The sequence below is a fragment of the Gracilibacillus alcaliphilus genome, assembly GCF_016909015.1.
Classification (GTDB): Bacteria; Bacillota; Bacilli; order Bacillales; family Amphibacillaceae; genus Gracilibacillus; species Gracilibacillus alcaliphilus.
Map to the genome: position 1 here is coordinate 1 of NZ_JAFBFA010000012.1, position 115,343 is coordinate 115,343.

The 115,343-nt window shown below is 38.2% G+C and carries 94 protein-coding genes and 1 riboswitch (1 of these 95 running past the window's edge); of the genes, 27 read left to right on the forward strand and 67 right to left on the reverse strand.

Features of this window, described 5'->3' with window-relative positions:
• Positions 1 to 282 precede the first annotated feature (282 nt).
• The 3 genes from JOD18_RS10540 to JOD18_RS10550 all read left to right on the forward strand — a co-directional run bounded on the left by JOD18_RS10540 (position 283) and on the right by JOD18_RS10550 (position 3,148).
• Positions 283 to 885, forward strand: a complete 603-nt coding sequence (locus JOD18_RS10540; protein ID WP_338029528.1) for an RNA polymerase sigma factor — start codon at positions 283 to 285, stop codon at positions 883 to 885.
• Positions 875 to 1,657, forward strand: coding sequence for a hypothetical protein (locus JOD18_RS10545; RefSeq protein ID WP_204668995.1), 783 nt, complete (start codon positions 875 to 877; stop codon positions 1,655 to 1,657). Before JOD18_RS10540 ends, JOD18_RS10545 begins: the two co-directional genes overlap by 11 nt.
• A gap of 378 nt (positions 1,658 to 2,035) precedes the next feature.
• Complete coding sequence (locus tag JOD18_RS10550; RefSeq protein WP_204668996.1) at positions 2,036 to 3,148, forward strand: N-acetylmuramoyl-L-alanine amidase family protein; 1,113 nt, start codon at positions 2,036 to 2,038, stop codon at positions 3,146 to 3,148.
• A gap of 80 nt (positions 3,149 to 3,228) precedes the next feature.
• On the opposite strand, the gene JOD18_RS10555 is transcribed toward JOD18_RS10550, so the two are convergent.
• From JOD18_RS10555 to JOD18_RS10565, 3 genes are all read right to left on the reverse strand, one after another.
• The gene (locus JOD18_RS10555; protein ID WP_204668997.1) at positions 3,229 to 3,795 is read right to left on the reverse strand and encodes a YdcF family protein; all 567 of its coding nucleotides are present in this window, start codon (positions 3,793 to 3,795) and stop codon (positions 3,229 to 3,231) included.
• A gap of 490 nt (positions 3,796 to 4,285) precedes the next feature.
• Positions 4,286 to 4,699 carry a nucleoside 2-deoxyribosyltransferase gene (locus tag JOD18_RS10560; RefSeq protein ID WP_338029521.1) on the reverse strand — a complete coding sequence of 138 codons (414 nt, stop codon included), beginning with the start codon at positions 4,697 to 4,699 and terminating at the stop codon, positions 4,286 to 4,288.
• An 82-nt stretch (positions 4,700 to 4,781) separates the two neighbouring features.
• Positions 4,782 to 6,287 (reverse strand): MDR family MFS transporter, encoded by a 1,506-nt coding sequence (locus JOD18_RS10565; RefSeq protein ID WP_204668999.1) that lies wholly within the window; start codon positions 6,285 to 6,287, stop codon positions 4,782 to 4,784.
• Between the two features lie 155 nt (positions 6,288 to 6,442).
• On the opposite strand from JOD18_RS10565, the gene JOD18_RS10570 reads away from it, so the two are divergent.
• Positions 6,443 to 7,315: a TetR/AcrR family transcriptional regulator gene (locus JOD18_RS10570; protein ID WP_204669000.1), complete on the forward strand. Its 873-nt coding sequence runs from the start codon at positions 6,443 to 6,445 to the stop codon at positions 7,313 to 7,315.
• An 89-nt stretch (positions 7,316 to 7,404) separates the two neighbouring features.
• Here JOD18_RS10570 and JOD18_RS10575 read toward each other — a convergent pair whose 3' ends face one another.
• Entirely contained in the window at positions 7,405 to 7,830 is a 426-nt protein-coding gene (locus JOD18_RS10575) for an ATP-binding cassette domain-containing protein (RefSeq protein ID WP_204669001.1), read from the reverse strand.
• A 141-nt stretch (positions 7,831 to 7,971) separates the two neighbouring features.
• The gene (locus tag JOD18_RS10580; RefSeq protein ID WP_204669002.1) at positions 7,972 to 8,160 is read right to left on the reverse strand and encodes a hypothetical protein; all 189 of its coding nucleotides are present in this window, start codon (positions 8,158 to 8,160) and stop codon (positions 7,972 to 7,974) included.
• A gap of 329 nt (positions 8,161 to 8,489) precedes the next feature.
• Between JOD18_RS10580 and JOD18_RS10585 the strand changes: the two genes are divergently transcribed.
• On the forward strand, positions 8,490 to 9,296 hold the full coding sequence (locus JOD18_RS10585) for a MurR/RpiR family transcriptional regulator (protein WP_204669003.1): 807 nt from the start codon (positions 8,490 to 8,492) through the stop codon (positions 9,294 to 9,296).
• A gap of 33 nt (positions 9,297 to 9,329) precedes the next feature.
• Here the strand turns inward: JOD18_RS10585 and JOD18_RS10590 are convergent, their stop codons facing one another.
• The gene (locus JOD18_RS10590; RefSeq protein ID WP_204669004.1) at positions 9,330 to 10,016 is read right to left on the reverse strand and encodes an N-acetylmannosamine-6-phosphate 2-epimerase; all 687 of its coding nucleotides are present in this window, start codon (positions 10,014 to 10,016) and stop codon (positions 9,330 to 9,332) included.
• Positions 10,017 to 11,570 (reverse strand): PTS transporter subunit EIIC, encoded by a 1,554-nt coding sequence (locus JOD18_RS10595; protein ID WP_204669005.1) that lies wholly within the window; start codon positions 11,568 to 11,570, stop codon positions 10,017 to 10,019.
• Positions 11,571 to 11,905: 335 nt separating this feature from the next.
• Here JOD18_RS10595 and htpX point away from each other — a divergent pair, with 335 nt between their 5' ends.
• Both htpX and JOD18_RS10605 read left to right on the forward strand, forming a co-directional pair.
• Positions 11,906 to 12,808 (forward strand): protease HtpX, encoded by a 903-nt coding sequence (gene htpX, locus JOD18_RS10600; protein WP_204669006.1) that lies wholly within the window; start codon positions 11,906 to 11,908, stop codon positions 12,806 to 12,808.
• A gap of 93 nt (positions 12,809 to 12,901) precedes the next feature.
• On the forward strand, positions 12,902 to 13,342 hold the full coding sequence (locus tag JOD18_RS10605) for a YtoQ family protein (protein WP_204669007.1): 441 nt from the start codon (positions 12,902 to 12,904) through the stop codon (positions 13,340 to 13,342).
• Positions 13,343 to 13,489: 147 nt separating this feature from the next.
• On the opposite strand, the gene JOD18_RS10610 is transcribed toward JOD18_RS10605, so the two are convergent.
• The 8 genes from JOD18_RS10610 to JOD18_RS10645 all read right to left on the reverse strand — a co-directional run bounded on the left by JOD18_RS10610 (position 13,490) and on the right by JOD18_RS10645 (position 25,012).
• A complete protein-coding gene (locus JOD18_RS10610) occupies positions 13,490 to 14,134 on the reverse strand; it encodes a YesL family protein (RefSeq protein WP_204669008.1) in 645 nt (214 codons plus the stop codon).
• A 23-nt stretch (positions 14,135 to 14,157) separates the two neighbouring features.
• Positions 14,158 to 15,492, reverse strand: coding sequence for a sialidase family protein (locus JOD18_RS10615; protein WP_204669009.1), 1,335 nt, complete (start codon positions 15,490 to 15,492; stop codon positions 14,158 to 14,160).
• Between the two features lie 203 nt (positions 15,493 to 15,695).
• Positions 15,696 to 17,378: a type 2 periplasmic-binding domain-containing protein gene (locus tag JOD18_RS10620; protein WP_204669010.1), complete on the reverse strand. Its 1,683-nt coding sequence runs from the start codon at positions 17,376 to 17,378 to the stop codon at positions 15,696 to 15,698.
• An 18-nt stretch (positions 17,379 to 17,396) separates the two neighbouring features.
• On the reverse strand, positions 17,397 to 18,284 hold the full coding sequence (locus JOD18_RS10625; RefSeq protein ID WP_239588058.1) for a carbohydrate ABC transporter permease: 888 nt from the start codon (positions 18,282 to 18,284) through the stop codon (positions 17,397 to 17,399).
• A gap of 15 nt (positions 18,285 to 18,299) precedes the next feature.
• Positions 18,300 to 19,244, reverse strand: coding sequence for an ABC transporter permease (locus JOD18_RS24260; protein WP_338029522.1), 945 nt, complete (start codon positions 19,242 to 19,244; stop codon positions 18,300 to 18,302).
• A gap of 140 nt (positions 19,245 to 19,384) precedes the next feature.
• Positions 19,385 to 22,144: a sensor histidine kinase gene (locus JOD18_RS10635; protein WP_204669012.1), complete on the reverse strand. Its 2,760-nt coding sequence runs from the start codon at positions 22,142 to 22,144 to the stop codon at positions 19,385 to 19,387.
• Between the two features lie 5 nt (positions 22,145 to 22,149).
• Positions 22,150 to 23,706 (reverse strand): response regulator, encoded by a 1,557-nt coding sequence (locus JOD18_RS10640; RefSeq protein WP_204669013.1) that lies wholly within the window; start codon positions 23,704 to 23,706, stop codon positions 22,150 to 22,152.
• Positions 23,707 to 24,142: 436 nt separating this feature from the next.
• Positions 24,143 to 25,012 carry an N-acetylneuraminate lyase gene (locus JOD18_RS10645; protein ID WP_204669014.1) on the reverse strand — a complete coding sequence of 290 codons (870 nt, stop codon included), beginning with the start codon at positions 25,010 to 25,012 and terminating at the stop codon, positions 24,143 to 24,145.
• Positions 25,013 to 25,276: 264 nt separating this feature from the next.
• Between JOD18_RS10645 and JOD18_RS10650 the strand changes: the two genes are divergently transcribed.
• From JOD18_RS10650 to rarD, 4 genes are all read left to right on the forward strand, one after another.
• Entirely contained in the window at positions 25,277 to 25,972 is a 696-nt protein-coding gene (locus JOD18_RS10650) for a FadR/GntR family transcriptional regulator (RefSeq protein WP_204669015.1), read from the forward strand.
• Positions 25,969 to 26,646: a FadR/GntR family transcriptional regulator gene (locus JOD18_RS10655; RefSeq protein ID WP_204669016.1), complete on the forward strand. Its 678-nt coding sequence runs from the start codon at positions 25,969 to 25,971 to the stop codon at positions 26,644 to 26,646. The genes JOD18_RS10650 and JOD18_RS10655 overlap by 4 nt, the downstream gene beginning before the upstream one ends.
• 11 nt (positions 26,647 to 26,657) lie before the next feature.
• Positions 26,658 to 27,536 (forward strand): ROK family protein, encoded by an 879-nt coding sequence (locus tag JOD18_RS10660; protein WP_204669017.1) that lies wholly within the window; start codon positions 26,658 to 26,660, stop codon positions 27,534 to 27,536.
• 158 nt (positions 27,537 to 27,694) lie between these two features.
• Entirely contained in the window at positions 27,695 to 28,624 is a 930-nt protein-coding gene (gene rarD / locus JOD18_RS10665) for an EamA family transporter RarD (protein ID WP_204669018.1), read from the forward strand.
• A 421-nt stretch (positions 28,625 to 29,045) separates the two neighbouring features.
• Here the strand turns inward: rarD and JOD18_RS10670 are convergent, their stop codons facing one another.
• The 6 genes from JOD18_RS10670 to JOD18_RS10695 form a co-directional block, all read right to left on the reverse strand.
• Complete coding sequence (locus tag JOD18_RS10670; protein WP_204669077.1) at positions 29,046 to 30,077, reverse strand: SPFH domain-containing protein; 1,032 nt, start codon at positions 30,075 to 30,077, stop codon at positions 29,046 to 29,048.
• 253 nt (positions 30,078 to 30,330) lie between these two features.
• A complete protein-coding gene (locus JOD18_RS10675) occupies positions 30,331 to 31,104 on the reverse strand; it encodes a TPM domain-containing protein (RefSeq protein WP_338029523.1) in 774 nt (257 codons plus the stop codon).
• The gene (locus tag JOD18_RS10680) at positions 31,101 to 32,129 is read right to left on the reverse strand and encodes a TFIIB-type zinc ribbon-containing protein (protein WP_204669019.1); all 1,029 of its coding nucleotides are present in this window, start codon (positions 32,127 to 32,129) and stop codon (positions 31,101 to 31,103) included. Before JOD18_RS10680 ends, JOD18_RS10675 begins: the two co-directional genes overlap by 4 nt.
• Before the next feature lie 14 nt (positions 32,130 to 32,143).
• Complete coding sequence (locus tag JOD18_RS10685) at positions 32,144 to 32,650, reverse strand: hypothetical protein (RefSeq protein WP_204669020.1); 507 nt, start codon at positions 32,648 to 32,650, stop codon at positions 32,144 to 32,146.
• Between the two features lie 448 nt (positions 32,651 to 33,098).
• Positions 33,099 to 33,413: an L-rhamnose mutarotase gene (rhaM, locus tag JOD18_RS10690; protein ID WP_204669021.1), complete on the reverse strand. Its 315-nt coding sequence runs from the start codon at positions 33,411 to 33,413 to the stop codon at positions 33,099 to 33,101.
• 133 nt (positions 33,414 to 33,546) lie between these two features.
• A complete protein-coding gene (locus JOD18_RS10695; protein WP_204669022.1) occupies positions 33,547 to 35,424 on the reverse strand; it encodes a TcaA NTF2-like domain-containing protein in 1,878 nt (625 codons plus the stop codon).
• Positions 35,425 to 35,757: 333 nt separating this feature from the next.
• Between JOD18_RS10695 and JOD18_RS10700 the strand changes: the two genes are divergently transcribed.
• From JOD18_RS10700 to cydS, 4 genes are all read left to right on the forward strand, one after another.
• Positions 35,758 to 36,585, forward strand: a complete 828-nt coding sequence (locus JOD18_RS10700; protein WP_204669023.1) for a hypothetical protein — start codon at positions 35,758 to 35,760, stop codon at positions 36,583 to 36,585.
• 300 nt (positions 36,586 to 36,885) lie between these two features.
• Positions 36,886 to 38,226 carry a cytochrome ubiquinol oxidase subunit I gene (locus tag JOD18_RS10705; RefSeq protein ID WP_204669024.1) on the forward strand — a complete coding sequence of 447 codons (1,341 nt, stop codon included), beginning with the start codon at positions 36,886 to 36,888 and terminating at the stop codon, positions 38,224 to 38,226.
• On the forward strand, positions 38,223 to 39,236 hold the full coding sequence (locus tag JOD18_RS10710) for a cytochrome d ubiquinol oxidase subunit II (protein WP_204669025.1): 1,014 nt from the start codon (positions 38,223 to 38,225) through the stop codon (positions 39,234 to 39,236). Before JOD18_RS10705 ends, JOD18_RS10710 begins: the two co-directional genes overlap by 4 nt.
• Before the next feature lie 5 nt (positions 39,237 to 39,241).
• Entirely contained in the window at positions 39,242 to 39,331 is a 90-nt protein-coding gene (cydS, locus tag JOD18_RS25005) for a cytochrome bd oxidase small subunit CydS family protein (protein ID WP_420827798.1), read from the forward strand.
• 118 nt (positions 39,332 to 39,449) lie between these two features.
• On the opposite strand, the gene JOD18_RS10715 is transcribed toward cydS, so the two are convergent.
• The 3 genes from JOD18_RS10715 to cydD all read right to left on the reverse strand — a co-directional run bounded on the left by JOD18_RS10715 (position 39,450) and on the right by cydD (position 44,580).
• Complete coding sequence (locus tag JOD18_RS10715; RefSeq protein ID WP_338029529.1) at positions 39,450 to 40,454, reverse strand: YheC/YheD family protein; 1,005 nt, start codon at positions 40,452 to 40,454, stop codon at positions 39,450 to 39,452.
• 686 nt (positions 40,455 to 41,140) lie between these two features.
• Positions 41,141 to 42,859, reverse strand: coding sequence for a thiol reductant ABC exporter subunit CydC (gene cydC / locus JOD18_RS10720; RefSeq protein ID WP_204669027.1), 1,719 nt, complete (start codon positions 42,857 to 42,859; stop codon positions 41,141 to 41,143).
• Positions 42,856 to 44,580 carry a thiol reductant ABC exporter subunit CydD gene (cydD, locus tag JOD18_RS10725; RefSeq protein ID WP_204669028.1) on the reverse strand — a complete coding sequence of 575 codons (1,725 nt, stop codon included), beginning with the start codon at positions 44,578 to 44,580 and terminating at the stop codon, positions 42,856 to 42,858. The genes cydC and cydD overlap by 4 nt, the downstream gene beginning before the upstream one ends.
• A gap of 1,092 nt (positions 44,581 to 45,672) precedes the next feature.
• Here cydD and JOD18_RS24785 point away from each other — a divergent pair.
• The 3 genes from JOD18_RS24785 (at position 45,673) to asp1 (ending at position 51,959) form a co-directional block, all read left to right on the forward strand.
• Entirely contained in the window at positions 45,673 to 48,606 is a 2,934-nt protein-coding gene (locus tag JOD18_RS24785; RefSeq protein ID WP_420827799.1) for an adhesive domain-containing protein, read from the forward strand.
• A 90-nt stretch (positions 48,607 to 48,696) separates the two neighbouring features.
• Positions 48,697 to 50,355, forward strand: a complete 1,659-nt coding sequence (locus tag JOD18_RS10735) for a hypothetical protein (RefSeq protein ID WP_204669029.1) — start codon at positions 48,697 to 48,699, stop codon at positions 50,353 to 50,355.
• Positions 50,356 to 50,462: 107 nt separating this feature from the next.
• A complete protein-coding gene (gene asp1 / locus JOD18_RS10740; RefSeq protein ID WP_204669030.1) occupies positions 50,463 to 51,959 on the forward strand; it encodes an accessory Sec system glycosyltransferase Asp1 in 1,497 nt (498 codons plus the stop codon).
• Positions 51,960 to 52,011: 52 nt separating this feature from the next.
• On the opposite strand, the gene JOD18_RS10745 is transcribed toward asp1, so the two are convergent.
• Positions 52,012 to 52,710, reverse strand: coding sequence for a GntR family transcriptional regulator (locus JOD18_RS10745; protein ID WP_239588059.1), 699 nt, complete (start codon positions 52,708 to 52,710; stop codon positions 52,012 to 52,014).
• 81 nt (positions 52,711 to 52,791) lie between these two features.
• Here JOD18_RS10745 and JOD18_RS10750 point away from each other — a divergent pair, with 81 nt between their 5' ends.
• The 3 genes from JOD18_RS10750 to JOD18_RS10760 are packed head-to-tail and all read left to right on the forward strand — an operon-like array spanning position 52,792 to position 55,604.
• The gene (locus JOD18_RS10750) at positions 52,792 to 53,853 is read left to right on the forward strand and encodes a FecCD family ABC transporter permease (RefSeq protein WP_239588060.1); all 1,062 of its coding nucleotides are present in this window, start codon (positions 52,792 to 52,794) and stop codon (positions 53,851 to 53,853) included.
• 5 nt (positions 53,854 to 53,858) lie between these two features.
• Positions 53,859 to 54,647, forward strand: coding sequence for a heme ABC transporter ATP-binding protein (locus JOD18_RS10755; protein WP_204669032.1), 789 nt, complete (start codon positions 53,859 to 53,861; stop codon positions 54,645 to 54,647).
• Positions 54,648 to 55,604: an ABC transporter substrate-binding protein gene (locus JOD18_RS10760; protein ID WP_204669033.1), complete on the forward strand. Its 957-nt coding sequence runs from the start codon at positions 54,648 to 54,650 to the stop codon at positions 55,602 to 55,604.
• Between the two features lie 431 nt (positions 55,605 to 56,035).
• Here the strand turns inward: JOD18_RS10760 and JOD18_RS10765 are convergent, their stop codons facing one another.
• From JOD18_RS10765 to JOD18_RS10780, 4 genes are all read right to left on the reverse strand, one after another.
• Positions 56,036 to 56,881 (reverse strand): carbohydrate ABC transporter permease, encoded by an 846-nt coding sequence (locus JOD18_RS10765; RefSeq protein WP_204669034.1) that lies wholly within the window; start codon positions 56,879 to 56,881, stop codon positions 56,036 to 56,038.
• Between the two features lie 2 nt (positions 56,882 to 56,883).
• Positions 56,884 to 57,798 carry a carbohydrate ABC transporter permease gene (locus JOD18_RS10770; protein ID WP_420827800.1) on the reverse strand — a complete coding sequence of 305 codons (915 nt, stop codon included), beginning with the start codon at positions 57,796 to 57,798 and terminating at the stop codon, positions 56,884 to 56,886.
• 86 nt (positions 57,799 to 57,884) lie between these two features.
• Positions 57,885 to 59,204, reverse strand: coding sequence for an ABC transporter substrate-binding protein (locus JOD18_RS10775; protein ID WP_204669036.1), 1,320 nt, complete (start codon positions 59,202 to 59,204; stop codon positions 57,885 to 57,887).
• Between the two features lie 49 nt (positions 59,205 to 59,253).
• The gene (locus tag JOD18_RS10780; RefSeq protein WP_204669037.1) at positions 59,254 to 59,904 is read right to left on the reverse strand and encodes a YesL family protein; all 651 of its coding nucleotides are present in this window, start codon (positions 59,902 to 59,904) and stop codon (positions 59,254 to 59,256) included.
• Positions 59,905 to 60,228: 324 nt separating this feature from the next.
• Here JOD18_RS10780 and JOD18_RS10785 point away from each other — a divergent pair, with 324 nt between their 5' ends.
• A complete protein-coding gene (locus tag JOD18_RS10785) occupies positions 60,229 to 60,969 on the forward strand; it encodes a response regulator transcription factor (RefSeq protein WP_204669038.1) in 741 nt (246 codons plus the stop codon).
• Positions 60,969 to 62,723, forward strand: coding sequence for a sensor histidine kinase (locus tag JOD18_RS10790; protein ID WP_204669039.1), 1,755 nt, complete (start codon positions 60,969 to 60,971; stop codon positions 62,721 to 62,723). Before JOD18_RS10785 ends, JOD18_RS10790 begins: the two co-directional genes overlap by 1 nt.
• Before the next feature lie 184 nt (positions 62,724 to 62,907).
• Here JOD18_RS10790 and JOD18_RS10795 read toward each other — a convergent pair whose 3' ends face one another.
• The 5 genes from JOD18_RS10795 to JOD18_RS10815 form a co-directional block, all read right to left on the reverse strand.
• Positions 62,908 to 63,726, reverse strand: a complete 819-nt coding sequence (locus JOD18_RS10795; RefSeq protein ID WP_204669040.1) for a carbohydrate ABC transporter permease — start codon at positions 63,724 to 63,726, stop codon at positions 62,908 to 62,910.
• Position 63,727: 1 nt separating this feature from the next.
• The gene (locus JOD18_RS10800) at positions 63,728 to 64,609 is read right to left on the reverse strand and encodes a carbohydrate ABC transporter permease (protein WP_204669041.1); all 882 of its coding nucleotides are present in this window, start codon (positions 64,607 to 64,609) and stop codon (positions 63,728 to 63,730) included.
• A gap of 106 nt (positions 64,610 to 64,715) precedes the next feature.
• Entirely contained in the window at positions 64,716 to 66,053 is a 1,338-nt protein-coding gene (locus JOD18_RS10805; RefSeq protein ID WP_204669042.1) for an ABC transporter substrate-binding protein, read from the reverse strand.
• A gap of 70 nt (positions 66,054 to 66,123) precedes the next feature.
• Positions 66,124 to 67,302: a diphosphate--fructose-6-phosphate 1-phosphotransferase gene (locus JOD18_RS10810; RefSeq protein ID WP_204669043.1), complete on the reverse strand. Its 1,179-nt coding sequence runs from the start codon at positions 67,300 to 67,302 to the stop codon at positions 66,124 to 66,126.
• Between the two features lie 20 nt (positions 67,303 to 67,322).
• The gene (locus JOD18_RS10815) at positions 67,323 to 68,111 is read right to left on the reverse strand and encodes a DeoR/GlpR family DNA-binding transcription regulator (RefSeq protein WP_204669044.1); all 789 of its coding nucleotides are present in this window, start codon (positions 68,109 to 68,111) and stop codon (positions 67,323 to 67,325) included.
• Positions 68,112 to 68,325: 214 nt separating this feature from the next.
• On the opposite strand from JOD18_RS10815, the gene JOD18_RS10820 reads away from it, so the two are divergent.
• On the forward strand, positions 68,326 to 69,174 hold the full coding sequence (locus JOD18_RS10820; RefSeq protein ID WP_239588062.1) for a class II fructose-bisphosphate aldolase: 849 nt from the start codon (positions 68,326 to 68,328) through the stop codon (positions 69,172 to 69,174).
• Between the two features lie 55 nt (positions 69,175 to 69,229).
• On the opposite strand, the gene JOD18_RS10825 is transcribed toward JOD18_RS10820, so the two are convergent.
• The 27 genes from JOD18_RS10825 to JOD18_RS10950 all read right to left on the reverse strand — a co-directional run bounded on the left by JOD18_RS10825 (position 69,230) and on the right by JOD18_RS10950 (position 102,762).
• A complete protein-coding gene (locus JOD18_RS10825; RefSeq protein WP_204669045.1) occupies positions 69,230 to 70,726 on the reverse strand; it encodes a sodium:solute symporter family protein in 1,497 nt (498 codons plus the stop codon).
• Positions 70,727 to 70,821: 95 nt separating this feature from the next.
• Positions 70,822 to 71,232, reverse strand: coding sequence for a Zn-ribbon domain-containing OB-fold protein (locus tag JOD18_RS24790; RefSeq protein WP_338029525.1), 411 nt, complete (start codon positions 71,230 to 71,232; stop codon positions 70,822 to 70,824).
• Positions 71,229 to 72,392, reverse strand: coding sequence for a thiolase family protein (locus JOD18_RS10835; RefSeq protein ID WP_204669046.1), 1,164 nt, complete (start codon positions 72,390 to 72,392; stop codon positions 71,229 to 71,231). The genes JOD18_RS24790 and JOD18_RS10835 overlap by 4 nt, the downstream gene beginning before the upstream one ends.
• Complete coding sequence (locus JOD18_RS10840; protein WP_204669047.1) at positions 72,393 to 74,324, reverse strand: acetoacetate--CoA ligase; 1,932 nt, start codon at positions 74,322 to 74,324, stop codon at positions 72,393 to 72,395.
• Positions 74,321 to 75,487: an acetyl-CoA C-acyltransferase gene (locus JOD18_RS10845; RefSeq protein ID WP_204669048.1), complete on the reverse strand. Its 1,167-nt coding sequence runs from the start codon at positions 75,485 to 75,487 to the stop codon at positions 74,321 to 74,323. Before JOD18_RS10845 ends, JOD18_RS10840 begins: the two co-directional genes overlap by 4 nt.
• A 70-nt stretch (positions 75,488 to 75,557) precedes the next feature.
• Positions 75,558 to 75,666, reverse strand: a riboswitch (SAM riboswitch).
• Positions 75,667 to 75,930: 264 nt separating this feature from the next.
• A complete protein-coding gene (locus JOD18_RS24795) occupies positions 75,931 to 76,302 on the reverse strand; it encodes a YidC/Oxa1 family membrane protein insertase (RefSeq protein WP_338029526.1) in 372 nt (123 codons plus the stop codon).
• A gap of 28 nt (positions 76,303 to 76,330) precedes the next feature.
• Positions 76,331 to 76,720, reverse strand: a complete 390-nt coding sequence (locus JOD18_RS24800) for a YidC/Oxa1 family membrane protein insertase (protein ID WP_338029527.1) — start codon at positions 76,718 to 76,720, stop codon at positions 76,331 to 76,333.
• Positions 76,675 to 77,040, reverse strand: a complete 366-nt coding sequence (locus tag JOD18_RS10855; RefSeq protein ID WP_204669049.1) for a hypothetical protein — start codon at positions 77,038 to 77,040, stop codon at positions 76,675 to 76,677. Before JOD18_RS10855 ends, JOD18_RS24800 begins: the two co-directional genes overlap by 46 nt.
• A gap of 140 nt (positions 77,041 to 77,180) precedes the next feature.
• Positions 77,181 to 77,696, reverse strand: coding sequence for a GNAT family N-acetyltransferase (locus JOD18_RS10860; protein ID WP_204669050.1), 516 nt, complete (start codon positions 77,694 to 77,696; stop codon positions 77,181 to 77,183).
• Positions 77,674 to 77,823: a hypothetical protein gene (locus JOD18_RS10865; RefSeq protein WP_204669051.1), complete on the reverse strand. Its 150-nt coding sequence runs from the start codon at positions 77,821 to 77,823 to the stop codon at positions 77,674 to 77,676. Before JOD18_RS10865 ends, JOD18_RS10860 begins: the two co-directional genes overlap by 23 nt.
• 209 nt (positions 77,824 to 78,032) lie before the next feature.
• Positions 78,033 to 80,405, reverse strand: coding sequence for a glycoside hydrolase family 95 protein (locus JOD18_RS10870; RefSeq protein WP_204669052.1), 2,373 nt, complete (start codon positions 80,403 to 80,405; stop codon positions 78,033 to 78,035).
• Positions 80,406 to 80,533: 128 nt separating this feature from the next.
• Positions 80,534 to 82,018 carry an alpha-L-fucosidase gene (locus JOD18_RS10875; protein ID WP_239588063.1) on the reverse strand — a complete coding sequence of 495 codons (1,485 nt, stop codon included), beginning with the start codon at positions 82,016 to 82,018 and terminating at the stop codon, positions 80,534 to 80,536.
• Positions 82,019 to 82,201: 183 nt separating this feature from the next.
• On the reverse strand, positions 82,202 to 82,972 hold the full coding sequence (locus JOD18_RS10880) for a sugar phosphate isomerase/epimerase family protein (RefSeq protein ID WP_204669053.1): 771 nt from the start codon (positions 82,970 to 82,972) through the stop codon (positions 82,202 to 82,204).
• A gap of 15 nt (positions 82,973 to 82,987) precedes the next feature.
• Positions 82,988 to 83,983, reverse strand: coding sequence for a hydroxyacid dehydrogenase (locus tag JOD18_RS10885; RefSeq protein WP_204669054.1), 996 nt, complete (start codon positions 83,981 to 83,983; stop codon positions 82,988 to 82,990).
• Between the two features lie 38 nt (positions 83,984 to 84,021).
• Positions 84,022 to 85,050 (reverse strand): alpha/beta hydrolase family protein, encoded by a 1,029-nt coding sequence (locus JOD18_RS10890; protein ID WP_204669055.1) that lies wholly within the window; start codon positions 85,048 to 85,050, stop codon positions 84,022 to 84,024.
• A 435-nt stretch (positions 85,051 to 85,485) separates the two neighbouring features.
• A complete protein-coding gene (locus tag JOD18_RS10895) occupies positions 85,486 to 86,430 on the reverse strand; it encodes a bile acid:sodium symporter family protein (RefSeq protein WP_204669056.1) in 945 nt (314 codons plus the stop codon).
• Between the two features lie 269 nt (positions 86,431 to 86,699).
• Positions 86,700 to 87,296 carry a type 2 periplasmic-binding domain-containing protein gene (locus JOD18_RS10900; RefSeq protein ID WP_204669057.1) on the reverse strand — a complete coding sequence of 199 codons (597 nt, stop codon included), beginning with the start codon at positions 87,294 to 87,296 and terminating at the stop codon, positions 86,700 to 86,702.
• Between the two features lie 176 nt (positions 87,297 to 87,472).
• The gene (locus JOD18_RS10905) at positions 87,473 to 89,845 is read right to left on the reverse strand and encodes a glycoside hydrolase family 95 protein (protein WP_239588064.1); all 2,373 of its coding nucleotides are present in this window, start codon (positions 89,843 to 89,845) and stop codon (positions 87,473 to 87,475) included.
• 279 nt (positions 89,846 to 90,124) lie between these two features.
• Positions 90,125 to 90,559 (reverse strand): L-fucose mutarotase, encoded by a 435-nt coding sequence (gene fucU / locus JOD18_RS10910; RefSeq protein ID WP_204669059.1) that lies wholly within the window; start codon positions 90,557 to 90,559, stop codon positions 90,125 to 90,127.
• Between the two features lie 309 nt (positions 90,560 to 90,868).
• Positions 90,869 to 92,527 (reverse strand): glycoside hydrolase family 43 protein, encoded by a 1,659-nt coding sequence (locus tag JOD18_RS10915; protein WP_204669060.1) that lies wholly within the window; start codon positions 92,525 to 92,527, stop codon positions 90,869 to 90,871.
• 74 nt (positions 92,528 to 92,601) lie between these two features.
• Positions 92,602 to 93,426, reverse strand: a complete 825-nt coding sequence (locus JOD18_RS10920; RefSeq protein ID WP_204669061.1) for an amidohydrolase family protein — start codon at positions 93,424 to 93,426, stop codon at positions 92,602 to 92,604.
• Positions 93,427 to 93,600: 174 nt separating this feature from the next.
• Positions 93,601 to 95,208, reverse strand: a complete 1,608-nt coding sequence (locus JOD18_RS10925; RefSeq protein ID WP_239588065.1) for an extracellular solute-binding protein — start codon at positions 95,206 to 95,208, stop codon at positions 93,601 to 93,603.
• A gap of 86 nt (positions 95,209 to 95,294) precedes the next feature.
• The gene (locus JOD18_RS10930; protein ID WP_204669063.1) at positions 95,295 to 96,194 is read right to left on the reverse strand and encodes a carbohydrate ABC transporter permease; all 900 of its coding nucleotides are present in this window, start codon (positions 96,192 to 96,194) and stop codon (positions 95,295 to 95,297) included.
• Between the two features lie 15 nt (positions 96,195 to 96,209).
• Positions 96,210 to 97,163: an ABC transporter permease gene (locus tag JOD18_RS10935; protein ID WP_204669064.1), complete on the reverse strand. Its 954-nt coding sequence runs from the start codon at positions 97,161 to 97,163 to the stop codon at positions 96,210 to 96,212.
• Positions 97,164 to 97,664: 501 nt separating this feature from the next.
• Entirely contained in the window at positions 97,665 to 99,968 is a 2,304-nt protein-coding gene (locus JOD18_RS10940) for a helix-turn-helix domain-containing protein (RefSeq protein ID WP_204669065.1), read from the reverse strand.
• A gap of 300 nt (positions 99,969 to 100,268) precedes the next feature.
• A complete protein-coding gene (locus JOD18_RS10945) occupies positions 100,269 to 101,750 on the reverse strand; it encodes an alpha-L-fucosidase (protein ID WP_239588066.1) in 1,482 nt (493 codons plus the stop codon).
• A gap of 79 nt (positions 101,751 to 101,829) precedes the next feature.
• Positions 101,830 to 102,762 (reverse strand): aldo/keto reductase, encoded by a 933-nt coding sequence (locus JOD18_RS10950; RefSeq protein WP_204669066.1) that lies wholly within the window; start codon positions 102,760 to 102,762, stop codon positions 101,830 to 101,832.
• A gap of 360 nt (positions 102,763 to 103,122) precedes the next feature.
• On the opposite strand from JOD18_RS10950, the gene JOD18_RS10955 reads away from it, so the two are divergent.
• Entirely contained in the window at positions 103,123 to 103,983 is an 861-nt protein-coding gene (locus JOD18_RS10955; RefSeq protein ID WP_204669067.1) for a helix-turn-helix domain-containing protein, read from the forward strand.
• A 56-nt stretch (positions 103,984 to 104,039) separates the two neighbouring features.
• Here JOD18_RS10955 and JOD18_RS10960 read toward each other — a convergent pair whose 3' ends face one another.
• Complete coding sequence (locus tag JOD18_RS10960) at positions 104,040 to 104,813, reverse strand: helix-turn-helix transcriptional regulator (RefSeq protein ID WP_204669068.1); 774 nt, start codon at positions 104,811 to 104,813, stop codon at positions 104,040 to 104,042.
• A 260-nt stretch (positions 104,814 to 105,073) separates the two neighbouring features.
• On the opposite strand from JOD18_RS10960, the gene JOD18_RS10965 reads away from it, so the two are divergent.
• Together JOD18_RS10965 and arfA are read left to right on the forward strand one after the other, a co-directional pair.
• Positions 105,074 to 106,024, forward strand: a complete 951-nt coding sequence (locus JOD18_RS10965) for a glycoside hydrolase family 43 protein (RefSeq protein WP_204669069.1) — start codon at positions 105,074 to 105,076, stop codon at positions 106,022 to 106,024.
• A gap of 8 nt (positions 106,025 to 106,032) precedes the next feature.
• Complete coding sequence (gene arfA, locus JOD18_RS10970; RefSeq protein ID WP_338029530.1) at positions 106,033 to 107,535, forward strand: arabinosylfuranosidase ArfA; 1,503 nt, start codon at positions 106,033 to 106,035, stop codon at positions 107,533 to 107,535.
• A gap of 108 nt (positions 107,536 to 107,643) precedes the next feature.
• Here the strand turns inward: arfA and JOD18_RS10975 are convergent, their stop codons facing one another.
• From JOD18_RS10975 to JOD18_RS10995, 5 genes are all read right to left on the reverse strand, one after another.
• Complete coding sequence (locus JOD18_RS10975; RefSeq protein ID WP_239588067.1) at positions 107,644 to 110,724, reverse strand: beta-galactosidase; 3,081 nt, start codon at positions 110,722 to 110,724, stop codon at positions 107,644 to 107,646.
• Positions 110,725 to 110,751: 27 nt separating this feature from the next.
• The gene (locus tag JOD18_RS10980) at positions 110,752 to 111,618 is read right to left on the reverse strand and encodes a carbohydrate ABC transporter permease (RefSeq protein WP_239588068.1); all 867 of its coding nucleotides are present in this window, start codon (positions 111,616 to 111,618) and stop codon (positions 110,752 to 110,754) included.
• A 5-nt stretch (positions 111,619 to 111,623) separates the two neighbouring features.
• Entirely contained in the window at positions 111,624 to 112,496 is an 873-nt protein-coding gene (locus JOD18_RS10985) for a carbohydrate ABC transporter permease (protein ID WP_204669072.1), read from the reverse strand.
• A gap of 84 nt (positions 112,497 to 112,580) precedes the next feature.
• Positions 112,581 to 114,101, reverse strand: coding sequence for a response regulator transcription factor (locus JOD18_RS10990; RefSeq protein ID WP_204669073.1), 1,521 nt, complete (start codon positions 114,099 to 114,101; stop codon positions 112,581 to 112,583).
• Positions 114,073 to 115,343, reverse strand: partial view of a sensor histidine kinase gene (locus JOD18_RS10995; RefSeq protein WP_204669074.1) — the 3' portion only. The gene runs 541 nt beyond the window's last position; only the last 1,271 of its 1,812 coding nucleotides appear in the window; its start codon lies off the right edge, out of view; its stop codon occupies positions 114,073 to 114,075. The genes JOD18_RS10990 and JOD18_RS10995 overlap by 29 nt, the downstream gene beginning before the upstream one ends.

The following is a 115,343-nucleotide window of genomic DNA, read 5'->3' on the forward strand; positions in this document are numbered from 1 at the left end:
GTTAAATGCTACTTGTAAAAAAATTTATTTATGGTAGGTGTATTAGAGTTATCCAAAAACTTAAAAAAAGTATTTGACATTGTACGCTGATCTTATAAAAAAGAAAATCACTTTTCCGGTGTGCAAAATCATCTGCTAAAAGATGCGCCGCGTTGAATTCTTGCAGCAGATTTTTTTAACACGCACCTTAAGCGTACATTTTGTAACATCGCCTGTTGAAAAACGTCTAATCTTATAGTAGTCTTCCGTAATAGAGGTCTGCTTATAACAAAATTCAATCTCATCCGCCTTTCTACTTCTCACTATCTTCATTATCGCTTATACTTTTTATCAAAGTACGAATCAAAATTCCTAACAGACTCGCTTCAAGGAGGTCACGAGATGGATGAAGAATTAATTACGGATTGGTTTAACAGCTATGCTGACGATATCTATCGTTTTCTTATTTACTATACATCCAACACGGACGTCGAGGATCTTGTCCAAGAAGTCTTTATCAAGGCAATGGATCGTTATTCATCATTCAAAGGTGACTCAAGTCCTAAGACTTGGCTGATCACCATCGCCCGCCACCTTGCCATCGATGAAGCAAGAAAGCAAAAACGAAAAGATTGGCGCAAATTAATTAAAAGCTATGTGCATAAAACAGAGGAGTCTCCAGAAGACCAGCATCTGAAGCAAGAGCGCAAGTTGAACTTGCATCACTCCATTCATCTTTTAAAGCAAGATTATCGAGATGTGATTATCTTAAGAGGCATAGAAGACTTATCTATTCGTGAAACGGCGGCTATCTTAAACTGGTCCGAATCAAAAGTAAGGGTAACTTTTCATCGTGCTCTAAAGGCATTAAAGCAAGAAATGGAGGAGGATTTCCATGAGTCATGAGGAAGATAAGTGGAAGAAAGAATTACAATCATTAAAAATAGACAAGAAATTAGATTCTGCGACGAAAGACAACATTCGCTCATCTCTTCAAAAATATGCAAAAAACAAGAAAAAAATAAAAACGAAATCCTTTTATCTTTGGGCTTCTTCTGCAGCTGTTCTGTTAGTATGTGTAGTAACCTTTATATATTTTAACAATCAACAACAAACCTCGTGGCAGTATGAAGAAGATTCCGCTGCCATGGATCAAGCAATGGAGGGTACAGAAGAAATGGAAAGAACCGATCAAATCCCTGAAGCTGGTTCCTTGCCGCTTTCCATTGTAAAAGGAGAAACAGAGGAAACGAGCATTATAATAGAAGACACGGAACAAACAACAATGGTCACCCATTATTCAATCGAACCTTATCGTTTTTCTTACCAAATAGATACTTTATTTGGTACACCGGAAATAGACGGACAAACAGTGACTTATATTGCCGAAACAGGCGAGGCGTCTGTTTCCCTGCAAGTAGAGCCATACACAACTATTGAACAGGTGCAGTATGATTATGAACAACATACAGACCAAACAGATGCGATCGACATATTGACAGAGGATGATTACCCGTATGATGGCTTACATCAATATCAAAACCAGCCGCCGCAGGGAGACTATTTTCTGCAAGTTGATCAACATGTGTTAGTCATTCATTATCAATATGAAGAGAAAATAGGCGTGGAGGCTGCTGCTAAAATTCATGAATTGGTTCAATCGGTGCAGGCTTTTTAAGAAAGAGTATTCAAACAGCTTGCACCATCATTTGTCAACGTTTTTTCATGTTTTGATCAGTTTCGTTAAGCACAACAAAAATCTCTGTTTATATATACCTAATCTCTAGTGGAAAAACTAGTATTATCTGTTTGTGAGTTTTTTCCGCGAAATTTGTTACCATGATACCCGAAATTCTCTTTAATTTACAAAAAAATAAATAAATAATAGCAATTTTTTTAAAAGCTTCTATCCCTTATCCTGCCAATGTTTTTCCCTTTTTTGGTTATTTCATTCACTAAAAAATATAGATAATTTCCTAAATTTTCATGTTTAAATTTACCTTGCTAGGGTACAATTGTTTAAGAAATTATTAATAGATTGGGGATGGGAGATGAGATGAGAAAAGTAACAGGCTTAACTCTCTTATGTTTTTTCTTTATTTTACCTGCAGCAGTATTTGCACAGGAAAAAACATATGAGGTAAGTTCAACTGTGTCTGCACTTATGGTTCGAGAAGAACCTGCCAGTAATAGTGATGTTATTGGTAAGTTGAAAGCAGGCGACAAAGTGAAAGTATTCAAGGAGGAACACGGCTGGTTTCAAACATATTTCAATGGACAGCAAGGCTGGGTAGCTTCTCATTACTTATATGCTTCCAGTGAATCATCCTCTTCTGAATCATCTGCTTCAGAAGTGTCGAACGATCAGGAAGTTACAATTCAAGCAGATGGTACACGTATTCGTACCGGCCCTGAAACAAGTTATCGCATTCAAACGATGGCTAGCAATGGCGATACCTTCCCTATGGTAGATACACAAAATGACTGGGTGCAAATCAGCTTACCTGATGGATCAACTGGCTGGGTTGCAGGCTGGTTAACTAATGAAGGTGGACAAGCAGCACCTGCTTCTGATACATCCCTAGCCGAAACACCGCAAGTAAACAGCAGCAATACAGCTGCTAATGGTGATTTAAGCGGCTATAATATTGTGATTGATCCCGGACACGGAGGTCACGATCCAGGTGCCGTTGGTCTGCATGGAGTGCAGGAAAAGGATCTTATTATGAGAGCCATTAATCCGATTGTCAGTGAACTGGAAAAGGCAGGTGCCAATGTCATCTTGACTCGCTCAGATGATAGATTTGTTAGTTTAGAAGATCGTGTGAGAATTAGTCATAGTTATAATACCGATGCATTTATCAGTATCCATTTAAACACGAATCCACTGACTGTGATTAACGGTATCAGCACACATTATTATAACAATAATAGTAAATCATTGGCTTATACGATGCAGGAATCGCTAGGCAGCCAGCTGAATCTAGCAAACAGAGGTGTCATGTACGATGGTTTATACGTATTACGAAATAATAATCACCCTGCCTTATTACTAGAATTAGGATTTATTACAAATGCAAATGATCTTTCTGTTATCCAGTCTGAATCCTACCCTGCAGATGCAGCAAAAGGAATCACAAATGGATTAATTCGTTATTTTAATCAATAATCAAAAAACAAGAGCAGCTTCCATAATAATATGGGCAGGCCTGCTCTTGTTTTATTGTAGCTTTAACATACACAGAAAATTTAAAGTTTCATAATCTCCCAGAACGTTTTTAAGATTTCACTCGCGGCTTGTTTTCGGGTGTGGTGATGCCTCCACCACTGGTGATCAAATATATCCTCTCGCACCGGAACGGATATCCATGTAATGTTTTCATCTTTTAATACCCGCTTAAAGATCCATAATGCCCGGGCAGAGTGAAATTTATTTGTGACAACAATCAGGGATCGGAGCGACAATTCATCAATAAGCGGGCGCAACAGGATAGCTTCTTCGCGTGTACTAGTGACAATACCGTAATCTATGATAGAATCCGCCGGTACTCCGAGATCGATTAAGTGTTCTCGCATCATATCTGAAGTATATGTTTGCCAGCCTGCCGGCGCTCTAGTCAAAATAATCCGGTCACTATAGCCCGCTTGGTACAATTTAGCCGCCTCTTCTTCTCTTTTCGGATCTCCTCCACTTAATACAACAATGGCATCGACCCGTTGCGGCCTCTGTTCTAAGACCAAGAATCGATGCAAGTGAAAAAATAAGCCTAACAGAAGAATCAATAAAACCGCTGGAATACACCATAACCACACCATCGCCTCTCCCCCCTTCCTTTATCTTATCATGCAGACAAGCAGCAAATATAGCGAAGAACTTTATACATATAACAGTGAGATTAGAATTTTTTTACTCTACATTGACACGCAGCAAAATTTCTCGGGGCATTAGCTTTTGTTATCTTCCACTCAGACTGCTTTAACACCCAAAAACTTGAAGTGGGGACTTGTAGGCGATTACCTTAGGATCAAGGAAGGTTTTCATCTTTGGAGGATAATTTTCTTACAAAAAACTTAAGACATTAATGAAAAACGCTGCTAGCAGACGCTATAGTTTATAAAATGTTTATGACAGACAACTAGGCGCTGGGGTAGCTTTTTCTGTCCATCATTTCCTCTATGACGGACAACTATACGCCAGTTCTTCTTTTTCTGTCCATCATTTTTTTGTAAACTCTTATATAAAAAAGACAAATACATGCGGCCGCTTTAGATTCACAATTACCTACTTTCCCTCTAAAAAGTCTTTCTAATCATCGTTAATCACTTTCTCTATTAATTGATCAACGCTTCCCGTCACTAGTGTTATGTCAGGCAGATGATAGAAGGTACTGGTGCTCGCCATGTTATTTACTTGTTGATCTGTATCATAAAGATAAATTTGTTTGCCTTGAGCTATTGCCATTCCTAGTTCAATATGGCTGCCTTTTCCTGCCGGGAGTATGACTATAATAATATCTGCTTCTGTTACCGCCTCTTTCTCCGCGTGACCAATTGCTTGTAAGTCTGCTACAGTGGCTGCTCTTGAATGAAGCGTCCAATCGTACGTTTGTATAAATCTTTTCCTTTTCATACTATGACTAACTTCTCTGACCTTGTCGATATTCTTGAAACTTGATGCCACATAAAATGTTTTCATACATATCAGATTTCCTTCCAACATTTTTTATAATAAGGACTAGCCTTATTATACAGCTGATATGTACAGAATAAAAAAGTGCACCAAACGTTGGTACACTTTTTATTTAGGTTATGGCTGGCTTTACCGCGCCATCTTCTTCCTTTTCAATTTTTTGAACGTTTTTGTCACTTGTGTCTACCCGTTTGATAAAGAAGGATAAGATAAGAGCCACAATATTGATGACCAAGGCCACATAGAAAGAATATTGAATCCCGCTTAATAAAGCCTGTTGTGACATAGTTGCCATAGAAGCTTCTGTTAATGAAGCTGGATCAACCCCCTGCATTAAATTCTCCCCTTCAGCAGTAGCCACTGAGTTCATAATGGTAACCATCACCGCTGTTCCTATTGCACCTGAAACCTGCTGTGCCGTATTATTAATCGCTGTTCCATGCGGATTTAGGCTAGTTGGCAATTGGTTAAGACCATTTGTCATAATCGGCATCATCACCATTGACATACCAAACATACGTAAGGAATACACGACCACAATATACGTATAAGAAGAATCAATTTGCAGATGTGCCAGCATCCAAGTAGAGATTCCTGTAACCGTAAGCCCTACAAAAGCCAACATCCGTGGGCCAAATTTATCAAACAACCGCCCCGTAATCGGAGACATAATTGCCATAATAATCGCACCTGGCAATAACATTAAACCGGAATGCATTGGTGATATCCCTCTTACATCCTGTACATAAGCAGGTGTTAGGATCATCCCTGAGAACATCGCTACAGCATTGACAACCATAATTATAGACGCCAATGTAAACATCGGATATTTATAAGGTCGTAAATCTAATAGAGGTTTGTCTAACCTCAATTGACGAACAATAAAAAGAATCAAAGCAATACCGCCAACAATAAGGGTGGCGATAACAACAGGGTCATTCCATCCATCAGCACTGGCATTACTTACACCATACAGCAGACCGCCAAATCCTAGACATGACAATACAAGCGAAGCATAGTCCAGAGTTGCTTCCTTATTCTGATCCATTACATTGCGGAACTTCCAAATTGCTAACGCTAGACTGATGACAGCCAACGGCAGGATCATTTCAAAAAGTAAACGCCAGTTGTGATACTCCACGATATACCCTGATAAGGTCGGTCCAATCGCTGGCGCTGCAATCATTACCATTCCGAATACACCCATAGCTGTACCACGCTGCTTACGCGGAAAACTTACTAACATGATGTTCATTAATAACGGCCCCATTACTGAAGAACCAGCAGCTTGAACCATACGTCCTGCAAGCAGTACACCAAAGTTAGGGGCAAAGGCAGCAAAAGCGGTACCTAAGGTAAAGATAGCCATTGCCGTAATAAATAAATATCGGTTAGAAAAACGTGTAATTAAAAAAGCCGAAGCAGGAATTAAAACCCCACTTACAAGCATATAACCTGTAGCCAGCCATTGTACCGTCGAATAGTTTTCAATTCCTAAATCAACCATAATGGATGGAAGAGCTACGTTTAATAATGAATTGTTTAGGAACGATACAAACGCTCCAATAAACAAAATACTAATCATTAAATAAGGTGTTTTATTTACTGTTGTATCCATATTATTTCCCTCTAATCTTCCCTTTAAATATTTGCACTTGTATATTTTATACCTATAGTTCATTTTTTTCAACATTTTTATACCCAAAGTTCAAAAAATTGTTTTTTCCTATAAAGAAACGTATACTGTAGCTAGAGAAAGACAGGGTGATAATGATGAATGAACGAAAAAGAAAAGTAGCCGATATTGCTTTAAAACTATTTATCGATAAAGGATTCCAGGACACATCGATTCAGGAAATTATCGATAAAGCAGATATATCAAAAGGAACCTTCTACAATTATTTTTCCTCCAAAAATGATTGTATTGCAGAAATATTAGAAAACATTCGCTATGATGCCAGTCAACAACGAGTGGCGATACAAGTTGGCAAAGATGATAAAGATCGAGATGTGTTAATCGAACAAATCACGACTATCATGAAACTAAATGAGGAAAATAGGCTGCGTACTTTATTTGAAAATATCCTTTCCTCTGATCAAGCCGATCTCAAGAAGCTTGTCATGCAGCACAGGGTTATAGAAATGGAATGGATGGCTAACCGGCTTGTTGATGTGATGGGGGAAGAGATTCGCGAATATGCAACAGAGGCAACCATTCTTTATTTTGGTATGCTGCAATATATGTTATTCACCTTAAATATTACAAACAGCCAGTTTTCACTGCATGATTTAATCGAAACGCTATTATCTTATGTAGAAATATTGATCTTACAGATGGAAAAAAGCGGGAAGACTATCTTAAATAGATTTAACATTGATTTTCTAAAAACATCTGTCCACAAAAAATTAATGACACAAACCGAACTAATAGATCTGGCACATCAACTGCACTCACATTATGCTTTCCAAGATGATCAACAAGATTTGTTTGATGTCATCGTATATGAATTAGAACGTGATCCGATTCGTAAAGTGGTCGTGCAAAACCTGCTTAAACCGTTTCTCTCCTCATTTGAAGGAAAACCAGGCAAGGCACAAGCGCAATTGTTTACCAATGCTGTTTGGACTTACTTAAAGGCAAATTAATGATGAAAAAATGCTGTCCCGCAACTCTTCTTGAGTTTGGGAACAGCATTTTTTGTCTGTGTTTTTTTATCATCAAGGTTTATCCCCTCTTATGAGAGACTGGCTGTTTTCTGATGTGCTTCTTGATATCGCTGATAGAGGTCTTGATAGGTATTGTTTGTTGTTAACAGTTCTTCATGTGTCGCCTGTGCAGCCACTGTACCATCTTCCAATAAAATAATTTGATCACAGTACATTGCCGTAGACAGACGGTGGGTAATCATAAAAATCGTTTGATGAGGCTGTTGCTTCATCAGCTGCTGTAAAATCGTTTCCTCCGTATTAAAATCCAAGGCAGAAGTAGCTTCATCAAATACGACAATCGACTGGTTTCCAATAAAAGACCGAGCCAAGGTGATCCGCTGCCGCTGTCCGCCAGATAATTTCGCTCCTCTTTCCCCTACGGAAAATTGATAACCATTAGTCAATTTACGGATAAAGTCATCTGCACTTACCTTTTTGGCAATATCATACACTTGATCTTCCTCTGCTCCCCATAAAAAATATTCTGATAAATAGTATCATCAAATAAGTAGGCATCCTGTGGAACACTAACTTCTCTTCCTTAGACCCTTGAGGCTGAAGATAAATGCCACCTTCTGTTGGTTGATACAGTCCTAATAACAGTTTCTTTTTCCCGAACCGCTCTCGCCAATAATTGCTATGCGCTGGTTTGGCTCAATATATAAGTTAATATCATGTAATACCTGATTGTCCCCTTCATAAGCAAACGAGACATGACGAAAATTAATTTGGACAGACAGCTGTGGAACATTATCTTTCACTAAGTACGGATCCTTCGGCATATGTAAAAACTCATAAATACGGCCAAGCGCCGATAAAGAAAGTTGCAAGGTCGACCAGAGATGAATACTTTAATAATCGTATGCCCTTCAAATGTTTCTTGCAGCTGTCTGGACTTGGCTACATTCTCTTGAATCACTACGCCATTATCCCGGATAACTACACAAATAATTTACTGACGATTAAAATCAGCGGACCAAGCACTTTGGTAATCAAGGCTAAGGGAAACATTAATAAACACCTTATCATCTATTAAAGTTCTCATTAATAGATGACAGCCCTCCCCATTAAATCGTATAATACAATTACAACCAAGCTATGGAGGTTTCTAATGCGCACGATTCTAGACCAAATCCAGTGGAAATATCAAGCATTGAGTAAAACAGAGAAACGTATAGCAGATTATATAATCAAGCATAATGAGGATTTATTAAATATACATATTAAAGAGCTGGCGAAGAAAATTGCAGTCTCTGACGCAACCATTACACGCTTTTGTAAAAAAATTGGGGCAGCTAATTTTGTGGAGTTTAAAATCCTGCTGCGAGATGCCGTGAAACAAACGGATACAACGGATCATGCTATTCATCATGTCAATCAAATGTATAAATCGATTATTAGTTCAACCAATGCCTTAACCGAAATGAAAGCCTACCAAACGGCATGTCAGTGGATTCTCGCTGCAGATAAAATATATGTGTATGGCCTAAGAAGCTCTGGTTTATCTGCTGAGGAATTAAAATATCGCCTGTCACGAATGGGGCTTCATATTACATCACACCGGGATTCTCATTCGATGGTTATCGCCTCTTCTATGCTGACTAAACAAGACGTGGTCATTGCGATCTCTAATTCTGGTCAGACGAAGGAAATTGTGGAAGCCATTGAGCTGGCAAAACGAAAACAAGCAACGATTATTTCGATTACAAATTATCTAGAGACACCGCTGGCCGATAATTCCGATTTAACACTCTATACATCAGGGATTGGCCACTACATTGCCGATGGTTTTTTCAATAGTCAGTTGTCTATTCTCTATTCCTTGGATATTCTTAGCAAGCTTATTTCTGCAAACCAGCCGCAAATGGAGGCTTATCAAGAAACATTACATGCATTAGATGAATATAAAAAAATATAGAGCGGCTCCAATGAACTGCTCTATATTTATATATTATTGATTTACCGCTTGATAAAAGCTTTTGGTAATCAGCTGCGGTCTGGTAATCGCACTGCCCACTACCACAAAACTTGCACCCAGTTCTAATACTTTGGCAGCCTTTTCTGGTGTATCTATTTTCCCTTCCGCTACTACTGGGATGTTAACTGCTTGGTGAATGTCCTTCCAAATCCGATAATCGTGATCAAATATATTTTGTCCTTCGGTTTCTTTCGTATAACCAACAAGGGTAGTCGAAACACAATCAAAGCCGATTTTTTCTGCTTCTACTGCCTCCTCGACAGTAGAAATATCAGCCATTAACGCAATAGTTGGTGCATTGTCCTTGACATAGTCGACTAATTCCTTTGTTTGAACGCCATTTGGCCGCTTGCGTAACGTAGCATCTAACGCAATAATCTCTGGCTGTGCCTCGATTAATTCGTCTATTTCTTTCAGCGTCGCCGTAATAAATACTTCACTATCGGGATAATCCCGCTTAACCAAGCCAATAACGGGTACATCTACCTGCTGCTTAATCTCTTTAATGTCGACCCCTGAATTAGCTCGAATGCCAGCAGCTCCCCCTTCTACCGCCGCAACAGCCATTCTTCCCATAATAAAGGAAGAGTGCAGCGGTTCATGTTCTAATGCCTGGCAAGATACGATTAATTTATTTTCTAATTGTTTGAGTACATTCATTTAATCTTCTCCTAACGCTTCTGCAATTTCATTTTTAATTCCTGATACCTCTGGACCGTATATTACTTGAACACCATTTCCATTCATAATCACGCCTCTGGCACCAGTATTTTTCAAATCATCTTTATTCACTAGCTCGCTGTCGAAAACTGTCACTCGCAAACGAGTGGCACAGTTATCCAAATCTTTAATATTCTCGCCGCCGCCTAGTCCATCAATAATCTTACCGGCACGTTCCGTTTTAGTAAAGGTATGTTCTTGCAGCTCTTCCTCTTCACGCCCTGGTGTTTTGTAATCAAATTTCTTAATCATAAATTTAAAGGTAAAGTAATACAGGAAAAACCATGGAATACCAATGACAGGAACCATTAACCAATTCGTTTTATCGTTACCTTGTAAAATTCCGAACAGCGTGAAATCAATAAATCCGCCAGAGAATGTCTGTCCAATGGTAATTTCAAAGATATGCGCGAGCATGAAGGCCAGTCCATCATAAAAAGCATGAATCACATATAGTACTGGGGCAATAAATAAAAAGGAAAATTCAATTGGTTCGGTGATACCTGTTAAGAAGGAAGTCAAACCAATGGACAGCATCAACCCTAATACTTTCTTTTTATTTTTTGGCTTTGCGGTATGATACATCGCTAGACATGCCCCCAGTAATCCAAACATCATCGTAATATGACGTCCAGACATAAATCTGGCAGTGCCAATAAAATACTGGTCAATTGGCTCTGTACTGCCTAATTGAGCAAAGAATATCCGCTGAGTACCTTCCACCAGTGAACCATCCACTACCATAGATCCGCCGAGACTGGTGGTCCAGAATGGTAAATAAAAGATATGATGAAGACCGAAAGGCCCAAGTAAACGCAATACGAACCCATAAATAAGTGTACCTATATAACCAGTTGTTTCCACTAATCCTCCTAAGGATTGGATACCTGTTTGAACAATTGGCCAGACATAGAATAAGACAATCCCTAAAAAGATCGATAAGAAAGCAGTAATAATCGGAATAAACCGTGAACCTCCGAAAAAGCCTAAAAATTTTGGCAACTCAATTTTATTGTATCTGTTATGAAGGAAATAGGCCAGCAGACCGAGAACAACCCCGCCAAATACTCCTGTTTCCAATGATTGAATACCTAACACCATTCCCTGCCCTACATCAGCCATATTATCAGCTGCAAGCTGTCCTGTGATGATTAACATGGCATTAATGGTTGCATGCATCACCAGGAAACCAAGTAAAGCAGCAAGTCCTGCTGTTCCTTTATCAGATCTTGCCAAACCAATCGCTATTCCTACTGCAAAGATAACAGGCAAATTGGCAAAGACAATATTACCCGCTGAACTCATTATAGTAAAAATCGCTTGCAAAAACGCTATATCCAAGAACGGATACGCCTCAATTGTTGCTTCATTGCTAAAAGCAGAGCCAATCCCTAATAATAAACCAGCCGCTGGAAGAACTGCAATCGGCAACATAAATGATTTACCGAAACGCTGCGCCTGCTCAAAAAATACATTATTCTTTTTCTTACTCATGTATTCCACCTCTATTCAGTAAACCATTTTCAAAATTATTATATTAGAGAAAATTATTTTTATCAATGTTTATATTGCCTTGAGAATCCTTTATGATCCGATTTTCCCAAAATCCGCTGAGCCATTGTTGTCATGTTTTTAGCTATTTTATGTTCTATTAGTAATCTTATTCTTTTCCTGTTTATATATAGCTTTATTTATAATCATTTGTTTCTTGTATACCAACAGCTTATTTACAACATATCCCAAGCAAATAACTGTGCTATTTGTTTAGTAATTTTAATAAAATATGGTATGATATAAGAGACAAACTTTATGCTCATGGGGGTTGAACAATGGGAAAACGAGTTCTACTATTTTTATTGACCAACATTTTAGTTATGACAACAATTGTCATTGTCTGGTCAATCATTACAACTTTTACTAATATCGGAGGTACCTATCGAATAGATGGGGGTATCAATTATGTCTCACTAATGGTATTTAGTATCGTTGTAGGTTTCACAGGTTCCTTTATCTCACTAGCTATGTCACGTTGGATGGCAAAAATGATGATGAAGGTGAAAGTAATTGATCCTAACAGTGCCTCTGCACAAGAACGCGCTGTATATGAAAAAGTTGAGAGATTATCTCGTGCAGCAGGACTACCACATACACCAGAGGTTGGTATTTATCAATCACGTGAAGTGAACGCCTTTGCCACCGGACCAAGTAAAAAACGTTCATTAGTTGCAGTATCTCAAGGGTTATTAGACACAATGGATGATGACGCAGTGGAAGGAGTTATTGCCCACGAGGTTGCACACGTGGCCAATGGCGATATGGTAACCATGACCTTGTTACAAGGTATCGTCAACACATTCGTGGTATTCTTATCCCGAATTGTTGCTTCTATCGTATCTAGATTGGTACGTTCTGAACTGCAATGGATTGTCCACTTTGCCGCTGTTATTGTCTTCCAGATTCTTTTCTCTATCTTAGGAAGTATTGTTGTCAGCGCCTACTCACGTCATCGCGAGTATCATGCAGACCGAGGCGGAGCAGACTTGGCGGGTCGTGATAAAATGGCTCATGCCCTGCGTTCATTAAGAGCTTATATTGACCGCGCCGAAGTTGATGATCACAGCAATGATGCTGCAATCCAAACGATGAAAATCAGTAACAAGCCTAGCTTTGCCGCACTTTTCTCTTCTCACCCACCGTTAGAAGACCGTATTGCAAAGTTAGAACAGCGCTAATGAAGGCGGGAAATACAACTGTTGCGTAACAGTTGTATTTTTTTCTATTTACTTTTAGCATAGATAATAATCATACTTGGAGGAGTGATAAAAATGGAACTAACCGTATATCTAGCAGGACAAATTCACGATGACTGGCGTGATCAATTGGCAGAACTTGCACAGCAGCGTGACCTGGCGCTTACCTTTTGCGGGCCGCAAACGAACCATGATCGCTCGGACGACATTGGTGAGGCTATTCTTGGGGAACAGCCGAATAACTATTTTAGAGATGATGCAGCCTCTGATATCAATAATTTCCGCACACAGGTATTAATGCAAAAAGCAGATATCGTGATTGGTTTATTTGGAGAAACGTACAAGCAGTGGAACACGGCAATGGATGTAACAACAGCCATCAACCTGAATAAGCCAACCATTATTATCCGTCCAGAATCATTAATTCACCCATTAAAAGAGTTGTCAAATAAGGCCAATGTTACTGTATCTACAATGGAACAAGCTTTGGATGTTATCCAGTATATTTATGAATAACAAAACAGGCTTTCTGTTATAACAGGAAGCCTGCTTTGTTAAGTAATCCCGTTTGCTTGAAAACTGACAGCCGCTTGACAGAATCTAATCACAATCCACTTCTGTCTTTTTTTGTTTGTCAAATGACCTTTTGCCAGCAAAAGGCACTCAACTGCTCTGTTGTTCTTGCTGCTTCCCTTCGATCGCTTGAAAGGCTTTAACAGCAATCCTCATCAAAAAATAGACAAGCATACTAATCGCTATAAATGGCAACAAAATCGGTAATACGTTCAAAAAAGCTCCAAAGGCAATAAAAACACCGATCATTAGTGCAATATGGAATGGATGTGTAATCGCTATGATAAATGCATGACGCACCATTTCCAACACATCAATATCAAAATGGACATAGACTGGAATGAAGAATAAACCTGTCATCACATATAGTAATAGCACAGTAAGCAGCAGAAATTTAAGCACGATGAAAAAGATACCGCTTTGCATATCGATAAGATGAAAATAATAAAGAAAACTAACCCCTGTCAATATATAACCATAGCCAATTAAATTAGCTTTAATAAAATGAGCTTTATAGAAATTCAAGAAGGCCTTATTCACAGAAAAGTCTTCTTCCCCTTTGATCCATTTACGCACAATAGCAAACATCGCAAAGCTTGCAGGAAAAAATCCGGACACACCTAACCCTATAATCAGGAAAATCGTCCATACTAGCTGAAGATGCAGCATTCTGGTGATCCATTCTGTAAATTGAATAAATTTGCTGTTTGATCCAAACATACTAAGCTGTGACATCTTTATCCTCCCTCCGCTTTCCATTAATCCGTAGGTTCTAATTGGAATTTCTGAAATTTAATAAATATTCCCATATCATCATCACCTGCTTCATAAAGAATGGCAATTTCACCATTTGGAAGCACGGTTAAACAAGAATAAATAAAACCGCCAGTATTAATCACTGTTTGGTCGATCCATGTCTCACCGCCGTCTACACTCAAACGGATGGTTCCGTTGCTTCGCTCTCTTTCATCAGCAGGGTTAGCAAATAATACAATATCTTGATCATCATTTGGATACCTAATCACCGATGATTGACAAGTTGGGTCCAGCAAATCCATATGGTATGTTACTTCACTCCAAGTCATTCCGCCGTCTCGACTTTCCGAAAGTGCAATCCTTTGTCTGCCAGAATGATTTCTCATAAATACACGGACGGTTCCATCCCTTAATTCTATTAGTTGAGATTCTGTTAAATCGGCATTTTCAACGGCTAAATCTTTAGCTGCTAACGGCTCATTTTCAAATATTCTGCCATCATTTGGTGATGATGATCTCTTCCATGTCTTCCCATGATCATCACTGTAAATAACCGCACAAGACATTTTTCTATGTTCATTTGAAAAATAAATAGGAAACAGCAATCTACCTCTATAGTCTTGCTGTTCTAATTGGATTCCTCTGCCCGGACCAGCTCCGATAAATGCCATCCAATTCTCTTTTACCGCTGGGTTTAAATCAATTGGAGATGACCATGTTCGTCCATCGTCCTTACTATATATCACTTGCACATAAGACGTGCGCTGCTCAAGCAAACTATCGTCACTGCTTAATTCTTTCTTCCAATATATATTGCCTGTTTCTATACCATCTTTGAAAACATATCCCTTGTCATCCACAAAGTAGTTCGTCCTCTTTCCTTGCGTATCTAAAACAGCCCCGTCTTCTTGCAGATAATAGGTATTGCCAAATGTATCCGTTAATACTCGCTGGCCCTGTTCATTAAATCCGGTGCCAGCTTCACTGTTCCACAGCCCAATTCCGCCTGGTGTATGTGAAACAAGCAGCCAAATAGTATCTGTATCCTCATCTTCCAATAATGCTGTATCAATAGCAGCTGCTCCATCTAACCCTTCACCAGCATACTCCAAAGCAATGACCGGATCTTCCCATGTGTCTCCATTATCCTCACTTCTTCTTACATACGTTTTTATTTGATTAGGATTATCCCTTAAGTCCACAATCCGAGCATCAATAGAAGCAATCACTGTCCCTTTTTTGGATGTGATCATAGCAGGTATTCGATAAGCTTTGGAATTAAATTCACCCGGTTTATACACATCTATTTCAGGCGAACTAGTTATTATTTTATTCATCATACATGCATCCCTTCTATACATCATATTGGATCTCTGCAGATATACAAAATTCACTGTATATTAAATTTTTTCACAACCATGCGTTTAAAATAAAACTTCCCTTGCCAAACTTTGCAAAACCTATTTGTATTGTTGGGAATAGAGAAAACAAAAGCTGACACAATATACCTGCCTCTTCTGTTTGTCAGCTTTTGTTCTTATTATTCACTCAGCAAGTCAGAAACAAGTGGCGCTTTCTCCAATTCATCAAGAATTTCCTGACCGCCATTATTTAGCCAGTTCTGCACATAGCTGTCCCATTCCTGGTCAATATCAATCTCCCCAACAATCGCACGCATACGAAACTCCTCTACAATCGTGTCTAATTGACCACTGTATCTTTGCTGCAATTCCGTAATATGTGTTTCCTCAAATAAATCTTCACGATGTGGTCTAATCAGCATATTTTCGACCACATCATCACGGGTAAAGAATTTGTCCATTAACTCCAGCGTATATTGAGAAGTTAACCATGTTAAGCGTTCACCTGGATATGTCCTGAAATTATACGCCCAAAAGCCCATATCGCCTTCTTCTGCAGGATACTCGTCATTAATAATAATTGCTGACTCATCCGGTTCACCCTGCCATTCAGAATGTTCCCCCACTTCCCCGTATAACGTCCATCTTGCTTCATCATCATGATTAACAAAATCAAAGATTTGCAGAATACGAGCTAATTCTTCATCTGTTACATCTTTTGATATATGGTAGGATTGCCCTAATGTAGTAACTGGCATCCAAGAACCTACACCTTGATCACCGTCCGGTCCAATTTCCGGGGCAGTAACTAATAATTTCGCCTCCTCATCTGCCAAAATTAGATTTTGCGGCGCTCGCATGGTTGTCCAATCTTCCATTGCTACATATGAACGCTGTGCGGTAAAGTAGCCTGTGTTTCCTATCTGATATTTTTCCCATGCCTTCTCTACATCCAGGGTAGTCCACTCAGGGTCCATTAACCCCATATCATACCATTTTGCCAATCGCTTTAAAGCTTCTTTATAACGATTGGAAATCTCGGCCGCCTTTATTTCACCATCTTCTTCCAAATTGTAACCAGGTGCTACACCATGCGCCCCCATAATTGTATTCATCCAATGAAGCTGATCATTATATGGCAGTAAACCATAGGTGTCATTTTTTCCATTCCCATTTGGATCATCAAATGTGAACGCACGTAAGATTTCCTCTAGCTCATCCAAGGTATAGGCTTCGTCTGTGAAATAAATTCTTTCTAATCCGCCTTCTGTTCCTACTGGTTCAATATCTCCCGGAGGATCAATACCTAATTCCTCCAGCCAGTCCAAACGAAATGTGGAAGTCCATAATAACCCTTCTGTATGAGATTGAATACCTGTCAAAGCTAAATATTCATCATCGGAATCAGGAGCTTTATTCATTTCCCAGCCTGGCGGTGTTTCATCTAACATTTGCGCATATTTAGGCGCATACTTCTCAATCATTTCCCGTGGAATCGTTCTAGTTAAATCATTTTGATAAAATTCCTGTGTTGATAATGAAGCAGCTGTAAAGGAAAAGGTATCCGGCAGATCACCTGAAGCTACAGCAAGTGAAACTTCATCGGCATTCCAAGTATCCATTTTCGAATTTACAATCTCGATATTAAACATTTCTTCCAGCCGCTGCTGTACCCAATTATTATCTTCAATATTCCCTTGTGTCCATGATCCAGATAATTGAATACTTAACTCATCCGAAAAATCCCCTGGCTCCGGAAGCTCTCCCACATCTACTTCGCTCTCAGCCCCGCTGTCTGCATTACAGCCAGCTATAACAGCAGCTAATAGAGCAATAAGCATATTTTTCCACCAATGTTTCATAATAACTCCTCCTTGTCTTTAACCTTTTAACGAACCTATCATGATCCCTTTAATAAAGTACTTTTGTGCAAATGGATATACTAATATAATCGGTCCAATTGATACCATCACTGTTGCTGCCCGCACATTACTCAACAATAAATCTGTATTTTGTCCTGTTCCTGATACTTGTGCCGCTTCCGCAGTCGGGGAAACATTAATTAACATGTCACGCACCAGCGTTTGTAGCACCTCTTTCGTATCGTCCTGTATATAGACCATCGCATGAAACCATTCATTCCAGTGAAAAACGGCAGCCCATAATGCAATGGTGACCACTACTGGTTTCGATAACGGCAAAATAATCTTCCGCAAAATCGTAAAATAACTTGCTCCATCCATAATTGCTGATTCTTCAATCCCTTTATCCAATGTCATAAAATAATTACGCATAATAATAATGTTGAACACATTCACTGCTGAAGGCAGAACCAGCGCCCATCTGCTATCCAGCAAACCAAGATTTCTTACCAGTAAGTAATCGGGAATAATCCCGCCTGAGAAAAACATCGCTATCAGAAAAATAATAGTAATCGTGTTTCGATAGGGAAGATCCCTTCTTGATAACGGATAAGCAGCTAATATGGTAATCAATAAAATAAGTAAGGTGCCAATTACCGTACGCCAGATCGTATTCAAATAAGCAATACCTACATTACTGAATGTAAAAATATACTCATATGCTATAGTGGTCCAATTTTCCGGCCATAAATTCATACCCAAATTGGAGGCTTGCTCAGCGTCTGAAAATGAGAGAATAAATGTATTCCAGAAAGGATAAAGAACGGCAATGGAAAACAAAAAGATTCCAGTCATATTTAGAAACTCAAATAAAGTGATTTTTCCTTTGGCTTCTGTTTTCATCATTCTTCTCCTTCCCTGTTACCATATGCCATGCTCACTTTTCCTCCTGATAAGCATATTGGCAAACACGATCAATAAGATACCGACAATATTTTTGAATAAACCGACTGCGGTAGCATAATCCAATTGAAATTGCTCGAGTCCTGCCCTGTATACATAGGTGTCGATGATGTCGGCAACTTCATATACCATTGGATTATAGAGGTTCAAAATTTGGTCAAATCCGGCATTTAAAATAGCACCTAATCTTAAAATAAATAATACAATGATCATTGGCATGATCGATGGAATGGTAATATGAATCATCTTGTGAAAACGATTTGCACCATCCATATCTGCCGCTTCATATAAACCGGGATCAATAGCAGACATAGTAGCTAAATAGATAATTGCTGCATAACCTAGTTCCTTCCAAATATCTGTTCCTACTAAAATGGGCACAAACGCTGCCTTGCTTGCCAAAAAGTGAATCGGTTCTACGCCAAATAATCCAATAAAGTAATTAATGATTCCCCGCTGAGGAGAGAATACTTCCACAATCATTGATGAAAGAATAACCCAAGACATAAAGTGAGGTAAATAGGAAACAGATTGCGTAATCTTCTTAAATGTCATTTGTCTTACTTCATTCAACAATAAGGCAAAAATAATTGGTGCCGGGAAGGAAATAATAATTTTTAGCAAACTGATCCAGATCGTATTCCTTAATGCCCGCAAGAATAAAAAGTCATTAAACATTCTCGTAAAATGGTCAAAGTTATTCCATGGGCTCCTCCACATCCCTAAGCCTGGTGAAAAATCTTTAAATGCAATAATAATTCCGTACATAGGCCCATAACTGAATACTCCCAGCATAATGACTGGCAAGATAAGCATTAGATAAAAAGGAGTATATTTCTTTACATTCTTCCAATGGGCATGCTTCGTTTGATTGGGATTATCATTACTTTTTGCCTTTTGCACTTTCATCAACCTCCTTCCTTTGAATCCGCTGTCATTTTTCATTATAGGAGGTTACGACAGCTGTTTGTTGTACTATCTTTATAAAAAATTGAACTATATTTAGTTAAAACAAAAAGAATAAGACCTTGCTTCACTCGAGTTTAAACAAGGTCTTGTTCTTTATGCATATTGTCCATCGAAAGCGGCAGTACTGCTGTAACAATCGTACCGCTTCCCCAGCTGCTTGCAATCGATACGCCATAAGCAGCACCGCAATAATTGCGCACTCTTGCATTCACGTTATAAATACCAGATTTATTATCGATCGTTTCTCTAAGAGATTGTTGAATACTAGCTAACTTTTCTTGATCAATACCTTGTCCATTGTCTTCCACTTTAAAAATCAATTGCTGTGCTTGCTGATAACAGCTAACCCGAATGTTAATCTTTTTATTTGCTTGTCTCACCGCATGATTTATCGCATTCTCTATCAGTGGCTGGAGAATTAGTTTTATCGTGTAAATTTGCTCTACCCCTGCTTCAACATCCCAGCTGCAGTCAAAATTATCAAAGCGATGTTCCATAATAGACAGGTATGCTTTCGTAAAGTTAATTTCTTCCTTAACAGAAATAATTATCATTTCCCGATGTGTAACATAACGGAAAAAACTGCTCAAAGCATTAATCATATCTACTGCACGTTCATCATGATCTGATTCGATTAAATAAAGCAAATTATCCAGTGTATTGTATAAAAAATGCGGATTTACTTGTGCCTGCAAAGCATTCATTTGAATTTCCTTTTTCTCATAATTAGCTTTCATCAGTTCTTTATTCGCTTCTATCGTTTCATTTATCAATACATTCATTTGTTTCATATTTTGGTGGAATTTCCTTTGTAACAAATCAATCTCATCAATCCCGCTGATTTTTTCCACAAAAGTCCCGCTAGCTCCCTTAATATCCAGCATATCAAATATGGAATTTACATGATCCAGCTGTTTGACGACCCTTCTCGGAATCCAATATGAAAAAACAGCAACAACTATTAAAATGCCAAACAAAAGATAACTGTCACTTAAAAAAAGCTGATTAATCTCTGATTGTGTATCTGCGTATCGATGACGTGATATTAATTGATTCTGGTTTCCACCTAATCCATTTTCAAAATGATAATACATATCATGATCATTGGTAATAGGCGGTTCTTCCTCCCAAGTGGACAGATCCAGTTTATGACCAATTAAGTTCGTTTCCACTGCTGATAATATGTATCCTTCCTTATCAATGATAAATGTCTCTTCATTGTCTCCTTCATAATACTGATAAAGGCCCATTAAATCATCATTTGATAGTTCCATCACAGCAAACCCAATGATATGACGGTTAACATTATAAAGAGCTGTACCTAACTGAAGTGCATGATGGCCGAACTCATCTATTGTCACATGATAAACAATCTGATTGCGGCTACGTTTCATTTCATCACGAAAAGCAAAGGAAAGCTCCTGTTCTGCATGCGTCTCCGTAGAATATAGTAATTGATTATAGCGATCATACATATAAAGATTTTCATGCTCTCGTACAAAATAACTTCTATTCACCTTAAAAGTATCATAAATAGCTTCGAGCTCCTTGTTCTCTATATAATTATACAGCTGGCTGTCTAAGACTATTTTGGCCAAGGTGGTTGTCGATTGCAGAAATTCCATACGCACATCTGTTAGTTTACTGTGGTGCTTTAGCTGGTTATTTTCTTTGATTTCAGCAAATACAAGCTGAGAGGACTGCCAATAGTACAACCCAATAAAAAGAAAGAGCGGCACTAATATCGTCATAAAAAAATAGAGAAATAATCGTTCTTTAAAGCCCAGTCTGCTGTTCCATTTCGTCAAAGTGAATCTATCTGGATTCATGTCTCGATTGGTTCTTAAAAAATGAACCAGTCGCTGCAATGGATCTAATGCCTTTCGTGACACTCGCTCAGCTAGTAATACCGCCGACAAGATCATAAATAGCGTGATAACTAAAATAACCTTCCAGATAAATTGCTGCTGGAGATGATATTCCTCTAAAGAATCACCATATAATACATATAAATTAAAGGATGGAATCCGTTTACCGAATAGCTCGTAATGATCCCATACCTCCATAAAGCCTTCTGTAAAATTTTCTGAAAAATGAGCTATTTCCGCTTCTGCTTGTGAATCTAAACCATTATATAATACTTGCTTTTCTTGATTAAAAAGCAAAAAATCCTGCAAGTAAGCAGATGGATAGACCAGATTATCGTAATCTAAAAATAAAAGAGCTGTTGCGTTTGGCCCCCCTGAAGGATGTGGAATAGTAATACCTAGAAACGGCTTATGGTTAAACTCCCTTGCACCTTGCAAAAATCTCCCAGAATAGACATCATTTTTTAGTTCGAATAATTCCATATTAGTTGGAAAATTGGCTTCGCTCTGATTGAACGTCAATCCATTATATGCAAACGGTAAATAGGTCTTATCTGAACTTACTTGATTGCTGTTCGTTAGGATGATGATATTTTCTAGCAGGTGATTTTCTACCCTGAGCTGGTATAAATATCGTTCCAGTTCTTGCAGCGAGTGATATTGTGTAATAACCGAATAATCATCATCTGTCATCTTTTGCAGACTGTCTGCTACGAAATCGCTTGCAGAAATGGTCTCTGCTGCTTGTAATGCTTTTGTGGAACTTTCTTCTATTTCCATGGCAATTTTGGCCAATTTTAACTCGACCGCTTCTTCGTTTTTATCGCTAAGAAATTGCTGAATTTTATTATGATATATTGTTCCAAGAATAATCGTAAAAATAGTAGTCAACAGAACAGATAACATAATTAAGTACCATTTGAGCGGGATTTTTTTAGATTGAGCAAGCAGGCGGTTTGGTTCCATATCCCTTACCCCAACTTCTGTTTCGTTTTACGCAGATGTAATGGATTTTGCCCCATCACTTTTTTAAACACTTTGTTGAAATAAGAATGGCTTTGAAAACCTACCTTTTCTGAGATTTCATTCATTTTCAATTCAGATTTTAGTATTAATTCCTGCGACATCTCGATCCGAATCCGATTGATATAATCGACAAAATTCTCACCTGTTTGCTGTTTAAACATATTACTGAAATATGTTTTGTTGACAAACAAAAGACTTGCAATATCGTCGAGCGTAATTTTTTCCTGATAATGCTTATTTACATATTCGATCGCCTTTTTGACTATATAATTATAATTTTGCTGATCCATCATTTCCATGGAACACTTGAACTGTTCCAAATAATCTAATGTAACATGCTGGAGCTTGACTAATGAAGTTGTATCATGAATTTGCTGCCATAAGGAGTGTTCCGCAGAAATACTGGATACATACCCCTCATTTTTTAATTTAATATGAATGAGGAGTACATATTTATAAGTCTGCTCCCGAATGCTTGTCACACGCTGCTTATGATGTGATGGCAGATCCGCAAAAAAATCATCGACAAGCTGCTTGATCGAACAATCTGTTCTGTCAATCATAGCGGAAACCATTTTATCGGCATATATATTGGCAATCTCCTCCATGTCAGCCTTCTGTTCTTCTCTGACTGTTATTTCTTTACCAATGTCTTGATAGAAAAAAACGGTTTGCGCTGGTTCGAAATATTTATAATGATAAGAGTATACAGCTTGATGATAAGATTGCGGAATCTCATCCAAATTGGCGACTAAATTTCCGATCCCAGTTACAACAGGGGACTCTGGATAAAATGCGGTATGCGAAATGACCGTTAAAAATGCTTGGAGAAACTTTTCCATATCATATTTAGAAATTGGTTTTACATCAGCCATTAGCAGCGTTAAATCGTTCGAAGAGAATAGAAATGGGATATCTTCCCCCTCTAAATATTGGATAATCTGCTCAGTCACTTGTTTTCTTAAAATCAACGAAGGATTTCTCTCAAAAAATTCGCTGAAATTCAATATCATGACTCGATAATAATTTGCCGTCAGCTTTGGTTTATATTGATCAAATCTTTCCCCTTTTGTAATATCCAACAACATTTGCTCATTATCTTTTAAAAAAGCGTCTGTACCCTTCTGTTCGTTCTCCAGCTCGCTAACCATTTTCGACAGTATTTGCCGAAGTTCCTCGCGAATAAGCGGTTTTAGCAAGTACCCCTTCACACCATATTGAATCGCTGCTTTGGCATAATTAAAGTCATCATAGGCACTTAGAATAATGATTTTAATCTGAGGATACCTACTGGTTACTTGTTTGATTAATTCGATCCCGTCCATTTTAGGCATTTTGATATCTGTCATGATGACATCTGGTCTTACTATTTCTATTCGCTCTAATGCCTCCACTCCATCGGCAGCTGCTTCCACCTCCGTGAATCTAAGTTCTCTCCAGATCGAAAATGATTGTATTCTTTCTCTAATATTTTTTTCGTCATCTACTATTAGGGCTTTCATTATCTGTCACCTCTCTAATTTTTATTATAGAAGTGCGTGTTCAAAAAGTCGGTAAAAAGGTCCAAGAAGTTCAAGGCGGCGCAGTCTTTGAGCAGCAGAGCGTATGCTTTTCATACGTGAGCAGCGGACTTGCACAGGATGTGTTGACTTCTGCGTTACCCACACGATGTGGGTGATTTTAGTAGAAGTTCCTCTATTGCCAACGCAGAAATTCACCGCGTCATTTTTATCGGACTTTTTGAACATCCTCTTGAATAGACAAAATCCAGAAAAGCATAAAGATTCCCGCTTTCGCTTTCAACAACATAAATCAGAATTACCTTCCTTCATTGACAAAAATTTAAAGCGCTTACTTTTCATACCGCTTTTGCCAAAGCCTATACTCAATGAAAATGATAAGCTAACGATTATTTATAGTGGGCCGGGCTCATTCCATTTATAATTTATATTCTTCGATTAATTGCACCACTTTATCTATCTGTTTTTCATCGAAGGATTGCATTGGTTTTTTGGTTGTGCCAGCGTCAAATCCTTTTAGTTTAAGAATTTCCTTCAAGGTTTGATAGATTCCTAAATCAAGGACTTTTTCAATTAAATCGTTGGTCGTATGCTGTATTTGATATGCTTCTGCTACCTTTTCCTGATGACAAAGATCAACTATTTGTCTGGCACGTTTGCCATTTATATTAAATGTACTGCCAATGGCGCCATCAACACCTGAAATCACCCCGTGAATCAACATTTCATCGAATCCCGAGTAGATTAATTTATCCGGGTAGCGCTTTCTAAGCCGTTCTAACATAAAGAAGTCATTATCGGTATATTTTATCCCAATAATGTTGTCATTTTGTAATAACTGATCAAACTGTTTGACAGAGATCTTTACCCCTGTTAAAGCTGGAATAGCATAAATAATCATCTGATTACCTGTTGCAGCGATAATACTTTGATAATAATCTTTAATTTCATCGAATGAAAATGGATAGTAAAAAGGCGTCACCGCAGATAAACTGTCATATCCTAACGCAGTTGCATATTGACCAAGTTCAATCGCTTCATCTAAATTGATAGAGCCCACTTGAGCAATCAGTGGTATATCTGATTTCGCTTCTTCTTTTACTGTCTTAAAAATAAATTTCTTTTGTTCGAGTGACAACATAAAGTTTTCTCCTGAACTTCCATTAACATACAAACCATCTACTTGCTGATCCTCGATATTCTGACGTACAAACTGTCGTAAGCCTTGTTCCTTCACCTTTCCTTCTTCATCAAAAGGAGTGAGTAAAGCTGAGAAAATCCCTTTCATCAAAATTCCTCCTTGTATAAATAGTTGAAATTTTTCCTAGATAACATATAATATGGTCAGACCAATTTTAATTAAACTTATAATATAAGCAGGACAGCAAAAAGTCAAGTTTTGTTTTGACCGCTGATAACCATCACATGATATGATTAATAAAGCGAGACTTACCGGAGTATCAGCCGTCCGTTATTCCCTTCTCAACTTCTTTGCCATCTCTGGAAGCGGGAATTTACGGACGATTGTACCGAAATAAAAAGAGGTGTTCATATGGCAATTCAACGGGCATCATTAGTCGAAATAACTATGGATAGAATAAAATCTCATATCCTTGAAAATAATTTAAAAGAAAATGATAAATTTTTATCTGAAAAAGAATTAGTGAACCAGCTGCAGGTTAGCAGAACAGTGATCAGGGAAGCTTTAAGATCACTTGAGTCTATCGGGATTTTAAAAGTGAAACCCGGTGATGGTACCTTTGTAGGCAGCGGTAACTTCGATTCGATTAAGACTATATTGAAGCACCATTTTGAGGCATATGGTGTAAAAATAAGAGAATTATTGGAAATACGAAAAGTGATTGAATTAGGAGCCTTGAGACTCATTATCGAAAAAGAGCTTAAAGTGGATGTTCATTATCTGACGGAAATAAATCACGCCTACTATCAAGCTATTCAAGAGCATACAGACACCAAAGCACACGATCAGCTTTTTCATCAACAACTGATTAAAGAAACACAGAATCAGACTTTCTATCATTTTGCAGATGTTATTCAAGACTATTTTTCACTGGTTAAAATGGATGTCACACAGAACAAAGAAAACTTATTAATGTCTTATCAGGAACATCAAAAGATCATTCAAGCACTTCAACAGAAAAATTTACAAACTGCTCAAATGGTAATGACTCAACATTTTAAGCCAGTGTTTCAGTATATTCACGAAATGGAAGGGAACAAATCATGAAGCCAATTGATATTGAAGAAAGAAAATCTTTAAAAACCACCATTATTCAAGAAATAAAACAATATATAATCGAACATAATTTAAAAGCCGGCGATAAATTACCTGCTGAAAGAAAGTTTATGGAAATATTCGGTGTCAGCCGTTCCGTGATTCGAGAAGCCTTAAGTTACCTGGAAAACACCGGTGTCATTCGTGTCAGACAAGGACAAGGCGCATTTTTGAATAAAACAAATATCGAAAATTTATTAGATAACTTTTTCTTTTTATGGCAGATAAACGGTGGTAATATAAGCGATATTCAAAGCCTGCGGGCTATTTTTGAGACTAGTGCGATCGATGAAATTTATCGGCAAAAACAAGAAGACGCATTACTTACCTTAAAACAACAAGTACAAACCAGCAGACATGCAACAACAGAAACAGAACGTAAAGAAGCAGACAGGAACTTTCACAGCCAGCTGCTGAAAGCTACTAATAATGAGTTATTTATCCAAATCAGCCATATGATTACGAGTTATTTCTTTAGTGTTGCTGCCCATATTACACTGACAGAGAAGGAATTCCATACTTTACATGATGAACATGAAGAGATTGTTGACCTATTAATAGAGGGAAATATAGAGGAAGCAAAAAGAAAACTTACCATTCATATTGATAAAACGAAAAAATCATAGGTGGTGATCACATGCGTTATTTGTCTGTTGATATCGGCGGTACCTTTATCAAATATGGGATTTTGGATGAAACGGAACGAATGATCTTCCAAGATAAAGTAAAAACGAAAACAAATATCGATGATGCTATTCTTCGGCAAGTATCAGGCATTATTGAAGGACAGCTAGCCAGATATCAGGATTTTTCAGGCATTGGAATTAGTACAGCCGGGATTGTAGATAGAGATTCAGGTGTGATTATCTATGCTGGTCCGACTATTCCTAACTATACAGGTACACCCATCAAAGCATATCTTGAAAATAAATTCCATCTGCCTGTTTGTGTGGAGAATGATGTCAATGCCGCATTGTTAGGCGAAATATGGAAAGGCGCTGCAAGAAATAAACTGCATGTGTTTTGTATTACATTAGGAACAGGCATAGGCGGTGCTTATTACCATCAACAGCTGACGGACGGATATCATCTGCAAGGGAATGCCGTAGGGTATATGCTTTTTGATCCTGAGACGCAGATGAACTACGAAGATAGGGCGTCGACTTCTGCATTAAACCGCTTGATAACCACAAGTTTAGGAGAAAATTACACTGCGGAGCAAGTTTTTGCAGAAGCAAAAAGAGGCGATCAAGTGTGTCACTGTATGATTCAATCTTGGGCTAAAGAGGTGGCACGTGGGATAGCACAAATTATCTTAATTAAAGATCCATCTCTGTTTATTATTGGCGGCGGAATCTCTCAGCAGGGAGACTATTTATTAACTATACTCAAACAGCAATTGCAATTATTTCTCCCGCCTGATTTTCTAAAAACGGAGTTAAAATTGGCAGAATTATATAATGATGCTGCTCTCTATGGAGCGATCTTCCCTTTTATTAAACAGGAAGGTGTATAATCTCCAATGGCCTTCAATTTAAGGAGACAGTCTATTCAGATACCTGAAAGACTAGACAGAGGAGGATTTATCCAGCTTCAAAAAGGGTATTGCTTTCTTTCTATGAAAGGATTACCATTAGATTTAGTCTACGTTAAACAAGAAAGCTGGAATGTAAGATGAATAATAATACATTAAAACAAGGTATCTTGATTACCTTCAGTGCCTATTTATTATGGGGAGTGCTCCCTATCTACTGGAAGCTGTTAGATCATCTTCCCGCTAGTGAAGTACTCGCTCACCGGATTATTTGGAGTTTTGTCTTTACCGTCTTCCTGGTACTAATTACCGGCCATTGGCGCGATCTTCTGCAAACATTACATACGCTTCAAAAAGATCGAAAAAAGACAGTTGCTGTTATTACTGCCTCGGTCGTTATTAGTATCAACTGGTTTTTATTTATTTTTTCGGTACAGCATGGACATGTTTTACAAGCAAGCCTGGGTTATTATATCAATCCTTTATTTAGTATTTTGCTGGCTGTTTTCGTCCTCAAAGAGAAGACAACCAAAGGACAAGTACTTTCTTTTATTTTAGCCGGCATAGGTGTCGTTTATTTAACCTTAAGCTATGGCGTATTCCCATGGATATCATTACTGCTTGCTGCTTCCTTTGCCCTGTATGGACTGATTAAGAAAACGATAGATCTCAATGCAATGTACGGGCTGACCATTGAAACACTGGTGGTTACTCCTTTTGCTTTATTATTTCTTATACTGGCTTCATCAAAGGGATCTGTCTCCTTTTCTTCCTTTCTGTCAATGGACAGCCTGTTATTAATTGGCGGTGGAGTGGCAACCGCTATTCCGCTGTTATTGTTTGCCAGTGGTGCCAAAAGAATTCCTTTAGCAATGGTCGGTTTCCTGCAATATGTATCACCAACCATTATGTTTTTCCTTGGAGTTTTCTTATATAATGAGCCCTTTACTATCCATCATATGATTACTTTTTCTTTTATTTGGATTGCATTGATGATCTATATGGCTAGTATCTATTGGAAAAAACCGCAGATCAAAAACCAGAAAGCTATTTCTGAGAATAATCAGTGAGAGAGCACCCAAAGAAACACCTCTTGTCTAATAGGAGACAGGAGGTGTTTTGGTTTAAAGTGCGTGTTCAAAAAGTTCGGTGAAAAGGACTGTCATCGGTTAAGTTCGCAACATCGTGTTGAAACACCGATACTAGCACGTCGTGTGCGTCGAAAGTTCAAGGCGGCGCAGCCTTTGAGCAAACGATCTTGCACGCAGAAAAAGCGACCTTCTTTTTCAAGGAGATGGTCTTGCACGCAGGAAAAGTGGTTTTCTTTTCCAAGGAACGGAACATATGCTTTTAATACGTGAGTAGCGGATTTGCACAGGATGTGTTGACTTCTGCGTTACCCACATGATGTAGGTGATCTTAGTAAAAGTTCTACTACTGCCAACGCAGAAATTCGCCGTGTCATTTTTATCGGACTTTTTGAACATCCTTTTAAACTAACTTATGACCGCAATTACCACAAAAGTTCATTCCCTCGGTCTTGCTGCCACACTGTGGGCAGAAGTTAGGGATCGAACCGGCCTGTTGATTATTTTGCTGATTATTGTTCTGTTGCTGATTGGCCTGCTGGTTATTTTGCTGGGTGTTCTGTTGATTGTTTGGCTGATTTCCTGATTGGTTTTGATTCATGCCCTTCATCATTTCCTGAGCCATATTCATCCCCATCATCATCCCAGCCATATCCGTTGCAGCATTACCGCCTGACGACTTACCAGAAGCAATCGCATCGGTCATTGATACTTCTTTATAGCGATTCATATCGCCAATCATGCCATGAGAAGCAGATTTTGTAATCATATCTTGGATTTCCTTTGGATAGTTAAAGCTCATAATATTAAATCCACAGATCTCCAAGCCATCTTTATTGACCTGCATATCCAAGTCTTCTTTGATTCCATTACCAATTTCAAACGAATTTGCCTGCAGGTTAAACATATCCTTGCCTTCCTTACTGATCCATTTCATTAATAACTGATCAAGAATAGCTGTGATACGTAAACGGACATCTTCTACTAAATAACTGTCCTTCATCCCTGCAATATTTTCAATCAACCCCACATAGTCCTTCACTTTAAACTGGAAGGTACCATTGGCACGTATCGGCATACCGCCCGGAAGCTGCGGGGTGGGAATATTAATAGCATTCTTAGTTCCCCATTTAACCGTAAATTCTTTGGTATTGACGAAGAGCACCTCGACTCGCATACCACTGTTAAAACCAAACTTAAATCCTTTTAGCGTCGATAGAAACGGGATAATCTCAGATTCAATTTCATATTCACCTGATTCGGTGAAAACCCCTTCCACTCGTCCTTGATTATAAAAGATTGCATCCTGGCCAGGACCGATAATTAACTTACTGCCCTTCTTGATCTCACGGTTATTCCATTTCCAAAAAATCATATCATCGCGAAATTGTTCCCACTCTACTACATTGGCTAACTGTCCGCGGAAAAAATTCATCATTTATGTCATCCTTTCGTGTAAGATTTGATTAAAGTACGTGTTCAAAAAGTCCGATAAAAAGGATCGTCATCGGTTAAGTTCACAACATCGTGTTGCAACACCGATACTAGTACGTCTTGTACGTCGGCAGACTAAAATCCTAACGCCCTGTCATAACACCTGCACTAGTACATCCTGTACGTCGAAAAGTCAATGCGGTACAGCTTTGAGTAACAGACTTGCACATGGTGTGTTGGTTTTGAACAACTTCTTAAAAACTGCCCCGACTTCCGGAGTGTGAATGGCCGCCTCGGGTGACACCGCCACCGCCTCCACCGCCTCTTCCTCCAGAACTCTTTTGGATTTTGGATTTGCTGACCGTTTTGCGTATAAACGTATCACTCTTGCTTTTCACTCTTGAACGCTTGGCATCAACATAGGTCTGATGACTAACTGTAACACGGCCGCCCATATTAAAAATCATCGAACCTACGACTACACCACCTATAATAACAGCTACTGCTAACTGAAACCAAGTTTTTAGAAAAATACTTTCTGGATTAATCGCCGGATTAACGCCAAGATATTGATCGGCTTTCTCTAAATAAAGTTTTCCTGCCTCAAAAAAGTTTTCATTCCTTAAATAAGGCGTAATTTGTTCTCTGATTTGATCCAGACGCCCACTGTCTAAATATTCTTCTCCTTTATAAAAACCAGCCAGATAGACTTCACGATTAGCAGAGAAATCAATCGTCAGCATCGCAGCATCACCATGAGATTTATTGTAACCAGGTCCATGATCATCATAAAAATCCTGCGTATACTGCACGACATCCCTACCGCCGAGTTCAGTAGCTGTGACAATTAACAAGGAGATTTCATTTTCCGCACTATACTCCTTTGCCAGCTGGGTCAGTTCTTCCCTTTCTTGTTCTGTAAACAATTCACCATCATCATAAATATACTGTTCCTCTGCCAAAGCAGCCGGCACAACTAAGAAAGAGATAAAGGTAATGATAGATAACACAATCAAATATTTTCTCACAGCCAGCCACCACCTAACATCAGAGCAATCGATTTAAAGATAATAAATGATCCGCCGGCGATACCAGCAAACCATGCGCCTGCCTTGCCATAGCTTAATGGCGGTTTCCCGACAATTTTACCAGTCTGACCGTTCATAGCAAAGGTGTGTTCCTGTTTATCAAAGTCATAATACACCATCCATACGGGTAAAAGTACATAATAACTGTTGCGCTGCTTGGTGTCGATATGTTTTCGATCATATGTAACCGATGAATATCCGCTAATAGTCGAAGCAACATAGGAATCGATAAATTTCGCAACCTTCTCTTTCACTCTGCCAAATAATTCTTGATCAGTATAATTATATTTCTCTGCTAAATAACCTGCCAAATAAGGAGTTTTGAAGTCTTTTAGTTCACCATAATTATAGGGTTCTAACTTATCCATCAATTGATCATCCATTTTCTCTGAGGCATCAACTGGAACCTTTATATAACTGACATCCAGATCACGATGAACCTGATAATAATGTGTTTCACGATACCGGTAATCACCGCGTGTATAGGTTCTTACCTTCGTTCCGGTCGCCTTTACTTCTACATCATTATCTAAATCATACATCCAAAACGGGACATACATACCTGTAATCCCCTTTACTCGGTCTGCGGTCATAAAACCTTTAGGGGTAAGCCGGCCATTTTTACACCATTTCTTAAACGCCTGCATCGCCTCTTCTTTACTAATAGTAAAAGGAATAACCTTTGTCGGCGCTAAATCACCGGATAAACGGTCTGCCAGCACAACCCCTGCACCGCAGAAACTGCAGGAAGTTGCTGTTGTATCTTTGTCTGTAATAACAATTGCACCACAGTTTTCACATTGATATTCTTTAGCCTCTTCTTCTTCAAAACTGTGTGAGATATTGACATCATCATACGTATCAATATGTTCTTCATGTCCGCAGCTTCCACATGACAGATGTCCTGATGCGCTGTCAAAATTCATGTCAGCCCCGCAATTAGGGCATTTGTAATGTACTAACATCTATCCTCACCCCTCTACTTTCTTAGTTCTAGTAAAGCTTCGGCTTCTGCCAGCTGTCTTCTTACTTTATCTTCATATTCTTGCAGCTGCCCCACCATATCTGCTTCTTTTTGTTTAGATTCGGCTTCTTTTTCCATCGCTTGGAGGTAAGCTACTGTTGCACCAAATTCATGATCAATCTGTTGGAAGCTCTTTTGATAAGGTATTAGCGCTTGTTCCAGCTCTTGTTTTTTTTGCTCTAGTTTCTTTATTTGTTCTTTTGCCTGTTGTTGCTGTAAGGCAAACCGCTGTTTCTGTTCAGGCTGATCAGCCCTCTCTTGGTAACGGACAAACTTGTTTACCTGGGCTTGCTGCTCGATAATCTCTTGTTCAGCACGATTGATCTTTATGCGAAAAGTCTCAATCTTTGCCTGTAATTCACGCATCGTTTTCTCCGTATCGACTTTTATGTTCTGTAATTTCTTATTATCTTTTGATATATAGCTCTTCGCCACAGTTTTTGCCCTTTTAAACATACTCACATCTATCGACTCCTTTCAATATATGTATATACGTAATTTTACTAAAAAGGTTTCACATTATGTATAGGTACAGCGTGAACCTAAGCTGTTGAGTGAGGTGTGAACTGCATACCGTTTTTAGAAAAAACTGACGTATCACCAAGACTTTACAGCAAAGGCTGTCGTTTTAATTAAATTGATTTTTCAGATCCTCATTGACGCTGGATCAATGAGGATCGAATCATAGTCTGTTTTTTTGTTGTTGATAATTGAATAAAACCTATCGGGATGTTAGTATCCGTTATTCCTAACCTTGATTGAACTCTCTCCAAGTCTAGAAGTGGCAGCTTACAACCAGCTGCCTCAGGTTAAATTTCGTTTTCATGTGGACATCCTGCTTGGTAATCACCCTATTCTAAGAATAACATAATTCCTTTTCATTGGAATAAGATATCTGCCATTTGCATAATTAATCCATATGAAATACTTCGATTAATTCTTTCGATATAGGGCTGTTATCTGGATTTGTCTCCATAACAGGCTCCATATATTCCCACCACTTCTGATTAATCTCTGTAGCAGGCATTTTGCTCCACTTCTCTTCATCTTCTATTTCCAAATAGCCAAACAAGGTACTTGTTTCTTTGTCCAAGAAAATCGAGTAGTTATGTGCACCATGACGCTTTAATTCTTCGACCATCTCCGGCCAAATTTCTCGATGCCTTTTTTCATATTCCTCATGCATATCTTCGTAAACCTTCATTGTTAAGCCTTTTCTAATCATTTTATCCTCTCCCTTTTTAAGCGTTTTCACATTTAACGATACGAATATTTTTAAAAAAAGTCAAAACATCTCTTTCGTTTATATGGTTATTCAAAATCATCCACCCTTAGTATCAAAGGTGGATGATTCTTCCTTATTCCAAATTGCTTAACTTATAACTGTTGCCATCTTTTTCTACGGTATAAGTCCATGAATAGTCCTGTGTCTCCTGCTCTCCATTCTGATAATAGATGGTGATCGTTTCCTCTGTAGTTATTGTAGCCATATTCGCATCATCTACATCCACCTCATTAATGGAATAGTCGACTATTTCCTGGGTAATCCCTTTTTGATACAGACGATCCACCAAATCTTTTTGCATGGTTTCCAGTTCACTTCCTGCAGCAATATAAGCTTCTACATCACCATAGTCTCCACTATTGATGGCCGTGACAAGGTTCTCAATATAGGAAGATACAGCAGTTTCTGCAGCAGAGGCTGTATTTTCACTGTCTGCCTCTTCTGCATTGGCCTTATCGGACTCTTTTTCTTGTCCGCCTTCCTCTGTGATCACTACTTTCCCGCCTTCATAATCAAACGACTGATAGGAATAATCACTTTCCCATGTGTTCGTCTGCACCCCTGTAACCGTCCATTTGTCATCTGTATATTTCATCGCTAAGCTATAATAATGTTTGTTATAGTCACGCGCTTCTAGTTTATCTGAATCCCATTTCCAGGTATTCGCACTATCTTCCATGACATCCACTACTAAATAAGGTTCTTCCGCTTCAACAATGTTCACCAAATGATCAGCAATACCAAATTTCCTTACATCTAGTATAAAATAGCTGTCAGACCCTGGATTATGTGCATCGGCGATAAGATCAGTCAAATAATCTTGTGTGTCCTGATCAAGGAAAGCTAGTGTTTCTGCATGGTTCGTGCGATAGGCTTCCAAGATCGCATCGTAAAAGGCACGGACTCCAGCAGACAGCTCTTCCATTAGTTTATCTGATACCTCGAAATCAAGCACCATATAAGAAGATGTAATGTCATGTTCTCCAGTTGATACAGTTCCCCACGGCATATTGGCGATCATTTCTACAGTGTTTGTTTGTGATACATCAAGCGGCCCGATCTCTCCTTCTTCCCGCCACAGCGATTCATCTATTTCTTCTCCATTTACCATTATCGTCATCTCATCCAAGACAGGCATATCTTCCAGGTACAGACTCTCATAATCAAAATAGATAGCCACACTGTCATTTTTAGAGTATATATAATATGTATCTTCTGCTTCTAATTGAACTGCCCCATTATTATATACAGCACGGATTGGATATTCACCAGCAACCAAAGGCCCTAATTCGACTGCTTCCTCACTATTTTCAAGGGTTGCTAATTGGCTGTCCTCTACATAAATCTCTGTTTGATTTAAATTAGAATAAACTTCCACATAGATCGGTGCGGTGATTAATTGTGAACAGGTTAAAAATAGAAAACAGCTGCTTGTTTTTAAGTTTACTAGATAATCAGCCAAATAATGTTTGTTGGATCCTTGTTCTTTTAAATGATAGCGAAGTTCTTCTAAGCTTCTTTCATCCTGAATCGTATTCACCAACACCTCTGCATTTTCTATCCCGATCGAATCCTCTGTCCCTTCAAATTGAATGAGGTCACTTACTTTTTTGTAGTCTTTATCTACTACCGCTTGACTAAACGAATCAGCTAATCGCTCTGGTGACCATAAATGATTGACAACAGCAATAGTGATGATGATCAGTGCAGCCACTCCTCCAACCGTATATAACAACCTTTTTTTCTTCTTAGGCAGCGGTTTTTTCTGTGCAGCAGAAACAGGGGCAGCTGTTGGCTGTTCTGTTGATACTTCCTGTTTTGCTTGCCCTTCTTGTTCAAGCAGTTGTTCATTTATTTTTTGTTCCGTTTGTTCTTCAACGGTATGACCACAGCTTTTGCAGAATTTAGCCTGGTCAGGTAATTGCTCCCCGCAATTTTTACAATATTTCATTGTCATCCTCCTCGATATCTCTTTAGAAAACTCGGCAACATTATAATAGGACTATTATAATCAAAAAAACCTATAATTGAAATATGATTCGAGTATAATGACCTAAAAATATCTTTATTATTTCCTGTTATGAATATTTTTGTCTATCCAAACACTGTAACGATTATTTGCCTATCACAACCTCTTATTAGTGCTTTGTTCCTCATTAGGGTATTGGTGCACATAATTCTTTCTTTTCTTACATAATTTTTAGTGCAAATCTTACTCCCCATTGCCTGTGCTCCTCCTATTAGTTATAATGTACCTATTATCTTAAAGAAAAGGAGAAATGATATGATTAATTGTACCCATTGTGGAAAAACACAAGCAGAAGGAAACTTTTGTGAAGCCTGTGGAGCAAAGCTGACCATAGAGACTGAACAGCCGAAGACAGAAGAACCAAATCAAGCCTTGCTCCAACAAGAAGCACCTGCAGCAAATAGTACCAGTAAAGATGGCAAGCCGCTGCTGGACCAAGTACAGACCACCTCAAAACAGTACTGGACTTATGCCACAACAAGGCTGAAACAGCCGAACTGCGCCTTGAAAGATAATGAGCAATCCTTGACTAATGCTATTATCACCGCCATCTTGCTGGCATTTGCGGTCTCATTATTCTTTTTTGGCATCTTACATACTTGGTGGAATGATAATCTTGCTGGTTGGACAGATGGAAAACTGCCATTTTTCTCAACTATGGGCAGATTGTTATTGGTATTTATTCCGTTAATTTTCTCTGGTTTACTTGCCAATTTCATTACGTTTAGAATCGTGAAAGATACGCTTTCACTAAAGCAGCAATTTATCCGTCATTTTGGAACTTTGGTACCAATGACAGCATTATTTGTAGTTATGGCGCTTTTATCCTTACTTGGCATTTTTAAAATGGATATATTTGAAGTCGAAGCAAACCTGTGGGGCTCCTTATTTATTTTTCTATTATTAGGAATTATTATTGTGATTATTCCGCTTATTCATATGTTATATGTCCTAATCAATCAACAACATAAACAAAGCTTCTATGTCGGTATATTGTCTGTCATTATTAATGCCTTGCTTATCGCCATCTTTATGCGGATTTTTATTTCCAATACACTTCAAGAGATGGAAAGACTATTATAGTATACTCTACTTCCGTAAAAAGATGCGCTGCCTAATAAGCAGCGTATCTTTTTTTCAAATAATCTTCACTATTTCTTCCCCTACATCTCTTTATTATCGTTTATAATAGAGACAGAGTTCGGCACTTTTCAATCATCATCCGAATTTCATTTCTCTTCTTTAAAATCATTAAAATAGGGTAAAGTAAGACAAAGGAAGACTTCCGTTGGAGAATGGTTCCTTCACTCTTCGATTTATGGACCGGCTATACTGTAAAAATCATGGCTCTTTATTTAATACATATACAAAGGAGGACTTCATATGTTATTTGAAGACCCGGCATATGCCAGTCAGCTGCTTACGTTATTGACCTTATCTTTTCACATTATTTATGCCACAATAGGTGTCGGTCTTCCATTAATGATTATGATTGCCCAGTGGATCGGGATTCGCAATAATGATCCTCATTACCTGCTGATGGCCCGGCGTTGGGCTAAGGGTTTTGTAGTCACCGTTGCAGTCGGGGTTGTCACCGGAACGGCAATCGGCTTGCAGCTTGCCTTGCTTTGGCCAAGCTTTATGGAATTGGCAGGAAATATTATCGCATTACCTTTATTTATGGAGGTATTTGCCTTCTTCTTTGAAGCGATATTCTTAGGGATTTACTTGTATACATGGGATCGCTTTGACAATCCGAAAAAGCACTTGCTCTTACTGATCCCAGTTGCTGTTGGAAGCGGGATGTCTGCCTTTTTCATTACCATGGTGAACTCCTTTATGAACAGCCCGGCTGGTTTTGATATAGTGAATGGTGAATTAGTGAACGCTAACCCACTGCTGGCTATGTTTACCGTTTCAATGCCAACTAAGGTAGCCCATGTTTTAGCTACTGGTTATATGACGATCGCCTTTTTACTGGCGGCCATCGCGGCCTATCGTTTAATTAAAGGATCACACAAAGAATACCATACCAAAGCCTTACACATGACCATGAAAATTGGCTTAATCTTTGCCTTAGCTGCGGCAGTTATCGGGGATTTCTCCGGTAAATATCTAGCAGAATATCAACCGGAAAAATTAGCAGCAGCAGAATGGCATTTTGAAACATCATCGGAAGCACCACTTGTGATGTGGGGTATGTTAGACGAGAATAACGAAACGCGATTTGCGCTGGAGATTCCATTTGCCTTAAGCATTCTGGCACATGGCACACCAGGGGCTGAGGTCATTGGATTAGAAGAATTTCCAGCAGAAGAACAACCGCCGCTGGTGATCCATTACTTCTTTGACTTAATGGTAACAATCGGTATGTTTTTACTGTTACTGTCTCTGGTGTATTGGGTGGCAACCTGGCGGAATTGGACATTTATTCAGCGCCCATGGTATCGCTGGCTGATTGTGCTCGGCGGCCCGTTAGCCTTTCTTGGTATTGAGGCAGGCTGGTGGATGGCAGAAGTGGGACGTCAGCCTTGGATATTACGCGGTTTAATGACAATCGAAGAAGCTGCCACAACCAGTGATTATGTCGGTTTAATGTTTATTTTCTTTGCTGTCCTTTATTTTATTCTTGGTGTGGGTACGGTCGTTGTTCTGCGACACATGTTCCGCAAGAACCCTGTCGAAGAAGACTTAGCGAAATATCAAGGGGGTGAGCAGGCATGACACTAGAAATCATTGGTATCTCGGTTTTATGGCTGTTTCTATTCGGTTATATCATTGTTGGATCGATTGATTATGGCGCTGGATTCTTTAATGCCTATAGTATTGTGACACGCAAGGAGCATGTCGTGTCTAAGATTATCCAGCGTTATTTGTCACCAGTATGGGAAGTAACCAATGTTTTCTTTGTCTTCTTTTTCGTTGGTATCATTGGTTTCTTTCCGCAGACAGCCTTTTACTATGGTACAACACTCTTAATACCAGCAAGTATCGCCTTGATTTTATTAGCTATCCGCGGGTCATACTATGCCTTTGAATCTTATGGGAAAAGGGGGCATAAAGGCTATGCAATTATGTACGGCCTGTCCGGGCTGCTGATCCCTGCTTCCCTTTCCGTTGTTTTGACCATATCAGAAGGCGGGTTTATTCATATAGAAAATGGGGCACCTGTCTTGGACTATGTGGCACTGTTCTTTAATCCACTTACTTGGTCAGTCGTTGTCCTGAGTCTGATTGCGGTGTTATATATATCTGCTGTCTTCCTGACATGGTATGCCAACGAAACAGGAGACCAACATGCGACTGACTTGATGCGCAAATATGCCTTAGGCTGGTCCATTCCATTGATTATTGCGGCTTCAGGAATTATTATTGAGCTCCGTTTTCATAATGAAGAACATTATCAACGGATTCTTGACTTCTGGTGGATGTTTGCCATTTCTTTTGTTTTATGGGGATTAACCGTCTGGCTGATCTGGCAGCGACGTCGTTATGGCACAGCCTTTTGGCTGCTTGTCGGACAATTCGCCTTTGCTTTTTTTGGGTACGGTATTTCTCATTATCCATACTTACTTTACCCGCATTTCAGTATTTACGAAGGCTTTACAAATGAAGCAATGGCGATTTCACTGATTGTCGTCTTTATCTTGGGGATGGCATTATTAATCCCATCACTCTACTTGTTATTACGACTATTTCTATTTGACGAAAATTATAAAAAAGGAAAGAAGTGATCGAGATGCTTAATCAATTTCTTATCTTTGTCGCCCCTTTACTCATTTTATGTCTATCGATCGGATTAGCCTTTTTTGTTACGAGAAATGGATAAATGGAAGGGAGAAAAGAATCCCACCCGTACGAGGGTGGGATTTTTGGCGATCATACTTTTAAGAAAAATATTTTTCATTGCGCTATAAATAATAAATAAGTTAGTTTCTTCATAGGTCTTAACCGTTTTTCGCTAAAAACAATGCGTATGGAATAGCCTGTCTTTCCACTAAAGCCTCAAAGGGCCTTGTCCCCGGAAATGCATTAATTTCAATTATGTAAATCTCTCCTTGTTCATTTATCGCTAAATCTAAACCTAATGCATCAATTTTTGGCTTAACTAATCTTTGTGTTTGCTGTGCTACCTGAATAGCTAATTTATCCAATTGTATTTTGATCTCTTTTGCCTTATCTCCATATATGCTATTTAAAAATGGGAGAATATAACTAAAAGATGATCCTACGCTGACATTAACTATTTTGCTGTTCGTCATTCCTACTCCAGCATAATGAAAAAAAACTAGCCATTTGCCATTACCATTACGCCCAACATAGCTTCTAATCACAAATGGGTTGCCCTGAGGCGTTACTGAGTTAATCCCAGGCTGAAGATGGTGATGCTCTAAATCCTTAATTGTGGTTAACAATGCTGGCAATTCTTGCTGACTAATTTTTTTATTTAAACCGGTTGCATTCGTTACTTGAATGTAATCTCCATCCTTCACAAATGTTGTAATACCAAGCCCTTTATGCCCTCTGTTAGGTTTTAGAAATACATATTCATAATGATCTAGCATAACTGTTAAATCATCCATCGATTGATAGGGTACAGTCGGAATAATATGTGATTTGAGCGTGTCATTATTAGAAATGCCCTTCATAAATTCCAATTTATTTTTACCTAATCGATGAGTAGTAAATGGTATACCTTGATTCTCCAATTGACGGTACACTTGTTCATCTTTTCTTAAAGGTATGTCATTATAGACCACATTGGGAAAATAAGTAACATCTTCTACCCAAGTACTATGTTTATATTTTTGTCCATAAATTAATTTATTTTTAAAATCAATTTGATCTGGATTAAAGAAAACAGTCTCTGCACATAACTCTTTCGCAAACATTGCAGCTACATCATCTTTCACCATTGGTTTATTATACTTTCTCAACAAGCCAATTAGCACCAAAGAACTTCACCCCCTAATTATATTTGAAACTTATTATACAGTTACATGGATAATATTTCAATTTACTGATGAGAAAAAAGTAAGTGGCAGCATTACTAACTGCGTCTTTCTCAGTGATCACACTAGTAAAAACGTTGTAAAAATTTATACTTAATTATATATTTTTATGATAATATTCCCAGAAGCAAATACAAGTTCTATCAATCTAGTTACAAGGTACATGGTTACCCAATCATACATGTCTATTGAATTCTGGACTTATTCTAAACACGCACATACCATCGTATATTTTCTCAAAATACATGATAAATAGCTTGTTTATTCTTTACGTGCCCATAAATCCTAACCATGTTTGAACATTAGCTTGTTTTATCATCTCCGCAAAATCTACACTTTTTTATTTGTTACTCTTTTAGGGTCTTAGTGTTACGAATAAAAAGTACATTGATAAAATAAGTCTTTACATAAAACAAAACTATTCTAGCGTTAGCGTCCGTTTTCCCTTACTTAGACTTCTTTGACACCTTACCAAATCAAGAAGCAGGGACTTACGGTCGATTGCACTTGAATAAACAAGTGACTTGCTAATACAATTTCGTTATTGATCTCATTCTGTTATTAGCCATGGCGCATAACTACTCTATCTCAAAAGAAAAAGAACTTCTTTGCTATCAATAGCAGTGCTACCATTGAATCTGCTGATCTTCGAGTTGTTTCATTTTTTGAAAATAGCCATTCTTTTTGCTGATCAATTCTTGATAAGTACCTGTCTCCACTACTTTCCCTTGATCCATCACAATAATCTGATCCATTTTCTCTAAGCCAACTAAACGATGACGAATAATAATAAAAGTAGCAGCTGTTGTTTGTTGATAGAGTTGGTCCATTATTTGTTCCTCAGTAATCGCATCTAAAGAAGAGGTAGGCTCATCCAACAACCATGTTTGAGCTGGATAAATCAATAGGCGAGCTAAGGCAAGCCGTTGTTTCTCTCCACCAGACAAATTAGCGCCATTTTCCTGGACATGATCATTCAGCGATAGATGTTCTAAATGTACTTTGGCTAGAGCTTCACGTATCGTTTCTTCGCCAGCTTCCGGGTTTGCTAGGGCAATATTGTCATGAACAGTACCAAAGAAGAAATGGTTTTGCTGCAAGGAAACATTTAGTTGACGCCAAAGTGATTCTTTGCCCCATGTTTCTATTGGAGTATCATTGACGAGAAGTTGGCCCTTTACAACTGGCAAAAAACCTAGCATTGCCTGCATTAAAGTAGATTTCCCAGAACCGCTAGCCCCAACAATTGCTGTTTTTGACCCCTGCGGTATGTTAAAAGAAACTCCTTCAACTGATGGTAATGCTTGATTAGGATAGCAGAGCGAGACGTTGTCCAAACGATAAGTTAAGGCTTCCGTTGTATCTAATTCCCGTAATGTACCTTTAGGCTCTTGATCACCTTCCCAGACTTGACTCAGTCGTTCAGAGGCTTGTTTACTTTCTTCTAAATAAGCTGGAAAAGCTGCCATCGATGGTATGTCTTCAAAGACAGTTAAAGCAATCATAAATAACATTGCCAACAAAATTCCTGAAAGAGAGCCTGTTGTGACATAGAAACTGACTTGGACCAATACGATCAGGGCTAGCAAGAACGAAAGAAAGATTAGGACTGCCTCTCGAACCGCACGGCGTCGATTTTCTCTCAATTTTTCTTGCTCATATCGCTCCATAACAGTGAATAATTGCTGCTGCTTCGTTTCTGCTTTTTGATAGATCGTCAATTCTTGAAAACCATATAGATAGTCGGTAAATTCTGAGGATAACTCCCCACGCTGCTTTCGAACAGAGCTTGCCAACCTGCCCTGTAACAGTAAGAATATCCAAGGCATGATAAACACAAGTAAGATCATTCCAAAAAAAATCGTAACAGCCGCCCCAAACGAAAAAACCGTTGTAAAGACAATCGTTGTCAGCATCACTGTCACTAAAACAATAGGCGGGTAGAACACCCGCAAGAAGAAATGCTGCAGAGATTCTACATCTCCTACAATTCGAGCCAATACCTCCCCACTGCGATACCGCTGTAACAAGCTAGCCGCCAATGGTTCTATCTTGTCATAGACATAAACACGTAGATTCTTTAGCATGGTAAAGGTACCGCGATGAGAGAAATATCGTTCACCATATCGACTGATAGCAGAGGTTATGCCTAATAGTTTGACCATTGCCACAATTACCATCAACGTATAGATGGGCGGCGCCAATGCCGCTTGCGAGATCAAATAACCACTCGCAGAGAATAATCCTACAGCCGTTAAACCCGCAATAAAGCCAAAAACCACCGATAACAGCACATCTTTTTTTTCTTTCAGCAACATGCGCATTATGATATTTACTTTTTTCATGTTCGACCTCCCCCTTGCTGGGCACGAATCATCTGTTGATAGATTTGGCTTTTTTGTAACAATTGTTGATGAGTTCCTTGTGCCATCAGTCTGCCTTGGTCTAATAACAGAATTTGATCAGCCTCTCGAATCGTGTGCAACCGATGCGCCACCGTAATAATGGTTGCTTGTTTACTCAATAGTTCCATCGATACCTGCAGGATTTGTTCCGTTTGAATATCCAGTCCAGTCGTCGGTTCATCAAAGAAGATAATTGCAGGCCGCTTTAAAAAGGCACGAGCCAAAGTAATACGCTGTTTTTCTCCCCCAGACAAACCTCTGCCTCCCTCACCTATTTCCGTGTCAAGACCATCCGTCAGTTGATAAATCCAATCCCATATTCCTGCCCGTTCAGAAACTGCTTTTATTTCGTGATCCGAATATACCTGTTCAACTCCTAATAAGATATTGTCACGGACCGTACCTGAAATCAGATAAGGCTGCTGCGAGACATAACTGATTTTTTGAAACCATGAAGCCTTTTTCACGTTATATTGCGACACGCCGTCCATTTGATAACTGCCGCTAGTCACAGGTAACAAACCTGCTAACAGGTGTAATAAAGTCGACTTTCCAGATCCTGTCTTACCTATAATAGCGATTTGTTCATTTGGCTGAATAGACAGGCTGATTGGCTCTAAGCGAAAATTTCCCTGTTCATAGCAGAAACTAGCTTGATCCAGACTTAAGACAGGAATTTGGTCTGCAGCAAGCGATGTATTTCCCCATTTCATTGGTGTGGCAGCTTGGCTGAATGTCTCTTCGATACGACTAGCCGCCCCCATACTAGCCCTGCCTGTATGGAAAGCCGAACCCAATTGCTTCAGCTGATTAAATAATTCAGGAGCCAATAATAAAATTAAAAAACCCACCGAAAAGCTAACATTTTCGAAGATAATCATCCGGATTGCGATCTCAAGGGCAACCAAGCCAATGCTGAGCATCGAGATAAATTCCAATGCCAGCGAGTTAGTGAAAGCAATCTGAAGCACCTTCATCGTTGCCTCCCGGAATTGATTACTGCTCTCTGCGATTTTTTCCCGTTGATCTTTGGACCTTCCTAACAATTTTAGAGATGGCAAACCTTGAAGTGTATCTAAAAAAATCCCGGAAAAAGATGCTAACACAGACAGTTGCTCCTTAGATGTATCCTTTGTTTTAAAGCCAATAATAATCATAAAAATCGGAATAAAGGGCGCCGTGATAAGGATAATAAGAGCACTAGCCCAGTGTTCTACAAAAATGACAATAAGCAGAGTAGCAGTGATGACAATCGATTGAATCACTTGTGGGAGATATTGACTAAAATAGGCATCCATTTCGTCCACTGTATCCATAAATAAACTTGCTTTTTCTCCAGATTGGCCCTTATTAGCTTCTGGGATGGGCTGATTTGTAAAATGCCCTAACAATTGCTTCCTCATGTCTAACTTGGCTAATTGCGCCATTTTAATTCCTTGATATGTCACCCCATATTGAAAGATAATCCGCAATAATAAAGCCAGTATTACCATCGCAATAGGCAGCATAATGGCATGAAAAGCTGCCGATTGCAGAAAAATTTGATCAATAATAGAAACAATTAAGAAAGCTTGTACAACAATCGCAACAGCCATCAAAATGGAGCATAGTAACATAACTACCAGCTTCGAGCGAAATGTCGTCATAAAGGCTTTCAGCATAATAAACGCCCTCCTTTGTTACAAATCTTGGCCGTTATTCTCTATTATACAAGCTTATTGTCGATGAATGAACGATGAAAAATAACAGTTTTTCGACGATTTATCAGATGATGCGCCTATATAAAACCTCACTTAAGAAATGCGTGTTCAAAAAATTCGATTAAAAGGACCAAAAAGTTCTAGGCTGCGCAGTTTTAAGTAAATGAGCTTGCACACAAAAAAGCGATTTTCTTTTCCAAGGAACGGAGCGTTTCCCTATTAATATGAGTAGCGGACTTTCACAGAATGTGTTGAATTCTACGTTGCTCACATGATGTGTGTGGGCAATGCAGAAGTTCCCTTATTGCTAACTCCGACATTCGCTGCATTATTCTTATTAGGCTTTTTGAACATCATTTTAACAGGAAATTCTTCCTGGGAAATGTCCCTCTATTATTCTATACCGAAATTGAAAAAGTTAATCCTATATATCTATAACTGTATAAGCTTGTCTATATATTTTACAATAATACCCATCAACATCGTTCGAAAATTCTACAAAAATAAATTTTCTTTTAAAAACAGAACTATTTTTTCATAGTTATTTCCATCTATTTATTCGACAAATTACGACGTATATACCCATTTTTTGTTACAACTAGACATTATAGACTATTTAATAAAAAACACTTTCAAATCAATAATAAAATTAATTCCCATTTATTTTTATTAGTTTTATTTACCCATAATACCATGGATACTTATACCTAATTTACATAATTAATCAATTTTTAAGTGTTATTGACAATATAAGTATATTAACCTACCATATAACCAAATTCTCTACTTTTTTTTATCCTTTTTGTTATAAATGGTTACTACATGGTATATTTTTTCATGTTTAATTGACCAATATTGTCATATTTGGTACCTAACAATATCTATCTTTATTCCTAAAAAGATGCCTAGTTTATCTTTAAACGCAATCTCTTTAGTGACTGAATGTGTGCAAGATCCACATGAAATAATACATAAAAACAAAGGAGGATAGGAGTCATCTGCGAACATGTGGGAATTTATTATATAGATTTAAGAGCTTAGGAGGTATTTCATTTGAGAAATTTCGACTTTAAAAAGAAAATGGATCAAAAACAGAAAGTAAGAACTTCAAGCACTAAGAAAATGGTAACCGCAGCTGCTGCAACCGTTCTATTACTATCTACTTCTCCACTTCCAGCTGACGGCTTTATAGGGAAATATTTAACTAATTCTAGTATTGAGGTACAAGCTGCTAGTTTAGCAGAGGTGCAATTATTGACTAATGTTAATGTTACAGCTGATCTAACAGAACCTACAGAAGGTGGTCCTTATAGTCTTGATCTTGGCTTAACGGGTACAGGATTAGCAGATGTTGAGCTAGTTAATCCAGATCGAGTTGTTGTATTTAGTCTTCCAGATTTAGCTGGTAAATTAACAGCAAATGGGCAGGCGAATGTATCAGTAGAAATCCTCCCAGTAACAATGGATGACCTGCCAGTACTAGGTTCTACAATTGGCGGGTTAACAAATGCGCTAACAGGTACTGTTGGTCAAGTGCTAAGTGCTGTAGATGATTTGCAATCTAGTATTATTCCTGAAAGCTTCCTTACCATTAACGGAATTGCAGAGTTGGAATCTGCTGTAAGTGCACTAAACAATATTGATACTGCCTTAGCTGATTTACTTCAATATAATGATCAAGTCGATGTTGTGGTAAATCCAGACGGCAGTGTAGTTGTAAATTTCTCAGATGGTATTGGTCAGCATTTAGAAACTGCAGTTAATGATGTTGTTATCCAACTGTTAGAAGATGTTGTTAATGCAGTTAACGGAGTAGAAATTGCTATTTTACCAGGGGCTGAAAATATTCCTGGTGTTGGTTTGATTATTGGCGGATTAAATAATACGATTAATGGGGCACTTGGTGCATTAACAGATGTTGCAACCGAAGTAACTGGAGTTGTTGATCAGTTAGCTAATGGCACCATTGATTTGGCAACTGACCTTGCAAGTGCACAAGTTATTGGTCAAACTTCTGTTGACTTAAACTTGTCGGTAGATAACCCTGCTGGGGTAACAGGAGAAATTCCTGTATTTGGTGCAGGTGTTAGTACTGCAGTAATTGATGCACAATTATTATCCAGTTTGGAAGATCAAACTACGATTGTATTTGATGAAGATGACGATTCAGACAGCGATTCTGATTCTGATTCCGACTCTGACTCTGATTCCGATTCAGACAGTGATTCCGACTCTGATTCTGATTCCGACAGTGATTCCGACTCTGATTCTGATTCCGACAGTGATTCCGACTCTGACTCTGATTCAGACAGCGATTCCGACTCTGATTCAGACAGTGATTCCGACTCTGACTCTGATTCAGACAGCGATTCCGACTCTGATTCTGATTCCGACTCTGATTCAGACAGCGATTCCGACTCTGATTCAGACAGTGATTCCGACTCTGACTCTGATTCAGACAGCGATTCCGACTCTGACTCTGATTCAGACAGCGATTCCGACTCTGATTCAGACAGCGATTCCGACTCTGACTCTGATTCCGATTCAGACAGCGATTCCGACTCTGATTCTGATTCAGACAGTGATTCTGACTCTGATTCCGATTCTGACAGTGATTCCGACTCTGACTCTGATTCAGACAGCGATTCCGACTCTGATTCAGACAGTGATTCCGACTCTGACTCTGATTCAGACAGTGATTCCGACTCTGACTCTGATTCAGACAGTGATTCCGACTCTGACTCTGATTCAGACAGTGATTCTGACTCTGATTCCGATTCAGACAGTGATTCCGACTCTGACTCTGATTCAGACAGCGATTCCGACTCTGATTCAGACAGCGATTCCGACTCTGATTCAGACAGTGATTCCGACTCTGACTCTGATTCAGACAGCGATTCCGACTCTGATTCAGACAGCGATTCCGACTCTGATTCAGACAGTGATTCCGACTCTGACTCTGATTCCGATTCAGACAGCGATTCCGACTCTGATTCTGATTCAGACAGTGATTCTGACTCTGATTCCGATTCTGACAGTGATTCCGACTCTGACTCTGATTCCGATTCAGACAGCGATTCCGACTCTGATTCTGATTCAGACAGTGATTCTGACTCTGATTCCGATTCTGACAGTGATTCCGACTCTGACTCTGATTCAGACAGCGATTCCGACTCTGATTCAGACAGTGATTCCGACTCTGACTCTGATTCAGACAGTGATTCCGACTCTGACTCTGATTCAGACAGTGATTCCGACTCTGATTCCGATTCAGACAGTGATTCCGACTCTGATTCCGATTCAGACAGTGATTCCGACTCTGACTCTGATTCAGACAGCGATTCCGACTCTGATTCTGATTCAGACAGTGATTCTGACTCTGATTCCGATTCAGACAGTGATTCCGACTCTGACTCTGATTCAGACAGCGATTCCGACTCTGATTCTGATTCAGACAGTGATTCCGACTCTGATTCTGATTCAGACAATGATGCAGATTTAGATGGTCCGCCAATCCTAAGTGACGTGAATATTGACGGGAATAGTGACAGCGGCTATCAAATCACATTCAACTCTGATGAACGTCTAGAAGACATCTCTATTATTAATAGCAATGGAGATAAAGTGACTATTGACTACATCCTATACAATCCAATTACCGGAAACTATGTTGTTGGTATTGCAGGGGATTCTGTTACAATTGGTGATGAATTAAATATTGTAGCGACGGATGCAGACGGCGAAGTAAATGATGATCATTATGTAACAGTACCAAATGATCCTAGCAACGGTAATGGTGGATCTGGAAATGGTTCTGGATCTGACAGCGGTTCTGGTATCACTAATGGCTCTGGCAGTGGTTCAGATACTGGCAGCAAGCTTCCTGATACAGCAACTTCATTATGGATGTATGGAGTTGGCGGTATTGGCGCACTTCTAGCTGGTGTAGCTGCAAGATTGTTTGGCCGTAAGAAAAAAGAATCATAAGCATTTTATGATTCAAATCTATACTGAGAAGCAGATGCCTTGTCATTTGCTTCTCAGTTTTCAACTATTGATTCAAGGAGGCGTTCTTTGATGTCGACACTTACACCAAATAATACATCTTTATTGAAAGAAAAAATGGATCAATTATATCGATTCATCTCAGAGAAGGAGAATATTACAAAGCCTCAAGAAACTGTCTTATTTCTATCATTAGGAAATTTAGAACAACGTGCAACAGTACTGCACACTTCTGCAGATTCGTTCTCCACCGCTTGGAAAAAATTATACAAACATGCCTCAACCTATATAAAAGGCCAGAAAAGTGAGCTGTCCTATTTAAAAATAGACATTGTTACCAATATCCAACAGCTCTCCCCTGTCGAATTTATCAAAAAATTAAGCCGTACCAAAAGATATTATTTTCGATATGGTGTGAGTTTTGACAGTGAGTTCAAATATGCTTTTTTAGAACAAGAACTAAATGCAAATGCTGTATTAAAATTTGACAAAAAAAATAACCGAGCTTTTATTGATGAGAAGAATCTACAATTATACATAAAAAAACATCGCCCTACTTTGACTCCTTTAGATTTCAGTAAAGTAACTAATTTACATATTTTTCAAACGAAAGGCTATTTCTTAGATCATGATCAATGCTATGAACTGCATACAGATGAACGTAATAATGGCCGGCGCAATACAGAATTAACAAAAGAAGAACTAACTTCCATGATTAAAGGCAGTCAAGATTATCTAACCAGACTTGGCAGACCTAATGGAAAGTTTATTTATGGTTACTTTTCTTGCTTTGATCGTGAAATCGAACATTATAATACCTTACGCCACTGCAGTACACTATACGCCATGTGTGAGTCTTATGAATTTCTTCCAAACCCAGAATTAAAAATAGTTATCGAAAGAGGTATTCACTATTTAATCGAGGAGTTTATAGCTACCAATGATGATACCAAGGAAGCCTTTCTTTTGGAAAACATACCGGGCGGATTCGAGATAAAACTAGGTGGTAATTCAGCTGCCATCTTAGCGCTAACCAAATATACTACCGTATTTGATAATGAACTGTATATAGAAACTGCTAAGATGCTGGCCAATGGAATCAAACGGATGCAAAATAAAGATGGTTCCTTCTTCCACATATTAGATTTCCCTTCTTTACAAAAGAAAGAAGAGTATCGAACAATCTATTATGATGGCGAGGCTGCTTTTTCCTTAATGCGTTTATATAGTCTGACCAAAAATGACGATTATTTACAAATGGTAAAGCAAGCATTTAATCACTTTATTGCTAATGACTATTGGAAGAATCATGACCATTGGCTAAGCTATTGTACTAATGAGCTCACTATCTATTGTCCAGAGGAAAAATATTATCAGTTTGGTCTGCAAAATGTGGAAGGCAGATTAGATTATATTTATCAGCGAATCACCACCTACCCTACATTCTTGGAGTTAACTGTAGCAGCTTACCGTATGGTAGAACGTATGAAACAGACCGGTGCCAGCCACTTATTAGAACATTTTGATGAAGATAAGCTGGTAAAAACCATTCATAAACGAGCAGAGTATCAGCGGAATGGCTACTTCTATCCGGAAACAGCTATGTATCATAAGCAGCCTTCGAGGATTATTGGTGCCTTCTTTATTAGACACCACACGTTCCGTACTAGGATTGACGATGTGGAGCACAATTTGTCCGGCTATATTGAATATTATAATAATTTGCGCTAGTTCCAAAATTTTCGTTTTTCTATAAACATGTAAAAATAAACCAGCAGAAGAAATGGAAAACCAAAGCAATTCATATAGCTGCTGTTATTTAGGAAGGTGTCTGAGCATTGCAAAAGAAAAGAATATACTTTTTACATTCTGATGTAGGAAAGTCACTTACAGGTATTGAAAAATCAGCTATGGTTCGTGCAAATTTGTTTATCAACCATCTTGATATTGTTCCTACTTTTATTACAGCCAAAAAAAATCGCAATATTCAGGAAAACTGGGAGCGTTATGCGGCGAATAAAGTAGTAGATTCTCGTATACCAATGATTAACCTGTATGATCATTTACAAAAAACAGCAGAGGGGCGAAATTTGCCATCTTATGAAGTACCTAAAGAGACCCGCTATGGGTATGCGAAAGTTAACACAAAGAATAAAGATCAAATTCATTATCGAGTATTCAACTCAAATAATCAATTAGTGAAATATATCGTTTATCACTTAAATCATCATGTACATTATATCAACTACTTCCATGACGGAAAAAAAATCTACCGAGAACATTTTAATCGCTACGGACAATTGTCCCATACAGAATATTTACGTGAAGACAACAGTGTATATTTAACAGAGTACTTCGACGTCTATGGGAAGCGTGTTTTAATCAAACATGATAAAGGCCCCATTCTAGTTGCAAGTGAATATTCTGCTTTGGAGACTATTTTGAATAGTGAGCAGGAGCTCATTTTGTATTTTTTACAAAAGATCATACCAGATGAAGCAATTATTATCGTAGATCGTAATAGGCTGTACAGTTCTATCTTTACAGATATGAAGCAGCTGGATGCAAAAGTGGTCACTATTATACATTCTACCTATTTCTCAGAAAGAGAATATCGCTCCAAAATAAATGTCAACTATCAAAAGGTTTTAAACAGTCCTTACAGCTTTGACCATATTATTACCTTAACAGACAGGCAAAAACAGGATATAGAAGAGCAATTCGGTATAAAAAATCTAGTCACTATCCCACATCCTTCCCCTAACCTGACTGTTAGCCAAACAATTAGTGTACAGCCGAAGAAATTGCTCTCTATTGGCCGTTTAGCACCAGAAAAAAACATTGATCATATGCTGGAGATTCTTGCCTTAATAAAAAAAGAAATACCAGAAGTCATACTAGAATTGTACGGGAATGGGAAGGAAGAAAAAACACTAAAGCAATTAGCTAAGAAACTTGGTGTAGAGGAAAATGTCATGTTTAAGGGGTACGTAGATAATCTCTCAGATTTGTATGCTTCCAGTGACATGTTCTTATTTACAGGACAGGCAGAAGGTTTTGCCATGAGTGTATTAGAAAGTCTATCAGCCGGTTGCCCCGTATGCAGTTATGATGTGCGTTATGGCGTAAATGAAATGATTCAAGATGATAAAAATGGTTTTCTAATTGAATTTGGCGATAAGCAAACATTCGCGGATCAAGTGATTACTTATTTAAAGAAAACGGAAGCAGAGAAGAAACAATATCGTCATTTGGCCAAGGAAACTGTTTCTGATTATACAGAAGCAAAAATTGCAGCAAAATGGAAACAGCTAATTGACCATTTAAGTGAGTAACTTTTTCACTGTCACAAGAACTCCTCTCATCGAAAAAGAGGAGTTCTTTCTATTATTCTGTAAAATATCCAGCAAAGGAAGTTTGTAATTGTATGAATTGTTTTTCTTGGTTCCCCATATGTTTTTCCAACAAGCAGGTAATTTGATCTTGCTGGTTCGTTTTGATACTCTCCAATATTTGCTGATGTTCATTGATCAGCTGTTTACTTATATCTAATTCTCGCATCGCCAAAAATCGAAAACGATCAAGATGGCCGCGCATCAAATAGACCACCCGTAATAAAGTCTGATTATTGGTTAATTGAAGCAGTTTTTGATGAAAAGCCTCGTCTGTCTCGAGAAACTGTTCCATATCTTGTTGTTCGGCAGCAAACTTCTGCTCATCCAAAATGGCTGTCAACTCTCTTTCTGCCCGTAAATATGCTGGCGTTTCTTCCCATTGTTCTGCTACTAAATAGAAAGCACTTCGCTCTAAGCTCATACGCACAAAGGCACTCTCCGTCACTCTTTTTTTAGAGATCAAGGTCACTTGTTTTGTCCGTTGTGGAAGCACCTCAATTAGCCCCTCTGCAATTAAGGCATGAACGGCATCGCGGATCGGAGTCCGGCTAATGTTCATTGATTGTGCCAAATCTACTTCATGAATGGTTTGTCCTGGTTCGAATTGAAAAGTTAAAATGGCATGCCGCAATATTTGATAAGCTTGATCTCCTAAATTTTTTCCATGTGTTAAATTGTATGACAAAGTCATTCCAACCATCACCACCCTATGTTATAATTATACATGTATACACGTACACAATCAATATAGAAATTAAGAAGGTGCGATATCTTGACAGTCATTGTCCATGAAAAGCAAACAAAGATACGTAAGTATTATCTGCTATTTTTACTGATTAGTATTCTAACTATAATTCTAGCTACAGGGCTCGGTCCTGTCTCGGTTCATCCGCTGACCGTTTTAAAGATTTTAGCCAGCAAAATACCTTTACTCACCACTTTGATTGACCCAAGCTGGCAGCCTGTAGAGGCAAATATTGTACTTGAATTGCGGCTTCCAAGAGTGCTGCTAGGGATGATTGTTGGTGCTTCCCTTTCCATTACAGGTGTTACCTTGCAAGCATTGGTGCGCAATCAGTTAGCAGATCCGTTTATTCTTGGCGTCTCTTCTGGTGCTTCTGCTGCAGCAACCTTAGGAATGTTATTTGGAGTTTTTTCTTTTTTGGGCGTCTATTCCTTATCGATCAGCGCATTTCTGGGATCGTTTATCGTTATTTCATTAGTATATATGCTCTCCAAAGTGAATGGACGGGTCAATATCACACAGTTGCTGTTATCTGGCGTCGCTATCAGTTTAATAATGGAGGCCATTACACGTTTTATTACACTCAGTGCGCCAAATGCACTTGGAATACATAATGCTACCTTTTGGATGGCAGGCAGTCTAGCTGGTGCTAAATGGGCCTATTTGACCTTGCCGCTACTTGTGATGATGGTTTGTATCATTATCTTATTAATCCATCACCGAGCTTTAAACAGTTTGTTACTGGGAGATGAGACTGCCGAAACTTTAGGTTTTCAAGTTCGATTTATCCAGAAGTTATTAATCATTATTGCCTCACTGTTAGCAGGGGTAACGATTGCGGTTAGCGGTGCCATTGGTTTTGTCGGTTTAATGGTACCTCATATTACACGACTGTTAGTAGGATCTGATCATAAAAAAGTGCTGCCAATCAGTGCCATTATCGGCGGGATTCTGGTCGTCTGGACAGATGTGGCTGCCCGCCTCATTATTGCGCCAGAAGAATTACCAATTGGCGTGTTAACCGCTCTTATCGGTGGACCATTTTTTATCTGGTTACTTAGACGGAAAAATCAAAACAGAATGGAATGAAGCAAGTGAAATTAAAAGCAGAACATATTCATTTTTCTTATCAAACTCAGAATATCTTGCACGACATTAACCTGCATGCCCATGAAGGCGAATTTGTCGGCATTATCGGGCCGAATGGCAGTGGTAAATCTACCTTGCTTAAAAACATTTATCGCAGCCTCCAGCCTAATTCTGGTGTCTTTTATTTAGATGGTGTCCATTATCAAGATATTAAAGTGAAAGAACTGGCTCAAAAATTAAGTGTGATTGGACAAGAAAATACACTTCCGTTTGACTTTTCAGTGAAAGAGATTGTTGCAATGGGTCGAAGTCCTCATAAGAAACTCTTTGAGTCAGATACCCAGCAAGATACAGATATTATTATCGAATCCTTACGCAAAGTAGAGATGGATGACAAACGAAATCGCAATTATTTACAGCTATCTGGCGGTGAGAAGCAACGTGTCTTATTGGCAAGGGTTCTGGCACAACAAACAGACTTTCTGATATTAGATGAACCAACGAATCATTTGGATATCTACCACCAAATGAAACTATTTGACTTAATCAAAGGCTTGAGGATTACGGTTCTTTCAGCTATCCATGACTTAAATATGGCTGCTCTTTACTGTGACCGTCTCTATGTGATGAATGATGGGGCAATCTATACCTCTGGTAAACCAGAGGACATATTAACTGAACAATTGCTTCAAGAGGTTTTCCACCTTCGGGCAGACGTTGCGACACATCCAGTCACAAATAAACAAATAATTACCTTTATACCAGAACATATTACTAACAAAGGAGCGAAATAAATGAAAAAAATAAGTCTGATCGGATTATTAGTCACCATCCTTTTAGCGACAGTTGCATGTTCCAACCAAGAACAGTCGAATGAAGCCACTCCAGCATCTGAGGCTTCCTTTACCCTCGATAATTATGACAGAGAAGTGACTATTACCGGCATACCTGAAAAGGTATTGACATTCGGCCCTAACACAACAGAATTAATGATTGGATTAGGTTTGCAAGACAAAGTAATTGGCAATACTCTCAACAACCACAGCCGTGGGGCTTTACCAGAGTATAAAGAAGCCTATGACAAAATTCCTGAACTGAATTATGGATCGGCCACACGCGAGGCTGTCTTAACCAGCGGTGCTGATTTTATTTACGGGATAGATTGGGAATTTGGCGAGGAAGCCATCGATTTAGAAGAATTAAATCAATATGAGATAACGGCTTATCTAAACAGTGCTACCACCTTAGAAGAAATCTATCAAGAAATCTCTGATATAGGAAAAATTTTTGCTGTAGAAGATCAAGCAGATGATTTTATCATCGATCAACAAACACGTATTGAAGCCATGGAAGAAAAATTGGCAGTAACAGAGCCAGTCAACGTACTGATTTACGATAGCGGCGGTGAAGGTGTCTTTACGGCTGGTGGAGATAATTTTGAAACAGTGTTAATCGAAGCTGCTGGTGGAAAGAATATCTTTGATGATATAACCGATAAACAATGGAGTACGGTTAGCTATGAAGAAGTTATTTCCCGTGATCCAGACGTAATTCTGATCCATGATTATGATGTTCCGTCTTTAGAAGAAAAAATAGCAGAAATCAAAAGCAACCCTGCTTTATCAGAACTGGAGAGTGTGAAGCAAGAACGCTTTGTAACCATTTCTTTGGAAAGCGTGCTTCCTGGTGCCAGAATGGCCTATGCCGTGGAAGAATTGGCAGCAGGGTTTCATCCTGAATTATTTGAATGAATTAAAAATGGAGAACTTCGCTAAAAGAAGCCTCCATTTTTTTACTATTAGTGCGTGTTCAAAAAGTTCGATAAAAAGGACCATCTTCGGTTAAGTTCGCAACATCATGTTGCAACACCGATACTAGTACATCCTGTACGTCGGCAGGCTAACGCCATGACGTCCTGTCATAACGCCTGCACTAGTACGTCCTGTACGTCGAAAGTTCAAGGCGGCGCAGCCTTTGAGCAGCTGGTCTTGCACGCAGGAAAAGTGATCTTCTTTTCTAAGGAACGGAGCGTATGCTTTTAATACGTGAGTAGCGGACTTGCACAGGATTGTGTTGACTTCTGCGTTGCCCACACGATGTGGGTGATCTTAGTAGAAGTTCCCCTGCCGCCAACGCTGAAATTCGCCGTGTCATTTTGATTGGACTTTTTGAACAACCTCTATTATCCTTTTACCCCGCCTGCAGTAATCCCTTCAACCAAATACTTTTGGAAAAACATGAAAATCAGCAATTGCGGAAGGATAGACGCTACAGACATCGCAAACATTGGCCCCCATGCCGATACAGAGGAAGGATCAGAGAACATTTGTAATCCAAGCGCAACGGTATACAGTTTGGTATCATTTAAATAAATTAATGGCGTCATAAAGTCATCCCATGTCCAATAGAAGGAAAAGATGGCTACTGTAGCCAATGCTGGTGTTGTGAGCGGCAAGATAACCCGCCAAAAGATGCCGAATGTACTGCATCCGTCCATATAAGCCGCCTCATCCAATTCATGCGGAATCCCTCTAATAAATTGAATCATCAAAAAGATAAAGAATGGTGTCCCGCCGATAAATGCAGGTACAATCAACGGCATATAAGTGTTTACCCAACCTAGATTATGAAACAAGATATACTGTGGTATTAACGTTACCTGTGATGGCAGCATTAACGTAATAATCATACAGACAAATAATGGTGTGCGAAAACGGAACTTTACCCTGGCAAATCCAAATGCTACTAATGCAGAAGAGAATAGTGTTCCGATTACTACCATTGTAGTCACAAAGCCAGAATTCAAAAAGAATGTACTAAATGACAAACCCCCAAAACCTTGCCAGCCTTGTGCATAGTTTTCCCATTTAAAAATAGAAGGAATTAAGGAAGCCGAATTACGGAAAATTTCATTTTCTGGTTTTAGTGAACTAGCAATCGTCCAAAAGATTGGATAGATCATCAATAAGCCAATAATCCAGATGGAACCATGGTAGATCACCGTTTTGATATTTTTTCTTCGCTTCATCCTTATTTCCCTCCTTCCGATTCATAATGTACCCAGCTGCCGGCCGAACGGAAAATAAAGGCTGTAAATATGGCACAAATGATTAACAATACCCATGCTAATGCCGAGGCATAACCCATATCAAAGTGACCAAATGCTTTTTCGTATAGGTAGACAGCGTAGAATAATGTTTTGTCCATTGGTCCACCTTGGGTTATCAAGAAACTCTGTGTAAAGGTCATAAACCCTTGAATCGTCTGCATCACTAAGTTAAAGAAGATAACAGACGATAACATCGGTAATGTTATTTTAAAGAACTGATGAAAAGGATTCGCTCCATCTACAGCAGCTGCTTCATATAATTCTGTTGGTATCGCTTTCAATCCTGCCAAGAAGATCAACATTGGGGAACCAAATTGCCATACTACTAAAAGAATTAAGGTAGAAAGAGCAAAATCAGGACTGGTTACCCAGCTGATGGATGGAATTCCAAATACACTAAGTATATCGTTAATCGCACCATCGCGGCCAAATAGCTGTTTCCATACAACAGCTATTGCCACACTGCCGCCTAGAATAGATGGTATATAATAAAGGGTACGGTAAATACCTACGCCCTTGCGTTTCGTATTAAAAAGCATGGCTACAAATAAGGCAAAAGCCAATTTCAAAGGCACACTTACAAATACAAAAATCAACGTAACTTTTAATGCTTGTATAAATCTCACATCATTAGTAAACATTTGTATATAGTTACCTAAGCCAATCCATGTTGGTTCTGTTAATAAATCATAGTTAGTGAACGAGAAATACAAAGATGCGATCATCGGACCGATAATAAAACATAAAAAACCAATTAACCATGGTGCAATAAATGCAAGACCGACTAGGTCTGTTTTCCATTGTTTATGAAGCTTTCCCTTACTCTGACCGGACACTTGAACTTGCTCTGCCACTTGATACACCTCCACTAATGAAAGGGAAAGTCATCTCTTCATTAAAGATGACTCCCCTATTCTATTGCTTATTTATTCTTAGATAAAATGTCGGTTGCCTTGGTTCTGAAATTCGCTGCTGCATCCTCTGGGGATATTTCTCCATAATAAATCGGATCTGCTACCTCATTTTGGAATAAGGTTTCAATTTCTGTAGAACCTTGTGCATCTGGAGGATCAATCTCACGGCTGTATTCTTCTGCCAATTCTACATATTCAAACATCTTTGTACCAGACTCATCTGCCTGTTCTTTTAAATGTTCCCGAACGGATGTAGCAATTGGCACACCACGTTCTGCATTTAAAATTTCATTGGCTTCGATATTATTAGTAAAGAAATCAAGGAACTTCGCCGCTTCTTCTTGTTGTTGTGAAGTTTCAGCTATCGAAAAGAATTGTCCCGGTTTAATATAATGCCCCAGCTCTCCTCCTTCTAATGAAGGCTGTAGCATTAAATCTATCTGTCGACCTGCTGCTGCTTCCATAGCAATGATTTGGTTACTATGAATATCTGCAAGAATTGCTGTATCTCCATTTACTATTGGAGATTGTTCGATGCTTGCCCCAGCTGCCATAAATACATCTGGCGGAGCCGCTGCTCCTGATTCCAACATATCCACTGTTATTTGTAAATAATCAATTAACAATTGATCATCGTCATAACCTAAATCTGTTCCTTCTTCATTGTATAACCATTGATTATGTTGCCTTAAATAATGCTTAAAGCCCATGATGCCGGCATGTGGGTGTATACCATATACATTATCATCTGTATTATCTGAAATTTCTTTCCCTATTTCTTGTAGATCTTCCCATGTATATCCTGGTTCTAACGGTTCTACACCAGCCTCCTCAAGTATTGCATTATCAACTGCTATGGCATGGGCATTAGCTCCAATATTCAGGGCATATAACTTACCGTCAATCTTCCCACCATCGATATATAAATCTTCCACATCACTAAGATCGAGTGAACCATTCTCTACATATGGGTTCATATCAGCTAATAGACCTCGGCCTACATATTCCGCTAAGTATTTATAATCCATTTGGATAATATCTGGAAGGTTCCCGCCAGCTGCTTGGGTAGCTATTTTCTCCCAATACCCATCCCATCCGGAAAATTCCGCTGAGATATTCACATGTGGATTTTCTTCCATATATAAATCAATAACTTCTAAAGTCCGATCATGACGTTCTTGTGACCCCCACCACATCATCCTTAAATTTACTTCGTCTGAATCCCCGCTGCTTTCACCAGCTGAATCCTTATTAGATCCACAAGCTGCTAATACCATTAACATAAACACGGCCATCATCAATAACCACTTTTTACTTCGTTTACTCATTGTCATGCTCTCCTTTTTTACTTTTTTATAAAATGAAATTTCTTCGCTATCATTGCTTTACAGTTTGCTGAGAGCTCATTCTCTGTTGTAACTCGCTCACATGTTCAATAGCTGTTTTTCCAAAGATCATCACGATAAAACTGACTAAGCTGATTCCAACGGTTAACAGCAATTGCGGAAAGACCAACATGATATATATGGTTCCTGCTAGAGAGATAGCCATCACTATCGTTTTAAACGGATGAAGCATGCCAATGATAAGGGCTTGTTTGAAACAACCAACTACTGAGAGCGAATAGTGAACATAAACCGGCAAGATATATAATACCGTTATCATGTACCAAACGGATAAGATATAGAAGAAAACGCTCACATAAAAACTCCAGCTACTAGCACTTGCCATAAAGAATTGTAAATCAAAATAAATAACTGCACCAATTACTACTAACATCCAGGCCAGTAAATTGGATTGCCGAAAGTGCTGTTTATACTCCTGCCAAAACACACCCCTAATCGATACAACCTGCTTTTCTTCTATTAAACGCTGCTGGATCCGATAGACGGCAACCGTTGCAGGTGCAGCACCAAATATCCCTAATCCTAACAATGTAAATACTAGCCATAATATTTGCAAATAAATGAAATGAAGAAAATATATACAAAATGTACGCACCATTTCGGTCAGCCTCTCTAAAAACATTGGATACCTCCTTGTTATTTTGTCGTTATTCTTTTAAAATAAAGTGAGTCTAACATCAGCAGATATCTTTCTACTGATGAAGAGCGAAACTTATCAAGATGTTAGCCTCCCCTGCTTCTTAGCACTGGAAGAAATGGCTGCTGAACACCGCGATAAATTGTATACTCAAAACTTATCTTTAGTATAGCGATTCGACATTGCGAAAAAAGGGCTTCCAATACTTATTTCCACTCATTATTAAAGCGTTTACATATAAAAGGTATCTTTTTTTAAGATAAATGAATAAAAGATACCTTTTTGCGATCGTAGAAAGGAGTATGTTTCATGTATAAAATTCTATTGGTGGATGATGAGAAGGAAATTCGTTATGGATTAAAAAACTATTTTCCATGGGGACAGTTGGGTTTTGAAGTTGTCCATCACTGCGAAAATGGGGAGTTGGCACTGGATTATCTGAAAAAACATGATGTGAATGTGGTCTTAACCGATATTCGCATGCCAGTAGTAGATGGCCTCCAGCTTGCCAAGCAACTGGATACCAAGTATGCGCATATTCACACGATTATTCTCAGCGGGTATAAAGATTTCCAATATGCCAAGGAGGCGATAAAATACGGGGTAAAGGATTACATCATTAAACCTGGCAAATACGAAGAAATGCATGAAGTATTCTCACAGCTAAAGAAAGAGTTAGATACCAGTTCCTTTTCTAACAAAGGAGACAATAGTTATACAGATAACATTATTCAGACCATTAAAAACTATGCCGAAGAAAATTATGCAGATATTTCTCTGGACGACCTGGCCGAGCTGTGTAAGATGTCTCCCAACTATATTAGTACCTTTTTCAAGGAAAAAACCGGCACCAATTTCTCTACTTATATTACGGACTTGCGCATGAGGAAAGCGATGGAAATGTTGGACGACTTTCACTATAAAACCTATGAGATTAGCAGCCTCGTCGGTTATAATAATCCGAAAAACTTTACTCGTATGTTTAAGAAGTATTATGGCATGACACCAAGAGATTACCGCAAACAGGAAATAACACATAAAGAACCATGATGAGTAAAATTCTATTAAAAAATATTATTTTGTTTTTATTTCCGGTTTTAATTCCTGTATTTATCCTTGGGTCATTTGCTATTTTTATTACAGACAAATATATGAAAGAATCGATCACTTCCAATAACCTGAATGTGCTTCAACAATTAGAACAACAAACGAGTTTAGTATTAAATGAAATGCACTTGCTTCATTTAGATTATAATTGGAATCCAGAAATTATTTTGTCCCTGCAGAATATGCTAGATTCCGAATTTTTAACTTTTCGTCAACGGAGTAATTTACAATATGGGGAAGGTACATTAAGACGAAAGGAAATCGCAACACCTTATATTGATTCGATCTATGTCTTTTATGCCAACAAGAATAATAATGTACTTACTTCCAATCTAGGTGTTACTTCACTTGACTCAATGTATGATGACGACTGGTTGGACGAGTTTAACAGTCAATCTACGAAACAGGATTTATGGATCAAGACGCGGAATCTGCAAAAATATTCTTTTGTCGAACCAGAACCTGTCATTACGGTGTATCAAAATATTTTCAAGACAAATTCCAAAACAGCAGAAGGTCTGATTGTTTTAAATATTAATCAAAGTTATTTCGAGAATCTTATCAATGAATTGTATCATTATTATGATCAGCGAATTTTTGTGCTGGATGAGAATAATCAATTGCTTTATCAAAATGATTCTAATCAAAAATTCGCACCCTCTGAGCTGCCGTTAGCCAAGACAGATGAAACCTACTCTTTTCGACATAATGGAGAAACATATATTATCAACCAAATTTTCTCAAATGATTATAATTTACGCTATGTGTCAATAACAGAAGATAATGTGATCTTCGGGATTCCTAATCAATTAAGGCTATCAACGTTTCTATTAGTGCTGTTGTCACTAATACTGGGGACAGCAACGATCTATTATTTATCGCAGAAAAATGCTAAACATGTCTCTCAAATTATGGCTACACTTAATACCAGTAACTCAGAATCACTCACAAAGAAATTATCCTTTAAAGATAATGAATACCAGGTGATTGTACAACAAATTTTAGAAAATTATGTAAAACAAAGCAATTTGGAACGAGAACTGAAGGACAAGCAATATCAGCTGCAGTCAGCGGAACTGCTTGCCTTACAAAATCAGGTCAACCCGCATTTTTTATCCAATACCTTAACAATTATTTATTGGCGCGCCATGTCTCTGACGGGACAGCCAAATAAAGTAACCAAGATGTTAGAAACATTAACCGATATTCTGAATTTCTCACTGCGTATTAAACAATCAACGGTCACATTAAGAGAAGAAATTCATCATACAAAAAATTACTTGGAGATTATCAAAATTCGCTCAGACGATCCATTTACCATTGACTGGGATTACGATGAAGAACTGCTGGAAAAACAAGTATTAAAATTTATGCTCCAGCCTATTATTGAAAATAGTCTAACTCATGGGATGGATCATTATAGTAACCAAGGGCTATCGATTAAAATCAAAATAAAGGCCAAAAACGATCAAATCCATGTAACCATTACCGATAATGGCAAAGGCATGTCCAAAGAAAAGCTTCGGTACTTACAATGGAAGGCACAAGCAGAGGATTTATCAACGGAACATATCGGTGTAGCCAATACTCATAAACGACTGCGGCTAATCTTTAACAATCAATACCGCTTTATCATTCGGAGCAAAAAAGGATGGGGAACTTCTATTACGATTGTTCATCCGTTAGAGGATATATAGCAAATGTTTAACGATGTTGAGGCAAGCTAGGGCTTGCCTCTGTATAATAACTATCTTATTTTAATAGTAGAATAAAAATTTTTTTATGTTCATCTATATTCCAAGCTTGTCATATCTATTTTCAAAATTGGATTGTTGATATGTAAAAGTAACAAGGCATTTTATCGCTGTAACATTACATATTCTATTTCACACTCCCACTAGTCAAACCTTGAAGGAAATATCTTTGAATAAATAAAAATACAATAATTAAAGGAAGACTGCCTAAGATAGATAAAGCCATTAATTGGTTCCATTCCGTAGTAAATTCTCCCATTAACATTCCAATGCCAACAGTCAAAGGTCTAGCATTATTATTTTGAGTTAGCACAATTGCGAATAGGTATTCGTTCCATGCAAGTATAAATGTATAGATAGCCATAGCTATTAATCCCGGCAAACTAGGAGGCAAAATCACACTAAAGAAAGTTCTATATAAACCACAACCATCTATCTTAGCAGCATCGTCTAATTCTCTCGGAATGCTATTCATGAAGTCTCTCATCATAAGAATAGCAAATGGCAACGCAAAAGAAGTGTAAGCAATGATTAAGGCAATATATGAATTATACAAACCTAAGCTTGAAATTACTAAGAAGTAAGGTATAGCTAATAACACCATTGGAAACATTTGAGTCAGCAAAGTATAAATCACTAAGTACTTTTTTCCTTTATATGAGAACCTGGATAAACCAAAGCCAGCAAGTGCTGCAAATAATACACATATACAAGTTACCGATAATGCAATGATGTAACTATTTATAAAAAGCTGAAACATATCAGAGTTATTAAAAATTTGAATATACGCCTGTATATTAGGCTCATCAGGTATAATTTGCAATGGTAACCTGAATACATCTACATTGTCCCTGATTGAAATTAAAAACATCCAAATAATCGGTGACAAGATTAATAATGTACCTAAAGTTAAACATACATATATCGAGAGAGGCTTTAGCTTCATATTAATCTTCCCTCCTTATTATTGCTCGCACATAGAAAACAGCAAATATCAGCATAAAAATTAACATATAAATTGAAATTGCTGAAGCGAAACCGAAGTCTAAATTTTGAAAAGCTTTAAAATATACATAAGTTGAAAGTATCTCTGTAGAATTTACTGGACCTCCACCTGTCATAATATAAATTAAATCGAATGTACGGAAAGTCCAAATTAATTCTAAGGTAGTTACGGTTAGTAAAATACCCTTAATCTGTGGTAATGAGATGAGAAAGAATCTTTTTAGTTGTGTTGCCCCGTCTACTTCAGCGGCCTCTAAAGTATCTTCAGGTATGGTTTGAAAAGCTGCTAGTATCATTAACATAGCAAAAGGAAAACCACGCCAAACATTCGCTAATATAACACCGAACAATGCAAATCGCTCATCACTTAACCACGGGATTCCGCTTTCTAAGATCCCACTATTTACAAGAATTACATTTACCAGACCAAATGGCGATAACAATAAAACCCAAATAGAACCAACTACCGCACTTGATAACAACCACGGAAACATAACGATTGACCTAAAAAAACTTCTAACTTTCTGATTAATCTTTTGATTCAACAGAATGGCAAAAATCATTCCCGTAATAATAACTAATGTCACAGAAAGAATAGTAAACAAAAGAGTATTTCTTAAAGCAATCCAAAAAATTGAATCTTTAAATACAAGAATATAATTTTCTATTCCAGAAAAAACAGGGTTACCATAATCTTGGAAGTCAAACAAGCTCATCTCTATTACCAAATATAAAGGGTATATAGTTAATAGAATTAAAACACTCATTGCTGGTAGTATAAAAGATATTTTTATAGCACGTTCTTTGAGAATACTTTTTTTCATCAGCAGTACCCCTCCAAGTAGGACGATTTCATATCGCTATAATCCGGAAAAATAGGTGCTTACCAAGAAACACCATTAGCTTCTTGAATAAGCACACCTATTTTATTTATTCATATTTCTCAAATATTTCATCCCATGCTTGTGCTGCATCATCCAATGCTTCCTGAGCAGTCTTATCCCCTTTTAAATAATTTTGAATTTCATTTATCATCGCTTTTCTCATCACTGTACTCTCAGGCATTTGTAAATCCGGATTGACCGGCTCTATTTCAATGCTTTGGTCAGCAAATACTTTCAATAAGGGATCACCTTGAATAAAATCTGCTTCCAATGCAATTTTGTTATGAGGAAGTTGATTAGTGACCTCTGCCCACTTTTCCTGTATATCCGGTTGCATCATATATTCAATAAATAACCATGCTTCCTCTTTGTTTGTACTAGTTGAAGAAATTCCTAGTGCTCCACCACCTGCAACTGTCCCTTTGGTGGCACCTTCAGGCATTGCAGTTACTCCAAAATCTAAATCTGGATTAGCCGATTGTTGAATACCAATTCCCCATGGACCATCAAACATAAATGCCGTCGTCTCTGCACTAAAGTTAGATCGCTTATCTTGCTCTGTACCAGATAATTCACCTGGGGTTGCAAGGCTATGTTCCTTGATCAAATCTCCATAGAATTCTAAAGCGCTTACACCTTCCTCTGTATTAAAACCTGCTCGACCATCTTTTATTAATTCTACACCTGCCTGTAACATAAATGGCCATACTTCTGTATTTACAGTTGATGGAGGCTCTGCTGCTATATTTCCGGTAAAAGCATATTGGTTTTTAGAAGGATCTGTTAATGCAATACTAGCTTCTAAATACTCCTCCCATGTAGCAGGCGGTTCAATCCCCGCCTCTTCTAACATCCGCTTATTATAAAATAATGCTGTATTGCCTGTCATCAATCCCATAACATAGTGTTGATCTTGCCAAGGGGTCCAATATGGTCCATTGTTACTTTCTTGAAATTCCTCAGATTGCTGCTCATAATATTCATCTAATGGATGGAGGATACCTGAAGCTGCAAACTCTGCTACCCATGGAGACGATAAAGCTATTACATCAGGTGCGATTTCACCGGCATGGGTGGTCAAGATTTTAGAATGCACTTCATTAAAAGGCATATCCTCTATTATTAAATCTATTTCAGGATATTTTTCTTCAAAGCCTGATTCAATCTCTTCAAAAAATTCTGTACCTTGTTCACCCTGTTCACCTCTCCACCATTGAAGCCATGTAATTTCTTTTTTTTCATTATCTGAAGCTGCATTTCCATTGGGCTCAGTCTCATTAGCAGATTCATTCTCATTATTTGTCATCTGCGCAGAACAACCGGAAGCTACAAGTAATAGTAACCATACAAACAACAGCAATTTACCAATATTAATTATTTTCATAATCCCATCTTCTCCTCATAGATAGATTTATAATCCTATAAGATAATTAAAAGATTTATCATCACTCCTTTCATACATAATTATTACCTAACCAAGCTAGTTCCAAATCTTCATGACCAATGATTGGATAGATATACTCTTTAAATGCAACAGTTGGCACCAATTTGTCAGCATTCCAAAATTCTTTATCTAAAGATCGTTCCACACCTGCAATTTGATGCAGTTCATGCCATCCTATTGTATATAAATAAGGATCGGAACTTACTCTATTAATGTTTACCATACCTCCTGAATAGCCTTGTAAACCATGCTGTATCGCTGCTTCACCAAGACTATATGCACAATTACAATCCAATGGTAAATGAACTCCTGGCGTAATTCTGAATAACATATTGGGCACAGTAATCTTTGACTCATATCCAAGATTTTCACTGATTAGCTTGGCAATAATAGCGCTTATCCCACCTTTATTGCTTCTAACTTCATCCTGAGATATGAAACTATTATCGGTAAGATTAGTTATCTGCATATGATCTGGTACAGTCACAATGATACTTCTATTAACATTTTTGTAAGCGCTGTCTATTTTTTGTAAAATTTCCTCCACACTGATTTGATGCGTTGGGAAAAAAGCCAGATCTGGAATTCCGGTATGTTCTTTATATAAGTTAGCGGATATAGACAGCCAAGACTGGTTTCCACCCATAATTTCAATTAGTTCCACTCTTTTATTTTGCTTCAATGATAGAATATCTTTTGCTATTAATGGAATTAAAGTACTCGTAAATTTTGCAGCACTAGGATAACCTGGTGAAAAGTCTGTTCCTAATAAATCATTGTCTATTGTTTTCGGGATATGAACAAATTTAATATCTATACTATGTGTCTCTGCATATTCATTAAATTTTAGTATGGTTCGAGAAGATCCATTTCCACCAATGTAACAAAATATTTTCACTTTTAGTTTTTGCAGGAATGTAAATATTTCGGCTAATTCCTCTTCTTTCAATGGATGCCTTGATGTACGCAATACTGCCCCAGGCTGTTGTGTAGATTGTTTAATTGCCGTATGGTTATGGTTTAAGACAGTGATATTATTTGATAGTAATCCTTCTATTCCATAATGTACGCCATATATTTTGTCAATTAGATCAGAATTCAGACTGGACTCAAGAAACCCTAATACGGAATGATTAATTACAGGAGTCGGCCCGCCTGACTGCCCTATCATAACATTTATTCTTTTCATCTATTCACATCCTTTAGAATTTATCCATTTCTTGGAGCTACAATTAAATGACATAGACTTTGTAAATTCTTTTTTGTTTCCATATCAATACCGTCATCTACTATTACTGTATGTGTCTTTGATAACGCTGCTATTTGAATGGTGCTTTCCTTATTTAGCTTAGACGAATCTACTAACCAAATTACTTCTTTGCCTGATTTCAACAACTGAGACTTTACTTCAGCCTCTAAAATATCGTTTCCTGAAAAGCCTCTATTTAAGGATAGAGCTGAAATACCTAAAAACACCTTATCCGCAACAACTTGCATTAAAATACCATTCATCAATGGGTTTAGTAATGTAGTAGTTCGCGACCTAAATACCCCTCCTGTAATAATTGTTTGTATACCACTTCTTCCTTCAAGCTCTTCAGCTATATTTATTGCTGTTACTATAGCAGTTACACCTTCAACATCCTTTATATTTTTTGCTAATTCCATTGCTGTAGAGCCTGCATCAATCACGATTGTTTCATTAGGCTTTATTAGTGAGGCTGCACACTTTCCGATTTCAGCCTTTCCTTTTTGGTTTGCTATAGACTGTCGATAATATCTCTCATTTAAAAAATTTGTATCCTTATGTGTCTGTGGATCTAGCCACTTAGCTCCTCCTCTAATACGAATGATTTGATTTTCTTTATCTAGTAATTCAAGATCACGCCTTATCGTAATCTCAGAAACATTTAATTTCTTTGCCAAATCACTTATAAATACTTTATTTTCTTTTTTTATAATCTCCAATAACTCATCTCTTCTTTCATTTACTTCCATATTGCTCACCCTTATTTATCAATGATATAATATGATAATATACATTTATTTTTATCATTTATTATCACGTTTTTTTATTTTCATTTTATTAAAATCAATAATAAAGCATTACATTTTGTTTGTAAAGAGCATATTGATTATTTTACAAAAATGCTTTATGATAAATAATGATAAAATTATCATAATTTATCACATTCTAATGGAGGTGTTTTTGATGAGTTTAGTATCTATGAAAGAACTACTAAAGGACGCAGACAAACATGGCTATGCAGTTGGACAATTTAATATTATGACCTTAGAGTTTGCTGAAACGATTGCCAAGGTTGCTGCAGAACAGAGATCACCATTAATATTTGGTGCTGGTGAACCAACTATTCAATATATTGGACTAAAAAGTTTAGTTAAACATGTAGAAATCATAGCTAGTAAACATGACATTCCGATTGCGCTCCATTTAGATCACGGGAGCAGTTTTGAAATCGCTGTCAAGGCGATGTATGCCGGTTTTAGTTCTATAATGTATGATGGATCTCAGTTACCGCTAAATAAAAATATTGAAATGACAAACAAAATCAAAGCTGTTGCTGATGTTCTAAATGTATCACTTGAAGGTGAGGTTGGTGTTATTGGAGGAATAGAAGAAGGCGTGAATAATTCCAATCAAGGATTAGCTAATATTGACGATGCCTTACTATACTGGAATGAAACGAATGTAGATGCATTGGCCTTAGCAGTTGGTACGGCTCATGGTATGTATACAGAAGCACCCAAAATTAACCTCGATTTAATTAGATCGGCTTCTCAACAAATAAATGGGTTCCTTGTATTACATGGTGGTTCGGGTGTACTACATAAAGACATAGAAAAGGCAATAAAAGCTGGCATTAGGAAAATTAATGTAAATACCGAAAATTGCGTCGCTTATACGAATGAAATACGAGACTATTTAATTCAACACCCTTCTCTAACTGACCCAAGGGCATTTCACATAAAAGGCAGAGAAGCTATTGAAAAAGTAGTTACTAGTAAAATTCAATTATTTGGGAGCAATAATAGGATTTAATAACAAAAAATATATAAGCCCCTTAATCTATTTGAACAGATAAGGGGCTCTATCATTAATTCGCCTTCTTCAACACCAATTCACTATGTTTCTCGTTTGCCGTGAATAGTCCGATAACGATCATCACCGCAAAGGAGGCTAGTGACGCAAAGAACATGGCTAAGTAGATGTTTTCGATGACATTAAACTGTGTAAATACAACATATAATGCGGAACCGGTAATAACAGCTGCAATCGCTCCATAATTGGTTGCCTTTTTCCAAAAGTATCCTAATGAAATAGGCGCCAAGATTCCAGATAAGATAGCAGAGAAGCTGAATTGAATCATAATCGACAATGAATCTGGCCGATCAAACGAAATATATAATGACCAAAGGCCGACAACTACTAATGCACCTTTAGCTACTTTCACTGCTTGCTGCTCTAATTGTTCAGGAGAGATCCCTTTCTTAAACAATGGTGCTAACACGCGGAAAAAGTCATTTCCAATACTTGTTGTAACCCCTAAATACAAGGCATCTGTACTGGAGAGAATCGCTGAGATAATACCAACAATCATAAATGCAGCAATGATTGTAGGGAAGGATTCGATAACATACGTTGGAATCGCTGCATCAGGACTGGACAAATTTGGATACAGCACACGTGCTGCCAAACCGCCAAGCACCATTAAAGTAGAGATAACAAATAATACCGCACCTGCTGACAATGTAAACGGTGCTAGGTCTTCTTCCTTCTCAATTGATAATATTTTATTCAATAAATGTGGCATTAAGATAAAGCTGAATAAAAGGAATTGAACTGCCAGAATAGCCATTACGCTATTATAAGGCCCGTTCTCACCAATAAACGAAATAAGGTCTGGATCAATCGCAGCCAATCTATCTGTTAATTCACCAAATACATTGAAGCCTCCACCGATTGTCCAAAAGAAGGAGACAACAATCAAGATTGATGTAATAGCCATCAACACCCCTTGCACACCGTCCGTAATCATCTGTGCAAAGGCACCGCCCAAGCCAATATAGACAATCGTAATGGTTACACCAATAATTGTACCCCAGAAGTAAGGAATACCAATAACCGTCTCAAATATGGTAGCAAGCCCGACATTTTGGCCAACAATATAATAGACATTAAATAAAATAAGTAAAGATACCAAAACCTGTAATGCTTTTGAGTTATAACGCCGGCCTAACCATTCCGGTACGGTCGATATCTTACCGAATTTCTTACCGTAACGCCAGAACATCTTGGCAAAAATCAACAGCCCTACCCATGATACCCCGAAGCAACCTAAGGTATACCATAACACAGATGTACCATATTCATAGGCAAGTCCCGGCACCCCAATAAACAAATTGGCACTGGAGTAGGTTGCTGCAAAACTGGCACCCACTAACAGAGGACTTACCTTGCCGCGAGCCGTTGCAAAGCCAACCATCGATTGACTATGAACTTTGCCTCTTTTTCCAATCCAAAAAATATAGCCAAAATAAATAATTAATATGCTTATAATAGTCCATTGCAGAAAACTAGAATCCACTAACATCCGGCTCTACCACCCTTAACTTTTTTTATAAAACTTTGCCCAAATAGCCAAACCTGATAACCAAAAAAATGCAATTAACAAAAAGTATGTGAGAATCATACCCTTACTCCTTTCTCTTGAAAAAACGGTAATAGGAAACCATTGATCGATTGAAAATTAATCTCAACAGGTAATTGATAATACAGATCCTGCTCATCGATTAACAGATGGGTCAATAGAGATGGCCCTTCTTCCAATTCGACAATTCCTACTACATATGGCGCCCGTTCCTGCCAGGCTGGGTGACCAGCACGATGCACGACACTCCATGTAGTTAATTTTCCGTTACCTGAAGCAGCTTGCCATTTCAAATCAGATCCAAAGCAATCCGGACAGTGAGCCCGTGGATAGAAGACCCACTTATGGCAATCCTGACAACATTGCAAGTAAAACTTCTTCTCTTGTATATAGTCCCAAAAGGGCTGACTAATTGGTGTTATCGTCGGCTGTGGAAGTGAAATATTCACGATGGCTCTCCTCCTAACACTAACGCAGTCGTCTCACTTAAAGTCGCACCATTCCCGGTGACTAGTGCATGCTTAGCTTCAGGTATTTGTCGCCCTTCCGCCTCACCGCGCAACTGGGTTACCGCTTCAACGATATGTGACATCCCCCCAGCCAAATCGGCCTGTCCAAAGCCTAGCTGACCACCATGTGTATTCAAAGGATAATCACCATCATGGCCAAAGGTATGCTCCCTCATCAAGGAGCCGAATTGGCCAGGCTGACAAATACCAATACTCTCTAACTGGACAGCTACAACACTGGTATAACAGTCATAAAGCGATAATAAGTCTAAATCTTGCCCGGTAATCCCTGCCTGCTTTAAGGCATGAGGGATGGAAAAGGCAAATGGATGCTGATCCACTGCCGGTGCTTGACTGACAGCCCGGTGTGTGATCTTCTCTCCTGCCCCTTTTATATAGACAGGCTTCTTCTTGGCCTGTCCCGCCTTTTCTTCCGTTGTTACAATCACCGCTGCACCACCGGCACACGGCATTACGATTTCCAACAGTCGGAGCGGGTCCGCAATTAGCGGAGACTGCAGAATATCTTCTAACTCCACTGGTTTATCATAAAAAATCGCCTTTGGATTGTTACAGGCATTTTTTCTTGCCCAATAGGCGATCCTTGCAAAATCTTCTTGTTTGGAACCATAGCTTTCCATATGCAGTCTCTTTAATAAAGCATAGGACGTATTGGCACCAGAAGCACCGAATGGTACGTCAAACTCACGAATTGGGTTACGATTGGGTGAACGAGGTATATTCCCCTTCTCATTTTTATTGGCCAGCACACAGATTACTGTTTCACACATCCCTGCTTCAATTGCAGCTGCTGCGCGCCAAACCATTCCAGCCCCTGTTGCCCCGCCTAAATCGACAGTATTAGACATAGTCGGAGCAATCCCTAAATATTCAGATACAGTTGCTGGCACATGCTGAGGCGTCTCTCCTACCTGAGGTCCGACCAGTAAACCATCAATATCCTCTTTATTTAAACCGGCATCCGCCAAAGCTAATTGGACAGATTCAGCAATTAAGCTTAATGTCGTTTTCCCCTCTGAATAGCGGACAGGCGGCAATTCGCCAATTCCTATAATTGCTCCTTTAGGACGCTTCACCATTTAGTAGCACTTCCTTTGCGTAATATCGGTAAAGTCTTGCAAGCATTCTGGATTGCGAATAGAGGCTTTATTTTTGACTTGTTTTCCAATCGCTTCAGTTTTGGCTGCACCTTCCACTTTTTTGCCGTTATTCGTATGCGGAATATCTGATACTTGATAAATACGACGCGGCACATGACGCGGAGAGGCCTTGAGACGGATTTCACGGCGAATCTGTTTCGCCAGCTCTTCCGTCAGCTGATCCACCACTACACAAAGTACGATTTCTTCATCATTGTCACAAGGAAGCCCGAAAACAATTGAGTCTTGCACCTCTGGTATTTGTTCTAGTACACTATAAATTTCTGCCGTTCCAATTCTGACTCCGCCAGGATTGAGAACCGTATCCGCACGGCCATAGATAATAAAAGCCTGATCCAATGTCTGCTCAGCAAAGTCACCATGTGTCCAAATACCAGGACGATCAGCAAAATAACTCTGGTGAAAACGCTCATCGCCGCCTTCGCCATAGAAAGTAATCGGCATACTTGGGAAAGGCTGTGTACAGACTAGATCCCCTTTTCGCTCATAAACCGCTACCCCGCGGCTATCCCATACATCTACTGCCATACCTAATGCCTTACAACTTATCTCACCACGCTTGACCGGGTGAATCGGTGACCCCATTACAAAACAGCCTATAATTTCGGTGCCGCCGGAGATAGAGGCTAAATAAAGATCCTCTTTCACGGTACGGTAAACCCAGTCAAATTGTTCAGCTGCCAGCGGGGAACCGCATGATAAAATACTCTTTAACCGTGATAACGAATAGCGATCCTTGAGAACAATATTTTCTTTCATTAAAGACTCTAAATATTTTGGACTCGTACCAAAATGGGTAACTCCTGTCTCTTCGGCAATCTCCCATAAATGATCTGGTTGATCAGGTAATACTGGTGAGCCATCATATAATAGAATAGTAGCTTGACTAGCCAGCCCAGATACAAGCCATGGATACATCATCCATGCCGTATTGGTATACCAAAACAAAACATCAGCCGGTTTGACATTACAGTGAATCTGGTGTTCCTTCACATGCTGAAGTAATGTACCTCCTACAGAATGAACAATAGCTTTCGGTAAACCCGTTGTACCTGAAGTATAAAGAATATATAACGGATCACGAAAACCTACTTGTTCAAAAACAGGTTCTTCCCTTTCCTGATCTATCAAAGACTCCCAAGTGATGCCGCCCTCTATCGTGCCAATCGTCGTAACAATGGCTGAAATGCTGTCCACTTGGCTGACAGTCTCTACTATTTTATCGGTAATATCAAAAGGTTTCTGTTTATATTGGTAGGTTAAATTGGCAATTAGCACCTTCGGCTGTACTTGGCCAATCCGATCGATAATTCCTTTTGCACCAAAGTCTGGTGAACAAGAAGTCCAAACGGCACCAAGTGAAGCAGTCGCAAGCAAGGCTACTAAGCCTTCAATATTATTGTTAGTAATACCCGCTACACGGTCTCCTTTTCTAACACCTAAACTTTGTAAACCTTGCTGAGCCTTTGCGACTTGTACACGCAATTCTTGATAGGTGATATGTCCCGTCACACCTGTCTCATCTGCCTCATAAGCCGCTATTTGATTCGCTGGTCCTTGCAGTAAATTCTCAGCAAAATTTAACTTAGCCTCAGGGAAAAAGACGGCATCTTGCATGGAATCACCCGGAATATATAGTGTATCGCCTTTCTCCCCAATTACCTCAGCAAAGTCCCATATAGCAGACCAAAATAGATCTACATTGGTAATTGACCAGCGGTGCAGTCGTTCATAAGGAAATAAAGGCTGTTGTACCGAATCAGCAAAACGCTTGATGTTCGAATCTGCGATATCACGCTCCGTTGGTTCCCATAATATGTGATTGTTTTGTGCTGTTAATTGAACACTCATGCTGTTGCCCCTTTCTTTGGTACTTCAATTAGAATCGCCATCCCTTGACCGCCGCCTCCACACAATGAGGCAATACCACGTCCGCCTCCACGGCGTTTTAATTCATAGGCTAATGTTAAAACAAGTCGGAAGCCGGTCCCTCCAAGCGGATGACCAATCGCAATCGCTCCGCCGTTCACATTTATCTTACTTTCATCAATCGCTAGCTCTTTCGCACTAGCAATCACTACACTGGCAAAGGCCTCGTTAATTTCAAATAAATCAATTTCATCTGTTGTCAGCTCTTGTTTGGCAAGTAGTTTTTTTATCGCATCTGATGGCTTGGTCTGCAGGCTGGTATCTGGGCCTGCTGTTTCAGCCCAATCTACTACGGTTGCTAATGGCTCTGCACCAATGGATTCTGCCTTTTCTAATGAAGTAACGATCCCAATACTAGCTCCGTCCGTCATTTGCGAAGCATTCCCCGCAGTGATTGTGCCATCCTTTTGAAAGGCTGGCCGCAGATTTGCCAATTTCTCCAAAGTAGTATTGGCGCGAATCCCCTCATCCTCTGTCAATATGTCTTCGTATGCAACAATTTCCTCCGCTAACCGTCCAGCCTGTTTCGCTTCCTGTGCCCTTTGTTGGGATAACAAAGCGAAGTAATCCTGTGCTTCTCGCTCCATCTGTAATTTTTTATTATATGTCTCTGTCAAAACACCCATCGATTGATCACTTAATGCACACCATAGTCCATCATGCAGCAAGGTATCTGTTAGCTGTTGATGTCCGAAACTCTTTCTGGAAGGCTTCCTCACAACATAAGGCGCATTGGACATGGAATCCATCCCGCCTACTACAAAGGTCTCGCCCTCCCCCAGCTTTATTCGCCGAGCAGCGTCTGCTATCGTTGCAATCCCGCCCAGACATACACTATTTAATGTAATCGCGGGTGTCTGACTATCTAAACCTGCCTGATAAGCTACTTGTCTAGCTGGGTTTTGTCCCTGTCCTGCTTGAATAACTTGTGCCAGAATAACCGCATCAATCACTCCCAATGCTGGGTATTTCTCTATTAAATAAGCTAACGGCCTGCTGGCCAACTCAACTGCACTATATGCAGCCAAAGCGCCATTCCATTTGCCAAAAGGTGTTCGTTTTCCGTCCAAGATAACAACCGTCATTACTCTCGCCTCGATTCATGATTAGAAAATAAAAAAAGCCCTCTTCTGATAAAAAGAGGACTCTTCCCGCTTCTTATCTTTCAGGATTACTCCTGATGGATGTAGCACCTTTTAAACCAATTTGTTTAAAGGTTGCCGGGTTTCATAGGGCCATTTCCCTCCACCGCTCTGGATAAGATGTTCTTATTTATTTTATGGTTGGAAAAACTCTCTATTTCGGCATAGAGAGTTTCATCATCTATTACTCTTGTAAGGTAACCGTTAGAATCTAATTCCAAGTAATATAGTATAATTTAGCACAGAGAGTTCTTAATTGTCAATCTTTATCGACAAAAAAACAGAACTTTCGCTCAGTTTTTTTGCTTATCTTTTACAAAAGCATTCTTACCATGTTATATTCCGGTACCATCGTTTATAGAACCTCCAATGAAGGCTGGCATGATTTATTTGGATAGATATGTTCTTGCAGACGATATCTTCCCGACACCGAAGCCTTTCTTTCCTATCACTGTCTGAACAATAAGAAATAATCCCCCAGTCGCCCAGTATAACGGCAGTGCAGCCGGTGCACCGAAGGATACTACACCAATCATTACCGGTGAAAGTAGACCAATTATCGCAATTTGCTTTTTCTGCCGGGGTTCCATTCCTATCTGCGATACCTTGAATTGGATAAAATAGACGATCATCGCAATCACAGCCATCCAAATATCCACATCGCCAAGATTAAACCATAAGAAAGAGTGGCTGGCGATCTCCGGTGTACTTCTAATCGCATAATAAAACCCGATCAAGATAGGAAATTGGATAATCATTGGCAAACAACCCAGCGATGAAAGCGGGTTAAACTGATGTTTTGTGATACAACTGCATCATTTCTTGCTGCATATTGCCATCATTGCCGCTATCCTTATATTTCTTCTGAATCTCTTCCATTTCCGGTTTGAGCTCTTTCATTTTTTCCTGCATCTCTCGACTGGACTTCATCTGCTTTAACATAAACGGCATCAGCAGGAGACGAATAATCAGAGTTAACACAATGATGGACCAGCCATAATTGTCGCCAAACAGCCATGCCAGCTGTTTAATTAGATAAGAAAACGGAGCAATCAAATAGTCTTGAAAGAAGCCAGATGATTCGCCATTAGCAGTACACCCTGTTAAAAATAAAGTAAACGTAATGATAATTAAGCTATATTTTCCGAAAAAAGTGAATACAGATTTTTGTTCCATTGTTGTCCTCCTCGTTTTTGTTTGCTTTGTAGTAACGAGAAGGAATGGTAGTCACTATCATCATCTGGTGCTTCAAGTCGTTTGATAGTATGTGTAAGCCAACCATGGATATCATGAGCAGTCTCATGTGTTTCGTATATCGGCAGCCGTTTCCATTCAAACGCATGGCATTCTTTGGTATATTCCTGATTGCGTGTCATTGTGTTGCGGACATGGATATGCAGCAACCGAAACGCAAACGCAACGGATAACACCATGGTCAGGTAGAAATACATTGGAGATATCCCCATTAACAAGTCATACAACAATTCAAACATCATCTGTATTCACCTCCTTCGCTTGTTTATTTACTGTATACGATGTGATAAGATATTTGGTTTCATCATTTGATCATGAAAAAGTAGCCTATCCTACATTTTATCACAGCTATTCATCCGTTGTCTTTATTTATTACCTATTGTTAATCCTTTCCACACTGTTTTGTTGAGAAAAGATATCCTGTTCCTGTCCAACCATCTTTCGTTACCTCTGTTGCCCGATAATTTTCAGCTGTAAATTCTCCAATTACCTCTCGCCAAAACTGATTAGCTGCGTGATTTTCAGGATGTACAAGCACTTCCCAATAACCCGTGAATCTTTTAAAGATCAACGAAGCCGCTTTAGAACCAATTCTGGCCTTTCTATATTTACGCATAATGAAAAACTCTGCTATGGAATGTGAGTTAGCTTCATTCAATACATAACAATGGTCACTAACTAATATAAATCCAGCAAGTGTATTATCCACTAAAATAAAAAACGGAAACCTGCCAGATTCAGTCCAATAATGATCCAAAAAGCGATAGCCATAAAATCCGTACTGATTTACATCTTCTCCATTAAATTCACTAAAATCATACGCATACAATTCCATTAGCTGTCGAAGGACGGATTTCTCATTTTCTTCAACTGATCTAACCAGAATTTCTCCAGCCATAACTATCCCCGCTTTCTATTTCCGTTTCCAAACCGGCGAATTTTGCAGCAAGCAATGTAAATGCGTGTTCAAAAAGTTCGGTGAAAGGTCCCTCATCGGTTAAGTTCGCAACATCGTGTTGCAACACCGTTACTAGCACATCCTGTACGTCGAAAGTCCAAGGCGGCGTGGTTTGAGCCACGGAACGTATGCTTTTAATACGTGAGTAGCGGACTTGCACAGGATGTGTTGACTTCTGCGTTACCCACACGATGTGGGTGAGCTTAGTAGAAGTACCCCTACCGCCAACGTAGAAATTCGCCGTGTCATTTTTTTCGGACTTTTTGAACATCCTCTTTAAGACATTGGCGTTAAACGATATTTTCTGCCTTTCACAGGTGTAAAACGATAATGCTCTTGTTCAGACAAATGACCGGCAACTTCCTCACCTGTCTTTTGGTCTTCAATATGCATCGCCTCCGCCAAATATACCGGTTGATCTGTCGCTACCGTCAGCATAACGAAGCTGACGCTGCCCTGTTTCCATACTATATCTACTTCCAATCCGCCTCTGGCCCGTAAACCTCGCACACTGCCGTTCTGCCAGTTTGTAGGCAAGGCCGGCAGAAATTCCAGAAAACCTTGATGAGATTGTAACAACATTTCAACAATTCCCGCTGTTACACCAAAATTACTATCAATCTGAAATGGTGGATGTGCGCCAAAAAGGTTGGCATAAACACCACCTTGATGATAATTAGCTGGATCAGCCTCATTGACTAATTGCAATGAATTTTGCAGCAATTCAAGAGCCTGATCCCCATCTTTAAAACGGGCCCATAAGCCAACTTTCCAGCCAAGACTCCAGCCGGTGCCGCCATTTCCTCTCCGTTCTAATGATTTTCGTGCTGCTTGATAAAATGCCGGTTCATGATGCGGTGTTAACTGTCGGCCAGGAAACACGCCAAACAGATGGGACACATGACGATGATAGATATCTTCATCTTCAAAATCGTCATACCATTCCTGTAATTGTTGGTACTTTCCAATTTTCATCGGATAGAGTCGATTTCTGATTTCTTTGATCTGCCCTTGTAAATCATCATCCTGTTGTAATTGATCGGTCGCTTCAATAAAATTACTAAACAGATCCCAAATCAAAGCCATATCCATTGTCGCCGAATGGCTGGTTGCATAGGTTCCATTCTGATAACGAAACTTATGCTCCGGCGAAGTGGACGGGCTGGTAATATAATAACCCTGCTCATTTTCTATCAGCCAGTCTTTATAAAAAAGCACAGCTTGTTTGATAATCGGGTATGCCTTTTCACGCAAATAATTGTCATCACCACTAAAGGCATAATGTTCCCACAAATGCTGGGCTAACCATGCCGCTCCCATCGGCCATAATGCCCAGACGGGATCGCCCTCACCAAAATCACCTACCGGAGCGGTTTGACACCAAATATCTGTATTGTGGTGCGCCACCCAGCCATTTGCACCATAATTTATTTTTGCGGTATCTCTTCCTTTTACAGCTAAATGTTCAATTAATTCCAAAAACGGCTGATGACACTCTGGCAAATTAGCTGTTTCTGCCGGCCAATAGTTCATCTCGGCATTAATATTTAAGGTATAGTTACTGCTCCATGGCGGCCTGGTGGAAGCATTCCATATTCCCTGTAAGTTAGCAGGCTGTGTGTCAGGACGAGAACTTGCGATCATCAAATAGCGTCCATATTGAAATAATAATTCCACCAATCCTGTGTCCCTTGCACCATACTGCTTAATTCGCTGGTCTGTCGGCAGATCCGGATCAACTGTGCCCTCATCTATCTTTAATTCCACACGATTAAACAGATGCTGATGATCCTCTATATGCCGCTGCCTTAATACCTGATAGGATTGTTCCAGTGCTGCTGATATATGTCTTTTTGTCTGCTTAGCTAATTCCAGATAACTAGTATCCGGCGTCTGATTGAATCCTCTAAAACTAGTTGCCGCAGCAAATAATATGGTTGCCGAATCAGCTCCATATAAATGGATACCGTCATGATCCACAGTCAGCTTCCCTTGCTCATGCATAATAGCTACTCTTCCAGAAAATTTGATCGCATTCCCTTCTCCATATACAATCGGTTGATCACGATTACAATAATTCGGAGCTACATGTTCAGGAGCGACCCCTTCGATCACAATCCCCTGCGCCTCTACTTTCGTTTGATAGCGCAGTGGACTGTCGATCTGCAGATGCAACGTTAAGCTATTTGATCTGTTGGCTTCTAAACGGAGCACCAGGACTTGATCAGGAGAAGAAACAAATCCCTCTCTTGTATAAGCAATATCACCAATACGATAATGGACATGGCTTATTCCTGTCTCCAAGTCTAAACTTCTTTTATAATGATCAGCGATGTCACCATGCTCTTGACGCAGCAGAAGATTGCCGAATGGCAGGTATGTTTGTGTATATGGCCCCATCATTTCTTTTCCTAATTGATCAGCCTTCCCAAAGTCCTGCTGGCGGACGGCCTCTCTGATAGCCGTTAATACCTTCTGTGCTTTTGGATTATTATCTTGTTTTGGCGGTCCTGACCATAAAGTATCTTCGTTCAAAGCAATCCGTTCCTGTTCAATTTTGCCAAACACCATAGCACCTATACGGCCATTTCCGATTGGCAATGCCTCTGTCCAACGTGCTGCTTCTTGACGGTATTGAAGTTTCATCATTATCTTGCTCCTTTCCCAGCGAAATCATTTATACACTTTCTGTTTAAAGTCTATCATAGATCAGCTTTTTTAGATTTTGTAAATAAAGAAAACAAGGTCAAGTGCTCCTTGTTTTCTTCCTTTAGCGATTAATCCAATTCTATTTTCAATACTACTGGTTTATCAGACTGCACTTGTTGAGTCTGCACTTCTAAGCCTGCAGCTGTACGCTTCCATTCCGGTTTCTCGTCTGTTCCCAAAATGGTAACATCCTTAATTAAACCATGAAAATGGGGGAGTTTGGAGGCATCTTGTTCTGCCAAAGATTTGATAGTGACTTCACCATTTGCAGGATAAGCAAGCACTGTCGCATATAAATAAGATCCATTCACTGTAAAACGAATATCTTCAGAAGTGTATTGTCTGACTTCCCCATCAGTAAACTGCCCTTCTTCAATACCTGTAGGCCCTTCACCAAATTTCCGCCAAACCTTACTGCCATAGATTGCTTCTCCATTCACTTTCAGCCATTCGCCAATCTCTAATAAGATTTGTCTATCTTGATCAGGAATGGTTCCATCTGCCTTTGGATCAATATTTAGGAGCAAGGTGCCGTTCTTGCTGACAATATCAACTAGATCACAGATCAAGCTATAGCTTGTTTTATAATGATTGTTTTCGGTGTAGCTCCAAGAGTTGGTAGCAACCGATGTACAGGTCTGCCAAAAGTATGGCTTCTGTTCTGCAAATTGACCACGTTCAATATCTAAGACAGCTGTATTAAACATAAAGGCATCATGCTTATAATTGATGGCTACCTCTATCCCCCATTCAGCCGCACGATTATAATAATAGGCAGCAAATTGTTTTAAATATGGCTTTGCAGCTGGGTGCTGTATCCACCAATCAAAATAGAAAACCTTTGGACGATAGCGATCCACAATCTCACAAGAACGAATCAGCCAGTCTTCTAAAAATTCTTGTGTAGGTGACGGACTATTCAAATCATGGGTTCCATATTCCTTCATTGCCGGCCAGTAAAAATCACCGCGTTGTAAAGGTTCTTTGATATCACTGTCAAATTCTTTTCCATGCCCCATAAAAAACCAATGTTCAATCCGATGAGATGATGCACCAAATGTAATCGATTTGTCTGAGACGGCTTCTTCCAACTCCCCGAGCACATCACGCTTTGGACCCATCTTACTGGCATTATATTCGGAAATATCACTGTGATACATCTGAAATCCGTCGTGATGCTCAGCTACAGGCATTACATAACGGGCACCCGCTTCTTTAAATAATTGTGCCCACTCCTCCGGATCAAAATTTTCCGCTTTGAACATAGGAATAAAATCTTTATAACCAAATTCCTTGTGTGGCCCATAGGTAGCTAGATGATGTTCAAATTCAGGTGATCCTTGTATATACATATTGCGTGAATACCATTCACTGCCAAAGGCAGGCACCGTATAGACACCCCAGTGAATAAAGATGCCGAATTTCGCATCGCGGTACCAATCGGGTACCTTCATCTGGAACAACGAATCCCAAGTCGCCTCAAATGGCCCCTTTTCAATTACTTTTGTGATTTCCTTCAAATAAGCTTGCATATCACTTGAATTTACGGTCATTTACTTATCTCTCCTTTTTCATTTATTACTATTTCTAGGTAAATAGTTTGAGGAAGCTTACTACCTAGAAACCGTTTACAAAAAGACGTTTCTTCATAGTTGTTATCGATAACATCATAACATACTTTGAGGCTTAGCAGTGAAAAACAACTATAAAGATAAGCTTTTTTTTTCACTGCCTGTTTATGCCTTGGTAAGCTGTTGCCTTAATTGATGCAGTGTTTCCGCATCCTTTAAAAATTGATCTTCATCATCAAATTTGACAAACTCCATTAACAAATAACGATCTTTCCCGTCTTGCATGATTTGCTGCAAATACTGCTGCCATTCCTGAAAACCATCGGCCAAGTTTAAACGGTCATCAAATGAATACCAGTAAAAAACATGCACATTAGTAATCCATGGCTTTACAAAATCAATACTCTGAAGTCTTTCTTCCACATCTACGTTATTAGAGGGCTGCCAGTAAGTAAATACGTTTGGGTGAGCGATCTCTTCCATTAACTTTCGAGCGCTTTCTTTGGTATCTGTCAGCGTATTGCCATGAAATTCTAAGTGCACCGTGATATTTTCTTTGGCAGCCAAGTCAGCAATATTGCGCGCATCTGCCGCTACCTCTGCCCGATAATCATCACTTGCCTTCTCACTGCCTGTTACCCCTGCCCAAACCCGAATGGCAGGAGCGCCCAGTTCCTTCGCTGTCTGCAGTACATCCGTAAATGAGTCACTGCTGACACCGTAATCCGCTAATCGATAATAAGAACCGTAAGAACTGACCTGCAATCCCTCTGCTCTTGTTAATTCCCCTACATCTTTCGCTGTTCTTAACTCACCAACAGGGACATGCACATCTGCCCCCCACTCAATAGCGTCTAGTTCTGCCTGTTTTACTAATGTAACAATCTCTTTCGGATCCTTATCACGAAAGGTTACCGAACATAGACCTAACTTCATCTTGCCACTCCTTTCCTATGCCATGTTCACAAACTGCTGCTGCGTTACTTCCCATTTCAGGGGCTCCCCTTGAAGGTATCGTTTCAGTTCCTCCAGCATATAGGCACCCATTCGAGCACATTCTGCTCCTTCACTTCCAGCCAAGTGCGGTGTAATCACGACATTTTTTAATTGATATAACAAAGAATCAGCCTCAGGCGGTTCAGGATCTGTTACATCCAGGACAGCCGTAATATCTGTTCTTTCTTCTAACACCTTGATCATCTCTTGCTCCCTTACAATGGCGCCTCTTGCAGTATTAATAAAACTTGCTCCCTGCTTCATCAATTGAAAATGTTCCTTTTTAATCATGCCGATGGTTTGCGGCAGCAATGGTGTATGTAAGGAAACAACATCTGCCTGGCGAAACAGCTCTTCTAAAGAACACAATGTAACTCCTAACTGCTGCGCCTCCTCCTTGGTCACAAACGGATCATATGTTAAGATCTCGATATCAAAAGGACGCAATAATTCTAACGTGCGCCGCCCCACTGTACTAAGTGATATCAAACCTACTTTACTTTTAAATGCTCCTTGAACCGCAAATGGTTTTGGCGGAAATTGTCTGCTTGATTCGATTTCTCGCACAAACTGCCAGCCATTTTTCAAACAAAACAGAATTTGTGACAACGTGAATTCTGCGACAGGCTGTCCATTCGCGACAACAGCTGTAGTAAAGCGAATCCCCTTTTCCCATGCTTCGTCCTTAGCAATGGCTTTAATCGAACCTGCACCATAAAGAATGAGCTGCAGCTGCGGGGCATGATCTAATAACGCTTGATCAATAGCAGGCGCTCCCCATCCCGTAATAATGATTTCAACATCCTGCAATATCGATAAGTCTTGTCTTAACTCTGCCTGAGTCATCGGTTCAGCTGCTATGTTTACTAGATTATTTATCTCTTCCCTAATAAAAGAGGGATAAACAAGTTCAAAGGTATCTTGATTCATTACAAAGATTGCTTTTTTCATTATGGTCTCCTTTTTATAAAAAAATTAAAAACAGGGAACTATATTTCGTGCTTCACGCTGGAGTCTATCAGCTGGGTTTTCAACCAATTATAGGCCTTTCTGCCGCTGATCTCATGAGCACCTGGAAAAATATCATAACTAAATTTCTCTGGACAGCTATGGTAATGTTCTTGTATTTCTTCGATCGCCTCTCGCGTATATTGACTCGGAAAAATCGGATCCTCCTCTCCTGATTCAATAAATAAACTTCTCGGCGCTATCAATGCAATCCACTCTGGTAATTCGGCGGAATTCAGCATGCCGGGTATATAGTTATCAATACAATGGTGCATAGCCATAATACTGCCTTTAAAGGTGTTCGTAAAACCAGTTAATACGGTAGCTTTTACTCTTTTGTCTAAAGCAGAGGTATAGGCAGAGATCAGGGCACCGCCTGAGAAGCCCATTATCGCCAGATTCTCTTTATCTACTTGATCTGCTTCCTCCATATAATCAAGTACTCGCTGTGCCTCCCAAATTCTTAACCCTGCTAGTGTTTTTCCTTCCAGTAAAAGATTGGTTGCCATCGCTTCACAAGAATTCACATTTCCGGCCTTGATATCTCTATCTAACCGCCGTTCACCAAATCCGATGACTTCAGGCACAAACACTTTAAAGCCTTGTTCAACTAATTGAACAGCAAATTGATGATGAATGGTCGATTCTTCTGCTTGCCCATCTTTCGTTAAACCTACCGCTTCATTCACTCCATAGCCATGACCATGAACAGCAAGGACAGATGGATAGACCGCTTTCTTTGTAGCTGGTGTCAGAATATACATCTTGATATCAATCAATTCTGTAATGGACAAAGTAACCAGCTCTCTTTGATATGTCTCAAATACTTTAGTATCAACAGAGGTTGTCTTAAACGGAATTCGTGTATCATCTAAGTAAGAGAAATCGCCCAACAGTTTGTGCAATGTGTTCGTTAATATCGTTCGGCGTTCTGCCGGACCGACTGCCTTGACAGTCTCTTCATATGCATGATCATAGAACTGGTCAAATAATTGATCGATTTTGTTCACCTATGCCACCTCTTCCAGAAATTTTGTTAAACTTTATGTTCAAAAAAAACCTCTTAAACTAGTTTACTGTGTATTTTATGGGAGATAGACATTAAAATGCAAGGATATCGCTTTCATTTGGTAAGTTTTCGTAAAAAAAGCAAAAGACATAATGTAACTTATTATAATTACAGGAAATTTAAGTTAAAGTAAAGGTATAGAAAGTTACCTGAAAACGTTCAATAATTGCAAAAAACCACCCTTCTACAAACAAAAACATCTTTTTTTAAAAAAATTTACCAACCGCCATTATAGTATCCGTTATTTCTAAATAATGTTGCAGCAGTGCTTTTAAATAAGGAATGACGATATACAAAAAGCGCCTATTTCAATTGTTTAATAGACGCTTTTTACTACGTATTGCTATTGCGATTCACTATGAACCGTCTTACTTTATTATTTCCCAGTTTTCTCATGATACTTCGACCAGAAAGTCGCTAGTATCGGTCCAGATACATTATGCCATATACTGAATATCGTACTTGGAACAGCAGCTATCGCGCTGGCAGGGAAAAATGCTAAAGAAAGCTGCGAAGCTAATGCTGAATTTTGCATACCTACTTCAATCGTAACCGTTTTTTGAGAAGCGAAATCAAGCTTACATGCCCTTGCTAATAGAAAACCTAATATTAATCCTAACAGATTATGAAGTATAACTACCACAAAAATTAGTAAACCAGAGGTTGCAATGGCCTCTGTATTGATCGCCACTACTCCTGCCGCTACAGCCACAATACCAATTACAGAGATAAGCGGTAAGACAGTAATACTCTTCTCCACCTGTTCACGAAACAACATCCGCACAATAAAGCCTGCAATAATTGGCACAAGTACAACCTTTACAATCGAAAGGAACATTTCCATAAAGGATACAGCCATCCATTCACTTGCAAACAATAAGGTTAATGCCGGAGTGATTATTGGTGCCAATAGAGTAGAAACAGTAGTTGCAGATACAGACAGTGCCGTATTCCCCTTTGCCAAATAAGCCATAACATTAGAGGCGGTACCTCCTGGACAGCACCCTACCAAAATCACACCAACCGCAATCTCTGGCGGCAGCTGAAAGATTTTCACTAATGCATAAGCTACTATAGGCATAATTGTATATTGAGCAATCACAGCAATAAATACACTTTTTGGTGACTTTAATATACCTTTAAAATCCTGCGGAGTAAGGGTTAAGCCCATCCCAAACATAATAATTCCTAATAAGATACTAATTTGTGGTGCAATCCAAGTAAATCCGCTCGGGAAGAAGAAACTAACAACACCAATTAAAACAACCCATATCGCAAATGTATTACCTGCGAATGTACTAATTCGTTCTAAGACTTTCAATCGAAATCCCCCATATCTTTCTTAACAGATGAAACTGTTCAAATATTCTAACAATTTATTCATACCGTTCCTTATCATATCAAAAAAGTATGCACCACGTCTAGATAGTTTGATTTTTATTGATCTCTTTTGTCACACCATCTAGCCATCGATGTTGGGGTATTAAAAATTGGTAAATACATCCAATAAAACAGATACAGATCAAACTTATTCACAAACCTTCTCTGTAGTATGTAGAATAAACCCGGCTAGAAAGCCGGATTTATTTTCTATTCAGCCATATAGTTATCATACGCTTCTTGATTAATTTCTATATATCTTTCTATTCCTAATGATTCCAGGCCTGCAACATAGTCATCCCAGTCATTTTCTAAACTTAGTTCACCTGTTATAAATCTAACGGAACTCTGTTCCACATTATCTAAAATATTTGTAGATAAAGTCGCGTATTCATCTTGTACCTCTTCTGGGTACCATATGGCCCAGAAAGGAAACGTTTCTTCCGGTTCTTTCCCTTCATATAAATATGTTGCTTCTTGCAGCCTTCGTTCGTATCCTTCATCGGTATATATATCTTCTGCTTGTACTTGCCCTTCTTTGAATTCTCTTGGTTCGTAATATTGAGCAATAGCTCCCCAGCCATTGTTTAGCGGCTCTTCAGACTCCAGCCTTTTTAGAATTGGCTCGACCTCTTCATTAAGTGCTATATCTCCTTCTTCAGGCTCAATCCAATCTTCTCCCTCAATTCCAAATTGGGCACGGATCATCCCATCAATCGTAAACATATAATCTAATAACTGGATAGCTTTGATTTGGACTTCTTCACTTGCTTTATTAGTAATAGCAAAAGTAGCTCCATTGGTCACTTGATAGTTGTACGTAGCATATTGCTGATTTGGCCCTTGTAAAGGCTCAATAGGATCAAAATCATATTGATTTTCGTTATCGATAAACTCTCTTGGATGCTGTGCTGCTGCAGCCTCTAAAATAACATCTTCTGCATTATTTCCAAGCTGAATTAATATAATGTATTTCTTTTCAGTTAACTCAATGGTATTAAACGATATGTTTTATCTTTCAAAGCCTGAAAAGAGTATGCCTCATTATTTGAAGCTGAACATGGAATTTGTTTACTAGATTCATACTCTTCTACCTGCATTTGCTTATTTATATATACCTTATTATCTACACAAGCACGCAGAGTAACGTTGCTTACTTTGGCATTTTCCCAAGTAATATCCACTTCTACTCCTCCTCTCGCTCGCAGCCCTGTTACACACCCTTTCGACCACTGCTTAGGCAGAGCAGGTAAAAATTCTAATACACCATCATGAGATTGCAAAAGCATTTCTGCGATTCCGGCCGTTACACCAAAGTTGCTATCAATTTGGAATGGTGGGTGCGCACCAAATAGGTTACTATACACGCCGCCTTTTTGATAATTTACAAGATCGACAGCATCAACTAATTGTAAGGAATTATCTATTAATTGCAAGGCTTGTTCTCCATCTTTAAAACGTGCCCATAATGCTACTTTCCATCCTAAACTCCATCCAGTACCACCATTGCCTCGTCGTTCTAATGACTTTCTCGCTGCTTGATAAAATTCCTCTGCATGATTTGATGTTAATTGTCTTCCAGGAAAAATTCCAAATAAATGTGATACATGACGATGATATCTATCTTCATCTTCAAAATCTTCATACCACTCTTGTAACTGCCCGTGTCTGCCTACCTTCATAGGGTAAAGATTATTTCTAATAGCATTTATTTCTTCTTTTAGATCTTCTTCCATCTTTAACCGCTCACTTGCTTCGATAAAATTGGTGAAGAGATCCCATATAATAGCCATATCCATCGTTGTTGAATGGCTAATGGCATAGGTGCCATTCCCATAACGAAATTTATGTTCCGGCGAAGTAGATGGTGATGTTATATAGTACCCCTCCTCGTCTTCTATTAACCAATCTCTACAAAAAAGTACTGCTTGTTTCATAATTGGGTATGCTTTATCGCGCAGATAATTGATATCTTGACCAAAGCTATAGTGTTCCCACAGATGCTGTGATAACCATGCTCCCCCCATAGGCCATATCGCCCATACTGGATCACCTTCTCCAAAATCACCTACTGGAGCGGTTTGACACCAAATATCTGTATTGTGATGGGCTACCCACCCTTCCAATCCATAGTTTGTTTTCGCAGTAGCATTCCCTTTGACAGACAATCGCTCAATATGTTCAAGTAAAGGTTGATGACATTCGGCTAAGTTGGTTATTTCCACTGGCCAATAGTTCATTTCTGCATTTATATTTAATGTATAATTACTACTCCATGGTGGTCTCGTAGAAGCATTCCATATCCCTTGTAAATTCGCCGGATGTGTCCCCGGACGTGAACTGGCAATCATTAGATATCTGCCATATTGAAAAAGTAATTCAACTAATCCTGTATCCTCCACACCATACTTTTTAATTCTTTGATCTGTAGACAATGAATGATAATTTTGTTCCTGTTCGATCTTTAAGCTTACTCGGTCAAACAGTCGCTGGTAATCTTCTACATGACGCTGTTTGATAGCTTCATATGAGTGATTTCGCAATGACAGAAGTACTGCTTTTGTTTGTTCTGCTAATTTTTGATAACCAATTGTTGCTGGTGACTGATCATAACCATTAAAACTAGTTGCCGCACTGAATAGTATAGTAGCCGAATTAGCTCCATCTAAATGAATACCATTTTGATTGGTTTTGATGACACCTTCGTCATGGGTGATCATTGTCCTTCCAGAAAATTTAATCGATTGTTGTTCTCCATATTCAATTGGATTATCTCGTTTGCAATAGTTAGGAGCGACATGTTCAGGCGCTATTCCTTCCAGTAATAAATCGTTCCCATCGATTTTGGTTTGATAACGAAGTGAACTATCCATATTAAGATGTAAACTCAAACTATTTGGTCTATTTGCCTGCAAATGAATAGCCATGATTTGATCAGGGTAAGAGACAAAAGCTTCTCTTGTATACGAGACATTTCCGATATCATATTGAACATAGCTTACTCCTGTTTCTAAATCTAGACCTCGTTCATAATTATGTGCCAGTTCCCCATGTTCCAATTGGAGATAAAGGTTGCCAAATGGCAGATAAGACTGTGTATAAGGGCCCATCATTTCCTTTCCTAATTGATCTGCCTTATCAAAATCCTGTTGCCGAATTGCTTCCCTTATTGCTGGTAATATTTCCTTTGCTTGTGGATTATTCTCTTGCTTTGGAAAACCAGACCACAAAGAATCTTCATTCAACTGGATTACTTCTTTTCCTATCCCGCCAAAAATCATTGCCCCAATTCGGCCATTGCCGATAGGCAATGCGTCTGTCCAGTGTATTGCTGCTTGGTTATAGTGTAATTTCATTAACATGGCTCCTCGTTTTTGTCTAGGATTAACTTTTTCATATTGTTTACGTTTACATTTTTAATAACCTTATTCTTATATTTCAGGTAACTTTATATTTTTTTGCACAAATGAATCTTAGAGATAGTTAGTCTATTGACTCTGTGTTAAAAATCCAACAAGATTGTTTCAAAACCTATTCTAGCTTTTTCTCGTCCTTTTCAATATTTTATTAAATTCATCTTTACTATATATTATTTGTTATCGACAAAGAAACTTGATCATATCAACATACTCCTTTTACCTCTCCACAATAACTCCTTTTTTCAAAATCATATTTGCATATAATGACTTTTCACTAGTTGTTACAATTGCATATGCTTTCTTACTCCTTTTATAGAAAGCAAAACGTTCTAACTGCTCTATATTAATATTTTCCTCTTCAGATTCTTCTAAAATTCTTCTATATGTATCCCATATTTCCGGAGTATAATTATCTCCAGTTGCGACTTCCATTAATACAACAGGACACTTTGTATACGTATCGAGTGTAAACAGTTCCAAGATGGCTTGCAGCAGTTCAGGAATCATTAAACCATTACAATGTACAAGTTGATTTGCATGGGAGGCTGCTGGAAAATTTCCGTCCGCTAATATGATCTCATCTCCATGTCCCATTTCCATCAATACCTTTACTAATTCTGGTGATAAAGATTGTGGTATTTTTTTCAACATATTATTACTTCCCCTCTGTAATAACTTAACAGTATCGTCATAAAATAATCATAGTTAGTATCCATATTTTATATTATTGTAGATAATAAATTTTCACACCTATTAAACTTCATATACTTCACTCATGGTAGTAACCTAGTCTCAACCTAATTGAACACATTTTATTTCCTTTTTTTAAATAACTGTGTTACACATAACTCACGTTCTCTTGATTTTGTATTATATAAGTTCAAGCTCTCTGTTTTTAATATTACAAAGCAATATATTTTCCATAGCTATGTAACTTGTTTGATTATGAGTGGTAAAAAATCAGCTGCTTTCTATAGCTATATATTCAATATCAACATAGCCTTTTTCCTCTTTATTATTGTAGTTAAAGAAACCTATATAGCTTCCCATATAATCATTTCCAATTAGTTTTATACCTTCCTCCAACTCTTTAAAATCCACACCATCTACACTATATGAAAAATTACATAAATATTGAAAATTCCAATCTGATTTAAACAAAATAATATTATCTTTTACGTTTATTTCACAAATACGATAGGTTTTTTTGTTGGAGAAAAATTTAATATATGTGCTATCGATATGCTTAGAGATACCTATACCACAATATAAACTACCAGCCATTTGAACCATCCCCGTATTTTGGCCATCTTCTAGTCCAGATAGGTCCATTTTAGCAATAGCAGTGTTTTTCTCATATCTATAGTTTCTTTGCAGTAATGTATTACCTGCTGTCTCAATTTTATCCTTAAAAAAAGGCTTAAACGCGTACAATCTGATAAACCCTGGTCTCTCCTCTAAAGACCACATGCTGTCTCTTGGTTGAAAGTTCCATAACCATTGAAAGGATAATTTATTAGATTGAAAGTTATCACTTCTATCAGGAACTTTTCTTAAAGTTTTAGAGAAAGGTTTTTTTAAATTATTCCAGATCATTCTTCCTTTTTCTTTGGCACTCTGAACTATTGGCCACCCATTTTCCCAATGAATAGGCAATAAACTACAAGGTCTTCCATCCGGTCCATTCTGACCATGATGCGTGAAAAAATACCATTTTACTCCTTTCTCTGTTATAGCATCCACAATATTCCCTTGACATGGCTCGCGATAACCTTCCACTATAGGATAAGATATGTGTTCATATTCACCTGGATTATCGTAAGTACCATAACTATTGTTATGATGCATACCATAAATTGAACTAGACTTCATCATCCAAGCCATTCGTACAGGTTGTTTATTCACAAAATAACAGCCATTATGCAAAAAATAGTAATCACCATTTCTTTTGAAAAGTTTATTTGCTTCCGGAAAATACTCTTGGACATCATACTTATCATTCGTACAATGTATCATAACCCCTTTATCTTGCAGAGTAATTCCATCATCTGATAATTTAAAAAGCCATGACTGATAATTATTACTAAAGTTCGTACCTAAAAAATAACCTTGCCCATCATCATCCCATAGAACTGTACAATCATCCCATCCAAACTGAAAATTACTTCCATCTATTTTCTCTACTTTTTTTATATTACTCCATTGTCCAAATGGATCTTTTGTCTTAACCATAAAAAATCCTTCATCCGGCGTTCCAAAATGAATATAATATGTTTGGTTTTTCTTATTATACGTGATACATGGAGCCCAAATACCTCTAGAGTAACCGTCCATTTTGTCCCAATTATATCGAGCATGAATTTGTGTTAAATCCCTTACCGCATGATTAATTATCGACCAATTTATTAAATCGTTTGAGTATAACACGGTTATTCCTGGTGACAATTGAAATGTAGAAGTAATTAAAAAATAGTCATGTCCAACTCTAATAATATCAGGATCTGAATAGTCACTTGGAAGAATTGGATTATTATATGTTCCATCTCCTAAGTCGCCCCAATTTCCATGATAATTTCCTTGATCAAAAATTTCAGTCGTAGAACTTTGCAACTTAATCATTTGTTAAATTGCCCTCCTCAGAATGAATAAATGAATTATTAACATCTGCTACTAATACAACCATTTATTTTTAATCACTCACCAATTTTATAAAACTCACATGCATTTCCACCAAATATTCCATCTTTCTCTAATTCATTTGGTAACGTATCTACTACCAATTGATATACCTCATCATAGCTAGCCGACAGTAAACATACCGGCCAATCACTGCCATACATAACTCGGTTCGCGCCAAAAACATCGATTATATGCTGCACATATGGCCTGAATTGTTCGGTCTCCCAATTCTTATGCTCTGCCTCTGTAACCATCCCTGATATTTTACAGTAAATATTCGGGTGACTTGCAATAGTTGTCATTTGATTTATCCATGGTTCTTGTTCTCCCTTTGCTATATTCGGTTTGGATATATGATCAATAACTCCGCGCAGCTTAACTTGATCCAAAACTTTAATTAAGGAAGTTAGTTGATCAGAGCGAACCAGTAAATCAACAGGTATATCTAACTTCTCCAAATAAGCAAAAGCTTCTAAATATGGTTCTGTTTCAATAATAGTTGCATCAGGCATATCTTGAATCATAACTCGGATTCCAATAAACTTAGGATGCTGTCTAAGCCTATCTAGTTGTTGTCTATAGTCTTCTTCTTCTAAATCTACCCATCCGACAACACCTGCTATTGTGCTGCTTTCTTCACTTAATTTTAATAAATATTCTGTTTCAGCTATGGTTGGTGCTGCTTGTACGGTGATAGTTTGGTCTATCTTATGTTTTTTCAGATGAGGAAGCAGATCTTCTTCTTGATAATCACGGTATAACTCGGTTATCTCCGGCGTAATCCATCCATAATCTCCGCGACCTATTCGCCAGTAATGTTGATGTGCATCTATTCGCATGTATACTCCCGCCTTTCGATATGATATTAGATGAATTAAAAGTTTTCCAAACAATAGTTCAAACATGCCAAAACACCTTCTGTTTTGGCATGTTGAAGTTAACACCATTTATAATAAATCATCTAACAATGGAAATTGTACTATAAAATATTCATGTATTGACTTATAGATCTATTATTCACTTAAATAATTATTATAAACTTCTTGGTTGAGTTCAATATACCTGTCTACACCAAGAGATTCCAGTCCTGCAATATAATCATCCCAGTCATTTTCTAAACTTAGTTCACCTGTTATAAATCGAACTGCACTCTGTTCCACATTATCTAAAATATTTGTAGATAAAGTAGCATATTCATCTTGAACTTCTTCTGGATACCATGCTGCCCAATAAGGAAACTGTTCTCTTGGTTCTTTACCTTCGTATAAATATGTGGCTTCTTGAAGGCGACGTTCATAGCCTTCATCCGTATATATGTCTTCAGCTTGTACCCATCCATCTCTATACTCTCTCGGCTGGAAAAATTGTGCACTTGCACCCCATGAGTTATTAGTGGGATCTTCTGGATGCAATTGATTTAAAATTGGTTCCACCTCTTCATTAATCGCCAGATCCCCATCTTCCGGTTTTACCCAATCTTCTCCTTCCACTCCAAAATGAGCACGAGTGGATCCTTCCTCTGTAAACATGTAATCTAATAATTGGATTGCTTTAATTTGCACATCTTCACTTGCTTTATTAGTAATCACAAATGTAGAATTATTAAATACAGGGTAAGTATATGCTGCATATTGATGATTTGGTCCCTGTAAAGGTGGAAGAGGATTAAAATCATATTCATTTTCATTATCTATAAAGGTCTTAGGATGCGGTGCAGCTCCCGCTCCCAAGATCACATCGTCAGCATTATTACCGAGTTGACGATACGCATCGTTATTTTGTGTAAAAGCACCCGAGTCAATCAAACCCTCAGCATATAAAGAATGAATATACTCCAGACCTTCTCGCCATCCTTCTGTTACAGGAGCAAAATCAACTTGACCATTATTTACCAGCAATCTAGATCGTGCATCATCATATACAAAACCATTCATTAAAAATGGAATAATCGATTCGTAAATAGTCGCTGCTGATCCACTTAATGGAATTTCATCTTGCTGTCCATTCCCATTGGGATCTTGTTCTTTAAAAGCAATCAACACATCCTTAAATTCTTCATGTGTAGTTGGCATATCTAACCCTAATTCCTCTAACCATTCCGTATTTATCCATATTTTATTTGACCATGTACAATGAAAGCATTCTTCAAATTGAGGAACACCATATATATTTCCATCAGGTGCTACGGCGATTCTTCTATATTCATCATTTTCCTCTAATAATTGAGATAAATTTGGTGCATGTTCTTCTATCAACTCATTCAATGGAATTAATACCCCTTGCTTTCCATACCTTAATACTTCACTTGCCTCAAAACTATCTACCCAATTGATTAAAAAGAACACATCTGGATAGTCCCCACTAGCTAATGAAATTTGTCTTCTTTCTTGAGCTGCCGCAGAATCATAAGATGTTGTTTGAAACGTAAAGTTGATACCAAATTCTTCTTCTGCAAATTTAGTAAATGAATTAGTTTCTAAATCCATGGTGTCACTCTTAGGCATAAACACTGACATATTTGTCACTCCATCACTATCTTGATCTGTTTCTTCTCCAGAGTCACATCCGCTTATAATAAGTAGGGCTACAAACATTACAATAAGAAATTTTATTCCTTTCATTCCCATTCACTCCCCTTTATTTAAAATAGACTTTAAACAAACTGTAGATTACTTCTTTGATCACCTCCTCAAATATCCGGATTTCATCAACCTTTAACAGAACCAAGTAACATTCCTTTGACAAAATACTTTTGAGCAAATGGATAAATAATCAAGACGGGTATACTAGATACCACAATTAAAGAATATTGCATTAAATTAGCCAATTGTTGTCTTCTCTGTTGTTCCGCAATATCTAGATTCCCTCCTGATTGGGTTTGAGTTATTAAAATCTCTCTTAATTCCAATTGTAAAGGGAATAGATCTTCTGTTCTTAAAAAGATCATGGCATCAAAATAACTGTTCCATTGAAAGACTGCATACATTAGAGCAAGCACTGCAATAATTGGCTTCGATAATGGTATAACAACATGCCAAAGAAATTTTATACTGCTGCAACCATCCATTTCACTAGCTTCTACTAATTCTTCTGGAATACTTGCTTGAAAAAATGTTCTGGCTATAATAACTTGCCAAACTGCAATCGCTTTTGGTATTAAGATTGCCCATGGTGTATCAAGCATTCCTAATCGTTGGACTACTAAATATTCAGGGATTAAACCTCCGTAAAATAACATAGTAAAAAGAATAAAAATCATTAGAATTTTTTTACCATAGAAATTCTTCCTGGATAATGGATATGCAAATATTATAGTGAGAAAAACAGCAATAAACGTATAACCGATTGTATAGAGAATGGAATTTCTAAATCCTCTCATAACACTTGAGTTATTCAAAACTTCTTTATAGCCTTCAAGTGAAAAATCGACTGGCCACAACCACACTTGTCCGGCTGTTACTGCTTCTGGACTACTTATCGAAGCGCTTACTATATAAACAAGTGGGTAGAGGACTACTAATGTAATAACGCTCAAGTAAAAATAGATCAGTATTAAAAGAATTCTATCATTATAAGATTCTCTAATAGTACTTTTTTTCTTTTTCATCAATCTAACCCCTTTCTACCATAGTCCATTACCTGAAATCTTTTTAGCTACTGAATTAACTATAACCAGCAAGATCAAATTAATGATGGAGTTAAATAACCCAACAGCAGTAGCAAAACTAAAATTAGCGTTAATAATCCCCATTTTATAAACATAAGTTTGTAAAATTTCAGAGGTGCTTAAATTTAAAGGATTCTGTAACAGATATACTTTCTCAAACCCTATTGCCATTAGATTACCTACACTTAAAATTAAGATAATAACAATTGTTGGCATAATCCCCGGGATATCAATATTCCATATCTTTTGTAACCTGGAAGCACCATCAATTTTGGCAGCTTCGTATTGTTGTCTATCAATACCAGCAAGTGCTGCCAAATAAATAATCGCTGAATAACCAGTAACCTGCCAAGCATCCGACCAAACAAAGATAGACCTAAACATATCAGCCTGTCCTAGAAAGTTAATGGCATCAATCCCTACCAATCCTAACAAGTCATTCACAATTCCAGTCCTTGGGGAAAGCATCAGAATTAGCATGGATACAATAATAACTGTAGAAATAAAGTAAGGTGCATATGTTAGCGTTTGTACTGAACGTTTAAAAATACCATCTTTTATTTCATTCAGCGATAATGCCAACAGTATTGGCAATGGAAAAGTTACTGCCAATTGAAAAACACTTAATAAAAAGGTATTTCTAATTAGATCCCATGCTACCGGGTTATTAAAGAAATTCTCAAAATGCTTCCAACCAACCCAAGGGCTTCCTATAATTCCTTGAACTACATTGTAGTCTTTAAAAGCAATGACTGCGCCAAACATTGGTATATACTTAAAAATGACAAAATACAATACTGGCAGCATCATAAGAAGATACAATTGCCAATGCCTCTGAAAACTTCTTTTTGCTAAATGCCTTTGTGTTACCTTTTTTATTTCTTTAGATTGATCAAGTGATTGCTCCATTTCATTTACCCCCTCTTCCATAAAGGAAACGCTTACAGAAAATTTAACATGGTTATAACTAACTGCAAACAGACAAGTTCATTAGCTAGGTACAATCTTAGAAATTTTCATATATTCAAAAAAGGTACATTTTCCGATCAAAGGTACCTTCTATGTTGCTTCTCCAAGCTACTAACAGTAAGGCGGTGTATAGCCTCTCCTGAATGGCAAGGACAATTTCTCCTCTTATTTTCGATACCATTCGGAAGAAATTATTACAGGGCAAAAGAAAAAATAAAGGTAATAACTATACAAAAAAAAGAATGAGTGCCATTTTGCTAACTCACTCATTCAAAAAATATTATTTTGATGCCTCCTATTTATTAATTAATGTTGTATAAACAGACAAGAACAGCACTCTGATTATTTACTTTTTATATTCTGCTATCGGTCTTATATGGATCAAATCATATTTAAATTTCTTTTCGCAAATTTTGCCTAATAAAAATCCATATCATTATTTTAATTCTGTTTAAAATTCTTTGGATCATTTACCGTTTTTCTAAATTGATTAGGAGTCATGTTATAAATTCGCTTAAAAGCTCTTCTAAAAGAATGCGCACTGCTATAGCCTGACTCTTCTGCTATAGCATTAATCGTTTTCGTGGTATTTGTTAATAAATATATTGCTTTTTCCATTCTTACTTTTTCTAAATATTCATATAAATACTCCCCTGTCTCTTCTTTAAAGATTTGTGAAATATACTTCTCTGTGCGCGATAGATGTTCGGCAATCATATAAATAGTTAATTCAGTCTCTTGATAGTGCTGATCAACATATCTTTTTATCTCATTAATAACAGTATTGTTCGTATCTTTACGATTTTTCTTAATGAATCCACAATAAAGATGAATAACATCGATAAATTGTTGCTCCATTTCATCTCTTCCTTCTTCTAGCTTTATGGTTCTTAACCTTTTTCGTATCGAATCAGTAACCTTATGCTGACGAAATATATATTGATCTAGTATTTTATAGAAAGTTCCTCTTACCTCATAAATAAATTGTTCATACATATCCATCGATAAGTTTCTATTCTCCATATTCTCTAATAGAAGTTCTTTAATAATTTCTTCCGCTTCTATAGCTTCTCCATCCTTTAAACATTTTAATAATCGGAATTCAAATTCCAGGGGATAATAAAATACAGTAGTCTCTTTCATCAAATCATCATACCAATATAAAGTTTGTTTGTCTGTAGAAAAATGTGCATAGTCTATTGCTTGTTTTGCCTCATTATAGGATCGGCTAATATCTGATATAGACTGAAACGATTGTCCAAGTCCAATTTTTAATAAAATTCTATATTCTGTTTGTAATGATTGAGTTAATTGTTTAAACATATCATCAATCTTTTTTTGCAATAATTCTTTATCCTCCCTCGTTAAAAAAATATATATTAATTTATCAGAATAAAAATTAGTCACATGAAACTTATCACATAATTTTAAAGACTCTTGCTGTATGACAACTCGAAGAGCATTTAATTCCTCATATATTTCCCTGCTTGTTAATTCTTCATAACCTTCTACTTTTACAATTGCGACATAACCATTGTCATAATCAATATCAACATTTGCTTGACTTGCATTGTCATGAAGATTACTATCTCTTTCATTTATTTCACCAGACAACAATTGTTTAATAAAGGCATCTTTTAATAAAGGCTTTTGTTCTCTTAATTGTTTTTGTAAAGTTGAATTTGTAGATATTAATTTTGTCACATTACCGTGCAAGAAATCGTATTCATTTTTAGTTTCAGGATCAGCATACTCTTTTAAAGTTTTGATTACGTTATTAATAGGATGACTATTTCTGTATGCAAATACTAAACATATTATAAGACCAATAATAAATGTAATACTGGTAATCGACCAAGTGATATACTTAATAGGAGCTGCCTCTTGAACTAGTACCTCTTTCGGAATACCAGCTACATATATCCAATCATTCTTTTCAGATTGAGAAGAAATCAACAAAATATCATTTTCCAAATAAGTTGAATCTTTCGATGTTACCACTGCTTCCCTAATGCTATTAATTTCCTCCATGTCAATTCCATTTGCGGTGATAAGTTGTTTATTCTCATCTAAAATAAACGCCCAACCATTAAATTGTTCGTTTATTCCTTTAATTACATTATTTAATAATTTGTTATCAATAGGTACTATAATGGAGCCATTCGTTCCTGTAAAATCATTCATAGGTAAAGGCTGTACGTATGTGATGATATTAGTCAAGGTTTCTCCTTTTATATAACGTTTGCTAGGAATAATTTTCCTTTCTGCTTTCAAAATATTTTCTTCCCAATCTGACATAGACATATTCTCATAATGTTTGCTTGCATAAAAGTGATGAGGACGATGAAATACAGAGCCTGGAGTTATAATCAATTCGGATTCTTTTGAATAAATATAAAAATCTTCTAAAAATTCGTTTGTACTGGCATAAGGGGAGATTTTACTATCTAACTGTCTAAGGATAGAAACCATACTTCTTTCGTCCGTTCCTGGCTTATTAAGTATCGTATTTAGGTCGTTGTCCAAGGATAGCTGTATAACAAACCGATCAATTTCCTCTAATTTTTGTTCCAATATTTCTCTACTCTTATTTAAAACTTGTTTACTATTCATGATTGAATATTTTTCTGCAGTATCCAATGAGACTTGATAAGATATAAGACCAGCTATTAAAGGTAGTATTAAAATTATAAGATAGGAAACCAAAAACCTTCTGAAAACCTTATTAGTTTTTTGTCGTTTCATTATTAATCTCCTTTAAGAACGGAATATTTTTTAATTGTATTATACCTTATTTAAAAAAAAAGAAATTTATATTCTTAGCCAACTTTACTTCACAAAGATAAGTATATACAGCTGTTTAATGATTAATAACAGAACTTCCTAACATACTATAGTGCTACCGTTCTTCAAGAAACAAAACCGAGATTCTTATCAACAAAGCTAGAAAAACTATAGAATATAAATTACTATTTCCAAGGAAATGTTTCTTGAAAAACTAAAGCCGAAATGTAATAATTTCGGCTTTAGTTCGTAGTATTCTAACTAATCGATATGAATTTTAAATACAACTGGTTTATCACTATTGATTTTATTGGTGGTAATTTCCATACCTTTTTCTGTTCTTTTCCATTTTGGTTTTTCTTCATATCCTAAAACTGATACATCCTTGATAATTCCATGAAAATGAGGTAATTTAGAAGCATCTTGTACAGCAAGAGATGTTATATTCACTTTACCATTTTGAGGATAACTTAATACAGTAGCATATAAATAAGAACCATTAACCGTAAATCGAATATCTTCAGATGTGAATTTTTTAGCCTTACTATCTGTAAATTGGCCTTCTTCCACTTTAGTTGGACCCTCACTAGATTTACGCCACACTGTACTTCCGTATATTGCCTCTCCATTTACCTTTAGCCATTTCCCAATTTCTAATAATATATGTTTATCTTCATCAGGTATGGTACCATCTGCTTTTGGACCAATATTCAAAAGCAAGGTTCCATTCTTACTTACGATATCTACCAGATCACATATTATTTCATTTGCTTGTTTATAGTCATTATTTTCGGTATAACACCATGAATTTTTTGCAACTGATGTATCAGTTTGCCAGAAATAAGGTTTTTGTTCAGCAAATTGACCTCTTTCTATATCAATTACAGCTGTACCAAACATAAAAGCATCATGCTTATAATTAATAGCTACTTCCATCCCCCATTCATCCGCTCGGTTATAATAGTAAGCAGCAAACTTTTTCAAATAAGGCTTTACAGCACTATGTTGAATCCACCAATCAAAATAAACAATTTTAGGTTTATATCGGTCAACAATTTCACACGTGCGAATTAACCAATCTTCTAAAAAGGCTACAGAAGGATCTGGACTGTATAAATCATGATGATGAGGTTCAGGCATAGCTGCCCAATAGAAATCTCCTGGTTCCAATGGTTCTTTAATATCACTATCAAACTCTTTGCCATGCCCCATAAAAAACCAATGTTCTATTCGATGAGAGGAGGCACATAAAGCAATATTTTGTTTTTCAAGTTCCGTACCTAGTGCTCCAAGTATATCTTGTTTTGGTCCCATATCATAAGCATTATACTTTGAAAGATCACTTTTATACATTTGAAATCCATCATGATGCTCTGCAACTGGCATCACATACTTAGCTCCCGACTCTTTGAATAATTGTGCCCATTCCTTAGGATCAAATTTTTCTGCTTTGAACATTGGAATAAAATCTTTATAACCAAAATCTTTATGATTACCATATGTCTCTATATGGTGTTCAAATTCTTTTGAACCTTGGATATACATATTTCTTGAATACCATTCATTACCAAAAGCAGGAACAGAATAAACTCCCCAATGAATAAAAATACCAAATTTAGAGTCTTTGTACCACTTAGCTAATTCATAACTCGATAGAGAATCCCAATTATCTTTAAATCTACCGTTTTCAATAACTTTATTGATTTTCATAAGATATGTTTGCTTATTAATCATTTCCGTCATTTACAAAGCACCTCCAAATGTTTGCGTTTTCAACAGTTTACAGCTTTCATGAATTAAAAAGTACTAAAACCTTTTAACACTATCCTTGCCACTCTGCCTCACCACTTGCCCATGTCTTGTTATGAATTGGTTTAAGAATCTCCAAAACTTTTGTTAACATTTCTTCGTTAATTGGTTCTTCTGTCCATTTAATATTTTTAATTATATTTTTTTCGCTAGCTGTACTCACTAATGTAGTTGGAATCCTTTTCTCTCTTGTTGCATACTGAATAGCTAATTTGGCAAGATCATAACCCTGTTCTTCACAAAATTCAGCAGCTTTTTTACACATTTGTTTAATTTCCTGATCAGCTGGATGCCACTCAGCAACTTCTGAGAAGCTTAGTAATCCCATTGATAATGGTGAGGCGTTGACTAAACCGACATTCTTTTTTTCTAATAAAGGAATAATAGATAATAACGACGTATCATTTAAGGAATAGTGACAATAAGAAAGAATCACATCTAAATCTTTCTTATCAAGTATTTTCTCAAAAATAGATAATGGCAGGCCTGACACTCCCATAAAACGAATCTTTCCCTGTTGTTTCAACTCCTCTAATGTAGGAATGCCTTCTTCGATCACTTGCTCATATGAACCAAATTCTATATCATGTAAAAATAAAATATCTACATAGTCTGTTCCCAATCGTTTAAAACTCTCTTCTAAGCTATTCATAATACTTTTTCTAGAAAAATTAAAACTATGTTCACCAAATCTGCCTGCCTTCGTAGAAAGAATATATTTATCACGTGGAACACTTTTCAAAGCCTTGCCTAATACCTTCTCTGCCTTAGTCAAACCATAATAAGGCGAAACATCAATCAGATTAATACCATGATCGATTGCTGCATGTACCGATCTAATACCTTTCTTTTCATTTATTTCTTTAAAAACTGATCCTAAGGAAGACGCCCCATAGCTAAGTACGGAAACTTCTAAACCAGTTTGAGCTAATTGTCTGTACTGCATTAAAACTCTCCTTCCTATCTCTTAAATTAATTATCAAATTGTGACAAAACATTCGATAAGAGCATCTTTTTTTAACGCTTACATAATATAATTGATTCAGCTAAATATAAATAATACATTAACATACATATTTTGAAATAAAAATTGTATTTTTTGCTTTATTTATACTATTTTATGATATACAATAAAGAACATGAGATAACCTATCTAATGAATTAATATATCTCATTAATTATTACAAGCCACACTTCAAACTAATTATTAATTCGTTTTTGAAAACGTTTTATTTTTTTTATTGACAAAGATCTATTAACTTACGCTATATATTTACTTACTAAAGATGAAAGGTGTCGATTTGTCATGAAAGTAACTAAACAACATGAAGATTCATTATTTCCTTTTTCGTTTGTTTATAAAGGTATGAAAACTCCTCAAGATGAATTACCAAATCACCTTCATGATTTCCATGAAATTATTTACGTTCATAGAGGTAGTGGAACAATATTTATTAATCATACTCTTTATGATATGCATAAAGGAACTATTTTTATCATACCGACCGACACGATTCACCATACTATACCTACCCAAGGTGATTTAGTTACTTCATCCGTTATTTTTTTTAGTCCTACTTTAATTCAAACACTATTTATTGAAGAAAACTTTTCTTATTTATCACTAATAGAATCTATTAGTAAACAAAAACATTATAAAATTGTACTTTCCATATCTGAACAAACTACTTTTGAAAAATATCTAAATCAAATTAAAACCGAATTAACAAATAAACATCTTGGATTTAAACATGCTACTATACAATATACACAGCTAATTTTACTTTATTTATCTCGTTTGTATTGTAATGAAACAGATCATTCGCTTCATGAAAATACTGCTAGTCGTTTCTGGATGAATGAAATTTTTTCATATATTGACCATAACCTTACAGACAATCTATCTTTGACTCACCTATCGAATAAAGCCCACGTCAGTCCTGCTCATTTTAGCAGGGTTTTCAAAGACATAACGGGAATTAGTCTCACCTTGTATTTAAATAAAAAAAGAACCGCTAGGGCAAAAGAGCTTTTATGGAAAACAAATGATCCTGTTTCTCAAATAGCTGAATTGAGTGGATTTGAGAGTACACCACATTTTTACCGTATATTCAAAAAATTCACAGGCATTACGCCAGCAAAATATCGTAAGAATACTAAACACTAATTATAGTGTAGTATGTAAAAATGAGAATGACTAACTCTAGAAAAGCTATATTTTCACTATAATTGCTTTTCCTGAAATTCCTTTGGCGCACATCCTACAGCTCGTTTAAATTGGCGTGAAAAATGACTGGCACTGGCAAAACCACAGCTTTGGGCTACATTTTGGATCACAGCTGCTTGGTTTACTAACATTTGCTTGGCTTTATTCATACGTGCATTTAACAAATCTGCTTTAGGAGAAATATTAAAGAAACGCTCATAGTATGTATAGAACTGACTTTTCTCCAGATGGACTGCTTGACATAACTGAGCAATCGTCCAATCTTTTTCACATTGCGTGAGCAAGGTGAAGCGAAGTTCTCGAAAGGACGCGTATAACACATTTGCCTCCTCTGTTTGATGAGCGGGTTCTAACTGCCGTGAGCTTTCGATCAACAGCTGCTGCAATAATATATTCATCATCTCCTGCTGGTAAGTAGCTGGTGATAGGAATTCCGCCTGTATCTTTTGAAATAATTGATCTATCTCTTCTAGATCTCTAGGATAAAAAATTTCATTTTTAGGCAACTTATAATCCAAATAGCTTCCTTCCTGCACGAGGAAGTGAACATAACTGTTTTGAAATTCCTGTATTGCACTATAATCTTGCGGGTACTCTGGGGTAAACAGGATACAAGCCCCCTCCTCGGAGAAAACAACGGAATCATTTAATACTAATCGCATCGGTTGATAAAAACGTAAGAACAGATAAAAACCTAAGCCATTCGGACGATAAATCCTATCATCATCACGATTATGGCAACTATAATCACAATAATCCAATATCAGCATACCATCCCCCCTTATTTTCCTTGAGTATACCAAGACTGGAAGAAGTGTCAAGAATAACGGAAAAAAGACTATTCTTTTTGGAAGGGTTTTCTTATATTCTTGTCATAACAGCACTAAGTGTCTGTTCAAAAAGTTCGATACAGTAGAAGTGCCTCGGCTGCTTTTCATACATAAGCCTTTCAAAAGCAAGTCAACCCGGAAATTCGGCACGCTATTTTGAATGAGACTTTTTGAACAACCTCTATAAGGAGGAAGGAAGCATGGGAGCATATTTATTTGTTCACTTTAAAGAGAAAAGAACGCCTGATGGCGAGCAAGTCTATTTCGGTATCAGCCGTGATGGCTTCCATTGGGAATCCGTTAATCAGGAGAATCCAGTACTCTGGAGTTACTATGGAGATAAAGGCGTCCGTGATCATACCATCACACGGACTAAGACTGGAGAATTTGTCATCTTGGCAACGGACTTAAGTTTATCCTATGGCATGTTAAATCAATACCAAGGGTCTTGGGAAACTATCTCACGCCATGGCAGCAAATCGTTAGCATTGTGGCGTTCTAACGACTTAATCGATTGGAAACCACAAGAAATGGTGCCGCTTGGAAATGAGGATTTTGGCTGTCTTTGGGCGCCAGACATTATCTATGATCAGCAGCAAGAGGATTATGTCGTGCATTGGTCTTCTTCCCATGCAGAGAATAATTTTGGGCCAAAAGCCATTTATTATGCACGAACCAAGGATTTCCGCAGTTTTTCAGAACCAGCTATCTTATACAAAAAAGCAGACAGCGGTGTAATTGATTCCGCTATGTATGAAGAGAATGGGCTGTACTACCTGTTTGTCAAGAGTGAGGGAAACCCCAGCAATATTATTCTATTACGTTCAGATACTATCACGGGGCCCTTTGAAAAAATCGAAATCTTTGATCACAGTATGGCTGAACTGGAAACTGGTCTGTACGAAGCCCCTACTGCTACCAGATTAGCAGATGGCCGCTGGGGTCTGTTCTTAGATTTCTATGGAACTGCTGATGCAGCGGGTCACGGCTATGTCCCATTCCTAGCCGATTCCCTAGCAAGCGGTCAGTTTGTCCGGGCAGATACTAGTTTTTCTTTTCCTTACGGTTTCAAGCATGGCACAATCCTTGCCATTACAGACGAGGAATTTGAGCGCTTAAAAAATTATCAAAAACAACCTTCTGAATATTAGAAAGGATGATTCAAATGAAAAAAGCAACTTTACATGTAAACAAACACTTTAAAATTGGTGATGTAGATGACCGAATCTACGGTTCTTTTATCGAACATCTAGGGCGTGCCGTATATGAAGGCATATACCAGCCAGAAAGCCCTTTTGCCGATGAACAAGGATTTAGAAAAGATGTCATCGATCTGGTCAAACAATTAAATGTACCAGTTGTGCGTTATCCGGGCGGAAACTTTGTTTCAGGATATCGTTGGGAAGACACGGTTGGACCAAAAGAAAAACGACCAGAGACTGTAGATTTAGCCTGGCAAGTCATTGAATCCAATCAATTCGGCTTAAATGAATTTGTCGACTGGACAAAGAAGAGCAAGACAGAAACGATGATGGCGGTCAATTTAGGTACCCGCGGAATCGAAGCAGCCAAAAATGTGCTTGAATATTGCAATTTAAAAGGCGGCAGCTACTATAGTAATCTGCGCCGGGAACATGGCTGGGAACAGCCGCATGATATTAAGTTATGGTGTTTAGGGAATGAAATGGATGGGCCATGGCAAGAAGGTCACAAAACGGCTTATGAATATGGCCGGCTCGCTGCCGAGACTGGACGTGCCATGAAAATGATGGATCCAACGATTGAAACCGTTGCTTGCGGCAGTTCGTCCCTGCAAATGCCGACATTTGGCGAATGGGAAGATACTGTGTTAATGGAATGTTATGATCAAGTCGATTACCTGTCTCTTCACCAATATTATGGCAATCGTGATAATGATTCGGCTGGATTTTTAGCCAATACCGTAGCCATGGATCAATTTATCAGCCAAGTTATCTCGATCTGTGATGCCGTAAAAGCGAAAAAGCGCGGCAAAAAAGATATCCATCTCTCGTTTGATGAATGGAATGTCTGGTATCATTCAAATGAACAAGACAAACAAATTGAACGTTGGACACAACACCCTCATCAACTGGAAGATGTCTATAACTTTGAAGACGCATTGTTGGTAGCAGGCATGATGATCACGATGTTACGTCATGCAGACCGGATTAAAATAGCCTGTCTTGCTCAGCTAGTTAATGTAATTGCACCAATTATGACATCTGATACTGGTGCTTGGAAACAAACGATCTATTATCCATTTGAACTCATTAGCAACTTAGGGCGAGGAACTGTTTTACAGACAGAAATAGATGTTCCTTTCTATGAGTCTGTTCATGGTGATGCTCCTTACTTGGATTCAGTCGCCATCATGAATGAAGAACAAGAAACGGTAACCATTTTTGCGGTCAACAAAGACCTCAACGATCAAATGGAGCTTGCTGTTGATCTGCGTCAATTCGAAGGATACCATGTTGACAAACACGTTGTATTAACCCACAGTGATTTAAAAGCTGAAAATACGGAAGCACAGCCAAATAATGTCGTACCAAAGGCAAACGGCAATGCCTCCATCGATGGAGGACGGCTGGGTGCTGTCTTACCAAGTCAAAGCTTTAATGTTATTACTATCAAAAAATAAATCATTCTATAGCACAGCGCAGCAAACTTTCGCTTGCCGCGCTGTTGTATTTGTATGAGGTCCAAACAGCCTGATCCTATTAGAACACAGGTATCAGGCTGTATATTTTTATTCTGCTATAATAGGCTGGTCTCGATAGCTTGCCAACACATTTCCTTGTTTATCTGTTGCAAACAATTGTGAACGTTCTTTTTCCAGCTTAAAACGATAAACCTTTCCGGAAGCAGGATCCCTGATTTCAATAGGCGTATCCATGGCATATTCGGAGACAAATGTATATAAACTGCCAGCCTTAAAGCTTAATTTCCGCCCATATATCCCAGGATATTGCCCACCTTGCAGCCACTCTATCTCATCTGATGTACCAGCAGCTTGCAAAGCCTTTTGATAAACGGCTATCAAGACATCAGAGCGTTGGTTTAACTCAATCGGTAACGGACACCAAATCAGCTTTCCTTTGCCCAAATTGATTTCTACCAAGTCCGTTTCATCTGTTTCTTCTTTAAATAGTTCTCCGATACGTCTGTCGCCGAATGAAACCGGATATTCCATTTCATCTATCGTCAATACTTCCTCTCGAAGGAGATTAGCCAAACGATAATCTCCTAACTCTTCTCGCAATGGCTGTTCATGATGCCAATATTCATTAAGCCCGATTGGACCTGTCCACAATAATACAGCTCCGCTCTCCATGACATACTCTACAAGCTGATTGCGGGCCTGATTACTGAAGTTATGCGCACTTGGCACTATAATGAGCCGAGGAGCTTGTACAGGAAGCGCCTCTAATTGATACTCTCCCATTGCTCGGAAGGGAATATTCATTTCATAGGCGAGCACTCTGGTAAGCTTTGTAGTGGCATCGAAGGCAAATTTTCGGTTAGAAAAATCATTCGAATAAGGGAAAATAGCCACTACCTCTTCTAACACTCTTTCTTCAAACAAATCACTGATTTGACCGATAAAGCTGCCAAAATCATAAGACACATCGGCCTCTGGTTTCTCTGATCCATCTGCCCTTAACGCACCAATATTTGATTCATTAATATTATTCATATAGAAATTGGTATTCCATAACCACTGTACGGCACCAGCTCCACCAGTGGAGAAAGCATAGCTGTACTTACGCTCTAATATGTTGCGCAGCTCATATTCGGAACGTTTTGCCTTATTATCTGGTGTTTCCACATACATAATGCCTGTTTCTTGAATCAGATTCGGTTTATTTGGTGTTTTGGTAAAAATACCGTCCCAAACCAATTGATCCATCATCCACCAGGAGTGGACAGTTGTATAGTCCACTGCCTGCTCATAAAAAAATGGTGTAGGCCTTTGACTAGTCAAAGCCTCATCCTGTCCTACAGTAACCAACTGTTTCGGATTCATTGCCCGAAGTGTTTCTGTGAGCTGCCGCGCCCAGCGGTTATGCATATCCATGGTAAACAAGGTGTAATCCAACCAAGGCAGTCCCCGTTTCAATTGACGCATATCCTGGATATCAAAATTCACCTGTTCTTGTTCAGGCATTTCCACCAATTCAAATGATGGCAGTTCTTCTGGTGTCATATCCCACCGTTCCTGAAGAGATTGAATCGTCTCATGACGCTCTTTCAACCAAGAAATAAAGGATTGATGCTCAAAACGGTCATTTGCCGTTCTAGGTCCTTGAAAAAAGCGTTGCGGATCAAACATAGATGGCTCATTGATCAGATCCCAGTTGATATTGGTCGTATATCGATGCCTGGCTGCTAAAGCAGCGATAAAACGTTTTTGTGCCTTGACACTCCTTGGATCCAAATATGGATTGACCCCTTCATAGGCTATTGGTGTAAAAGCAAAGAAGTTGAAGGTCACTTCTATTTGATATTTTTTGGCGGTAAGAATGAAGGCATCAATAGCACGCAGTACCTCTTCCGATGGATGACCATCTTCAAACATGACATGACGCCAGCCTGTCCAAAGTCCTGTTCGAATTAGATTGATCCCTGCTCTTTTCATATCTGCCATATCACGGTCCCAAACGGCTGGATTAGGTATAAAAATAAATTTACGTGCTACATCTGAGGTCATATAAGTTTGGCCTACAACCGGAAATGGCTTGCCATTCTTCCAAAAATAATCGCGCTTCACTTCCAAATACGTACCCTCTTGCAAAAATTCCTGATCATTTCCCCAAAAACCTTGTTCTAATGTCCGCTCTTCCCCATAGTCAGACGTTAACATACATTCAATCTGGTACTGCCCTTTTTCGACAACGCTATCCACAGGAATCTGGATGCGGTCCCATTCACCTGTTACCTGCAGTTCCCCTTCTGTAGACCAAACAACGTTCTCGTTGTAGATTAACTTGATCTGATACTGCCATATTTGCTGCGTATCTATCCTATCAAGTGCCTGAGTAATTTTTTCATACTGTAAGGTAATAGATGGCCGCTCACCTTGCTCATAGACAGCATAATTAGGGCTGAGCCAAAATTCTGTCACTCCATGACTTAAGACACCCGCCCATTCCTTTAATGCTGTCACTCCATCCGCTGTCCAAAATCTCGAGGTAAGAGGTTGATTAATAAATAACCACCTGCCCCCAGCAAATTGACCCTTTGTATTATCCAGTAACACGGCTGGAGCAGCCGTAAACCGTCCCTCCCGCGAGATTCCTTTCAATAAAGGCTGAATTTGAAGATCCATTGGTCCGCTGGATCCATTTTCCTCGGGCCGATCTCTTGATTTCGTTGCATGCAAGATAAAATTATTGACAGACTCTATGGTAAATAAATCTTCTTTGCCCTGAAAAAATGGCAGTTTATCATTTGCTTCTAAGCTAGCAAATGCCGCTGCATCCACTGACAATATTTCATGAATATTCAGCTGTCGGTGATAGGCTGTTTGGTCACGTTCTGTGATCCAGGCACCGTCCTCCCCTTCTATGACAGGTGTTCGAAAAGGGAAGCCTCCGATATGTAATAAGGCTTTTCCCTTTCCTAGGTAGGTTAGCAAGGTATTCCAGAGCCGTTTCGGGAAAAACCGACCATGCAAATATACCAAGCAGTCAATCTCTCCCTCCAGTAAAGCCTGTTCTAACCCCTTTACATCCACCACTTCGAATTGTTCTTGCATTAGCTTCAGACTGTCCGCTGAAGGACGTTCCCCTTCATATAGAAATTTCTCATCATAAAAAACAACTGTCATGATTATACCTCCAAGCTTTTATTCGAATTATCCTTTGACTGCACCTTGTGTCATCCCATTTACAATCTGTTTTTCCATTACCAAATAGAATAATATAGTTGGTATTAATACAATTGTCAGGCCTGCCATCTGGCCGGTATAATTGGTCGCATACTGACCGGCGAAATTCGCCAACCCTAACGGCAGTGTACTTAAGGCATCATCATTGATCAAAACCAAAGCAAAGGAAAATTCATTCCAATTATTGATAAAATTCAGAATAACCGCTGTCGCAATCGCAGGCCGGCTCATCGGCAAAATAATCGACCAAAAGATTCGAAATACACCACAGCCATCCATAATTGCCGACTCCTCTATTTCTTTAGGGAAACTTTGCATAAAGCTGGTTAACAAAAAGATCGTAATCGACAGATTAAAGGCAATATACGGGAAAATTAATGCCAAATGAGTATTCAGAAAACCAATTTTCTGCATTAAAATAAACATAGGCACTAGTGTGGCATGGATAGGGACCAATAAACCAACCACAAAGAAACCATACAGGAGATTTCTCCCCTTAAATTGGAACCTAGATAAAAAATAAGAAGCTAGCGCCCCCACAAAAATACAAATCACTAAAGCAACAATCCCAACCAATAAACTGTTAAAGAAATAGGTTCCGATATTGGCCGTAAACCATGCTTCCACATAGTTAGAAAAAATCCATTCTTTAGGTATGCCAAATGGATCAAAGGCAAACTCCTGGCCAGATTTGAAAGAGTTCATAATCATCCAAAAAATCGGATAGGCATTTACCACCGTAAATGCAATCAACACTAAATAAATCGTACTTTTTTTAAATATTTTACGCTTACGAGCTACTTTTGAATCATGTGCCACATTGACTTTATCCATATGCATTACCCCTCTTTCCGCTGCAGCAATTTAGTAGTGATTAAAATAATAGCAAGGCTGAAGACAAAGATCAGAACGGAAATAGCACTGCCGTATCCATAACGAAGTCCTTCAAATGTTTTGTTATACATATAAGTAGCCATTACCTCGGTTGAGTTAGCAGGACCGCCTGAAGTCATAACATAGATCAAGTCAAAAGTCTTCAAACTTCCACTAATACACAAAATAATGGAAATCAAAATAATATGACTAATCGACGGCAGGATAATATGGCGTGTCTTCTGCCACTCTGATGCTCCGTCCAAATCTGCTGCTTCTAATATTTCACCCGGAACGGTCTGCAAAGCAGATAAGAAGATAATGAAATACAATCCGACAAACTGCCAGATAATCGTTAGACAGACAGCCACCATCGCCCATGATGGATTCCCCAGCCAATTCTGCTGTAAAAACCCTAAACCAATACCTTCCAAGAAATTATTAAGTAAGCCATACTCTGAATTGTAGATCATTCGCCATGTAATCGATATAACGACTGTAGAAATAACGACAGGCATAAAACCAATTGTACGAAAGAATTTTGCACCTTTGATTTTTCGATTCAACAATAATGCTAGTACTAGTGCAATCGGGATTTGCCCAAAAACAGATGCCAGCACCACTAATATATTATTGCGGACAGATACCCAGAATACTTTATCTTGGAAGGCTTCTTGAAAATTGGCCAATCCAACAAACTGCATTTCAGAGAAGCCATTCCAAGACATAAATGAATAATAGAAAGATATAAAAATAGGCACAATACTGAAAATCAAATAAATGGCTAATGCAGGAATAACACCAGCTGCAATAATCCACGGATTTTTTAATAGATGCATGTAATCACTCCTTTTAATAAGAATCTGTACCTTATTATAAAAGGGCTTACATTTATCTGAAATCCTATAAAATTAATATAATATCTACTTTTTTATGGAATGGAGCTTGCGATACTGTGTTGGTGTAACATCCGTATGATTCTTGAACACCTGAACAAAATATTTATACTCTCGATAGCCTACATATTCTGCAATTTCAAATACCTTGTTGGAGGTATCTACTAGTAATTCCTTCGCCTTATCTATCCGGATCCGATTAAGATATTCTGAATAACTATAGCCGGTTTGCTGCCGGAATAGCATACTAAAATAATTAGGGGTAATATAGTGGTCTGCGGCCACTTCGGCAGCTTTAATGTCCTTTTGATAATTGCTATGCATATATTCCTGCACCTGCCGAATAATCCAGTGGTGCTGATTAGTAGTAGCCAGACACGCAATCAATTGTTTCAAATCCTCCAGAAACAATTCTTCTAACAACCTATCATTATTGTATATTCTTGTATCCAATTTCTGACTAAAAAACAATTCTGCTGCTGCAAACAGCTTAGCTTGTACCTTATTGATCATAGTGTCCTCGATATCTTTTAGTTCCGATACAATTTCATCCAGAGTCGATCCATTTGCTCTTAAAGCCCCCATCAGCTGATGTACTTCTCTCGCTAACCCCTGTGATTCCTGCCGCAAGACCATCTCAATGATCGAATGATTGACTTCTGTACTGTCGCTAGAAAAGTTTTCTTCTGCTTTAGACCAGCCTATTCGTGTGGTACCAGTACCCCGATGGCGTATCAAGCATTCGTTCATCGTCTGATAGAGTAAATGAATCTGCTTAACATCCTCTGATACAGGAGCTGCAACGGTCAGTATATTATGCCCATATGATTCAACTAATTCATCCATCAATAGCTCTAGCTCTGTTTGCTTTAATAATTGATTTTGGGTATAAAGAAATAAGATCAATTGATTTTCATGTATCTCCAGCCATAAAGCTGAAAAATCATGTCGGTTAATCAGCCTTTCTGCTTTATTAAGTTCTAAAGGATGCTTAGTCAGCTTTCCATCCACCAAGTTACTATAGTCTTTCTTTTCCACAGCAATCATACAATATTCAGACACTAAATCTGCTAACTGCTCCTCTGTAGTGCTCGGTGGCACTTGAAAAATTTGTTCAGATAAATACTGCTTAATGATCGATTGAGATTTACTTTCCTGCTCCACCTTGTGATTGACAATATCTTTTTTCACCTTTTTTACAAGATTCAATAATTCTTCAATATTAACAGGTTTCAATAAATAGTCCTGCACTCCTATCCGCATTGCCTCGCGTGCATATTCAAACTCATCATAACCACTGATCATAATAATTTGGGTCTCCGGGAAATCCTGTACTACTTTTTTCGATAAATCAATTCCATCCATTTCTGGCATATAAACATCTGTAATCAAAATATCTACTGCAGTACGGCTCAGCATCTCAAAGGCTTCTAGACCGTTCTGTGCTGTTCCTACAACTTCTACCTCCAGTTCCTCCCAAGGAAGTGTGTTAGCAAGCCCTTGAGTAATTAATGGTTCATCATCTGCTATTACTATTCTGCACACCATCGTAAGACTCCTCTCCTTTCCATACCTGCTGCCAAACTTGCTCATTGTCCATCCATGGAAGCACAATCCTAATCTGTGCTCCTTTTACAGGTTCATCGATTTCAATGCCATATCCTTGCCCAAAAGCATTCACTATTCGATCATGTACGTTCTTTAATGCAAAACTCTCTGTCTTTCCAGCTATTTTTTCTCCTTTTACTAAACGCTGGGCCTGTTTCACATCCAGCCCTACTCCATTATCCAGGACTTCTAACAGTAGACGGTCTGCTTGCCGATAGGCACGTATAATTATCACTTTCTTAACCTGTGTCGAAGAAAAGCCGTGCTTAAAGCTATTTTCTACAAGCGGTTCCACGATCAATTTCATGACAATACCGTCATCTATCCCTGCCTCTTTAAACAGATAGTATTGAAAACTTTCTCCCAGCCGTTTCCGCTGCAACTCCATATAACTTTGGACATATTTCAGTTCACTGCTTAGTGGTATCCAAACCTTTCCTTGGCTGAGCGTAATCCGAAACAAGTTGGCCAAATCTTCAATACTTTTACTTGTTTCCGGAGCTTTTTCGATTCGCGCTGTCCATCGTATCATATCAAGCGTATTATAGAGAAAATGTGGATTAATTTGACTTTGTAATGCTTTTAATTCTGAATGCTTGTTTTGCAGCTCTAATTTATACTTGGTATCGATTAGTAGCTGGATTCTTTCTACCATCGCATTAAAGCGAAAACCAAGTTGTCCGACTTCATCATTCGAACGTACAGGCACCCTAGCTTTAAAATCTCCTCGCTCTACCCGCTTCGTTTCTCTTGTAAGCTCTAACAAAGGTCTTACCACAAAGAAAATAAACCCTGCAAAAGTTAACAACCCCATCAAGATTGCAATCACTATCATATACCCAAAACTGGTGCGTATCCCGCCCATTTCAGACAAGATATATGCCTCACTGACCACAGATACAATATATAAATCGAGTGTATCTATATATCGAGATACTGCGTAATAATTTTCTTCATGTGAGGTGAATTGGAAGCTTTCTCCGTCATTCTTTATATTATCCATCAATTCTTCATATTCAAATAATTCACCATTCCTTGAACCAATCACATCACCTTTTTTCTCATGAATAAAAAAGGCTTGGTGCTGTTGATTGACGAAGCCCGTTGATACGTGTTGAAATAATGTCTCTTGGTCTAATCGGAATTTAACCAGTCCAATAGGATCTGTTATATCATATAGAT

Bases quoted from the DNA above. Each gene is read 5' to 3' on its own strand.
- cydC (WP_204669027.1), bottom strand. From the start codon at position 42,859: ATGAAAAAAGTAAATATCATAATGCGCATGTTGCTGAAAGAAAAAAAA.
- JOD18_RS10810 (WP_204669043.1), bottom strand. From the start codon at position 67,302: ATGAAAAGAATAAATGTTATGATAGGGCAGTCAGGCGGGCCGACTCCT.
- JOD18_RS10805 (WP_204669042.1), bottom strand. From the start codon at position 66,053: ATGAAAATAATTAATATTGGTAAATTGCTGTTGTTTGTATGGTTACTA.
- JOD18_RS10660 (WP_204669017.1), top strand. From the start codon at position 26,658: ATGCGTTATTTGTCTGTTGATATCGGCGGTACCTTTATCAAATATGGG.
- JOD18_RS10960 (WP_204669068.1), bottom strand. From the start codon at position 104,813: ATGCTGATATTGGATTATTGTGATTATAGTTGCCATAATCGTGATGAT.
- JOD18_RS10820 (WP_239588062.1), top strand. From the start codon at position 68,326: ATGAGTTTAGTATCTATGAAAGAACTACTAAAGGACGCAGACAAACAT.
- fucU (WP_204669059.1), bottom strand. From the start codon at position 90,559: ATGTTGAAAAAAATACCACAATCTTTATCACCAGAATTAGTAAAGGTA.
- JOD18_RS10645 (WP_204669014.1), bottom strand. From the start codon at position 25,012: ATGAAAGGGATTTTCTCAGCTTTACTCACTCCTTTTGATGAAGAAGGA.
- JOD18_RS10680 (WP_204669019.1), bottom strand. From the start codon at position 32,129: ATGTTAGTACATTACAAATGCCCTAATTGCGGGGCTGACATGAATTTT.
- JOD18_RS10875 (WP_239588063.1), bottom strand. From the start codon at position 82,018: ATGACCGTAAATTCAAGTGATATGCAAGCTTATTTGAAGGAAATCACA.
- JOD18_RS10775 (WP_204669036.1), bottom strand. From the start codon at position 59,204: ATGAGTAAACGAAGTAAAAAGTGGTTATTGATGATGGCCGTGTTTATG.
- JOD18_RS10545 (WP_204668995.1), top strand. From the start codon at position 875: ATGAGTCATGAGGAAGATAAGTGGAAGAAAGAATTACAATCATTAAAA.
- JOD18_RS10855 (WP_204669049.1), bottom strand. From the start codon at position 77,040: ATGATGTTTGAATTGTTGTATGACTTGTTAATGGGGATATCTCCAATG.
- JOD18_RS10710 (WP_204669025.1), top strand. From the start codon at position 38,223: ATGACACTAGAAATCATTGGTATCTCGGTTTTATGGCTGTTTCTATTC.
- JOD18_RS10585 (WP_204669003.1), top strand. From the start codon at position 8,490: ATGCGCACGATTCTAGACCAAATCCAGTGGAAATATCAAGCATTGAGT.
- JOD18_RS10925 (WP_239588065.1), bottom strand. From the start codon at position 95,208: ATGAAAGGAATAAAATTTCTTATTGTAATGTTTGTAGCCCTACTTATT.
- htpX (WP_204669006.1), top strand. From the start codon at position 11,906: ATGGGAAAACGAGTTCTACTATTTTTATTGACCAACATTTTAGTTATG.
- JOD18_RS10635 (WP_204669012.1), bottom strand. From the start codon at position 22,144: ATGGAACCAAACCGCCTGCTTGCTCAATCTAAAAAAATCCCGCTCAAA.
- rarD (WP_204669018.1), top strand. From the start codon at position 27,695: ATGAATAATAATACATTAAAACAAGGTATCTTGATTACCTTCAGTGCC.
- JOD18_RS10980 (WP_239588068.1), bottom strand. From the start codon at position 111,618: ATGGATAAAGTCAATGTGGCACATGATTCAAAAGTAGCTCGTAAGCGT.
- JOD18_RS10885 (WP_204669054.1), bottom strand. From the start codon at position 83,983: ATGAAAAAAGCAATCTTTGTAATGAATCAAGATACCTTTGAACTTGTT.
- JOD18_RS10840 (WP_204669047.1), bottom strand. From the start codon at position 74,324: ATGAGTGTTCAATTAACAGCACAAAACAATCACATATTATGGGAACCA.
- JOD18_RS10745 (WP_239588059.1), bottom strand. From the start codon at position 52,710: ATGACTTTGTCATACAATTTAACACATGGAAAAAATTTAGGAGATCAA.
- JOD18_RS10950 (WP_204669066.1), bottom strand. From the start codon at position 102,762: ATGCAGTACAGACAATTAGCTCAAACTGGTTTAGAAGTTTCCGTACTT.
- rhaM (WP_204669021.1), bottom strand. From the start codon at position 33,413: ATGATTAGAAAAGGCTTAACAATGAAGGTTTACGAAGATATGCATGAG.
- JOD18_RS10835 (WP_204669046.1), bottom strand. From the start codon at position 72,392: ATGGTGAAGCGTCCTAAAGGAGCAATTATAGGAATTGGCGAATTGCCG.
- JOD18_RS10765 (WP_204669034.1), bottom strand. From the start codon at position 56,881: ATGAAGCGAAGAAAAAATATCAAAACGGTGATCTACCATGGTTCCATC.
- JOD18_RS10735 (WP_204669029.1), top strand. From the start codon at position 48,697: ATGTCGACACTTACACCAAATAATACATCTTTATTGAAAGAAAAAATG.
- JOD18_RS10625 (WP_239588058.1), bottom strand. From the start codon at position 18,284: ATGATGAAAACAGAAGCCAAAGGAAAAATCACTTTATTTGAGTTTCTA.
- JOD18_RS10705 (WP_204669024.1), top strand. From the start codon at position 36,886: ATGTTATTTGAAGACCCGGCATATGCCAGTCAGCTGCTTACGTTATTG.
- JOD18_RS10825 (WP_204669045.1), bottom strand. From the start codon at position 70,726: ATGTTAGTGGATTCTAGTTTTCTGCAATGGACTATTATAAGCATATTA.
- JOD18_RS10565 (WP_204668999.1), bottom strand. From the start codon at position 6,287: ATGGATACAACAGTAAATAAAACACCTTATTTAATGATTAGTATTTTG.
- JOD18_RS10615 (WP_204669009.1), bottom strand. From the start codon at position 15,492: ATGAATAAAATAATAACTAGTTCGCCTGAAATAGATGTGTATAAACCG.
- JOD18_RS10605 (WP_204669007.1), top strand. From the start codon at position 12,902: ATGGAACTAACCGTATATCTAGCAGGACAAATTCACGATGACTGGCGT.
- JOD18_RS10550 (WP_204668996.1), top strand. From the start codon at position 2,036: ATGAGAAAAGTAACAGGCTTAACTCTCTTATGTTTTTTCTTTATTTTA.
- JOD18_RS10620 (WP_204669010.1), bottom strand. From the start codon at position 17,378: ATGAAACATTGGTGGAAAAATATGCTTATTGCTCTATTAGCTGCTGTT.
- JOD18_RS10915 (WP_204669060.1), bottom strand. From the start codon at position 92,527: ATGATTAAGTTGCAAAGTTCTACGACTGAAATTTTTGATCAAGGAAAT.
- JOD18_RS10880 (WP_204669053.1), bottom strand. From the start codon at position 82,972: ATGAAGTTAGGTCTATGTTCGGTAACCTTTCGTGATAAGGATCCGAAA.
- JOD18_RS10670 (WP_204669077.1), bottom strand. From the start codon at position 30,077: ATGAATTTTTTCCGCGGACAGTTAGCCAATGTAGTAGAGTGGGAACAA.
- JOD18_RS10785 (WP_204669038.1), top strand. From the start codon at position 60,229: ATGTATAAAATTCTATTGGTGGATGATGAGAAGGAAATTCGTTATGGA.
- JOD18_RS10780 (WP_204669037.1), bottom strand. From the start codon at position 59,904: ATGTTTTTAGAGAGGCTGACCGAAATGGTGCGTACATTTTGTATATAT.
- JOD18_RS10610 (WP_204669008.1), bottom strand. From the start codon at position 14,134: ATGTCACAGCTTAGTATGTTTGGATCAAACAGCAAATTTATTCAATTT.
- JOD18_RS10560 (WP_338029521.1), bottom strand. From the start codon at position 4,699: ATGTTGGAAGGAAATCTGATATGTATGAAAACATTTTATGTGGCATCA.
- JOD18_RS10965 (WP_204669069.1), top strand. From the start codon at position 105,074: ATGGGAGCATATTTATTTGTTCACTTTAAAGAGAAAAGAACGCCTGAT.
- cydS (WP_420827798.1), top strand. From the start codon at position 39,242: ATGCTTAATCAATTTCTTATCTTTGTCGCCCCTTTACTCATTTTATGT.
- JOD18_RS24795 (WP_338029526.1), bottom strand. From the start codon at position 76,302: ATGATTATCCAATTTCCTATCTTGATCGGGTTTTATTATGCGATTAGA.
- JOD18_RS10800 (WP_204669041.1), bottom strand. From the start codon at position 64,609: ATGAAAAAAAGTATTCTCAAAGAACGTGCTATAAAAATATCTTTTATA.
- cydD (WP_204669028.1), bottom strand. From the start codon at position 44,580: ATGCTGAAAGCCTTTATGACGACATTTCGCTCGAAGCTGGTAGTTATG.
- JOD18_RS10640 (WP_204669013.1), bottom strand. From the start codon at position 23,706: ATGAAAGCCCTAATAGTAGATGACGAAAAAAATATTAGAGAAAGAATA.
- JOD18_RS24800 (WP_338029527.1), bottom strand. From the start codon at position 76,720: ATGGAACAAAAATCTGTATTCACTTTTTTCGGAAAATATAGCTTAATT.
- JOD18_RS10760 (WP_204669033.1), top strand. From the start codon at position 54,648: ATGAAAAAAATAAGTCTGATCGGATTATTAGTCACCATCCTTTTAGCG.
- JOD18_RS10580 (WP_204669002.1), bottom strand. From the start codon at position 8,160: ATGCCGAAGGATCCGTACTTAGTGAAAGATAATGTTCCACAGCTGTCT.
- JOD18_RS10695 (WP_204669022.1), bottom strand. From the start codon at position 35,424: ATGAAATATTGTAAAAATTGCGGGGAGCAATTACCTGACCAGGCTAAA.
- JOD18_RS10655 (WP_204669016.1), top strand. From the start codon at position 25,969: ATGAAGCCAATTGATATTGAAGAAAGAAAATCTTTAAAAACCACCATT.
- JOD18_RS10990 (WP_204669073.1), bottom strand. From the start codon at position 114,101: ATGGTGTGCAGAATAGTAATAGCAGATGATGAACCATTAATTACTCAA.
- JOD18_RS10985 (WP_204669072.1), bottom strand. From the start codon at position 112,496: ATGCATCTATTAAAAAATCCGTGGATTATTGCAGCTGGTGTTATTCCT.
- JOD18_RS10945 (WP_239588066.1), bottom strand. From the start codon at position 101,750: ATGACGGAAATGATTAATAAGCAAACATATCTTATGAAAATCAATAAA.
- JOD18_RS10595 (WP_204669005.1), bottom strand. From the start codon at position 11,570: ATGAGTAAGAAAAAGAATAATGTATTTTTTGAGCAGGCGCAGCGTTTC.
- JOD18_RS10860 (WP_204669050.1), bottom strand. From the start codon at position 77,696: ATGGCTGGAGAAATTCTGGTTAGATCAGTTGAAGAAAATGAGAAATCC.
- JOD18_RS10590 (WP_204669004.1), bottom strand. From the start codon at position 10,016: ATGAATGTACTCAAACAATTAGAAAATAAATTAATCGTATCTTGCCAG.
- JOD18_RS10930 (WP_204669063.1), bottom strand. From the start codon at position 96,194: ATGAAAAAGAAAAAAAGTACTATTAGAGAATCTTATAATGATAGAATT.
- JOD18_RS10920 (WP_204669061.1), bottom strand. From the start codon at position 93,426: ATGCGAATAGATGCACATCAACATTACTGGCGAATAGGTCGCGGAGAT.
- JOD18_RS10905 (WP_239588064.1), bottom strand. From the start codon at position 89,845: ATGAAATTACACTATAACCAAGCAGCAATACACTGGACAGACGCATTG.
- JOD18_RS10975 (WP_239588067.1), bottom strand. From the start codon at position 110,724: ATGACAGTTGTTTTTTATGATGAGAAATTTCTATATGAAGGGGAACGT.
- JOD18_RS10870 (WP_204669052.1), bottom strand. From the start codon at position 80,405: ATGATGAAACTTCAATACCGTCAAGAAGCAGCACGTTGGACAGAGGCA.
- JOD18_RS10795 (WP_204669040.1), bottom strand. From the start codon at position 63,726: ATGAAGCTAAAGCCTCTCTCGATATATGTATGTTTAACTTTAGGTACA.
- JOD18_RS10815 (WP_204669044.1), bottom strand. From the start codon at position 68,111: ATGGAAGTAAATGAAAGAAGAGATGAGTTATTGGAGATTATAAAAAAA.
- JOD18_RS10955 (WP_204669067.1), top strand. From the start codon at position 103,123: ATGAAAGTAACTAAACAACATGAAGATTCATTATTTCCTTTTTCGTTT.
- JOD18_RS10570 (WP_204669000.1), top strand. From the start codon at position 6,443: ATGAATGAACGAAAAAGAAAAGTAGCCGATATTGCTTTAAAACTATTT.
- JOD18_RS10790 (WP_204669039.1), top strand. From the start codon at position 60,969: ATGAGTAAAATTCTATTAAAAAATATTATTTTGTTTTTATTTCCGGTT.
- JOD18_RS10650 (WP_204669015.1), top strand. From the start codon at position 25,277: ATGGCAATTCAACGGGCATCATTAGTCGAAATAACTATGGATAGAATA.
- JOD18_RS10845 (WP_204669048.1), bottom strand. From the start codon at position 75,487: ATGACGGTTGTTATCTTGGACGGAAAACGAACACCTTTTGGCAAATGG.
- JOD18_RS10555 (WP_204668997.1), bottom strand. From the start codon at position 3,795: ATGGTGTGGTTATGGTGTATTCCAGCGGTTTTATTGATTCTTCTGTTA.
- JOD18_RS10700 (WP_204669023.1), top strand. From the start codon at position 35,758: ATGATTAATTGTACCCATTGTGGAAAAACACAAGCAGAAGGAAACTTT.
- JOD18_RS10935 (WP_204669064.1), bottom strand. From the start codon at position 97,163: ATGGAGCAATCACTTGATCAATCTAAAGAAATAAAAAAGGTAACACAA.
- JOD18_RS10940 (WP_204669065.1), bottom strand. From the start codon at position 99,968: ATGAAACGACAAAAAACTAATAAGGTTTTCAGAAGGTTTTTGGTTTCC.